Annotated in this window: 100 protein-coding genes, 1 tRNA gene, 4 pseudogenes and 1 CRISPR repeat array; of the genes and pseudogenes, 56 read left to right on the top strand and 49 right to left on the bottom strand. The window is 67.2% G+C overall.

The annotated features are described in order from the left end of the window. Positions 1-92 precede the first annotated feature (92 nt). The 4 genes from ACILR9_RS22055 to ACILR9_RS22040 all read right to left on the bottom strand — a co-directional run bounded on the left by ACILR9_RS22055 (position 93) and on the right by ACILR9_RS22040 (position 5,243). The gene (locus tag ACILR9_RS22055) at positions 93-1,274 is read right to left on the bottom strand and encodes an acetyl-CoA C-acetyltransferase (protein ID WP_395712110.1); all 1,182 of its coding nucleotides are present in this window, start codon (positions 1,272-1,274) and stop codon (positions 93-95) included. A 90-nt stretch (positions 1,275-1,364) separates the two neighbouring features. Next, the gene (locus ACILR9_RS22050; protein WP_395712109.1) at positions 1,365-2,534 is read right to left on the bottom strand and encodes an acyltransferase family protein; all 1,170 of its coding nucleotides are present in this window, start codon (positions 2,532-2,534) and stop codon (positions 1,365-1,367) included. A 553-nt stretch (positions 2,535-3,087) separates the two neighbouring features. Further along, positions 3,088-3,981, bottom strand: a complete 894-nt coding sequence (locus ACILR9_RS22045; RefSeq protein WP_395712108.1) for a LytTR family DNA-binding domain-containing protein — start codon at positions 3,979-3,981, stop codon at positions 3,088-3,090. After that, on the bottom strand, positions 3,981-5,243 hold the full coding sequence (locus tag ACILR9_RS22040) for an alpha/beta fold hydrolase (protein ID WP_395712107.1): 1,263 nt from the start codon (positions 5,241-5,243) through the stop codon (positions 3,981-3,983). The genes ACILR9_RS22045 and ACILR9_RS22040 overlap by 1 nt, the downstream gene beginning before the upstream one ends. A 338-nt stretch (positions 5,244-5,581) precedes the next feature. Between ACILR9_RS22040 and phaR the strand changes: the two genes are divergently transcribed. Further along, positions 5,582-6,244: a polyhydroxyalkanoate synthesis repressor PhaR gene (gene phaR, locus ACILR9_RS22035; RefSeq protein WP_395712106.1), complete on the top strand. Its 663-nt coding sequence runs from the start codon at positions 5,582-5,584 to the stop codon at positions 6,242-6,244. 9 nt (positions 6,245-6,253) lie between these two features. Next, the gene (locus ACILR9_RS22030) at positions 6,254-6,454 is read left to right on the top strand and encodes a DUF1289 domain-containing protein (RefSeq protein ID WP_395712105.1); all 201 of its coding nucleotides are present in this window, start codon (positions 6,254-6,256) and stop codon (positions 6,452-6,454) included. Here the strand turns inward: ACILR9_RS22030 and ACILR9_RS22025 are convergent. Further along, entirely contained in the window at positions 6,441-7,250 is an 810-nt protein-coding gene (locus ACILR9_RS22025) for an enoyl-CoA hydratase/isomerase family protein (RefSeq protein WP_395712104.1), read from the bottom strand. The two genes, ACILR9_RS22030 and ACILR9_RS22025, sit on opposite strands and share 14 nt — an antisense overlap. Positions 7,251-7,585: 335 nt before the next feature. Between ACILR9_RS22025 and ACILR9_RS22020 the strand changes: the two genes are divergently transcribed. Further along, positions 7,586-9,628 (top strand): hypothetical protein, encoded by a 2,043-nt coding sequence (locus ACILR9_RS22020; protein WP_395712103.1) that lies wholly within the window; start codon positions 7,586-7,588, stop codon positions 9,626-9,628. Positions 9,629-9,837: 209 nt separating this feature from the next. On the opposite strand, the pseudogene ACILR9_RS22015 reads toward ACILR9_RS22020, so the two are convergent. Further along, a pseudogene (locus tag ACILR9_RS22015) lies at positions 9,838-10,122 on the bottom strand (enoyl-CoA hydratase/isomerase family protein); the annotation flags it as partial. A gap of 77 nt (positions 10,123-10,199) precedes the next feature. On the opposite strand from ACILR9_RS22015, the gene ACILR9_RS22010 reads away from it, so the two are divergent. Beyond that, positions 10,200-11,843 (top strand): serine hydrolase domain-containing protein, encoded by a 1,644-nt coding sequence (locus ACILR9_RS22010; RefSeq protein ID WP_395712102.1) that lies wholly within the window; start codon positions 10,200-10,202, stop codon positions 11,841-11,843. A gap of 4 nt (positions 11,844-11,847) precedes the next feature. On the opposite strand, the gene ACILR9_RS22005 is transcribed toward ACILR9_RS22010, so the two are convergent. The 8 genes and pseudogenes from ACILR9_RS22005 to ACILR9_RS21970 form a co-directional block, all read right to left on the bottom strand. Further along, complete coding sequence (locus ACILR9_RS22005; RefSeq protein ID WP_395712101.1) at positions 11,848-12,876, bottom strand: amino acid ABC transporter substrate-binding protein; 1,029 nt, start codon at positions 12,874-12,876, stop codon at positions 11,848-11,850. 54 nt (positions 12,877-12,930) lie between these two features. Continuing rightward, positions 12,931-13,188 (bottom strand): type II toxin-antitoxin system VapC family toxin, encoded by a 258-nt coding sequence (locus ACILR9_RS22000; protein ID WP_395712100.1) that lies wholly within the window; start codon positions 13,186-13,188, stop codon positions 12,931-12,933. A 26-nt stretch (positions 13,189-13,214) separates the two neighbouring features. Then, a pseudogene (locus ACILR9_RS21995) lies at positions 13,215-14,066 on the bottom strand (succinate dehydrogenase iron-sulfur subunit). A gap of 50 nt (positions 14,067-14,116) precedes the next feature. After that, positions 14,117-15,853, bottom strand: coding sequence for a succinate dehydrogenase flavoprotein subunit (sdhA, locus tag ACILR9_RS21990; RefSeq protein WP_395712114.1), 1,737 nt, complete (start codon positions 15,851-15,853; stop codon positions 14,117-14,119). Next, positions 15,811-16,338, bottom strand: coding sequence for a succinate dehydrogenase, hydrophobic membrane anchor protein (gene sdhD / locus ACILR9_RS21985; protein WP_395712099.1), 528 nt, complete (start codon positions 16,336-16,338; stop codon positions 15,811-15,813). Before sdhD ends, sdhA begins: the two co-directional genes overlap by 43 nt. A gap of 10 nt (positions 16,339-16,348) precedes the next feature. Further along, on the bottom strand, positions 16,349-16,747 hold the full coding sequence (gene sdhC / locus ACILR9_RS21980; RefSeq protein WP_395712098.1) for a succinate dehydrogenase, cytochrome b556 subunit: 399 nt from the start codon (positions 16,745-16,747) through the stop codon (positions 16,349-16,351). 281 nt (positions 16,748-17,028) lie between these two features. Further along, on the bottom strand, positions 17,029-18,093 hold the full coding sequence (locus tag ACILR9_RS21975) for a MaoC family dehydratase (protein WP_395712097.1): 1,065 nt from the start codon (positions 18,091-18,093) through the stop codon (positions 17,029-17,031). 193 nt (positions 18,094-18,286) lie between these two features. Next, a complete protein-coding gene (locus ACILR9_RS21970) occupies positions 18,287-19,168 on the bottom strand; it encodes an HpcH/HpaI aldolase/citrate lyase family protein (protein WP_395712096.1) in 882 nt (293 codons plus the stop codon). A gap of 127 nt (positions 19,169-19,295) precedes the next feature. On the opposite strand from ACILR9_RS21970, the gene pdxY reads away from it, so the two are divergent. Next, positions 19,296-20,147, top strand: coding sequence for a pyridoxal kinase PdxY (pdxY, locus tag ACILR9_RS21965; protein ID WP_395712095.1), 852 nt, complete (start codon positions 19,296-19,298; stop codon positions 20,145-20,147). A 7-nt stretch (positions 20,148-20,154) separates the two neighbouring features. Next, positions 20,155-20,850, top strand: coding sequence for a LysE family translocator (locus ACILR9_RS21960; RefSeq protein ID WP_395712094.1), 696 nt, complete (start codon positions 20,155-20,157; stop codon positions 20,848-20,850). A 129-nt stretch (positions 20,851-20,979) separates the two neighbouring features. On the opposite strand, the pseudogene ACILR9_RS21955 reads toward ACILR9_RS21960, so the two are convergent. Further along, positions 20,980-21,459, bottom strand: a pseudogene (locus tag ACILR9_RS21955) (malonic semialdehyde reductase); the annotation flags it as partial. Positions 21,460-21,564: 105 nt separating this feature from the next. On the opposite strand from ACILR9_RS21955, the gene ACILR9_RS21950 reads away from it, so the two are divergent. Genes ACILR9_RS21950 through ACILR9_RS21940 form a run of 3 tightly spaced genes read left to right on the top strand, consistent with a single transcriptional unit; the run spans position 21,565 to position 23,791 of the window. After that, on the top strand, positions 21,565-22,503 hold the full coding sequence (locus ACILR9_RS21950) for a radical SAM protein (protein ID WP_395712093.1): 939 nt from the start codon (positions 21,565-21,567) through the stop codon (positions 22,501-22,503). Continuing rightward, positions 22,500-23,183, top strand: coding sequence for a TIGR04283 family arsenosugar biosynthesis glycosyltransferase (locus ACILR9_RS21945; RefSeq protein WP_395712092.1), 684 nt, complete (start codon positions 22,500-22,502; stop codon positions 23,181-23,183). Before ACILR9_RS21950 ends, ACILR9_RS21945 begins: the two co-directional genes overlap by 4 nt. After that, a complete protein-coding gene (locus ACILR9_RS21940; RefSeq protein WP_395712091.1) occupies positions 23,183-23,791 on the top strand; it encodes a TIGR04282 family arsenosugar biosynthesis glycosyltransferase in 609 nt (202 codons plus the stop codon). Before ACILR9_RS21945 ends, ACILR9_RS21940 begins: the two co-directional genes overlap by 1 nt. 249 nt (positions 23,792-24,040) lie before the next feature. Here ACILR9_RS21940 and ACILR9_RS21935 read toward each other — a convergent pair whose 3' ends face one another. The 4 genes from ACILR9_RS21935 to ACILR9_RS21920 form a co-directional block, all read right to left on the bottom strand. Continuing rightward, on the bottom strand, positions 24,041-25,480 hold the full coding sequence (locus tag ACILR9_RS21935) for a tetratricopeptide repeat protein (protein ID WP_395712090.1): 1,440 nt from the start codon (positions 25,478-25,480) through the stop codon (positions 24,041-24,043). A gap of 251 nt (positions 25,481-25,731) precedes the next feature. After that, positions 25,732-26,745 (bottom strand): aspartate-semialdehyde dehydrogenase, encoded by a 1,014-nt coding sequence (locus tag ACILR9_RS21930; RefSeq protein WP_395712089.1) that lies wholly within the window; start codon positions 26,743-26,745, stop codon positions 25,732-25,734. 227 nt (positions 26,746-26,972) lie between these two features. Then, entirely contained in the window at positions 26,973-27,947 is a 975-nt protein-coding gene (locus ACILR9_RS21925; RefSeq protein ID WP_395712088.1) for a Bug family tripartite tricarboxylate transporter substrate binding protein, read from the bottom strand. 223 nt (positions 27,948-28,170) lie between these two features. Then, positions 28,171-29,571: a sulfatase-like hydrolase/transferase gene (locus tag ACILR9_RS21920; RefSeq protein WP_395712087.1), complete on the bottom strand. Its 1,401-nt coding sequence runs from the start codon at positions 29,569-29,571 to the stop codon at positions 28,171-28,173. 163 nt (positions 29,572-29,734) lie between these two features. On the opposite strand from ACILR9_RS21920, the gene ACILR9_RS21915 reads away from it, so the two are divergent. The 3 genes from ACILR9_RS21915 (at position 29,735) to ACILR9_RS21905 (ending at position 32,973) form a co-directional block, all read left to right on the top strand. Then, complete coding sequence (locus tag ACILR9_RS21915; RefSeq protein ID WP_395712086.1) at positions 29,735-30,946, top strand: CaiB/BaiF CoA transferase family protein; 1,212 nt, start codon at positions 29,735-29,737, stop codon at positions 30,944-30,946. Between the two features lie 8 nt (positions 30,947-30,954). After that, positions 30,955-32,178, top strand: coding sequence for a CaiB/BaiF CoA transferase family protein (locus tag ACILR9_RS21910; RefSeq protein ID WP_395712085.1), 1,224 nt, complete (start codon positions 30,955-30,957; stop codon positions 32,176-32,178). Positions 32,179-32,634: 456 nt separating this feature from the next. Beyond that, positions 32,635-32,973 (top strand): Mpo1-like protein, encoded by a 339-nt coding sequence (locus tag ACILR9_RS21905; protein ID WP_395712084.1) that lies wholly within the window; start codon positions 32,635-32,637, stop codon positions 32,971-32,973. 105 nt (positions 32,974-33,078) lie between these two features. On the opposite strand, the gene ACILR9_RS21900 is transcribed toward ACILR9_RS21905, so the two are convergent. From ACILR9_RS21900 to ACILR9_RS21890, 3 genes are all read right to left on the bottom strand, one after another. Continuing rightward, on the bottom strand, positions 33,079-33,417 hold the full coding sequence (locus tag ACILR9_RS21900) for a D-arabinono-1,4-lactone oxidase (protein ID WP_395712083.1): 339 nt from the start codon (positions 33,415-33,417) through the stop codon (positions 33,079-33,081). Continuing rightward, positions 33,414-34,025 (bottom strand): FAD-binding protein, encoded by a 612-nt coding sequence (locus ACILR9_RS21895; protein WP_395712082.1) that lies wholly within the window; start codon positions 34,023-34,025, stop codon positions 33,414-33,416. Before ACILR9_RS21895 ends, ACILR9_RS21900 begins: the two co-directional genes overlap by 4 nt. A gap of 75 nt (positions 34,026-34,100) precedes the next feature. Then, a complete protein-coding gene (locus tag ACILR9_RS21890; RefSeq protein WP_395712081.1) occupies positions 34,101-34,751 on the bottom strand; it encodes a hypothetical protein in 651 nt (216 codons plus the stop codon). A 171-nt stretch (positions 34,752-34,922) separates the two neighbouring features. On the opposite strand from ACILR9_RS21890, the gene ACILR9_RS21885 reads away from it, so the two are divergent. The 11 genes from ACILR9_RS21885 (at position 34,923) to rnk (ending at position 45,600) form a co-directional block, all read left to right on the top strand. Continuing rightward, positions 34,923-35,591 carry a hypothetical protein gene (locus tag ACILR9_RS21885; protein ID WP_395712080.1) on the top strand — a complete coding sequence of 223 codons (669 nt, stop codon included), beginning with the start codon at positions 34,923-34,925 and terminating at the stop codon, positions 35,589-35,591. Positions 35,592-35,760: 169 nt separating this feature from the next. Continuing rightward, positions 35,761-37,116 (top strand): tRNA-dihydrouridine synthase, encoded by a 1,356-nt coding sequence (locus ACILR9_RS21880; protein WP_395712079.1) that lies wholly within the window; start codon positions 35,761-35,763, stop codon positions 37,114-37,116. A 9-nt stretch (positions 37,117-37,125) separates the two neighbouring features. Beyond that, complete coding sequence (locus ACILR9_RS21875) at positions 37,126-38,577, top strand: amidase (protein ID WP_395712078.1); 1,452 nt, start codon at positions 37,126-37,128, stop codon at positions 38,575-38,577. Between the two features lie 89 nt (positions 38,578-38,666). Continuing rightward, positions 38,667-39,803 (top strand): helix-turn-helix transcriptional regulator, encoded by a 1,137-nt coding sequence (locus tag ACILR9_RS21870; RefSeq protein ID WP_395712077.1) that lies wholly within the window; start codon positions 38,667-38,669, stop codon positions 39,801-39,803. 130 nt (positions 39,804-39,933) lie between these two features. Next, positions 39,934-40,455 (top strand): hypothetical protein, encoded by a 522-nt coding sequence (locus ACILR9_RS21865; protein ID WP_395712076.1) that lies wholly within the window; start codon positions 39,934-39,936, stop codon positions 40,453-40,455. Between the two features lie 40 nt (positions 40,456-40,495). Next, complete coding sequence (locus tag ACILR9_RS21860; protein WP_395712075.1) at positions 40,496-40,729, top strand: DUF1127 domain-containing protein; 234 nt, start codon at positions 40,496-40,498, stop codon at positions 40,727-40,729. A gap of 115 nt (positions 40,730-40,844) precedes the next feature. Then, on the top strand, positions 40,845-42,077 hold the full coding sequence (locus ACILR9_RS21855) for an amino acid ABC transporter substrate-binding protein (protein WP_395712074.1): 1,233 nt from the start codon (positions 40,845-40,847) through the stop codon (positions 42,075-42,077). Between the two features lie 231 nt (positions 42,078-42,308). Then, on the top strand, positions 42,309-43,184 hold the full coding sequence (locus ACILR9_RS21850; protein ID WP_395712073.1) for a branched-chain amino acid ABC transporter permease: 876 nt from the start codon (positions 42,309-42,311) through the stop codon (positions 43,182-43,184). Then, positions 43,181-44,152, top strand: a complete 972-nt coding sequence (locus ACILR9_RS21845; RefSeq protein ID WP_395712072.1) for a branched-chain amino acid ABC transporter permease — start codon at positions 43,181-43,183, stop codon at positions 44,150-44,152. Before ACILR9_RS21850 ends, ACILR9_RS21845 begins: the two co-directional genes overlap by 4 nt. Next, entirely contained in the window at positions 44,149-44,877 is a 729-nt protein-coding gene (locus ACILR9_RS21840; protein ID WP_395712071.1) for an ABC transporter ATP-binding protein, read from the top strand. Before ACILR9_RS21845 ends, ACILR9_RS21840 begins: the two co-directional genes overlap by 4 nt. Before the next feature lie 315 nt (positions 44,878-45,192). Then, entirely contained in the window at positions 45,193-45,600 is a 408-nt protein-coding gene (gene rnk / locus ACILR9_RS21835) for a nucleoside diphosphate kinase regulator (protein WP_395712070.1), read from the top strand. Positions 45,601-46,221: 621 nt separating this feature from the next. On the opposite strand, the gene ACILR9_RS21830 is transcribed toward rnk, so the two are convergent. Continuing rightward, entirely contained in the window at positions 46,222-47,862 is a 1,641-nt protein-coding gene (locus ACILR9_RS21830) for a flavin-containing monooxygenase (RefSeq protein ID WP_395712069.1), read from the bottom strand. A gap of 399 nt (positions 47,863-48,261) precedes the next feature. Here ACILR9_RS21830 and ACILR9_RS21825 point away from each other — a divergent pair, with 399 nt between their 5' ends. From ACILR9_RS21825 to ACILR9_RS21815, 3 genes are read left to right on the top strand one after another with little or no spacing between them, the layout of a single operon-like run. Next, positions 48,262-49,452, top strand: coding sequence for an MFS transporter (locus ACILR9_RS21825; protein WP_395712068.1), 1,191 nt, complete (start codon positions 48,262-48,264; stop codon positions 49,450-49,452). Positions 49,453-49,470: 18 nt separating this feature from the next. Continuing rightward, on the top strand, positions 49,471-50,166 hold the full coding sequence (locus ACILR9_RS21820; protein ID WP_395712067.1) for a dienelactone hydrolase family protein: 696 nt from the start codon (positions 49,471-49,473) through the stop codon (positions 50,164-50,166). A gap of 8 nt (positions 50,167-50,174) precedes the next feature. Continuing rightward, a complete protein-coding gene (locus ACILR9_RS21815; RefSeq protein ID WP_395712066.1) occupies positions 50,175-50,999 on the top strand; it encodes an enoyl-CoA hydratase/isomerase family protein in 825 nt (274 codons plus the stop codon). Positions 51,000-51,034: 35 nt separating this feature from the next. Here the strand turns inward: ACILR9_RS21815 and ACILR9_RS21810 are convergent, their stop codons facing one another. From ACILR9_RS21810 to rutA (ACILR9_RS21780), 7 genes are all read right to left on the bottom strand, one after another. Further along, complete coding sequence (locus ACILR9_RS21810) at positions 51,035-52,015, bottom strand: ABC transporter substrate-binding protein (RefSeq protein WP_395712065.1); 981 nt, start codon at positions 52,013-52,015, stop codon at positions 51,035-51,037. Between the two features lie 97 nt (positions 52,016-52,112). Further along, on the bottom strand, positions 52,113-52,826 hold the full coding sequence (locus tag ACILR9_RS21805; RefSeq protein ID WP_395712064.1) for an ABC transporter ATP-binding protein: 714 nt from the start codon (positions 52,824-52,826) through the stop codon (positions 52,113-52,115). Further along, on the bottom strand, positions 52,823-53,788 hold the full coding sequence (locus ACILR9_RS21800) for an isopenicillin N synthase family dioxygenase (protein WP_395712063.1): 966 nt from the start codon (positions 53,786-53,788) through the stop codon (positions 52,823-52,825). Before ACILR9_RS21800 ends, ACILR9_RS21805 begins: the two co-directional genes overlap by 4 nt. Then, on the bottom strand, positions 53,751-54,566 hold the full coding sequence (gene rutD / locus ACILR9_RS21795) for a pyrimidine utilization protein D (protein WP_395712113.1): 816 nt from the start codon (positions 54,564-54,566) through the stop codon (positions 53,751-53,753). Before rutD ends, ACILR9_RS21800 begins: the two co-directional genes overlap by 38 nt. A 251-nt stretch (positions 54,567-54,817) precedes the next feature. Beyond that, a complete protein-coding gene (gene rutC / locus ACILR9_RS21790) occupies positions 54,818-55,204 on the bottom strand; it encodes a pyrimidine utilization protein C (protein ID WP_395712062.1) in 387 nt (128 codons plus the stop codon). Continuing rightward, the gene (gene rutB, locus ACILR9_RS21785; RefSeq protein WP_395712061.1) at positions 55,204-55,953 is read right to left on the bottom strand and encodes a pyrimidine utilization protein B; all 750 of its coding nucleotides are present in this window, start codon (positions 55,951-55,953) and stop codon (positions 55,204-55,206) included. Before rutB ends, rutC begins: the two co-directional genes overlap by 1 nt. Continuing rightward, positions 55,950-57,041 (bottom strand): pyrimidine utilization protein A, encoded by a 1,092-nt coding sequence (gene rutA, locus ACILR9_RS21780; RefSeq protein WP_395712060.1) that lies wholly within the window; start codon positions 57,039-57,041, stop codon positions 55,950-55,952. The genes rutB and rutA (ACILR9_RS21780) overlap by 4 nt, the downstream gene beginning before the upstream one ends. Before the next feature lie 775 nt (positions 57,042-57,816). Here rutA (ACILR9_RS21780) and ACILR9_RS21775 point away from each other — a divergent pair. The 4 genes from ACILR9_RS21775 to ACILR9_RS21760 are packed head-to-tail and all read left to right on the top strand — an operon-like array spanning position 57,817 to position 62,116. Then, positions 57,817-59,121: a PotD/PotF family extracellular solute-binding protein gene (locus tag ACILR9_RS21775; protein ID WP_395712059.1), complete on the top strand. Its 1,305-nt coding sequence runs from the start codon at positions 57,817-57,819 to the stop codon at positions 59,119-59,121. A gap of 18 nt (positions 59,122-59,139) precedes the next feature. Continuing rightward, positions 59,140-60,069: an ABC transporter permease gene (locus ACILR9_RS21770; protein WP_395712058.1), complete on the top strand. Its 930-nt coding sequence runs from the start codon at positions 59,140-59,142 to the stop codon at positions 60,067-60,069. Positions 60,070-60,078: 9 nt separating this feature from the next. Beyond that, complete coding sequence (locus tag ACILR9_RS21765) at positions 60,079-60,945, top strand: ABC transporter permease (RefSeq protein ID WP_395712057.1); 867 nt, start codon at positions 60,079-60,081, stop codon at positions 60,943-60,945. Continuing rightward, positions 60,938-62,116: an ABC transporter ATP-binding protein gene (locus ACILR9_RS21760; RefSeq protein ID WP_395712056.1), complete on the top strand. Its 1,179-nt coding sequence runs from the start codon at positions 60,938-60,940 to the stop codon at positions 62,114-62,116. Before ACILR9_RS21765 ends, ACILR9_RS21760 begins: the two co-directional genes overlap by 8 nt. 160 nt (positions 62,117-62,276) lie before the next feature. Here ACILR9_RS21760 and rutA (ACILR9_RS21755) read toward each other — a convergent pair whose 3' ends face one another. Next, complete coding sequence (rutA, locus tag ACILR9_RS21755; protein ID WP_395712055.1) at positions 62,277-63,359, bottom strand: pyrimidine utilization protein A; 1,083 nt, start codon at positions 63,357-63,359, stop codon at positions 62,277-62,279. 237 nt (positions 63,360-63,596) lie between these two features. Here rutA (ACILR9_RS21755) and ACILR9_RS21750 point away from each other — a divergent pair. The 6 genes and pseudogenes from ACILR9_RS21750 to murJ all read left to right on the top strand — a co-directional run bounded on the left by ACILR9_RS21750 (position 63,597) and on the right by murJ (position 69,174). Beyond that, positions 63,597-64,444: pseudogene (locus tag ACILR9_RS21750) on the top strand (tetratricopeptide repeat protein). Then, positions 64,445-65,146 carry an LON peptidase substrate-binding domain-containing protein gene (locus ACILR9_RS21745; RefSeq protein WP_395712054.1) on the top strand — a complete coding sequence of 234 codons (702 nt, stop codon included), beginning with the start codon at positions 64,445-64,447 and terminating at the stop codon, positions 65,144-65,146. 49 nt (positions 65,147-65,195) lie between these two features. Then, positions 65,196-65,414 carry a Trm112 family protein gene (locus tag ACILR9_RS21740; protein WP_395712053.1) on the top strand — a complete coding sequence of 73 codons (219 nt, stop codon included), beginning with the start codon at positions 65,196-65,198 and terminating at the stop codon, positions 65,412-65,414. A gap of 95 nt (positions 65,415-65,509) precedes the next feature. After that, positions 65,510-65,839, top strand: a complete 330-nt coding sequence (locus ACILR9_RS21735; protein WP_395712112.1) for a gamma-butyrobetaine hydroxylase-like domain-containing protein — start codon at positions 65,510-65,512, stop codon at positions 65,837-65,839. 189 nt (positions 65,840-66,028) lie between these two features. Continuing rightward, positions 66,029-67,279, top strand: a complete 1,251-nt coding sequence (locus tag ACILR9_RS21730) for a flavin-dependent oxidoreductase (protein WP_395712052.1) — start codon at positions 66,029-66,031, stop codon at positions 67,277-67,279. 296 nt (positions 67,280-67,575) lie between these two features. Further along, complete coding sequence (gene murJ / locus ACILR9_RS21725) at positions 67,576-69,174, top strand: murein biosynthesis integral membrane protein MurJ (protein ID WP_395712051.1); 1,599 nt, start codon at positions 67,576-67,578, stop codon at positions 69,172-69,174. On the opposite strand, the gene ACILR9_RS21720 is transcribed toward murJ, so the two are convergent. The 3 genes from ACILR9_RS21720 to ACILR9_RS21710 form a co-directional block, all read right to left on the bottom strand. Further along, the gene (locus tag ACILR9_RS21720; RefSeq protein WP_395712050.1) at positions 69,143-70,084 is read right to left on the bottom strand and encodes a succinylglutamate desuccinylase/aspartoacylase family protein; all 942 of its coding nucleotides are present in this window, start codon (positions 70,082-70,084) and stop codon (positions 69,143-69,145) included. The two genes, murJ and ACILR9_RS21720, sit on opposite strands and share 32 nt — an antisense overlap. A 269-nt stretch (positions 70,085-70,353) precedes the next feature. Further along, the gene (locus tag ACILR9_RS21715) at positions 70,354-72,144 is read right to left on the bottom strand and encodes a peptide ABC transporter substrate-binding protein (protein ID WP_395712049.1); all 1,791 of its coding nucleotides are present in this window, start codon (positions 72,142-72,144) and stop codon (positions 70,354-70,356) included. Between the two features lie 154 nt (positions 72,145-72,298). Then, on the bottom strand, positions 72,299-74,089 hold the full coding sequence (locus ACILR9_RS21710; protein WP_395712048.1) for a peptide ABC transporter substrate-binding protein: 1,791 nt from the start codon (positions 74,087-74,089) through the stop codon (positions 72,299-72,301). Between the two features lie 183 nt (positions 74,090-74,272). Between ACILR9_RS21710 and ACILR9_RS21705 the strand changes: the two genes are divergently transcribed. Both ACILR9_RS21705 and trpS read left to right on the top strand, forming a co-directional pair. Continuing rightward, positions 74,273-74,518, top strand: coding sequence for a hypothetical protein (locus ACILR9_RS21705; protein WP_395712047.1), 246 nt, complete (start codon positions 74,273-74,275; stop codon positions 74,516-74,518). 145 nt (positions 74,519-74,663) lie between these two features. After that, positions 74,664-75,728, top strand: a complete 1,065-nt coding sequence (trpS, locus tag ACILR9_RS21700; RefSeq protein WP_395712046.1) for a tryptophan--tRNA ligase — start codon at positions 74,664-74,666, stop codon at positions 75,726-75,728. A gap of 200 nt (positions 75,729-75,928) precedes the next feature. Here trpS and ACILR9_RS21695 read toward each other — a convergent pair whose 3' ends face one another. Further along, positions 75,929-77,632, bottom strand: coding sequence for a heparinase II/III family protein (locus ACILR9_RS21695; protein ID WP_395712045.1), 1,704 nt, complete (start codon positions 77,630-77,632; stop codon positions 75,929-75,931). Positions 77,633-77,924: 292 nt separating this feature from the next. Here ACILR9_RS21695 and ACILR9_RS21690 point away from each other — a divergent pair, with 292 nt between their 5' ends. Next, a complete protein-coding gene (locus ACILR9_RS21690) occupies positions 77,925-78,386 on the top strand; it encodes an Hsp20 family protein (protein WP_395712044.1) in 462 nt (153 codons plus the stop codon). 31 nt (positions 78,387-78,417) lie between these two features. Next, on the top strand, positions 78,418-78,645 hold the full coding sequence (locus ACILR9_RS21685) for a hypothetical protein (RefSeq protein ID WP_395712043.1): 228 nt from the start codon (positions 78,418-78,420) through the stop codon (positions 78,643-78,645). A 225-nt stretch (positions 78,646-78,870) separates the two neighbouring features. Here the strand turns inward: ACILR9_RS21685 and ptsN are convergent, their stop codons facing one another. The 5 genes from ptsN to ACILR9_RS21660 all read right to left on the bottom strand — a co-directional run bounded on the left by ptsN (position 78,871) and on the right by ACILR9_RS21660 (position 82,307). Beyond that, a complete protein-coding gene (gene ptsN / locus ACILR9_RS21680; RefSeq protein WP_395712042.1) occupies positions 78,871-79,341 on the bottom strand; it encodes a PTS IIA-like nitrogen regulatory protein PtsN in 471 nt (156 codons plus the stop codon). A 119-nt stretch (positions 79,342-79,460) separates the two neighbouring features. Next, entirely contained in the window at positions 79,461-80,999 is a 1,539-nt protein-coding gene (rpoN, locus tag ACILR9_RS21675; protein WP_395712041.1) for an RNA polymerase factor sigma-54, read from the bottom strand. A 76-nt stretch (positions 81,000-81,075) separates the two neighbouring features. After that, positions 81,076-81,588, bottom strand: a complete 513-nt coding sequence (locus ACILR9_RS21670) for a GNAT family N-acetyltransferase (protein ID WP_395712040.1) — start codon at positions 81,586-81,588, stop codon at positions 81,076-81,078. Next, on the bottom strand, positions 81,585-82,196 hold the full coding sequence (locus ACILR9_RS21665; RefSeq protein ID WP_395712039.1) for a ribonuclease D: 612 nt from the start codon (positions 82,194-82,196) through the stop codon (positions 81,585-81,587). Before ACILR9_RS21665 ends, ACILR9_RS21670 begins: the two co-directional genes overlap by 4 nt. 26 nt (positions 82,197-82,222) lie before the next feature. Further along, positions 82,223-82,307, bottom strand: a tRNA-Leu gene (locus ACILR9_RS21660). 102 nt (positions 82,308-82,409) lie between these two features. Here ACILR9_RS21660 and ACILR9_RS21655 point away from each other — a divergent pair. The 10 genes from ACILR9_RS21655 (at position 82,410) to ACILR9_RS21610 (ending at position 94,825) form a co-directional block, all read left to right on the top strand. Further along, positions 82,410-83,375: a complex I NDUFA9 subunit family protein gene (locus ACILR9_RS21655; protein WP_395712038.1), complete on the top strand. Its 966-nt coding sequence runs from the start codon at positions 82,410-82,412 to the stop codon at positions 83,373-83,375. A gap of 365 nt (positions 83,376-83,740) precedes the next feature. Further along, complete coding sequence (locus tag ACILR9_RS21650) at positions 83,741-85,183, top strand: NAD(P)-dependent oxidoreductase (RefSeq protein WP_395712037.1); 1,443 nt, start codon at positions 83,741-83,743, stop codon at positions 85,181-85,183. Positions 85,184-85,189: 6 nt separating this feature from the next. After that, positions 85,190-85,801, top strand: a complete 612-nt coding sequence (locus ACILR9_RS21645) for a glutathione S-transferase family protein (RefSeq protein WP_395712036.1) — start codon at positions 85,190-85,192, stop codon at positions 85,799-85,801. Positions 85,802-85,811: 10 nt separating this feature from the next. Then, positions 85,812-86,318 carry a DUF2059 domain-containing protein gene (locus ACILR9_RS21640; protein ID WP_395712035.1) on the top strand — a complete coding sequence of 169 codons (507 nt, stop codon included), beginning with the start codon at positions 85,812-85,814 and terminating at the stop codon, positions 86,316-86,318. Beyond that, complete coding sequence (locus ACILR9_RS21635; RefSeq protein WP_395712034.1) at positions 86,248-86,523, top strand: 4-oxalocrotonate tautomerase; 276 nt, start codon at positions 86,248-86,250, stop codon at positions 86,521-86,523. The genes ACILR9_RS21640 and ACILR9_RS21635 overlap by 71 nt, the downstream gene beginning before the upstream one ends. A gap of 137 nt (positions 86,524-86,660) precedes the next feature. Further along, entirely contained in the window at positions 86,661-91,199 is a 4,539-nt protein-coding gene (gene gltB, locus ACILR9_RS21630) for a glutamate synthase large subunit (RefSeq protein WP_395712033.1), read from the top strand. Positions 91,200-91,631: 432 nt separating this feature from the next. Then, entirely contained in the window at positions 91,632-92,507 is an 876-nt protein-coding gene (locus tag ACILR9_RS21625; protein WP_395712032.1) for a DMT family transporter, read from the top strand. Positions 92,508-92,528: 21 nt separating this feature from the next. Then, complete coding sequence (locus ACILR9_RS21620; RefSeq protein WP_395712031.1) at positions 92,529-93,341, top strand: alpha/beta hydrolase; 813 nt, start codon at positions 92,529-92,531, stop codon at positions 93,339-93,341. Positions 93,342-93,431: 90 nt separating this feature from the next. Next, complete coding sequence (locus ACILR9_RS21615) at positions 93,432-94,133, top strand: CoA transferase subunit A (protein ID WP_395712030.1); 702 nt, start codon at positions 93,432-93,434, stop codon at positions 94,131-94,133. 26 nt (positions 94,134-94,159) lie between these two features. After that, on the top strand, positions 94,160-94,825 hold the full coding sequence (locus ACILR9_RS21610; RefSeq protein ID WP_395712029.1) for a CoA transferase subunit B: 666 nt from the start codon (positions 94,160-94,162) through the stop codon (positions 94,823-94,825). 29 nt (positions 94,826-94,854) lie between these two features. Here ACILR9_RS21610 and ACILR9_RS21605 read toward each other — a convergent pair whose 3' ends face one another. After that, on the bottom strand, positions 94,855-95,079 hold the full coding sequence (locus ACILR9_RS21605) for a hypothetical protein (RefSeq protein WP_395712028.1): 225 nt from the start codon (positions 95,077-95,079) through the stop codon (positions 94,855-94,857). Between the two features lie 105 nt (positions 95,080-95,184). Here ACILR9_RS21605 and ACILR9_RS21600 point away from each other — a divergent pair, with 105 nt between their 5' ends. The 4 genes from ACILR9_RS21600 to ACILR9_RS21585 all read left to right on the top strand — a co-directional run bounded on the left by ACILR9_RS21600 (position 95,185) and on the right by ACILR9_RS21585 (position 99,954). Then, the gene (locus ACILR9_RS21600; protein WP_395712027.1) at positions 95,185-96,504 is read left to right on the top strand and encodes a Rieske 2Fe-2S domain-containing protein; all 1,320 of its coding nucleotides are present in this window, start codon (positions 95,185-95,187) and stop codon (positions 96,502-96,504) included. Then, positions 96,501-97,379, top strand: a complete 879-nt coding sequence (locus ACILR9_RS21595) for a 3-keto-5-aminohexanoate cleavage protein (RefSeq protein ID WP_395712026.1) — start codon at positions 96,501-96,503, stop codon at positions 97,377-97,379. The genes ACILR9_RS21600 and ACILR9_RS21595 overlap by 4 nt, the downstream gene beginning before the upstream one ends. A 97-nt stretch (positions 97,380-97,476) precedes the next feature. Next, complete coding sequence (locus ACILR9_RS21590) at positions 97,477-98,748, top strand: MFS transporter (RefSeq protein WP_395712025.1); 1,272 nt, start codon at positions 97,477-97,479, stop codon at positions 98,746-98,748. A 108-nt stretch (positions 98,749-98,856) separates the two neighbouring features. Next, entirely contained in the window at positions 98,857-99,954 is a 1,098-nt protein-coding gene (locus ACILR9_RS21585; RefSeq protein WP_395712024.1) for an LLM class flavin-dependent oxidoreductase, read from the top strand. A 73-nt stretch (positions 99,955-100,027) separates the two neighbouring features. Here ACILR9_RS21585 and ACILR9_RS21580 read toward each other — a convergent pair whose 3' ends face one another. The 3 genes from ACILR9_RS21580 to ACILR9_RS21570 form a co-directional block, all read right to left on the bottom strand. Further along, positions 100,028-100,183, bottom strand: coding sequence for a YetF domain-containing protein (locus tag ACILR9_RS21580; protein WP_395712111.1), 156 nt, complete (start codon positions 100,181-100,183; stop codon positions 100,028-100,030). A 7-nt stretch (positions 100,184-100,190) separates the two neighbouring features. Continuing rightward, entirely contained in the window at positions 100,191-100,517 is a 327-nt protein-coding gene (locus tag ACILR9_RS21575; protein ID WP_395712023.1) for an NIPSNAP family protein, read from the bottom strand. A 153-nt stretch (positions 100,518-100,670) separates the two neighbouring features. Beyond that, positions 100,671-101,432, bottom strand: coding sequence for an SDR family NAD(P)-dependent oxidoreductase (locus ACILR9_RS21570; protein ID WP_395712022.1), 762 nt, complete (start codon positions 101,430-101,432; stop codon positions 100,671-100,673). Between the two features lie 56 nt (positions 101,433-101,488). On the opposite strand from ACILR9_RS21570, the gene ACILR9_RS21565 reads away from it, so the two are divergent. Beyond that, positions 101,489-102,019, top strand: coding sequence for a VOC family protein (locus ACILR9_RS21565; protein WP_395712021.1), 531 nt, complete (start codon positions 101,489-101,491; stop codon positions 102,017-102,019). Between the two features lie 47 nt (positions 102,020-102,066). On the opposite strand, the gene ACILR9_RS21560 is transcribed toward ACILR9_RS21565, so the two are convergent. Both ACILR9_RS21560 and ACILR9_RS21555 read right to left on the bottom strand, forming a co-directional pair. After that, positions 102,067-102,432, bottom strand: coding sequence for a hypothetical protein (locus ACILR9_RS21560; protein WP_395712020.1), 366 nt, complete (start codon positions 102,430-102,432; stop codon positions 102,067-102,069). A gap of 158 nt (positions 102,433-102,590) precedes the next feature. Further along, on the bottom strand, positions 102,591-103,937 hold the full coding sequence (locus tag ACILR9_RS21555; protein ID WP_395712019.1) for an amidohydrolase family protein: 1,347 nt from the start codon (positions 103,935-103,937) through the stop codon (positions 102,591-102,593). A gap of 217 nt (positions 103,938-104,154) precedes the next feature. Here ACILR9_RS21555 and ACILR9_RS21550 point away from each other — a divergent pair, with 217 nt between their 5' ends. Continuing rightward, positions 104,155-105,237, top strand: coding sequence for an LLM class flavin-dependent oxidoreductase (locus ACILR9_RS21550; protein WP_395712018.1), 1,083 nt, complete (start codon positions 104,155-104,157; stop codon positions 105,235-105,237). A 224-nt stretch (positions 105,238-105,461) separates the two neighbouring features. On the opposite strand, the gene ACILR9_RS21545 is transcribed toward ACILR9_RS21550, so the two are convergent. The 3 genes from ACILR9_RS21545 to ACILR9_RS21535 form a co-directional block, all read right to left on the bottom strand. Next, on the bottom strand, positions 105,462-107,228 hold the full coding sequence (locus ACILR9_RS21545) for a hypothetical protein (RefSeq protein WP_395712017.1): 1,767 nt from the start codon (positions 107,226-107,228) through the stop codon (positions 105,462-105,464). A 57-nt stretch (positions 107,229-107,285) separates the two neighbouring features. Further along, on the bottom strand, positions 107,286-107,621 hold the full coding sequence (locus tag ACILR9_RS21540) for a hypothetical protein (protein WP_395712016.1): 336 nt from the start codon (positions 107,619-107,621) through the stop codon (positions 107,286-107,288). Between the two features lie 194 nt (positions 107,622-107,815). Then, positions 107,816-108,043, bottom strand: coding sequence for a hypothetical protein (locus ACILR9_RS21535; RefSeq protein ID WP_395712015.1), 228 nt, complete (start codon positions 108,041-108,043; stop codon positions 107,816-107,818). Positions 108,044-108,623: 580 nt separating this feature from the next. Beyond that, positions 108,624-109,314: direct repeats of the CRISPR family, unit length 36 nt; unit sequence GCTTCAATGAGGCCGAGGCATGAACGCCTCGGATGC. Between the last annotated feature and the right edge of the window lie 161 nt (positions 109,315-109,475).

Genomic DNA, 109,475 nt, shown 5'->3' with positions numbered 1-109,475 from the left:
CGGGATGACAGTAGTTCTGTCATCCCGAGCGCAGCGAGGGATCTTTGATTTGTCCTTGCGCTGATCGTCAGTCGCGCTGGACGCGGATCGCTTCAGGTGCGTTCCACACACATGGCGATGCCCATGCCGCCGCCGATGCACAGCGTCGCCAGGCCCTTCTTGGCATCGCGCTTCTGCATCTCGTAGAGCAGGGTCGTCAGCACGCGCGCGCCGGAAGCGCCGATCGGATGGCCGAGCGCGATGGCGCCGCCATTGACGTTGAGCTTCGCCGGGTCGAGGCCGAGCTCCTTGCCGACCGCCACGGCCTGCGCGGCGAACGCCTCGTTGGCTTCGACCAGGTCGAGATCCTTGACTGTCCAGCCGGCCTTCTTCAGCGCTTCCTGCGAGGCCGTTACCGGGCCGATGCCCATGACCTTCGGGTCGACGCCGGTGGTCGCCCACGACACGATCCTGGCGAGCGGCGTGACGCCACGCTTCTTGGCCTCGTCGGCGCTCATCAGCACCAGCGCGGCAGCGCCGTCATTGATGCCCGACGCATTGCCCGCCGTCACCGAGCCGCCCTCCTTGGTGAAGGCCGGACGCAGCTTGGCCAGCGCCTCGAGGGTGGTGCCATGGCGCGGGAACTCGTCGGTATCGACCACGACGTCACCCTTGCGGGTCTTCACCGTGACCGGCACGATCTCGTCCTTGAAGCGACCGCTCTTCTGCGCCGCTTCGGCCTTGTTCTGGGAGGCGACGGCAAACGCATCCTGATCGGCGCGGGTGATCTGGTACTTCTGCGCCACGTTCTCGGCGGTGTTGCCCATGTGATAGCCGTTGAAGGCATCCCACAGGCCGTCCTTGATCATCGAGTCGACCAGCTTGAAGTCGCCCATCTTGGTGCCGTCGCGCATGTGGGCGACGTGCGGCGCCTGGCTCATGCTCTCCTGGCCGCCGACCACCATGATCGAGGCGTCGCCGTTGCGGATCGCCTGCCAGCCGAAGGCGACGGCGCGCAGGCCGGAGCCGCACAGCTGGTTGATTCCGAGCGCCGTCTTCTCGACCGGAATGCCCGAATTGATCGCCGCCTGGCGGGCCGGGTTCTGTCCCTGACCAGCCGACAGGATCTGACCCATGATGACTTCGTCGACTTCTTCCGGCTTCACCTTGGCGCGCTCCAGCGCGCCCTTGATCGCCGCCTTGCCGAGGTCGTGTGCCGCGACGGCGCCAAACGCGCCATTGAACGAGCCGATCGGCGTGCGCGCTGCGCTCGCGATGACGATGTCGGTTGCCATAGTGCCCTCCTCAAGTGCCGCCCTGTCGCTATTTACAGGGACGCGGTCGAGCAGGGCAAGGACCCGGCCAGCCGCCCTGCGGATCACGGGTCAACCGGCCGCACGTGCGCGGGCAGCCGAGGCCAAAGGCCGCAGCCCGAACAGGGGCCGCACGAACCACCAGGGGCGGACGGCGACGAGGTAGAGGACCGACGTGCCGACGAATGTCGCGGTGACAGCCAGGACAAATCCGGCGGCCGGCGCCACACCGAGCTCGAGCAGCCAGTAGACCGCGATCACGACCACGGTCTGGTGCATCATGTAGAATGGATAGACCGCCTCGGTGGCCTCACCCAGGAAGGCCGGCCGCCGCGTCAGATGGCGATTGGCAAAGCCGACGATGGCGAACAGCCAGGCCATGGTGTTGACGGCCGACGCCAGTGCATAGGCGGCACGGTCCGCGGGCGCAATCGTCGGGCGAACCGCACCATCGATGAACAGGGCATACAGGCTTGCATAGGCGGCGATGCCGATGCCGAGCGACAGGAACCGCTGCCGGTTGAGCGCGGCCAGGAGATCGCGCGAGCCGAACAGGAAGGCGCCGTAGAGCAGCAGGATGCCGTCGTAGGCGAGGCCGTACCAGTCGCCGATCAGGCCGTTGGGATTGGACGAGATCGGCGCCAGCCACAGGATGCAGGCGGCGAGGGGCAGCGGCATCAGCCAGTGCAGCCTGGCGCGCGCGGTCATGGCCGCCGCCCGGTCGAGCGCCGTTCGCCCCGACGGGCTGCGCCCCCACAGGAAGACCGGCAGCAGCACGGCCGTGAGCACCAGCACGTAGGCCAGGAACCACAGATGGTGCCAGCTGAGATTGCCCGCGGGATAGGTGCCGATGAACGCCTGCGGCAGCCACTGCAGGTAGGTCCCGGCGAAGCGGCCACTGTACAGGCGCTCGAGATAGACCTGCGGCGGCACCAGCACGATCATGCCGAAGACCAGCGGCACGAGGAGGCGGCGCACACGGTCGAGGGCAAAGGCGCCCGGCGAGCGCTGGCCGAGCGCCAGCATGATGGCGGCGCCCGACACCAGAAAGATCAGCGGCATGCGCCAGCGATTGAGAAAGCGCATGCCCTCGCGCAGCCAGTCGATGCTGTCGGGGCTGGTGAGGTGCCAGCTCCAGCCCGACCACGCCATGCCGGCGTGATAGACGATCAGCAGGGCGAAGGCGGAGACACGCAGCCAGTCGAGATCGGCGCGGCGATCGGGGGCGGGAGCAGCAGGCATTACGGCACCTCGGAAGAGACCTTTCAGACGGCCCCCTCCTACGCGCCAACCCGCTGATTCCAGTGCATTTTGTGACGACCGGCGCGGCCGATGGGACGACCGGCAGGGTGGCCGGGACGTCCGGTGTCGCTTCGTCATGTTCTTCCAGACCGCGGCCGTCCCGTCCGCTTACTCCTCATTGGCGAGACGAACCGACTCGTTCGCGGCGAAGGAGGCGAACGGCGCATATGAAAGCGCCGGGCGGGACGCCCATAGGCGCCAACTTACAAGGAATCCTCACCCTGAGAGCCTGTGACTTTTTTCGATTGTCGTTCGCCACGGCGAACTTATCTGTCGTCCTGAGCGCAGCGAAGGACCTCATCGCCGCTTGACAAGAGTGTACTTTGGAACTTCTGGCGATGAGATCCTTCGCTCCGCTCAGGATGACAAGAGAGGGGCGACTGCGTTCAATAAGGTCACACGCTCTCAGGATGAGGTTTTATTGGGTCGTTGGCCAAAGTTAGCGCCTATGGTCAGGCGCCCGCAGTCCGGAAGAACATGATTTCACGCGCCTTCAGCTCTTCACCGGCACCAGGCTCTCGAAGCGCTGGCGGTAGCGCCGGCTGAGGTTGACCTCGGCGCCGTCCTGCAGGCGGATGCGCCAGTCGCCGCTGACCCACGGCGTCACCTCGGTGATGCGGGTGACGTTCACCAGGTAGGATTTGTGCACCCGCACGAAGCGCCTCGGATCGAGCTCGCCTTCGAGCTTGCTGAGCGAGGAGCGGATCTCCAGGGTCTCGCCGCCGACATGCAGCACGGCGTAGTTGCCGGACGCCTCGACCCAGTCGATGTCGGTCATCTCGACCATGATCTCGCGGCCTCGCTTGCGCACGGCAAATCGCTCGGCCAGCGGCGGAGACGACGGGGCTGGGGCGCCTGCCGGCGGTTCCGGTACGGGCGCCGGCGCGGGCTCCTGGCGCACTACGGGCTGGGGCGCCACGTTGGCGCGTTGCGGCATGCGATCGAGCAGGTAGCGCAGCGCCAGGACGCCCGCGCTCAGCATGCCGTAGCTGACGATGTCCTTGGCGAACTCGTAGGCCAGCCGATCCGGCGTGAGGGGAAACGAATAGTCCGTCCCCAGGATCGCGGAGAACCACAGCAGGCGGAGCGCCGCCATGCCGACCGTATGGGCGATGCTGAACGGCACCACGGCGGCGACATGGATCGTGACTGTGCGCAGGGAGTCACCGATCGGCCAACGCCGGTGCAGCCAATACAGCGCGGGCAGCAGGGCCGCGACGACGACATGGCTGGTCAGCTCGATCGCCAGCGCATGATCGAGCCCGATCGGGCGGCCGATCTTTGCCTGGTTGGCCATCTCGACGTAGCTGCGCGCCGCCACCGATACCGCAAGCAGGATCGTCCAGGCGGCGATCAGACGCCAATCAAAGGGTTTGCGCTCGGCCATCAGGATCGGCGCTTGGCAGGGATTGCGCCCAGCCAGTCGAACAACGGCGTCCAGCAGAGCGCGCGCGCGCGGCTGCTTACCACCATGCCGATATGGCCAAGCGGCAGGTCGTGCCGCGCGACAGTGCGGAAGCCGCGGCCCGGCTCGGCAAGTGCGGCCGCCGACAGGGGCGGCACGATGCGATCGCCCGACGGGATCATGACGAGGGCCGGAACATTCATCCGCCGCGGCACGATGCGGCGGCCGCCGACTGTCCACTGTCCCCTGCCGGGCAGGTTGTCGCCATACCAGCCGATCAGGCAGTCGCGCGCCGTCGGCCCGGCGAGCGGGGCGCCGCCGTTCAGCCAATCCTCGAGCAGCACGAACTCGTGCGCCGACTGGCCCTGCGGATCCATGGCGAGGAAGCGGCCGAACTTCTTCACGGCAAGCCACGGATCGAGCGACCAGAACAGGGTCTGCAGGACGTCGACCGGCAGCTCGCCGACGCGGTCGGCCATCTGCGCCAGCATTGGCCCGGCCGACAGCAGGAAGGCGTGACCGGTACGGTCGGCGTGGAAATCCCACGGCGTCGCCAGCAGGGCCAGCCCGGCGACCCGACGCGGCTGGCGCGCTGCGAGGGCGACCGAGAGCGTGCCGCCCATGCAATAGCCCATCACCGCCGGGGCGCGGCGCGCCCGGCGGGTCAGGAAAGCGACCGCGCGTTCGAGGCGCGCCACGTAGGCGGTCAGGTCGAAGCATCGTTCATCGGCATCGGGCGTGCCCCAATCGACGAGATAGGGCCTCAGCCCCTGTGCCGCCATGGCGCGCAACAGGCTCTTCTCAAGCGTCAGATCGAGCACCTCCCATCGGTTGATCAGCGACGGCACCACGAGCACGGCCCGCGCAGCGCGCGTCCGCGCCGCGCGATGAGTCGCGCCATAGTCGAGCAGGCGCGTGTTGCCCTCGCTCCAGACGGCAGGCGGATTCTCGAGACTGCGATGAACCGGATGCCGGCGATAGGCGATCACGCCGCCGGCCAGCCGGTGCAGGCGGCGGGCGATCTCGCGCTGGAGCGCGAACTCGAACCCCTCACCTTTGGCCGCCTCCAGGGCGGCGACTTCGGGCAGCAGCGCCGCCAGCGAGTCAGGCAGCGCCGAGTCGGGCTTCGAGCTGGGCGAGCCGGACTTCCAGAGCCTCCACGCGCTTTCGCAGCTCGCCCACGTCATCAGGGCCGTGCCGAGGTGCAGCGGCAGCGGACGCGGTCCCAGTCGGGGAGGATGCATGCTGTGCTCCTTGGGTCGCCTGCAGCACCGCGGCGAACTGAGCATTCGCGGCAGCGAAAAGGCGGGCAATCTGTTCGGTCAGCGTCTGGTCGGCGGCGAGCCCGGACAGCTGGCTCTGCCAGAGGTCGAGGTAACGACGTGCCAGTCTGTCGAAGTCGGCTGTGTCATCGCTGTCGGAGGCCATGCATGCACTATAGCGAATCGCACGCGGAACGCGCCGCAAACACCGCTTTCGCAAGCGCAAACCGTGCCTTGTCGCACTGCGGTATCGGCGCTAAGGTCTACGATCCGAAGTAAACGGGCGTTCACCGCGTTCGGGAACGAGGGAGCGAAGCGTAATGGCCGATCAGGCAGTACCCGAAAGCGGACCCAAACCCGCCCCCGTGGTGATCAAGAAGTACGCCAACCGGCGTCTGTACAATACGGCCACCTCGGCCTACGTGACGCTGGATCACCTGTCGCAGATGGTGAAGGACAAGACCGACTTCGTCGTCTACGACGCCAAGTCCGGCGACGACATCACCCGCTCGGTGCTGACCCAGATCATTTTCGAGGAGGAGAGCAAGAGCGGGCAGAACCTGCTGCCGATCCCGTTCCTGCGCCAGCTCATCTCGTTCTACGGCGATTCCCTGCAAGGCGTGGTGCCGCAATATCTCGAAATGTCGATGACACAGTTCGCCCGCAACCAGGAGCAGATGCGGCGCTACATGCAGAATGCCTTCGGCTTCAATCCGTTCCAGCAGTTCGAGACGATGGGCAAGCAGAACATGGCGATGTTCGAGAAGGCCATGCGCATGTTCAATCCGTTCCAGGCCGGCCAGGCCGGCGCGCCCAATCCGGCGGCGCCGACGGCTGCCAACGGACACGAGCCGCCCAAGCCGGAAGCCGCTGCTGCTGCGGCGGTCGCAGCCGCGCCCAACAAGGATGCCGCGATCGATGCGCTGAAGCGCAAGCTCGACGAGCTGCAGAGCCAGCTCGCCGAACTCAGCAAGAAACCCTGAGCGGGCCCCATGGGAGACGGCCCGCCCCTGCTGCGCCGCGTGATGTCGCCCTGCATCGGCATCTGCACGCTCGATCGCAAGAGCGGCTTCTGCCTCGGCTGCAAGCGCAACATCGAGGAGATCGGCCGCTGGGCGATGCTCGACGACCCGCAGCGTCAGGCCATCATCGACCAGCTGCCCAGCCGGAAGAGCATGATCACCGCCCCTTGAACGCCGGCGTGCGCTTCTCGCGGAAGGCCGCCGTGCCTTCGCGATAATCCTCGGTGAGGCCGGTCAGGACATTCTGGTCCGCATCCATGTGCGAGCCGAGATCGTCGAGGGCGTAGGCGAAGCGATTCACCGTGGTCTTGCTCATGCGCACCGGGATCGGCGGCTGGCGCGCGATGCGCTCGGCGAAGGCCATGGCGGCAGGCAAGGCTTGGCCATCCTCGACCACGGACTCGACCAAACCCCAGTCCAGCGCCTCGGCGGCACCGATGCGATCGGACGCGAGAATGACCGCCTGCTTGGTGCGCGCCGGCCCCATCAGCGCCAGCATCCGCGGGATCGAGCCCCAGCTCATGTTCATGCCGAGCTCGACCTCGGGAATACGGAAATGCGCCGAGCGGCCGCAGGTGCGGAAATCGAGCGCCACGACCAGCGCCGCGCCACCGCCGACGCAATGACCTTCGATGGCGGCGATCGTGACCTGCTCCATGTCCTGCCATGCCTTGCACATCTTGGGACCGAGGCGCTGGCGATGGATGCGCTCGCCGATGGCCAGGGTATCGCGTTGCCGGCCCTCGGGGTCCTTGAGATCGAAGCCGGCCGAGAATGCCTTGGCCGAGCCGGTCAGGATCACCACCGAGGTCTCGAGATCGTCCTCGAAATCGCGCGGCACGTCGCGCAGCTCGCGCATCGCCTGGTGGCTCAGCGCATTGATGTTGTCGCCACGATCGTAACGCACCACGGCGATCCGGCCTTGCGGCCCCAATCCCTTCTCGATCTCGACGAACCGCCGCTCCATCTCGCGTTTCCTCCTGTGTCCGGCACACGGTAGCGGCTCGCCTTCACAAGCGCGAGCCGCTTGGCTTCAGTGCCTGCCATGTTTACTGCTCGGCCACATTACGGAGCAGCTGGCAGGCAAGCATCTGGGCGCCTCCCCTATGGCGCCGTAAACAGCGCCATAGGGGGAGGCGGGCAAGATGTACGCACTCCGTCGGTGAGCGCTGCGAGAAGCTTTCACCAAGCTTACGATAACGGGAACGCGAATTGCCCGGGTGCGGCCTGGGTCATACGGTTGCCTGCTGCTGTGGTGGCTTTCGCTCGGCCGCATTCGAGTTCGGTCGAGGAGAAGTCGTCATGGCCGTTGCAGCCTTTCCCTATGGTGCCGACGTCAAGGTAAGCGGCACCGCCCCACAGAGCCTTCCTGCCGTTGCCGCGCTGGCGGAGGGCGGCTTCGTCCTGGTCTGGTCGTCGCAATTGTCCGCCAGCACCGGCGAAGACGTCCTTGGCATGGTCTTCACCGCAACCGGCGACCGCGTCGTGTTTTTTCCGTTGCTCACCGTCACGCGCGCGGGAACGCAGACGGCCCCTTCCGTGGCGACCTTGGCGGATGGCGGCTTCGTCTTGACGTGGTCCAACATCACCCCGGGCGGGGAACTCGACGTCTACGCACGCCGCTTCGACGCCACGGGCCTGGCACCGGGGCCCGAGTTCCTCGTCAACGCCTCGCAGCAGGCGGGCGCACAGGTCTATTCCTCCGTCACGGGGCTGAGCGGCGGGGGCTTCGTCATCGTGTGGCAGTCTCCGGGCGGCGGCGGCTCCGATATCTGGGCCCAGCGTTACTTGGCCAGCGGCGCTGCTCAAGGCGCCGCGTTCCAGGTCCTGCCCGTGCAAGACGGCAACGAGCAGTTTGCTGCCGTCGCCGCGCTGGGCGATGGCGGCTTCCTTGTGAGCTATACGACGGACGGGGTGATCGGCTTTCAGCAGTTCGACTCGAACGGCATACGGCACGAAACCCCGAGCATCGTCTCCTCTGTCGCTCCGGCGAACTACTCATCCGTCGTGGAGCTGCTGAACGGACACCACGTCGTGGTGTGGTCCTCGGACGGTGCGGACGGCAGCGGCGCCGGGGTCTTCGGGCAGATCTACTCCCACAATGTGGGCCTCACCGGCGCGTTCAGGATCAACCAGGTAACGAACGGCGACCAGACCTACCCGTCGATCGCGGCGTTGCAGGACGGCGGATTCCTGGTGACGTGGTCGTCCCAGGGCCAGGATGGAAGCGGCTGGGGAGTCTATGGCCGGCGCTACGATGCCGACGGCGGTTCGGTCGGCAGCGAGTTCAGGATCAATGCCACGACCGATGGCGACCAGCTCGCCTTGTCGGGGACCGGCGCGCAGCAAGTGGCGACGCTGTCCGATGGGACGGCGGTTCAAGTCTTCACCGGGCCAGACCGTGAAGAGGTGTTCTATCGGTTGATCTCGACGAAGCCGCCGGTCGCCACGGACGATGCCTACGTGATCGTGGCCGGCAGCCAGCTCACGGTCGGCCCCGACATCGGGCTTCTGACGAACGACGTGAGCCCGCTTGGAACGACTGTCGTCGCGGGCAGCGTCTCCGGCACCCATATCGTCAGCTCGGCAACGGACGGGTCGTTCGCCTACGCGCCCGGCACCTTCACGGGCATCGACGACGTGACCTACAGCGGCCACCTGCCGGACAACGGATCCACGAGCGGCCATGTCAAAGTGTACGTCGTGCCGGTCAATGTCGGTGCCACGTCGACGACGCTCAATCTGGTCGGGCTGACGGCCAGCGAGCAGATCGCGGCAACCTACGCGGCCTTCTTCGGCCGCGCCGCCGATGCCGACGGCTTCGATTTCTGGGTCGATCAGTTCAATGTCAACAAGGCGACGCAGAGTCCTGCAATGCTGTTCGCCAACATCGCCAGCTCGTTCGGCATCAGCAACGAAGCCAAGAGCATCTATCCGTTCCTCGCCAACCCGTCCGGCGCGAGCGACGACCAGATCCTTTCATTCATCGCCACGGTCTACAACAACTTGTTCAACCGGATCGGGGACAACGATGGGCTGGCCTACTGGGCGGGGCAGATCAAGGCGACCCTCCAAGCCGGCAAGTTCGTCGGCTCGGTCCTGGTCGACATCATGAGCGGTGCGCAGAATACGCAAGCGGGGAGCAACGACATCACCACGCTGATGTCGAAGGTGGCGGTGTCGCTGCACTACGTGGACATGCAGAAGGCGCTGCATGCGACCTGGGTGCCGGGTGCCGAGCAGCAGGCCAGGGCGCTGCTCGATCCCGTGAGCGATCAACCATCCACGCTCCTGGTGGGCATCGCCCATGCCGACCAGATCGCCGCCATGCTCGCCGCCGGCTAGGCCAGCATTGCCGCTTCCCCAGGACCGAGCCCAGTTTCCGTGCGACGGAGGCGGCGATGGGCGACATCCTGATCAGGGGCGGCCAGGTGATCGATGGCACCGGGACGCCAGCGCGTGCGGCGGACGTGACGATCCGCGCCGGCCGCATCGTGGCCATCGAGGCCACCCGGGCGGAGAGCGCGGCGCGCGCGTCATCGACGCAATCGGCTCGGACCGAGGCGCTGGCGATGGATGCGCTCGCCGATCGCCATGGCATCGCGTTGCCGGCCCTCGGGGTCCTTGAGATCGAAGCCGGCCGAGAATGCCTTGGCCGAGCCGGTCAGGATCACCACCGAGGTCTCGAGATCGTCCTCGAAATCGCGCGGCACGTCGCGCAGCTCGCGCATCGCCTGATGGCTCAGCGCATTGATGTTGTCGCCGCGATCGAAACGCACCACGGCAATCCGGCCCTGTGGCCCCAATCCCTTCTCGACCTTGACGAACTGCCGCTCCATCCCGCGTTCCTCCTGTGTTCGACAGACGGTAGCGGCTCGGCTTTACAAGAGCGAGCCGCTTGGCTTCAGTGCCTGCCATGTCCCCATCGCCAGACTCATCCCCGTCAATCGACTCTCTCGCCCTCGAACATCGCGTCGACGCGCTGTTCGCCCGTTATACGAAGCAAGGTTCGCCTGGCGCCATCGTCGCCGTCATGCAGGGCGGCACGATCGTGCTGCGCAAGAGCTATGGCCTCGCCAGCATCGAGCTCGGCGTGCCGATCGGGCCGCACACGCGCTTTCGCATCGCCTCGGTCAGCAAGCAGTTCACGGTCAGCGCCGCCCTGATGCTGGCGGCCGAGGGCAAGCTCGACCTCGCAGCACCGCCGCACGAATATCTGACCGAGCTCAAGCCCCTGCCGGTCACCATCGACCAGATGATGCGCAACTCGAGCGGCCTGCCCGACTTTCTCGAGCTGCTGCGGCTGGGCGGCCATGGGCTCGAGAAGCCGGCACGGCCCGAGGACCTGCTGGCCGCCTGCCATCGCAACGGCCATCTCAACTTCGCTCCGGGCAGCCGCTTCCTCTACAGCAACACAAACTTCCTGCTGCTCGGCCATATCATCGAAAGGCTCACGGGCAAGAAGCTGGGCGAAGTGCTGGCCGAGCGCGTCTTCAGGCCGCTCGGCATGACCAGCACCCAGCTCGCAGCCGAGATCGACACGGTGATTCCCAACCTGGCAACCGGCTATCTCGGCGACGACCAGAAGGGTTTCCGGCGCGCCCAGCACGGCTATCCGCAGGGCGGCGAAGGCGGCCTGACCTCGACGGTCGACGACCTGCTGATCTGGAGCCGCCATTGCGACCGGCCGACCCCGGCGCTACGCGACTTGTTCACGCAGCTCGCCGCCTTCCAACCGCTTACCGGGGGCCACCCCAACAAGTATCGCCGCGGCGTGCAGGCCGACGACCTGCGCGGTGCACCGACGATCGGCCATGGCGGCCTGTGGCCGGGCTTCCGCACCGAATTCCTGCGCTTGCCGGGGGTCGGCCTCGCCGTGGTGGTGATTGCCAACCTCGCCAGCATCGATCCGTGGCGGCTGGCGCGCACCATCGCCGAGATGGTCATCGAAGGCAATTCGGGCCTCAAGCCGCCGTCCGCCCCTCTTACCGAGCCTGAGATCGCACCGCTTGCCGGCACCTGGTTCAACGCCGAGGAGCCCTCCCTGTTCGACCTGGCCTGGCAGAGCGGCGAGGCGACGGTGACCCAGAACGGCCTGCCCTTCGTGCTCGCCCGACGCGCCGATGGCTCGCTCGCCGCCGAGCGTGGCTCGTTCGAGTTCGCGATCAAGGCCGCAGACGGCGACCGGCTCGCCGTCGATCTCGGCGCCGGCCGCGTGGTCGAGTTTGTCAAGCTCGCCAAACGCGCCGCGGTACCGGACGCGCTCGCCGGCCGTTACGTCTCGGCCGATTGCGGCGCCACCTGGAGCATCGCGCGCGGTGGCAAAGCGTGGACGATGCAAGTGAGTGGCCCGCTGATCGCCGGCGGTCCACCGTGGACGGTGCGCGGCCTCTCCGACGATACGGTCGAGATCGAATCGCCGCAGAACTGGATCACGGCGACCCAGCTCGCCCACCTGGTGCGCGATGCCGCCGGCCAGATCACCGCCCTCGAGGTCTCGACCGGCCGAATCAAGAAGATGCGTTTCGACCGGGTAGCTCCCAGAGGGACCTTTCACTAGTCCGTCAGCGGAACGGGATCGCGTACATCAGGCCGCCGTTGGTCCACAGCGCGTTCTGGCCGCGCTCGAGCTTGAGCGGCGTGTTGACGCCGACATGGCGCTCGTAGCTCTCGCCGTAGTTCCCGATCTGCTTGATGACGTTGTACATCCACTTCTCGTCGACGCCGACCGCCTTGCCGTAACCGGGCGTCACGCCGAGGAAGCGCTTGATGACGGGATCGTCGCTCTTCAGCATCTCGTCGACGTTCTTCGAGGTGATGCCGAGCTCCTCGGCCTCGATCATGCCCATCAAGGTCCACTTCACGACGTCGAACCACTGGTCGTCACCGTGGCGCACGATCGGGCCGAGCGGCTCCTTGGAGATGCGCTCGGGCAGGATCGTATGCTCGCCCTTGCCGGAGAGCTGGCCGGCGCGCACGGCGGCCAGGCCAGAGGCATCCGTCGTGTACGAATCGCAGCGGCCCGCGGCGTAGGCCTGCAGGAGCTCGTCGAGCTTCTCGATCAGCACCGGCTTGAAGGTCATCTTGTTCTTGCGGAAATAGTCCGCGAGGTTGAGCTCGGTCGTCGTGCCGGGCTGCACGCAGATCGTCGCGCCGTTCAGCTCCTTGGCGCTCTTGATGCCGCTCTTGGCCGGCACGATGAAGCCCTGCCCGTCGTAGAAATTGACCCCGGCGATGTTGAAGCCGAGCGAGGTGTCGCGCAGCAGCGTCTGCGTGGCATTGCGGGTGATGACATCGACCTCGCCCGACTGCAGGGCGACGAAGCGCTGCTGCGCCGTGGTCGGCGTGAACTTGGCCTTCTCGGCATCGCCGAACATCGCCGCCGCGATCGCCTTGCAGAGATCGACGTCGAGCCCGGTCCACTTGCCCTGGCTGTCGGAGAACGAGAACCCGGCGAGCCCGGTATTCACCGCGCATTGCACGAAGCCCTTGGCCTTCACGGCATCGAACGTGCTGCCGGCCGAGGCCGCTGATGCCCAGGCCACCGTCACCGATGCGAGCACTGCCAAACCCGCAACTGGCTTGAATATCATTTGAGCCCCCCGATCTTGTCGATCCGATTGATATAGCAAACACCGGACCACGGATCAGTTGATCCCGAGGACCGGTACCCCATAGGGCAGCATGTGACGATCGAGCGATAGCAGTGCAAGCCCATTGATCCTGGCTTGCGCGATCAGCATCCGATCGAAAGGATCGGAATGATGAAGCGGCAGCGAGCCGGCAAGATCGGCATGTTCCGCGTTGATATCGAGTATCTCGAAACCGTTGATCCGCACCGCCTGCATCGCGTCGTGCCTGAACCTGAGCGTGCCAATCGCGCGGAATTTGGCCAACTTGGCCAAATTCTACATTTCGGCCGTCCGGACGGTCAAATCGTCCGCTCCACCATCATCTTCTTGATCTCGGCGATGGCCTTCGCCGGATTGAGCCCCTTGGGGCAGGTCTTCGTGCAGTTCATGATGGTATGGCAGCGATAGAGCCGGAACGGGTCCTCGAGCTGGTCGAGCCGCTCGCCCTTGGCCTCGTCGCGGCTGTCGGCCAGCCAGCGGTAGGCCTGCAGCAGGATGGCCGGGCCGAGATAGCGCTCGCCGTTCCACCAGTAGCTCGGGCACGAGGTCGTGCAGCAGAAGCACAGGATGCACTCCCACAGCCCGTCGAGCCTGGCGCGCTCGTCGTGCGACTGCAGGCGCTCGCGGGTCGGCGGCTGGCTGGTCGATTTCAGCCACGGCTCGATCGAGGCGAGCTGGGCGTACGGCACGGTGAGGTCGGGCACCAGATCGCGCACCACCGGCATGTGCGGCAGCGGGTAGATCTTGATGTCGCCCTTCACCTCCGACATGAACTTGGTGCAGGCGAGCGTGTTGGTGCCGTCGATGTTCATCGCGCACGAGCCGCACACGCCCTCGCGGCACGACCGCCGGAAGGTGAGCGAGCTGTCCATCTCGTTCTTGATCTTGATCAGCGCGTCGAGAACCATCGGAGATCGACCTCGTAGGTGTCGATCGAGGTGAGCTGGCTGTCCAGTTCTTGATCTTGATCAGCGCGTCGTCGGCCCGCAGGTGTCGAGATCGACCTCGTAGGTGTCGATCGACGGGTTCTTGCCGTCGTCCGGCGTCCAGCGATAGATCTTGAACGTCCGGATGTTCTTGGCCCCTGCCGGCGCCTTGTAGGTTTCGCCCACGCCGATCTTCGAATTGGCGGGCAGTGTGAACTCGGCCATCGTTCTCTCTCGATCTCTCGGACGTTCTTTATGAATGCGTCGGGCGTTGCTCAGTACACGCGCGCCTTGGGCGGGAACGACTGCACGTCGTTGCTCATCGGCTGCATGATGACGGGGCGATAGTCGATGCGGGTCTTGCCGCTGTCGTCGACCCAGATCACCGTGTGCTTCATCCATTCCTTGTCGTCGCGCTCGGGATAGTCCTCGCGGGCATGGGCACCGCGGCTCTCCTTGCGGTTGGCGGCCGAGCGAATGGTGGCCTGGGCCTGCAGGATCAGGTTCTCGAACTCCAGTGTCTCCATCAGGTCGGAGTTCCAGATCAGCGAGCGGTCCTTGACCCTGAGGTCGGGCCGGCCGCTGATCACCTTGTCGAGCTTCTCGCAGCCCTCGTCGAGGCTCTGCTGGGTGCGGAACACCGCGCAATCGTTCTGCATGGTGCGCTGCATGTTGAGGCGAAGCTGGGCGGTGCCGGTGCCGCCCTTGGCATGGCGCAGCCGGTCGAAGCGGGCGATCGCCTCCTCGCCGGCATGCGGCAGCTGCTTGTGCGATTCGCCCGGCGTCACCAGCTCGGCGCAGCGGTTGGCGACGGCGCGGCCGAACACCACCAGGTCGAGCAGCGAGTTCGAGCCCAGCCGGTTGGCGCCATGGACCGAGACGCAGGCTGCCTCGCCGGCCGCCAGCAGGCCCGGGACGACGACGTTGGGATCGCCGTCCTTCACCGTCACCACCTCGCACTTATGGTTGGTCGGGATGCCGCCCATGTTGTAGTGGCAGGTCGGCAGGATGGGGATCGGCTGACGCGTCACGTCGACCCCGGCGAAGATGCGCGCCGTCTCGGCGATGCCGGGCAGGCGCTCGTGGATCACCTTCGGGTCGAGATGCTCGACATGCAGCTCGATGTAGTCCTTGTTCGGCCCGCAGCCGCGGCCTTCGCGGATCTCGATGGTCATCGAGCGGCTGACGACGTCGCGCGACGCCAGGTCCTTGGCCGACGGCGCATAGCGCTCCATGAAGCGCTCTCCGCTCGCGTTGGTGACATAGCCACCCTCGCCGCGCACGCCCTCGGTGATCAGGCAGCCCGCGCCATAGACGCCGGTCGGATGGAACTGGATGAACTCCATGTCCTCCATTGGCAGGCCGGCGCGCAGCACCATGGCGCCGCCGTCGCCAGTGCAGGTGTGAGCCGACGTCGCCGTGAAGTAGATGCGGCCATAGCCACCAGTCGCCAGCACCGTCTTGTGGGCGCGGAAGCGATGAATGGTCCCGTCATCGAGGTTCCACGCCATGACGCCGCGGCACACGCCCTCGTCCATGATCAGGTCGAGGGCGAAATACTCGATGAAGAACTCGGCGTTGTTCTTGAGCGACTGCTGGTAGAGCGTGTGCAGGATGGCGTGGCCGGTGCGGTCGGCTGCCGCGCAGGTGCGTTGGGCGATGCCCTTGCCGAACTCGGTCGTCATGCCGCCGAACGGCCGCTGGTAGATCTTGCCGTCGGGCGTACGACTGAACGGCACGCCGTAATGCTCGAGCTCGATGATCGCCGGCACCGCCTCGCGCACCATGTACTCGATGGCGTCCTGGTCACCCAGCCAGTCCGAGCCTTTCACGGTATCGTACATGTGCCAGCGCCAGTCGTCCGGCCCCATGTTGCCGAGCGAGGCCGAGATGCCGCCTTGCGCCGCCACGGTGTGGCTGCGCGTCGGGAACACCTTGGTGATGCAGGCCGTCTTCAGGCCCTTTGTCGCTAGGCCCAGGGTCGCCCGCAAACCGGCGCCGCCGGCGCCCACCACGACGACGTCGTATTCGTGATCGACGATCTTGTAGGCGTTGCCGCCGATGGTGACCGTGCCGGCGCTCGCGCCGTTGCTCTTGCCGCTTGCCTCGGCCATGTCAGCCTCCGAACCCGATGCGCAGGATGGCGACCACCCGCCAGCCCGAAGAAGAACGCGATGAAGCGGATGGCGACGATCAGGGCGAGCTTCCAGCCGTCGCCGTGCACGTAGTCCTCGACCACGACCTGCATGCCGAGCTGGCCGTGATGCAGGCCGATGACGATGGTCAGGATCAGCAGCACCATGACGACCGGCGAGCCGATCCAGGCTCTCACCGCCATATGGTCAGCGCCGCTCAGCATGACAAGCGACACGGCGAACCAGGCGACCAGCGGGATCAGGGCGACCGCGGTCAGCCGCTGCACCCACCAGTGATGCAGGCCGTCGCGCGCCGAGCCGAGGCCGCGGGCGCGCGCCAGGGGAGTCCTTCTGTCTTCCATGACCGTCTCCTCAGGCCAGGCTCAGGCCGACGATCCACGACACCAGGGTCGCCACCGCCGACACGCCGACCACGATCCAGCCGCTGAGATAGGCGTCCTTGAGCTCGAAGCCGTAGCCGGCATCCCAGAACAGGTGCCGGATGCCGTTGCACAGGTGATAGAATATGCAGAACAGCCAGCCGGCCAGGAACACGCGGCCCAGGATCGAGGCGTTGAAGCCCTGGAACAGGGCGTAGGTCTTGGGGCTCGCCGAGGCGTAGACCACCCAGATCGCAAGAGAGAGCGCTCCGACCGACAGGGCGATGCCGGTGGCGCGATGCAGGAGCGACAGCATGGACGTAAGCTGCGGCCGATAGACCTGCAGGTGGGGAGACAGCGGCCGGTGGACCGGCCGATTGGCGACGCTCATCGCGATGGACCTCGAATGGCGAGACGGCTCTGCCCTGTTTAGCGCGCAGCCGTCGCCAGTTCAACGAATGTCGCCGCGGCTGAGGCGTTAAGCCCCGGATTTCTCAGCGAAATTTGAGAACCACTCTGAGCGTTCGCGATCGGCACGGTTTCCGGTGGCAGCATATGGCGCGCAACAAAGATCCTGTCATCCCGAGCGCAGCGAGGAACCTTCGGCGCAACGGAAGGTCCCTCGCTGCGCTCGGGATGACAGTCTTGATGCGGCTGCGTTCACCCGGGCCGTCAGCGCCGGCGCGGCACCAGCAGCCAGTAGTCGAGATCGAGAACCACCGCCGGATGGTATTTGCCATCGGCCTGCTTGCCGGGCCACGCGCCGGCCGGGCAATCCTTGCTGGCGATGGTCCGCACGCGCAAGGCGCCCGCGTCGTCACGGCCCGGCAACGGCGCCGTCTCCAGCACTTCCGACCAAGCATAGATCGTATCGCCGCCGAAGGTCGGCGCGACATGGCTGCCGCCGTTGATCGCGGCCATGCGAAAGCCGTTGGCCAGCCCGTTGAACGACAGCGCGCGGGCGAGCGAGATCACGTGCCCGCCATACGCCAGGCGGCGGCCGAAGCGCGTGCTCTTGCCGGCGAAGGCGTCGAAATGCACCCGCGCGGTGTTCTGGTAGAGCCGCGTCGAGAACATGTGGTCGGAATCCTCGAGCGTGATGCCGCTCACATGGTCGATGCGCTCGCCCGGCTGGTAGTCCTCCCAGCGATCCGCCGAGCCTGCCGCGACATCGTCATAGCCGGCGAGGTCGAGGCCGGCGGGTACGATCAGGCCAACCGGCGCCACCGCCGGCGCGGTCTTCGGCGTCACCGCCGGCCCGACGGCGGCTTGCGGATCGCGCTTGTGCACCATCACCCAGCGCACGTAGTCGAGCACCATCTCGCCGTTCTGGTTGACCCCGGTCGAGCGCACCCAGACGACACCGCTTGCGCGGTTGGAATTCTCCCGCAGTCCCAGGACGGTCGAATGCGCCGACAGGGTATCGCCGGGGTAGACCGGCACGCCCCAGCGGAACTCGGCGTAACCGAGATTGGCTACGGCATTGAGCGAGATGTCGGGCACCGTCTTGCCGATGACGACGTGGAAGACCAGCAGGTCGTCGAGCGGCGCGCGCGGCAGGCCGATGGCGCGCGCGAACACGTCGGACGAGTTGATGGCGAAGCGCGAGCCATAGAGCCCGATGTTCAGCGCCGCGTCGGCCTCGGTGAGGGTCCGTGGCGTGGCATGCCGGATCTCCTGGCCGACACGGAAATCCTCGAAGAAGTTGCCGGCGCTGGTCTTGCTCTTGGTGGTCATGCCCGTCGCGCTCTCGATCCGTGGTTAGCTGCGAGCAACCCAACCACCTCATCCTGAGGAGCCGCGCATAGCGCGGCGTCTCGTAGGATGCGGATCAGGCATGGTGCTCGTGACGCCCCTTCGAGACGCACGCTTCGCGCGCTCCTCAGGGTGAGGCATTGAGTGGCTACGCCTCGATTCTCAATTCGCCGGCTCACGCCGCTGCCTGCAGCTCGCGAATCGCGGCGGCGAGCGCGAGCGCGCGCTCGGCCTGCTCGACATGCAGGTTCTCGATCATGCGGCCGTCGACCGTGACCACGCCCTTGCCCTCGGCCTGCGCCTGCTTGAAGGCGGTGACGATCCTGCCCGCCATCTCGAGCTCGGACGACGACGGCGCGAACACCTCGTTGCACGGCTCGACCTGGTCGGGATGGATCAGCGTCTTGCCGTCGAAGCCCATCTCGAGGCCCTGCTGGCAGGCGGCACGGAAGCCCGCCTCGTCCTTGATGTCGTTGTAGACGCCGTCGAGGATGGTCAATCCGTAGGCGCGCGCCGCCAGCATGCCGAGGCCGAGCGCCGTCACCATGGGCAGACGCATCGGCGTGTGGCGTGCGCGCATGTCCTTCACCAGGTCGTTGGTGCCCATGATGAACAGCGCGAGCCTGGGATGCGCTCCGGCGATCTCCTCGGCGCGCAAAATGCCCCTGGGCGTCTCCATCATCGCCCACACCGTCATCGAGGCCGGCGCCCCCGCCGCATCGAGCAGCGCCACGACGCTGGCCACTTCCGCCGCGCTCTCGACCTTGGGGACCAGGATCGCGTCGGCGCCCGACCCGGCGATGGCGGCGATGTCCGCCTTGCCCCACTCGGTCGTGAGCCCGTTGCAACGGATGGCGATCTCGCGCTTGCCGTAGCTGCGACTTTGCGCCGCCGCCACCACGTTGGCCCGGGCCGCCGCCTTGGAGTCAGGCGCCACCGCATCCTCGAGATCGAAGATCAGCGCATCGGCCGGCAGGGTGCGCGCCTTCTCCAGCGCGCGCGTGTTGGCGCCGGGCATGTAAAGGACGCTGCGACGAGGACGGACGGTCTGGGCCATGACGATAATTCCGAAGGGTGGGATTCCGAGCGATGGGCTTCCGGGGAAGGAGGTTCCGGGGAAGGGGTACCTGCAAAGGGCGGCGGACTATAACGGCGGACCTGCTTGTGGCAAGGTCTTGGACTGCATGCATTTTCTCTCGCTTCAGAGCCATGTCGCCTACGGCTATGTCGGCAACCGGGCAGCCACCTTTCCTTTGCAACGATTGGGCCATGAGGTCTGGGCGGTAAACACGGTCGAATTCTCCAATCACACCGGCTACGGCGCCTGGCGCGGTCGCGTCGCCCCGGCCGACCAGGTCGGCGACATCGTGCACGGCATCGAGGCGCTGGGCCTGTTGAAACGCTGCGACGCCCTGCTGACCGGCTATGTCGGCGACGCCGCCCTGGCCGACGTCGTGCTCGATACGGCACGCCGGGTGCGTGAGGCCAACCCGCGCGCTGTGTGGTGCTGCGATCCGGTCCTGGGCGATGTCGACACCGGCCTCTATGTCCGGCCGGGCATCGACGCCTTCTTCCGCGAGCGCGCCATTCCGGCCTGCGACCTCGTCACCCCCAACCATTTCGAGCTCGAGCACCTGACCGGCCGCACGGTGGCGACCCTCGACGATGCCCTGGCCGCGGCGCGCATGCTCCTGGCCGGGCCGAAGCTCGCCCTGATCACCAGCCTGCGCCGCACCGACGCGCCGGCCGAGCAGGTCGAGATGCTGGCGGTCGGCCGCGAGGCCGCCTGGCGCATCGCCACGCCGCTGATCGGCTTCGACGTCGCCCCCAACGGCACCGGCGATGCGGTGGCCGCCCTGTTCTCCGCCCACTGGATCGAGAGCGGCGACGTCGCCTTCGCGCTCGGCAAGGCGGCCTCGTCGATCTTCGCCGTGCTGGAGGCGACGCGCGCTGCCGGCGAGCGCGAGCTGCAGCTGGTGGCGGCGCAGGATCGCCTGGTCGCTCCGCCGCGCCGCTTCGTCGCCGAGGCGCTCTAGCCCGACCATGAAAATCCCGGGCTTCGTCTTCGATCCCATCGCGCTCGCCATCGAAGGCGCTGTCATCGGCTTCCTGATCGCCGTGCCGGTCGGGCCGGCAGCGGTGCTGTGCATCCGCCGCTCGATCACCGTCGGCGCGGTGGCCGGCTACATGACCGGCATCGGCGCAGCCCTGGGCGATTCGGTGTTCGGCGCCGTGGCCGCCTTCGGCCTCTCCTTCGTCGAGCAGTTCGTCACCGAGCGCGAGGCCTGGCTGCTCGGCATCGGCGGCATCGGCCTCTGCGTCATGGGCTGGACCACCATGCGCCATCGCCCGCGCACCGTCGGCGACCCGGTGGCCGACGACCGCGAGCATCGCGTGTCGACGCACTTCCAGTACGCCAGCTCGAGCTTCTTCATCACGGTGTTCAATCCGCTGACGGTGATGGCGTTCGGCGCCGCCTTCGCCGGCCGCAACCTCGCCGGGGTCGGCGCCAGCCTGCCCGACGCCGGCCTGCTGGTTGCCGCGGTGTTCTGCGGGGCGCTGGGCTGGTGGATTCTCATCTGCACCGCTGCCGTGGCGCTGCGTGCCCGCTTCACCGGCGCCGGCCTGCTCTGGCTGAACCGCATCTCCGGCGCCGTCATCCTGGCCTTCGGCGTCGCCGCCCTGGTCTCGCTGCTGCCGATCCCCTGGCGCTCGATCGGCCGCAATTTCGGGATTTGAGCCCCTCGTGGCTGGGAGCGCGCCACTCCTGTAGCGCTCATAGGCTGTGTGATCGACAAGATGAGCGCCACAGGTGCTGTGGTCGCCGTAGCCGATATTGCACAGGAAGTTCGACTTGAAGCGGCCGTCCGGAAAGAACGCCTGGTCGACCAGGGCGTTGTTGAAGCCGCTCATCGCGCCGCAATCGAGCTCCAACGCGCGCGCCGCGATGATGAAATAGGCGCCCTGCAAGGTGCCGTTGCGGATCGCCGTCATCCGCGCCACCTCCTCCTTGCCTGCGCCCCTGAAGTTGTCGATGGCCGCCGGATTGTGCGGGAAGATGTTGGGCAGGTGCTCGTAGAACCGGGTGTCGTAGGCGATGATCGCGGTGACCGGCGCCGCCATCGTCTTGTCGAGGTTGCCGGGGCTCAGCGCCGGCTTCAGCTTCTCCTTGCCCTCGGGCGTGCGCACGAAGACGATGCGGCCGGGCTGGGAGTTCACCGAGGTCGGCCCCCATTTCAGGATTTCGTAGATCTCGCGCAGTTGCTGGTCGGTAACCGGCTTGGGCAGCCAGACATTGTGCGTGCGGGCATTCCTCAGAATCCTGTCGAGCGATTGGGCGTCGAGCATTTGTCTCTCCAGATTGAGATTGGACCGTAACCAAGCCCGTGCGGCAGGTCGAGCGGCTGCCGTCTATGCTAGGCTCGCCCGGCGCGTTCACGCAGGACCCAATCGATGCTCACCGTTCCAATCGATCCGGCGAAGTTCCAGAATCCCCTGACCACCGCCAAAGGCGAGACGCGGGCCCATGTGGCCCTGCGGTCGCTCGAGACGTTGTGGTTCAACACCGGCACGCTGTGCAACCTCACGTGCCGCAACTGCTACATAAAGTCCTCGCCGCGCAACGACCGGCTGGTCTATCTCAGCGCCGCCGAGGTCGCCACCTACCTCGACGAGATCGAGCGCGACCGCCACGACACCAGGCTGATCGGCTTCACCGGCGGCGAGCCGTTCATGAATCGCGAGCTGCCGGCCATGCTCGACGACGTGCTGTCGCGCGGCCTCGAGGCGATGGTGCTGACCAACGCCATGAAGCCGATGCACAGGATGAAGCCCGCCCTGCTGCGCCTGCTCGAGCGGCACGGCCACAACCTCACGCTGCGCGTGTCGGTCGATCATTACGGCCGCGCCCTGCACGAAGGCGAGCGCGGCGCCCGGAGCTGGAAGCCCACCATCGACGGCCTGGTGTGGCTTGCCCAGGCGGGCTTCGACGTGCACGTCGCCGGTCGCCGCTTCTCCGACGAGACCGAGGAGCAGGTGCGCGACGGCTACGCCCGCCTGTTCGCCGAGCTCGGCGTGCCGATCGAGGCCAAGAGCCCGGTGGCGCTGGTGCTGTTTCCCGAGATGGACGCCACGGTCGACGTCCCCGAGATCACCACGGCGTGCTGGGGCATCCTGCGCAAGGCGCCTGACAGCGTGATGTGCGCCTCCTCGCGCATGGTGATCAAGCGCAAGGGCGCGGCGCGGCCGGCCGTCGTCGCCTGCACCCTGCTGCCCTACGATCCGCAATTCGAGCTCGGCCAGTCCCTGGCCGAGAGCACCGGCGCGGTGCGGCTGAACCATCCGCACTGCGCCAAGTTCTGCGTCCTGGGTGGCGCCGCCTGCAGCGCGTGACGACCGAGATCGACGTCGTCATTCCCACCCTGAATGCCGCCGCGAGCCTCGCGCGCACCCTGGCCGCGCTCGGCACGCCAGCCGATCTTGCGCTCACGGTCACGGTCTGCGACGGCGGCTCGCGCGATGACACGCCCTCGATTGCCCGAACAGCGGGCGCGCGTGTCGTGACGGCAGCGGCCGGACGCGGGCAGCAGCTCGCGACAGGCGCCGAGGCAGGACAGGCCCCCTGGCTCTTCTTCCTGCACGCCGATTCGCGGCCAGGCCCGGGCTGGGCCGACGCCGTCGGGCGCTTCGTCGCGGCCCCCGACAACCAGGATCGCGCGGCGTACCTTCGCCTGCGCTTCGAGTCAGCCGATCCGCGCGCGCGGCGGATCGAGCGCCTGGTCGGCTGGCGCAGCAGGATGCTCGGCCTGCCTTACGGCGATCAGGGACTGCTCCTGTCGCGCGCCTTCTATCGCCGCCTCGGCGGCTTTGCCGCTCTCCCGCTGATGGAGGACGTCGACCTGGTGCGCCGTATCGGACGCCATCGGCTGGTGCCGCTCGCTGCAGACATGATCACCTCGGCGCGGCGCTACGAGCGCGACGGCTGGATGCTGCGGCCGCTGCGCAACCTGTCGTGCCTCGTCCTGTTCTTCGCCGGCCTGTCGCCGCAGGCGATCCGCCGCCTCTACGGCTGATGACCTGCCATCTCGTGATCTTCGCCCGCGCGCCGCAGGCCGGCCGGGTCAAGCGCCGGCTCGCGCGGGAGATCGGCGTGCTCGCCGCGACGCGCTTCTACCGCACGCTGCTCGCGACGACGCTCAGGACACTGACTGCCGATCGGCGCTGGCGGGTCTGGCTGTTCGTGACACCGGACAACTCGCTCGGCCATCCGATCTGGCGGGGCCTGCGCCGCCGGCGGCAAGGCCACGGCGATCTCGGCCAGCGCATGCGGCTGCCCTTCGACACCCTGCCGCCCGGTCCAGTCGTGCTGGTCGGCAGCGACATCCCGGCGATGCGTTCGCATCACATCGCTCGGGCCTTTGCCCTCCTCGCTCGCAGCGATCTCGTGCTTGGCCCCGCGACCGACGGCGGCTACTGGCTGATCGGGGCGCGGCGGCTGCGGCCCCTGCCCCATGCCTTGTTCGCCGGCGTGCGATGGTCGACACCGCACGCCCTCGCCGACACGCTGGCAACGATCCCGGCACACTACTCGGTGGGCTTTGCCGACACGCTCGACGATGTCGACGACGCCGCGGACCTGCGGCGGCTTCAAGCGAAGTCCCGTGCAGACCAGGCAAGCTAGCAAGAAACATGAGCAAAGGACCCCTCGCTGCGCTCGGAATGACATCGATTCTGTCATCCCGAGCGCAGCGAGGAACCTTTCAGCGGTGCACCGCCCAGAAAAATCGCTTGTCCCAATGTTTCCTTGCGGGGCAGCCCCGAGCCGGTGGGCAACTCCTATGACGCTCTTCTCCTTGATGACACGCCCCATGAGCGCCACAGAAGTGGCGCGCTCCCGGCGCATGACGTGTTCTTTGGACAGAGTCAGCGCCTATGAACCCCTGGCCCCCTGCTTGAGCGTCGCGAGCTCGCGGCGCACCGAGGCGAAGACGGCGGCCCAGTCGCCGGCACGCGGCTGGATGAACAGCCGCGCCGTGCGGTGCCAGGAGCCGCTGCGGCTGCGCAGCCGCCAGCGCCAGTCGGCCGCCTGCGGCAGCAGGACCCAGGTCCGGATGCCCATCGCCGCGGCGAGATGGGCGATCGGCGCGTCGATCGAGATCAACAGGTCGAGCTGCGCGAGCGCCGTCGCCGCCTCGGCGAAATCGAAGATGCCGCGGCCGACATCGTGCACCAGGCCGCCAGCGCCGAGCTGCTCGATCTCCTTCTGCGCGGCGCCGCCCTGCAGACTGAACATCAGCAGCTCGGGATCGCCGGCCAGCGCCATGATCTCACTGAACGGCGCGGAACGGCGGCGGTCCTGCGCCTGGCCGGGCATCGCCGCCCAGTAGGCGCCGACGCGCAGCTTCGAGCGCTCGACGTGGCCGAGCTTGATGCGACTGGCAGCCGGCGCCTGCAGGTAGGCGGGCTCGCCCGGCACGGCCTCGAAATCGACGTGACAGAGATGCGGCAGCGACACCAGGGAGGCATGCACGTCGAACTCGGGCAGCAACTCGCCTTCGGCCACGACCTCGTCGATGTAGTCGATCCCGGCGAGCAGGTCCCTGAGCAGCGCCTGGCACAGCACGATGACGATGGCGCCGCGCCGCTTCAGCTCGCGCGCGAAACGCACGAACAGCAGGACGTCGCTCAGCCCCTGCTCGGGATAGAGCAGGATGCGCCGCCCGCCGATCGGGCCGCCGAGCCAGGCCGGCTTGCTGAAGTCCGGCCTGGGCCAGTCGGCCAGCTGCTTGCGCACCTCGTAGGCGGCGAAGCCCGCTTCCATCTCGCCGCGCATCAGCAACGCGATGGCATGCTCCGCCTTGACCCGCGGATTGTCTGGTTCGAGCGCCAGCGCGCGCGTGAAGCAGCCGATCGATTCCTCGACGCGGCCGAGATCGCGCAGGCAGAGCGCCAGATTGAAGAAGCCTTCGGCGTAGGTGCGATTGAGGCTGATCGACCGGAAGTGATGCGTCGCCGCCTCGTCGAGCCGATTGGCCGCCCTGAGCGCATTGCCGAGATTGGAGTGCAGCGCCGGATTGTCGGGCTCGACCGCCAGCGACAGCCGGTGATGACAGACCGATGCATCGAGCTTGCCGGCGAGGCGCAGGGCGACGCCGAGATTGTTGTGCAGCTCGGCGTGGTGCGGCTGCACGGCAAGCAGCCGCAGGTACGAGCCGATCGCCTCGTCGAGGCGGCCAGCGCGATGCGCCTGCGCGGCAAGCCGCATCTGCTGCACGAAGCTTTGCGTGTCGTCGCCGAACAAGGGAGTCGGCGCGCGGTCGCCGGCCAGCGAATCGTGCCGCGGCGCATCGATCGGAGGCGTCCCGTACATCCTGTCATAGTACAGGAAGTAACAGTTCCAATCACCTGTTCTAAAAGACGATTATCGCGCCGCGATTACTCGAAAGGTCCTTCGCTGCGCTCAGGATGACAGCATCTTGGGCGGGGCGCGCCACTCCACTGGCGCGCTCATCGCCGATCGCACAAAGACGCGCACTGGAGTGGCGCACGCGAGGCACAATACTGTCATGCTGAGACAGGCGCTTCGCGTCGCAACCGAGGGACCTTTATCAAGCGGCGCGGCTAGATGTAGCTCTTGATCAGCTCCTCGGCGATCTGGATGGCGTTGAGCGCGGCACCTTTGCGCAGATTGTCGCTCACCACCCACATCGCGAGGCCGTTCTCGACTGTCGGATCGACGCGCACGCGGCTCACGAACACGCCATCCTGGCCGGTCACTTCCTGCGGCGTGACGTAGCCGCCCGGCTCACGCCGGTCGACTACCAGCACGCCCGGCTGAGCGGCCAGCAACGCGCGCGCCTCGTGTTCGTCGAGCGGCTGCTCGAGCTCGAGATTCACCGCCTCGGCGTGGCCGATGAAGGTCGGCACGCGCACGCAGGTAGCGTGGACCTTGATCTTGGGGTCGAGAATCTTCTTGGTCTCGACCACCATCTTCCACTCTTCCTTGGTCGAGCCGTCCTCCATGAACACGTCGATGTGGGGAATGACGTTGAAGGCAATGCTCTTGGTGAACTTCTTGGGCTCCAGCGTCTGGTTGACGAAGAAGCTCTTGGTCTGGTTGAGCAGCTCGTCCATCGCGTCCTTGCCGGCGCCGGAGGTCGACTGGTAGGTCGCGACGACGACGCGGCGGATGGTGGCTGCCTCGTGGATCGGCTTCAGCGCCGTCACCATCTGGATGGTCGAGCAGTTGGGATTGGCGATGATGCCGCGGCCCTTGTAGCCCGCGATCGCCTTGGCATTGACCTCGGGCACCACCAGCGGCACGTCGGGATCCATGCGCCAGTACGAGGTGTTGTCGATCACCACGGCGCCGGCCTTGGCGGCGCGCGGGCTGTGCTCTGCCGACACCTTGGCGCCCGGCGAGCTCAGCACGATGTCGATGCCCTTGAAGTCGAACTTCGCCAGGTCACGGACTTTGAGGACCGATTTGTCGCCGAACGAGGTCTGCTTGCCGGCCGACCGGGCGGACGCCAGGGCGACGACATCGTCGGCCGGGAAGTTCCTCTCGGCCAGGATCTGCAACATTTCGCGACCGACATTTCCGGTCGCGCCGACGACGGCGACTCTGTAGCCCATGACACTATGGCGCGGGGATGCGCTCTCCTCTGGTTGAAGGCGGCAGGGAGATACGCGCCGAAGGGGGCTTTTGCAAGGAAGGCGGTTTTCCTCCCTAAGCGCAGCTTGGGGAGGTGTCGCCGTCTTCGGCGACGGAGGGGTCATAGGCCACGTCACGTGACTCATGACCCCTCCGTCCGCGATTACGCGGACACCTCCCCAGCGAAGACGCTGGGGAGGAGGATGAGTCACTCCGCCGACGCCCCCGAGGCCTTGATGATGGGCAGCCACAGCGCCAGGTCGTCGCGCACCAGCTTCTGGGCGGCGGCGGGCGGCTCGGGCGGCAGCATGTCGATGCCCTGGCTCAGCATCTTCTCGCGCACCTGCGGCAATTGGCCGATCCGGTTGATCTCCGCATTGAGCCGGCCGATCACCGGCTCGGGCACGCCGGCCGGCACGGCAAAGCCCATCCAGGTGTTGACCACGTAGTCCTTCACACCCGCCTCGATCATGGTCGGGATCCCGGGCAGCAGGTCGGAGCGCTTCCCGCTGGTCACGGCGAGCGGCTTGAGCTTGCCGCCCTTGATCTGGCCAATCACCGTCGGCGTGTTGAACAGGCCCATCGTCACCTCGCCGTTGGCGACGGCGAGGATGCCGGCTGGCGTGGCACGATAGGGCACGTGCTGCAGCTTCACGCCGGTGCGCAGCTCGAGCAGCACGCCCGACATGTGATGGCTGGTGCCGACGCCGCCCGAGGAATAGGTGAGCTCGCCTGGCTTGGCACGCGCCTGCGCCAGCAGGTCGGCGACGCTCCTGGCCGGATTGTCGGGACGGACGATCAGGACGTTGGAGACGCCGCCGGTCGCCGTGACCGTGGCCAGGTCCTTCAGCGGGTCGTACCCCGGCGCCTTGTAGAGCCCGATGTTGAAGACCATCGTGCCCTGCGAGACCAGCGCCATCGTATAGCCGTCGGCCGGCGAGCGTGCCGCTTCGGCGGTGGCGATGGTTCCGCCGGCGCCGGTCTTGTTGTCGACCACGACCGTCTGGCCAAGCGACTTGCCGAGCTCCTCGGCGAACACGCGGGCGACGATGTCCGCCGTCGCGCCCGGCGCCAGCGGCACGATCATGCGGATCGGCTTGGCCGGCCACGCCTGCGCGCGGGTGGTGGTCGCGGTCGCGGCGGCGAGCACTGTGGCGAGGAAGGTGCGTTTGGTCAGAAGCATGGCGAGGTCCGTTTCGATCTCGAGTTGAACAGACTACTCAAAGTTGAACACGGTGAAAGGTCCCTCGCTACGCTCGGGATGACAGCATTCCCGGCAACACGAGCAGTACCGTCGACAGGAGGCAACGCTGCCGACATCACTGTCGCGCCAACAGCAAAGCTGTCATCCCGAGAAAGGCGCTTGCTACGCACGCGCCGAAGCGAGGGCCCTTTCTCTTCAAGGCTCACAGCCCCACCGACTGCGCGACCAGCGCCGCGAGCTGCTTGCGCAGCTTGGCCACGGTGGCGCGCTCGCTGCGCTTGCCGACCAGGTTGTGCATCTCGTAGGGATCGGCCCTGAGGTCGTAGAGCTCGTCGCACTCGACGCCGTCGAGAGATTTCTGCGTCCAGTGAATGTACTTGTGCCGACGCGTGCGGATCGCCTTGTAGCTCATGCCGATCAGCCACGGCATGGCGTTCTCGCTGAAATACTCGCACATGAACGACTTGCGCAAGCCGGCGCCCCGACCACCCGTGGCAAGCGGGCGCAGCGACAGGCCCTGCATGTGCTCGACGTCGGCGGCCTTGCCGCCGGCGAGATCGACCAGCGTCGGCGCGATATCGAGCGCCAGCACCAGGTCGTCGCTCACCGTGCCCGGCTTGAACCAGGCGGGATAGCGCAGCAGGAACGGCGACCGGATGCCCTCCTCGTAGGCGAAGCGCCGTTCCGGGCCCAGCCCGTGCTCGCCGAAGAAGTAGCCATTGTCGCCCAGGAACAGGATGAAGGTGTCGTCGAGCTGGCCGGTCTCTTCCAGGGCATCGAACACCTCGCCCATGCCCTCGTCGACCGAGGCCATCATGGCGGCACGCAGGCGGATCTCCTCGTCGCTGCCGGCCTGGATGCCGTCGAGCACCTTGCGCGAGGCCTCGTTGACGCGGAGCTGGAACGCCTCGGTCCAGGCCGGCTTGTCCTTCACCACCTTGGCCGCCGGCAAGGCGTTGGGCCGGCGCGGGAAATGCTCGCCCTTGTAGAGGTCGGCGTGGCGCGGTGCCGGCCGGTAGCCGCCCTTGCTGAGATCGATCGTGCCGTCGGCCGCCTGGAAGGCGTCGGGATGCACCGCCTTGTGGGCGAAGAACAGGGCGAAGGGCTTGGTCCGCTCGCGGCGCAGGAACTCGACGGCGTGCCCGTTCAGGAGGTCGGTGATATAGCCCGGATGCTGACGCTCCTCGCCGTCGATGTTGAGCACCGGATCGACGATCGAGCCGTGGCCCGGAAAGCTTACCCAGCGGTCGTAGCCCGGTCGCGGCATGCCGGAATTGCCCATGTGCCACTTGCCGACATGGGCGGTCTCGTAGCCCAGGCGCTGCAGGATGGCGTGATAGTTGGGCAGACGATGGCTGTGCGCATCGCGCGCCACGTTGTCGATGATGCCGTGCCGGCTGGCGTACTGCCCGGTGACGATCGACGCCCGGTTGGGCGAGCAGAGCGGCGTGGTGTGGAAGGCCGCCGTGAACATCGCACCCTCATGGCCGATGCGATCGATGTGCGGTGTCTTCATGTAGGGATGGCCGCAGATGCCGAGCTCGTCGAACCGAAGATCGTCGATCAGCACGACAATGAAATTGGGCTTGCGCTTCCTGGCCACGGTGTCTCCCCAAATCTTCTCCTCCCCGACGAAGTCGGGGAGGACGAAGACATGACACTACCCTCACGATCTCTCCAAACGAAATACGCTTTCACCGACGGACTTGACGGATGGCCGGGGCAAGCAACGATAGGGCAGGAGCAGCTTTTTCGGGGACCAACCAATGACCGAGTCCGACCTGCCCATGGCAGGCCTGCGCGTGCTGGACATCAGTTCCTTCATCGCCGCCCCGGCGGCGGCCGTCGTGCTGGGCGACTGGGGCGCCGACGTGATCAAGATCGAGGGGCCGGACGGTGATCCCAACCGTCGCATCATGCACGATTCGTCGAACTATCCGAAAGCCGAGGTCAACTATCCCTGGCACATGGACTCGCGCAACAAGCGCTCCCTGGTGCTCGACCTCAAGCTCCCCGAGGCGCGCACCGCGCTCGACAAGCTGATCGCCGTGTCCGACGTGCTGATCTGCAACTTCCCGCCGCCGGTGCGCGACAAGCTCAAGCTCAGCTACGAGAACGTGAAGCCGGTCAACCCGCGGCTGATCTACGCCTCGCTCACCGGCTACGGCGAGACCGGTCCCGACCGCGACCGGCCTGGCTTCGACGCCACCGCCTATTTCGCCCGCTCCGGACTGCTCGACGCGCAGCGCTACGAGGGCGGCCCGCCCGGCGTGCCCGGCCCTGCCCAGGGCGATCGTGCGACGGCGATGGGCCTTGTCTCGGCCATCCTGATGGCGCTGATCCATCGCATGAAGACCGGCGAAGGCTCGTGGGTCGGCACGTCGCTGCTCGGCAACGGCCTGTGGTCGTGCGGCGTCGTCGCCCAGGCCGCCCTGGTCGGCGCCTACCTGCCGCACCGCCCGCCGCCCGAACGGCCGCGCTCGGCGCTGGGCAACATCTACACCACGTCGGACGATCGCTGGCTGCAGCTCACCATCGTGCGCGAGGACAAGATGTGGGTGCCGCTGTGCCAGGCGATCGGCCAGCCCGAGCTTCCCGAAGACCCGCGCTTCGTCACCCAGGCCGACCGCCGGCAGCATTCGGCCGATCTCGCCGTCATCCTCAAGCACGCCTTCGCCCGCCACGACTACGACCATTGGCGCAAGGCTCTGGTGGACAACGGTATCACCTTCGGCGTGATCAGCCGGCCGCAGGACGTGCCCGGCGACGACCAGGCGGTCGCCTGTGGCGCCGTCGTCGACACGGCGATCGCCGACATGCCGCGCACCTTGGCCAACCCGATCCGCCTCGGCTTCGCCGAGCAGCGCATCGCCGGGCCGGCGCCCGCCCTCGGCCAGCACAGCGACGAGATCCTGGGCGAGATCGGCCTGTCGGCCGGCGAGATCGCCGAGCTGCGCCAGAGCGGCGCGCTCAGATGAGCACCGCGATGCGCGAAGACTTGCCGCTCGGCGGGCTGCCCCTCAGCGGGCTGGTCGTCCTCGACATCAGCTCGTTCATCGCCGCGCCGGCCGCTGCCGTGGCGCTGGCCGATTTCGGCGCCGACGTGATCAAGATCGAGCCGCCGGACGGCGACCCGCATCGCAACAATTTCCGCAACGCCAGCTATCCGGTCAGCGACCGCAACTTCCCCTGGCAGCTCGACGGCCGGCTGAAGCGTTCGCTGGCCCTCGACCTCAAGAACGCAGCGGCGCGCGGCGTGCTCGAGCGGCTGATCGGCCGCGCCGACGTCATGATCGTGAACTTCCCGCCGCCGACGCGCGAGCGGCTGCGGCTGCGCTGGGAGGATGTCGAGCCGCTGAACCCGCGCCTGGTCTACTGCTCGCTCACCGGCTACGGCGAGAGCGGCCCCGATCGCGACCGGCCGGGCTTCGACGTGTCGGCCTATTTCGGCCGCTCGGGCATCCTCGACGCGGCGCGCTACGAGGGCGGGCCGCCCGGCCTGTCGCTGCCGGCGCAAGGCGATCGGGCAACGGCGATGACCCTGGTCGCCGCCATCCTGATGGGGTTGCGCCAGCGCGACCGCACCGGCAGGGGCAACTGGGTCGGCACCTCGCTCTATGCCAACGGCGTGTGGGCCAACGGCACGTCGGCAGCAGGCGCGCTGCTCGGCGCCAAGCTGCCGCCGCGGCAATCGCCCGATCGGCCGCGCAATGCGCTCACCAACCTCTACCGCACCAAGGACGATCGCTGGCTGCAGCTCCTGATGGTGCGCGACGACCGGCTATGGGCACCCCTCTGCAAGGCGATTGGCCGGCCCGATCTGCTCGACGACCCGCGCCTCGCCAGCCGCCCCGACCGGCGCGAGCGCTCGCTCGAGTTGCAGCAGGAACTGGCGCCGATCTTCGCCACCCGAACCTATGCCGAATGGGAGACGGCCCTCGCCGGCACCGGCATCCCGTACGGGGTGATCGGCCGGCTGGCCGACGTGGTCGACGACGAGCAGGCCCGCCACGCCGGCATCTTCGCCGACACCACCAACCCCGAGATCCCGCGCACGGTGAACAACCCCATCCGGCTGGGCTTCGCCCAGCCTCGCAAAGCCGGCCCGCCACCCGGGATCGGCGAGCACAGCGAGGAGATCCTGCGCGAGGCAGGGTATGGCGTGGACGAGATCGCCGAACTGAAGGCGGCGGGCGCACTGGGACCATAGCGCCTCCTTTCCTTCCCCGTAATCGAGGGAGGTGCCCCATAGGCGTTAAAGGACGAAGGGACCTCACCCTGAGGAGCGGCCCGGAGGGCCGCGTCTCGAATCGGGCGACGTAACCTTCGCCCTTGGAGCGTGATTGCTTTAAGTGGAAACCTCACCCTGAGGAGCCGCGCGGAGCGTGGCGTCTCGAAGGGTGGGCCAGAGTACGTCTGTTGCCGACCCTTCGAGACGCGGCCTGCGGCCGCTCCTCAGCGGTGAGGTCATACTTTGGTGCATCAACCCAAGAAAATCATGCTGTAGTCGGCAACAGTGAAGGGTGCTGCGACACGGTTGATCTCCTGTGCAGCCCATCTTCGAGATGGCCGCGGAGTTTATCCCGAGGAACTCGAGGGGCGGTCTCCTCAACATCAAAGGCGCCATTCCAGGGTAGCTGCAGGCTTCAACTCAAAGCGCTATCCTATGGCCATGGCCCAGCGCTTCCAGACCTATGCCGAGTTCTGGCCATTCTACCTGCATGAGCACGCCAAGCCGCGGACGCGCGCCATTCACTATGTCGGCACGCTTGCCTCGACCGTAGTGCTGATGGCGGCTGTCGCGAGCCAGAGCTGGTGGTGGCTGCTCGCGGTGCCGTTCTTCGGTTACGGCCCGGCATGGCTCAGCCACTTCTTCGTCGAGAAGAACAAGCCGGCGACCTTCCAGGCGCCGCTATGGTCGCTGATCAGCGACTATCGCATGTGCGGCCTGTTCCTCACCGGCCGGTTGGGCGACGAGCTGATGAAACACCAGGTGCGCGCCTGATCGCGTGTCCCCGATCATGTGACGTCGAGGGTTGGCAATGTCGGCACCGCGCTCGACGCGCCGCTGACCGCCATCCTCGTCCCACTCGCGGTCCGGGCGTTCGGCCTACGGTGAGAGTTCGCCGCCGGTTTGCGCCGCCGCCGTCGGCCGGCCTGGCGGCAAGCCGAGGACACGGCGGTTGTAGGCATTGCGCAGAACGCCGTCCGGATCATAGGTACGGCACAAGGCGCGGAATTTCTCCAGCCGCGGGTAGAGTCCGGCGATGTCATCGTATTGCAGCGGGAAATGCTTGCCCCAGTGCAGGCGCGCATCGACCAGCGTGCGCAGCACGCGCGCTACCAGCGAACAGAAGGCGTAGTAGGTGTCGCGATCGGACGGCGCATCGTAGGTAAAGAGCGAGATGGAATAGATCGGCGCCTCGCGCGACGCGGCCATCGAGATCAAGGTATCTTCCGGCAACACCCGGCGAAAGAACAGCGGATAGTGGTGCACGTAGGCACGGTCACAAGATCGACCGAGACGATGATCCCCAGGCAGCCCAGGCTGCAGCGTGCCGCCAGGAGTTCCGGCCCCTCGACGAACTCCCGGATGACATGCTTGTCCAACTGGGAATCGAGCACGGCCATGCACACGCGGGTGACGAAGTGGGACAGGCTCTGCTTGCCCGAACCGTGCGTGCCGGTCGAGATCGCCCCCGAGATCGTCTGCTTCTTGATCGCGCCCAGGGTCGGCAGCGTGCGATCGGTAGCGGCATGCAGGCGGTCCAGAAGGTCCTGCAACCGGCAGCCGGCGCCCACCCGCACGATATCGCGGCCGTCGAGAGTCATCGGTTCGACCCTGTCCAGGGCACTCATATCGAGCACGATGTCGGCGCCGGCCGCGATCCCGCTCCACGAGTGCCCCGACCCGATCGCCTTGATGGTCCTGCCGGGATGGCGCCCGAGAATATCCAGCAATTCCGCTTCCGATCGGGGCCGATACCGGCGGGCGTACCATTTCTGGTTGCCACCGAAATTGACGAATGGCTCGGGATCGATCTCGGGCTCTGCCATGGTCAAACCTCGCGGCATGAGGATCGCTCGACCAAGGTACGCGTGTCTCGATATCGCTGACAATCATGCCGCGCCTTACGGCTTGATGTTATGTAGCCGAAAGACGAAAAGGATGATCGACAGGGCGACCGCGAGATATGCCAGCGTGCTGGCGATGAACCCTCTCCACCATTCGTAGCGCTCACGGGCAGCATCGAGCGCGTTGATACGTTCCTGGTCGCGAGCGATCGTGGACAGCGCATCCGCAATCACCTTGTTCTCGAGCTCCTGCAATCGTTGGACGGCGGCCGGGCTGTCGTAGCCCTGGGCGATGGTCTCCTCGTAGGGTTTGAGGACCGATTGCCAGACCTTGGGATAGACGATGGCGGCGGCACGGCGCAGCGAACCGATCGACGCCGCGTTGGCCCGGTAGAGATTGTCGCCGAGATAGCGCAGTTTCATGTCGGCCGAGACGGCGGTCATCAGCAGATTGAGCGTGCCGCGACCGAGCTCATTCGCCTGGAACTGCGCCACGAACCGATCGAGGTCGCTCATTTGGGCCTTGAGGGTCACCGACTCCGTCTTGAGGGGGCGCTCCAGCTCGTCCAGTCGCAGGTAGATGACGTTGCTGGTGAACCACGAGCCGATCGACGGCGCCGCGAACAGCAGAGCGACCAGAAAGCGGCGGAGAAACACCCGTACGGCCGAAGGCTTCGGCGCCTCCTGAAGAACGTCATCTACGCTCATGGTATCCTGTTGCCGATCGCCAATCCGTCACTGAAATCCTCGCCGCAGGCGTCACACCGACTTCAACTTTGGCGGAGATACCGGGAGTTCGCCATCCCGCGTCGGCAGGGGACAAAGCGTTTGCCGGCATGATAGCATTCATCGATCGACCATCGCGAGGAGGTAAGACCGATGCCCTTCGGACATTGCGCTGTTGAAGCGCGGGCTCGGCTTGCCATTCTGACGGTTGCCGTAGCGGCATGCTGGACGACGCAGATCGCCGCTCAGGTCTATTACAACGGCTACGACATCGGACCCGACTACGGCGCCATGCTGCGCGAGCAGCAGGCGCGCAGCCAGCAGCTCGACCGCGAGATCCAGGCACGAACCGCCGATATCGTCCAGCGCACGATGCAGAACCCTGATTGCTACGCCAAGTACCAGCAACATCTCGCGCAGGGCGGCACTCTCAGCTATCCGCAATTCGCCTATCAGTATGCCGCGACCGGCGGCTTCACGCCCGAAGGCATCCGGCGCTACCGCACGTCCGAGCAGCAAAACCAGCAGCGCGAATATGAGAAGTGGCAGGAGTTGCAACGGGCGCAACGTGAACGCCAGCGGGCCCAGCAGCAACATGCCGACCGCTACAGCCGCAACCAGAACCAGGCTGGCGACGTCCTGCAGGGCCGGAGCTGGTGGATCGATCCGACGACCGGCCAGCGCCAGTCGCTGCCCTATATCGGTCCAAACCAGGGCTACGTCGATCCCAGGACCGGCAACCGCTACTGGCGCGACGAGTCCGGCCGGTATGCCGTGCAAACGCCCTCGGGCCAATGGGCCTGGATGATCCCGACTCAATGACACGGCGGCGCGGGCGAAGATGGTTGCCAAATCGGGTAGCGTCCCGGTTTGAGAGCCTTGGCGGCATCCGCCCGCACGATCCGCTACCCTTACTTGGCGCTTGACCCGCCTCGCGCGCTCGGCGCGTACTTGGCACGCCGCTGGTCCTGCCGGCGGCCGCCGGGGGCACATGCTTCTCCAACCATTCAGGATCGGTAACGTCGAGTTCGCGAACCGGATTCTCCGCTCATCGATGGGCGGACGGACCTGCTACTATGACGGAACCGTCTCTCCCGCCTTTACCCACTTCGAGAAGCGATTCGCCGACAACGGGGTGGGCGGCATCATCTCGGCGACGATCAGCGTCACCGAAGCGCGCATGTCGCCGCTCGAATATCCGACCTTGCACGACGACCGCTATGTCGGTCCGCTGCGGGAAGCCGTAGAGGAGATCAAGTCGGGAAATACCTGCCGCTATATCATTCAGCTCGGCGACACCGGCGCCCATACCCATACCAGCCTGCGGCCGCAGGATCAGGACCGGTTGTCCGCCTCGTCCTTCTTCGACCTGCTCTACGGCTATCACAACCGCTCCAGGTCGATGACGTGCAAGCAGATCGAGGCCGTGATCGACAATTTTGCCCAGGCGGCGCGCCGGGTGACCGAGGCCCGGTGCGACGGCGTCGAGATCACCGCCTCGAAGGGTTACCTCATCCATCAGTTTCTCAATCCTGTAACCAACCGGCGGACGGACAAGTACGGCGGATCGGTCGAAAATCGCTTTCGCTTCCTGCGCGAGATCGTCGAGGCGGTGCGCCGGGAAATCGGCCGCGATTTCCTGTTCGGCGTGCGGCTTTCGGCAAAGGATTTCAACATCCTGCCCTTGAATGTCCGCCTGCCCCTCGTATGGCCGCTGCGCCACTATTTCGTCGGAAACGATCTGGCGGAAACGACCTATTACGCACGCCAATTGGAACTGCTCGGCATCGACTACCTGCATATCGACAGCGGCTTCGGCTTTCCCAATCCGAAGGGAAGCCCGGGCGACTATCCCGATGAAGGCTTTCTGACGTTCGTCAATACGACGCGCTACCTCAGCACCAAGGCGGGCCTCCGCGCCACGCTCTTCAACATCGTGCCGGGCCCGGTACGCAAGCGCATCTTCGGGCTGGGCTATCGCTTCCGGCCTGCCGCCAATGCGGATTTCGCCTCGATCATCCGCCAGAGTGTCGGCATTCCCGTCATCGCCAATGGCGGCTTCCAGGACCGCCGCGTGATCGACGACGCGCTTGCCTCGGGTAAATGCGACATGGTCGCGATTGCGCGCCCGCTGCTGGCCAATCCCGATCTGGTCCGCCAGTTCGCGCGCGGCGTCGACAGCCCTGACAATCCCTGCTCGTTCTGCACCCTCTGCTGCTCGCAGACCGCCGTGTTTCCACTCGGGTGCTACGACGAGCGGCGGTTCACCTCGCCGGAGGAGATGATGAAGCAGATCGTCGCGTGGTCCTCGCCCAACGCCGCCATGCCGGCATCACGCCTTCACTGAACGCGCACCATGCACGCGCTGCCGTTCCGCTCCGCCACCGAGCTGGTTGCCCTGATCGAGAAGAAGAAGATCGGCTCGGAAGAGCTGCTGGATCTCTATCTGGCGCGCATCGAGAAACACAATCCACGCGTCAACGCCGTCGTCTCCATGGACGCCTCCGGCGCGCGCCGGCGCGCCAAGGAAGCCGACGCCGCGATCGCGCGAGGCGCCCCGCTGGGGCCCCTGCACGGGCTGCCGATCACCATCAAGGACAGCTTCGATCTCGCCGGCCTGCCGGCGACCTGGGGCGTGCCCGAGCTCAAGGATCATCGCCCGGCCAGCAATGCGCTCGCGGTCCAGCGCTATCTCGATGCCGGCGCAATCGCCTTCGGCAAGACCAACGTCGCCGCCTATCTCATCGGCTGGGCCACACACAACGACATCTATGGCACCACCAGCAACCCTTGGGATCTCACGCGCTCGCCCGGCGGGTCGTCGGGCGGGGCGGCCGCGGCGCTCGCCGCCGGCCTGACCGGCCTGGAGATCGGCGTCGATTTCGGCGGCGGCGTGCGCAACGTGGCGCACTATTGCGGGATCTATGGTCACAAATCGACCTACGGCATCACCAATTGGGTCGGGCACGTCATGCCGGGCATCGGCCACAAGCCCGACCTGGCGGTGGCCGGGCCGCTGGCGCGCAGCGCCGCCGACTTGAAGCTCGCCTTGTCGCTGATTTCCGGTCCGGCCCCCGACGAGGCGGTCGCCTGGCGCCTGGCCCTGCCGCCCGCCCGCACCAGCAAGCTCGGCGATCTCAGGGTCGCCGTCATGCGCGACGACCCACACTTCGATGTCGACACCGAGGTCCAGGACCGCATCCAGGCTGTCGCGGACTTCCTGGCGAAGCGGGGAGCCAAGGTCAGCGACAGGGCCCGCCCGGCGATCGACAGCGCGGCGGCGTTTCGGATCTTTGGCGGCCTGCTGATGTCGGGACTGACGGCCCGGCAACGCGACGAGAAATTCTGGTCGCGCCTTGCCCATCTCAGGGCCCGTTTCATGGCGGTGGAAGAGTCGGGCGGGGCGCCCGCCGAGAGGACCTTCAGCTACGCCGAGTGGATCGAGCTCGACAATGCGCGCAATCTGCTGCGCCGTGCGTGGAAGGCCTTCTTCACCGAGTGGGACGTCCTGCTGTGCCCCGCGGCACCGACCGTCGCCGTGCCGCACGATCCCAAGCACGCTTGGCACGAGCGCAAGGTCGTCGTGAAAGGGCGGCGCACCTCTCCTGCCGATCCGACCTTCTGGGGCGCCTACTTCACCGTCGCCTATCTGCCCTCGACCGTTGCGCCCGCCGGGTTCTCGCAGACCGGCCTGCCGATCGGCGTTCAGATCGTCGGGCCGGAGTTCGGCGATCTCACCTGCATCGAGGTGGCTCACCACCTGGAGCGCGAATTCCAGGGCTTCGTGCCGCCCAAAGGCTGGACCTGACCGGCGCCTTGCGCCGGACAGTCGACCGCCTAGAATGACCATCGCCTGACGCCGCGATGGGCGTTGCCACCGCACGATAGATGCCTTCCATGCGCGCCGAAACGCTCAGCGAGCTGCTGGGCTCCGTCTACGACTGCGTGCTCGATCCTGCGGGCTGGGCCCGCACCCTGCCGCTGATCTCGACGTTTGGCGAAAGCGCCGCCAGCTCGATCGTCGTGCACGATCGCCAAGCCGATGGCCGCACCCGGGTCTTCGAGCACGGCGCGGAGCAGTCGTTCCTGCGGCTGTACTTCGAGAAGCTCGTGCTGGCGCCGTCGCCGCCGGTCCAGTCGGCGACCTTCGATCGGCCGGGCGACGTCGCGACCATGACCATGCTCGCCGGCGAGCGTGAAATCCAGAACAGCGACTTCTACGTCAAGTGGGTGAAGCCGCTGGGCTTTCGCGACGTCATCGGCGTCTTCGTTTTGAAGTCAGGTCGGCGGGTCGGCTGGTTCTCGCTCGCCCGGTCGGACGTCCAGGCGCGTTACGGCGAGAAGGATCTCAAGCTGCTCGGCGCCCTCTCGCCCCACATCTGCCGGGCGCTTCTGATTTCGGACGCGTTCGACCTGCAGAGCGTCGCGGCCGCTCGCCTCGAAGCGACGGTCGACAGCCTGTCGACCGGTATCTTTCTCACCGAAGAGCAGGGACGCATCACCTACATGAACGGCTCCGCCGAGAGGTTGGTCGCCGCCGGCGGCTCGCTGAGTGCGCGCAATGGCCGGCTGGCGGCCGTCGATCAGGGTGCGCGGCAGGCCCTGTCGCGCGCCCTGGCGCAAAGCGGCCTGGGCAGGGCGCCACAGGCTACCGGACGCCATGCCATTCCCTTGCCGAACCTCGCAGGCGGCGGCCTGGTCGCCAGCGTGCTGCCGCTGGACTGGCGCCTGGGGCGCAATCCGCTTGCCGCGCTGCCGGGAGGAACTGCCGTGATCGTTCAGGACCCGGCGACGCCATCGACGCCGCCGCTCGAGGCCTTCGGCGAGCTCTACAGGCTCACCGCCGCAGAGCTCAGGGTGCTTGAACATGTCGGTGACGGCAGAACACCGCAGGATACCGCCGATCAGCTCGGCATCAGCCTGACGACGGTCAAGACCCACCTGCAGAAGCTGTTTGCCAAGACCAACACGAATCGCCAGGCCGACCTCGTCCATCTGCTGGCCCAGTCGACGCCGCCGCTGCGCAGCAGGTAAGCAGCCTGCTTCGTCTCCTTCGAACGGATGACGCACCCAACCTACCGACTTCTATGGTTGCCACCAGACGCGCCTCGTCAGGTCGGGCAATTCGCCCGCCCCAGCCTGCGTGTCGACCGCGGAGGCAACAATGTTGATCGCGAACCCTCAGGAGAGCTTGTTCCTGCCACCGGCCCGACAACTCGATGCGCGCCAGGGCGCCGTCGAATTCCATGCCGCGCAGGAAGCACGACTGCTGTCGTACTTTCTCGATTTCACCAGCGAGGAGCGCTTGGCCCGCTTCCGATATGCAGTCAGCGACGCCTCGATCCGCCGCTGGCGCGCACGGCTGAATTGGAACTGGTACTGCGCCGTGGGCTGTGAAGACAACGGACGCTTATGGGGGCTCGCCGAGCTGTTCGGAGCACCCGTGATCGGCTGGAAGCAACCCGAGCTCACGCTGTCGCTGCACAACGGCGCAAATGAGCAAGAGCGGCTGGGTCTGGTCCGGGCGGCATTGCATGCTGCCCGCACGCGCGGCGCCTCTTCATTGAGCCTGCTGTGGGACGGCCCCGACAGCTGGGGATCGCTGGTTTCCCGGGGTTGTCACGCAGAGCTCGACCGGGGCAGGGGAATGCTGGTCATTCACCTGACGCGCGGCCCGCTCCGGTGAGGCGGCACCTCTCTGTCCAGATCGTTGATAGGAGCCGAAAATGCTCAACGTGCATTCACGGGCCGGGCGGCTCGCGACCGGACTGATCGTGCGGGCAGTGGCGCGCCTTTGGCTTTGGGACTCGCTCAAGGCCACGGAACGCACCCGTGATCAGGCGATCGCCGACCTGCGCAGTCTCGACAATCATCTGCTCGCCGATGTCGGAGTCAAACGAGCCGAGATCGAGATGGTCGCAGAAATCGGCGGAGGGCTGCCGGAGCGCTCCGAGACGTAGGGGACACGCGGCAGCATCCTCAACGCGAAACAGCGGTCCCGTGACGGATGCCAAGGGCACGTCTTTTGCAATAGACTGGCGCAGCTTCAGGCATTTCGTCATCGAGGATAGCCACATGCGACGTCGCGACGTTCTGCGGACGGGAGGATTGGCGGCAGCCGCTCTCGCCGCACCAGCCATCCGTTCGGCCGAGGCGCAGGCCGGCAAGACCCTGGTGATCGGCGGATCGGTGCCGCTCACCGGCGCGGCGGCGGAGACCGGGCTCAACGTCAACAACGGCTACATCACGGCGGCGACCTATTTCAACGACGTGCTGGGCGGCGTCGAGATCGCCGGCGAGAAGTACAAGATCGAGCTCAAGCTGTTCGACGACGCCAGCGACCCGGCGCGCGCCACCACCTTGATCCAGCGCCAGATCGACGAGGGCACCGACTTCTTCCTGGGCTCGTTCGGCAGCAACATCGTGCTGCCCACCGCCGCGATCACCGAGCGGGCGAAGAAGCCCATGGTGCAGACGGGCGGCGGCTCAGACGCGATCTTCACCCGCGGCCTCAAGTACGTGTTCGGCATGTATCCGCGCGCGACCCGCCAGTTCGCGGCGACGGCGGCGCTGTTCAAGACGCTGCAGCCGACGCCGCAGAGCTACTCGGTGATCTACACCAACGACGCCTTCTCCAAGACCGCCGGCGAGGGCGTGCGGCTGGCCTGCGACGCGGCCGGATTCAAGCGCATCGACAGCTACGAGCTGCCGGCCAAGCCGACCGACGTGTCGAGTGTGCTGGGCTCGGTGCGCGCCAACACGCCCGACCTGCTGGTCTGCGTCATGCACGACCAGAACTCGCTGCTGGTGGCGCGCCAGATGATCGCCAGCGGCACCAACGTGAAGCTGCTGTTCCAGGGACTGGGGCCCCAGCTCGCCTCTTTCCGCGAGGCGCTGGGCAAGCATTCGGAGGCGCTGCTGTGCTCGACCTATTGGGACGAGAACGTGCCCTTCAAGGACAAGTTCTTCGGCGATTCGAAGAAGTTCGCCGAGTACTACCGCACCAAGTTCACCCGTCCGATCGCCTATCACACCGCCGGTGCGGCGGCCTGCATCGAGACCTACATCCTCGCCATGCAGGCAGCCAAGAGCCTCAAGCCCGAAGCGGTCCGCGACGCACTGTCGGCGGCCAACTACGAGACCTTCTACAGCCGCATCAAGTTCACCCCCGAAGGCGACGGCGACGAGATCCTGATGGGCGGCATGATCGGCCAGGTGCAGAAGGGCAAGCTCGAGATCGTCTATCCGAAGGACGCGAGCACGGCCTCGGCGATCTACCCGGCCCCGCCGTGGGACAAGAAGGTGTGAGCGGAGACCGCTTGCCCATCGGCGCCAACCCTCGCGTCGACCTCACCCTGAGGAGCGGCCAGGAGGGTCGCGTCTCGAAGGGGGGGCAACAGCGACGGTGCTTCGCGCCGGCCTGTTCCAGGGTTTTGTCCTTTGCCCGTCCTTCGGGACGCCGCGCTGCGCGCGGCTCCTCAGGATGAGGTCAATGGTTGGACTACTGTCGATGTCGGCGCATAGCGCCCGCCTGCCTTCATGAACCTGATTGCACAGACTTTGGCCGACGGCATGGTGCTGGGCGGCATCTATGCCCTTGCCGCCGTCGGCTTCTCGCTGATCTTCGGGGTGCTGCACGTCATCAACCTCAGTCACGGCATCCTGGTGCTGATCGGCGCCTACCTGGCGCTGATCCTCTCCGAGAAGCTGCACATCGATCCGCTGCTCACCATGCCGCTGGTGATGGCGGCGCTGTTCGTCATCGGCTACGCCTACCAGCGGCTGCTGATCCAGCGCGCCGTCGACAGCTCGGCGATCGCCTCGATGCTGCTCACCTTCGGCGTCGCGCTGATGCTGCAGAACGTCATGATCTGGGTGTTCTCGCCCGACATGAAGAACATCACGCCGGGCTGGGCCTTCACCTCGTTCAAGCTGGGCGGCGTCACCTTCGATGCGGTGCGCCTCAGCGCCCTGCTGGCGAGCCTGGTGCTGCTGTCGTGCCTAGCCGCGCTGCTGAAATTCTCCGCCCTCGGACGCGTCATCCGGGCCACGGCGCAGCAGACGCTGGCAGCGCGCCTGTGCGGCGTCAACGTGCGCCACGTCTATGCGCTGACCTTCGCCGTGTCGGCCGCCTTCGCCGGCGCCGCCGGCATCGTCATCGGCATCATCCTGCCGTTCTCGCCGGCCGACGAGGCGACCTGGACCCTGAACGCCTTCGTCGTCGTCGTGCTGGGCGGCGTCGGCAGCCCGGCTGGCGCGCTGATCGGCGGCCTGCTGCTCGGCATCGTCAACACGCTGACGGCGCAGTATATCGGGCCGTCCTTCCCCAACGTGACCACGTTCCTGCTGCTCGTGCTCCTGCTGCTGGTGCGGCCGCACGGGCTGCTCGGCAACGCCTTCAGCGCCTCGCGATGACGCGCACCACCCTTCTGGTTCTGCTGGTCGTTGCCGCGGCGCTGCTGCTCGCGGTGGTGCCGTTCGTGCTGCCGCCCTTCTACGTCCGGGTCGGCCAGCTGATGATCTACTCGGCCGGGCTCGGTGTGGCGTGGGCCATCCTGGGCGGCTTCGCCGGCTATGCGAGCTTCGGCCATTCGGCCTTCATCGGCGTCGGCGCCTTCGCCGCCGGCCTGGTCGAGACGCGCCTCGCCGGCGTGCCGCCCGTCCTGCTGCTGCCGATCGGCGTCCTGGTGGGCGGCGCCTGTTGCGGCGTGCTGTCGGCCGTCATCGCCTATCCGATCCTGCGCTTGCGCGGCACCTTCTTCGCCATCGCCATGCTGGGCGTCAGCCATGTCTGCGCCGAGCTCACCAACAACGTCGATTTCTTCGAAGGCTCGCTCGGCCTCACCTATCCCACGGTGGTGCCGGCCGGCGTCGATCCGGTGACCTTCTTCTACCTGCTCTATCTCGCCGCCGGGCTGACGGTGCTGCTGATCGCCTGGAAGATCCGCGACAGCCGGTTCGGCGCCGGCCTGCTCAGCATCCGCGAGGACGAGGACACCGCGCGCATGCTGGGCGTGCCGACCGAACGCTACAAGCGCACCGCCTTCGTGGTGAGCGCCATCCTGACCGGCATCCTGGGCGTGCTGTACGGTCATTCGCTGGGCTACATCACGACCGATTCGGTCTATCGCGACGACACCAACCTCAACCTGATCGTCTACTCGCTGCTGGGCGGCATGGGCACGCTGTTCGGGCCGGTGATCGGCGCCTTCCTGCTGGTGTTCGTCACCCAGGTGATCCTGGGCCGCCTGCTCGACTTCCACCTGTTCGCGACCGGCCTGCTGCTGGCGTTCCTCGTGCTCGCAGCACCCGGCGGCATCATCGGCCTGGTGCGCAACTGGCGCCGGCGGGCGCGGCGCACCAGCGCGGCGCCGGCCGAATGAGCGAGCCGCCGATCCTCCAGGTCGAGCACCTGTCCAAGAGCTTTCGCGGCCTGGCGGCGATTTCCGACGTGTCGTTCGGCATCGCGCCCGGCTCGATCACCAGCATCATCGGCCCCAACGGCGCCGGCAAATCGACCCTGTTCAACCTGGTCACCGGCTATCTCGTGCCGACCGCTGGCGAGGTGACGTTCCGCGGCAGGCGGATCACGCGGCTCGCCACCAACCGGATCGCCGAGTTGGGCATCGCCCGCGCCTTCCAGATCGCCCGGCCGTTCCGCGAGCTCACCGTCTACGAAAACGTCCGCATCGGCGCCCTGTTCGGCAAGGCGGGCGGGCGCGACGTCGCGGCGACGACGACGCGCGGCATGACGCTCGCATCGATCGCCCATCTCGCCGACCAACCGGCCAACAGCCTGACGGTCGGCCAGTTGCGCCACCTCGAGATCGCCCGCGCCATCGCCACCCGCGCCGACCTGCTGCTGGCCGACGAGCCGTGCGCCGGCCTCAATCCCACCGAGACGGCGGCGATGATCGACGTGCTGCGCCAGATCCGCGCCAGCGGCGTCACCGTGGTGCTGGTCGAGCACGACATGCCGTCCGTCATGGAAGTCTCCGACCGCATCCTGGTGCTCGACGCCGGCCGCCTGATCGCCGACGGCTCGCCGCAGGCGGTGTCGCAGGACCCCAAGGTGATCGCGGCGTATCTGGGGACGCCGGACGAGTGATTCATCGCCTGCGGATTTCAAGCTGATCTCTTTCTCTCCGCCGCTTGACATGGCGGGCGAAAGAACCACATCCCGTGAATGCGCGGAGCTCGGCCCACATTTCTTAGGATCAAGCTGATCCTGCTATCGTAGCCCTTGGGCACGGAGGAGTGCGCCGCGTGCTCCGGGGCACATCCTTTCTTGGCATTCCCGCGAACGCGAACTTCCGGCGCCTGTTTTACCTACGTCAGTCAGTCGTTGGCGCCACCGCGAGTCAGTCGTTGGCGCCACCGCGCGCCGAGAGCGTGCGTCCATTGTCGAGGAGGTTCGGCCGCCATGAGCAAGGCCATTGACGTCAGCACCAAGCCCAGGATCGTCGTCACCGAGGCGGACTACATACGCCTGACAAACCTGGTTGCCGCCGTGCGCGAACGATCGCCTGATGTTGCAGACGAGCTCCAGATCGAGATGGCGAGAGCGTCGATAGCCGATGCGGATTCGATTTCACCGGATGTCGTGCGGATGGGCTCGATCGTCACGTTCCAGTCCGATTCCGCATCGCGACGCCGAGTGGAGCTTGTCTTTCCGGTCGATGCCGACATCACGAAGGGCAAGGTCTCGATTCTCACGCCGATCGGCACGGCGCTCATCGGCTTGTCGGTCGGTCAATCCATCGAATGGAGATCGCGTGACGGTCGTAGCCATCAACTGGCCGTCGTCAGTGTAGAGCCGCCCGAGGGCTGAGCGACAGGCAGCCTGCTCGCGCAAGGACGGATGCCTTCGATCCGCAGGGCATCGATCGCAGCACACGATCTCGAGGGTGAGATCATCGCTCATCGAGAGACGGCGAAGCCGTCTCAGTCCGGCAATCCGGCGATCCGCAGCGCAGCGATCCAGGCTTCCGCCGCCGCCTCGTTTCGATTGTGGCGGCGGACGAACTCGGGGCGGATGCGTTCCTGAGGCCGTACTCTCGACAACTGCGCCACTCGTTCCTTCGCATCGTCGATACGACCAAGGCCACCGCCGCCGCCCGGTATCCGGCAGGCAGAAGCGGCAGATCGATCGTCTTTCGCGTCAACTCCATGGTGAGATGCAGCCTGTCGGGCGAAAGGTTCCGAAAGGCGGCCAGCCCGCGCATGTAGAGGTCGTAGGCATCAAGGCTCGTCGTCGGCTTTCGCAGGCTGCAGCCCATCCTTGGAGACGGCCGCTACGCGGCCTCCTCAGGATGAGGGTTTTGGTGGGTCTTTGACCAAGGTTAGCGCCTATGAGCGCGCCGCTCCCGGCGAAGACCCGCCAGCCGCGCCTCGGTTCTTGCTGAAGACAGCGCCTATGGGCAGGCGCCCTCCTGCCTCCTCCCGCGTCGCCTTAACCCATCGTCACGCCCTGATAGCCGCGCGCGGCGATGTCGTTGGCCCAGGCGCGATAGGTCGGCGCGCTGCCGGTGTAGCGCGCGACGATCCGGTTCTGCTTGCCGGCCACGTTGATGTTCACGCCGGTCATCCACGAATCGACCTCCATGGAGAGCAGCCCCGTGGCCACGTCCATGACGTGCTCCATCCACCTGGCACGTGCCTCCTCAGTCGCCTCGATGCGGGTGGCGCCCGTCTGCTGCGCGTGGCGCAGCAGGTCGGTCACCCAGTCGACGTTGAACTCGATCGAGCGCGGGATGTTGCCCAGCGCCGTGTGCGGCCCCAGCAGCATGAACATGTTGGGAAAGCCGTCCTGCAGCATGCCGACCAGCGAGGTTGCGCCGTCCTTCCACGTCTCCTTCAGGGTCACGCCGTCCTCGCCGCGGAAATCGATGCGATCGAAGGCGCCGCGCAGCGCGTCGAAGCCGGTGGCGTAGACGATGATGTCGAACGCGTACTCGGCATCGCTGGTCCTGATGCCGCCGGGCGTGATGCGCTCGATCGGCGTCGCCTTGCTGTCGACCAGCGTGACGTTGGGTTGGTTGTAGCACTCGTAGTACCGGGTCTCGAGCGGCACGCGGCGCGTGCCGAAGCCGTGGTTCTTCGGGATCAGCAACTCCGCCACCTTCGGATCCTTCACCCGCTGGCGGATCTTGTCGGCGACGAAGCGCGAGACCTCCTCGTTGGCGGCGCGGCTGGTCAACAGGTCCTTGAAGTTGCCGACCCAGATGCCGAAACCGCGCTCGCCGTAGAGCTTCTCCAGGAACGCCTCGCGCTCCTCGGCCGAGACGTCGAAGGTGTTGCGCGGATCGGGCGTGTGCAGGAAGCAGGAGAAGGTCTCCTCGCAGCGCTTGAAGATCTCGTCGTAGCGCGCCCGGATGTCATCCATCTCCTGCGGCGGAATCTTCGCGTTGTGCAGCGGTGCGCACCAGTTGGGCGTGCGCTGGAACACCACCAGCTTCGCCGCCGTCTTGGCGACTTCCTGGATGGTCTGCACACCCGACGCGCCGGTGCCGATGACGGCCACGCGCTTGCCGGCGAAGTCGACCGGCTCCTTGGGCCACATCCCGGTATGGAAGGACAGGCCCTTGAAGTCGGCCATGCCGGGGAAGTGGGGCATGGTCGGCGCCGACAGGGCGCCGATCGCCGTGATCAGGAACCGCGCCGTGTGGGTGCTGCCGTCCTCCAGCTCGACCGTCCAGCGCCGACCCTCCTCGTCCCAGCGCGCCGCCTTGACCCTGGCGCGGAACTGGATGTCGCGGCGGAGGTCGTACTTGTCGGCAACCAGGTTGAGGTACCGTTCGGTCTCGGGCTGCGATGCGAAATGCTCGGTCCAGCTCCAGTCACGCAGCAGCTCCTTGTCGAAGGAGAAGCCGTAGGAATAGCTCTCCGAGTCGAAGCGGCAGCCGGGATAGCGGTTCCAGTACCAGGTACCGCCGACGCCCGTCCCCGCCTCGAACACGCGCGTCCGCAGGCCCAGCTCGCGCAGCTTGATCAGCTGGTAAAGGCCGGACATGCCGGCACCGATGACGATGGCATCATGGTCCAACCCCGCCGCAATTGCGGGCTGGCGCTCGGCCTGTGCGACAGCGCTCATCTCGTCATCCCTCCTTGCGCCACTGGCATTCTCGGCGCATTCGACCATTAAGACTGCCGCCAGGCACAACGGCCGGATTTGATTCAGATCAAGGCTTATCCGCGACAGATCGCGCGAGCGACGCTGTTCGTTTTGCAATGATTTCAGCTTTCAGGGAGAGGCTGACGAAGCAAAAAGGCTCTGGCAGCGTTTCTCAAACCGCGCCAAGCGGAGGCTGTTGCAACCTTTGCGCCTTTTTCCGAGCAGCCTGGCCGGATGACGCGACGGCGGAGCTCGTGATTGACGGCCTTCGTCGATTCGGTCTTCCCGGTTGAAGGGCAGGTTGACGCAGGTTCGGTCTGCAACGCCACCTCTGTTGGCAAGCTTGACCGAACAGGAGAGGCAGTCGAGGGTCGGTCTATGTCTGTCGTTGCGCCAGCCGTCCGAGCCGAGCGCCTGTGGGCGGCACTGCTGGCGGCGACACTGCTCTCCTTGCCGCTGGGCTCCGTCTACTCGTTCAGCGTGCTCCTGCGTCCGATCGAGCAGGAGCTGGCGATCCCCCGCTCGGCGTTGTCGCTTGTCTTCGGCCTGGCGACGATCGGGTTCACGGTCGGATCGGTCCTCGCCGCCTTCCTGTATCGCGTCGCCCCCATGCCGATCCTCGTGCTCGCGAGCGCGATGGCCTCGGCCGGCGGCATCGCGGTGGCGTCGACCGCGACCGCACTCCCGCAATTGCTGCTGGGCTACGGGGTCGTGTTCGGGACCGGTGGCGGCCTGGCCTACATCCTGGTGCAGCAGAGCGTGAACATTCTGGTGCGGCGGCACCGCGGGCTGGTGAACGGCTACCTCGTGAGTCTCTACCCCCTGGGGGCGATGATCGCGACGCCGAGCTTCCATGCCTGCAACGAGACCTTCGGCTGGCGGACCACTCTGGCCGGGCTCGCGGTCGTGCTGGTGGCCTGCGGATCAGCCGCGGCCCTGCTGGCCGGCTATGCCGGCGCGCGGCTGATCGTGCCGGCCGGCAGCGGCGCCAGCCGGCCAACGAAGCTCGGCCTGACCTTTTTCAAGCTTTCGGCGACGTTCTTCCTCGCCGCTTCGGCTGGGCTGATGGTGCTGAGCCAGGCGCGCGAGATCGTGGCCGCCTACGGCGGCGCGGCGACCCTGGCGGTCAGCGCGACGACGGGCATCACCGCAGGCATCGCGATGGCGCGCATCGGCGGCGGCTGGCTGGTCGACCGTTTCGCCGTGCCGCACGTGGCGTGCACGGCACACGCGCTGGCGCTCAGCGGCGGCGTGTTGCTGACGCTCTTTCCCGGCCCTGTCGCCGCCGTTCTGGGACTCGGAATGATCGGGCTGGGCTACGGTTTCGTCTCCGGCTCGACCGCCGGCGGGATCGGCATCTACTGGCCGCCCGCCGACTACGGACGCGTGGCCGGGCGCACCTACATCGCCTGGTGTCTGGCCGCCATCAGCTTGCCGGTGCTGGCCGGCTTCCTGTTCGACACGACGCGAAACTACAATACGGCGGTGCTGATCGCCGTCGGCGCCAACCTTGTGGGCATGGCCGTGGCGCTGACGATGCCGAAACAGGGCTGGCGTGAGACCGCATGACAACCGGAGCAGAGATCCATGGGTGAGGAGATCACACTGACGGCATCGGATGGCGGGCGCTTCGCGGCCTACCTGGCTCTCCCGGCACGCCTGCCGGCGCCCGGCCTGATCGTGCTGCCCGAAGTATTCAACAGCAACCCGCATATCCGCTCGGTCGCCGACGGCTACGCGGCGGCAGGATTCATCGCCCTCTCGCCCGACGTCTTCTGGCGGCAGGAAGCCGCGAACTACCTGCCCTACACCGACCAAGGCCGCGCCAAGGCGCAGGCGCTGCGCGCACGGCTCGATACCGACCAGTTCGCCCGTGACCTCGGCGACATGGCCGCCGCGCTGCGGGCGCGCGCGGACTGCACCGGCAAGGTCGGCGTCATGGGCTTCTGCCTCGGCGGCAAGTTCGCCTATCTGGCGAGCACGCGCCTGCCGATCGAGGCCGCGGTCAGCTACTACGGCGTCGAGATCGACCAGTATCTCGGCGAGGCCGATCGCCGCAAATGCCCGATCCTGATGCACTTTGCCGAGAACGATCCGCACGTCCCGGCATCGACCGTGGCGGCGATCCAGGCGCGCATGGGCGGGTCGAAGGGCGTCGATATCCACATCTATCCAGGCACCGAGCACGGCTTCAACCGTCAGGGCTACCCGCCCTACAACGAGACGGCCGCTGCACAAGCGCGTCAGCGCACGCTGGCCCATCTGCATCATCTGCTGTCGTGAGCGGCACAGTGACTCGCGACTACATCAAGGTCGAGATAGAGGGGCCGGTCGGCTCGCTCGTCTTCAACCGCCCGCAGGTGCTGAACGCTTTCCACAACGAGGCCATGGACGAGTGCCGGGCGGCGTTGCATGAGCTGGCCGAGGACGAGCGCGTCCGCGTCGTGCTCATTCGCGGCGAAGGGCGCGCCTTCTCCGCCGGCTTCGACATGAAGGCCTCGGCCGAGCGCGACATGTCGACCGTCGATCACGTGCGCCGCCAGATGGAGCGCCAGTTCGACTTCATCATGGCGTTCTGGGACTGCCCGAAGCCGACCATCGCCCTGGTCCACGGCTTCTGCATGGCCGGCGCCTTCGAGGTGGCGCTGGCCTGCGACATCACCGTGGCCGCCGAAGGCACGCGCTTCGGCGAGCCGGAGGTACGCTTCGGCACCGGCATCGTCGCCATGCTGCTGCCGTGGGCGGTGCTGCCCAAGCATGCCAAGGAGATGCTGCTGACCGGCAACGACAAGATGGACGCCAACCGCGCGCACGCCATCGGCATCGTCAATCACGTCGTGCCGGGCGAGGAGCTGTTGCCGTTCGGACGCCGCATGGCGCTCGACATCGCCGCCGCAGCCGGGCCCTCCGTGCTGTTCACCAAGCGGGCGATGAACCGCACCTACGAGATCATGGGCATGCGCGATGCGCTCAAGGCGTCGCTCGACATCGACGTCATCCTCAACGCCACGCCGAGCGCCGAGAAGGTCGAGTTCCAGCGCCTCCGCAAGGAACAGGGCCTGAAGGCCGCCCTCGCCTGGCGCGATGCCCGCTTCTCGGATGGGAAGAGCGACTAGAGCGGCGCCAGCGAGTGCTGCGAGGCGGCCTGATGCTACTCGATCATCTCGTTGGCCTGGCCGAGCAGGGAAAGTGGAATTTTCACACCAAGAGCTTTCGCCGTTCTCATATTGATGACCAACTCGAAAATGGTTGGCCGCTCGATCGGAAGGGTCGCTACCTCGGCGCCCTTCAACACCTTCACGACGTAGGTGGCAACCTGTGCATACGCGGCCTCCAGACGAGGCCCATAGGTCATCAAGGCGCCCGAGCGGGCAATGCTCGACCAACCTGAGACCAACGCGACCCGTCTTGCAATGCATTCGGCAGCGGCGGCACTGGCCTGCTGGACCATCGGAGGACTTGGCAGCATCACGATCGCCTGTGCCCCGGCCCCGAGCGCTGCCGATAGCGCCGGCATTACGCCGCCGGCCTCCTGAACCCTCTGCACGTTGAGGTGAATGCCCAGTTTGTCGGCGGCTTGCTGGCTCGCCACGATCTCGTTCTCTTCGCCAACGTGCCGGGCATATGAGAGCAACCCAATGGACTGGCAGTTCGGCAGAACGTCGCGCACCAGGCCAATTCGTTTGGGATTGAGCTCCAGGCTCATGAAAGTTACGCCGGAGGCCATGCCGCCTGGCCGGGCCAAGGACTGTGCAATGCCGGCCACCACGGGATCGGCGCTGAAGCCGAAGATGACGGGGATCGAAGGCTTTGCGCGCAACACGGGCAAGGTGGCTGCACCGTGAGACACGATCAGCCGAACGCCAAGCTGCTGCAGCTCCGCAACGAATGCTGGAATCGCGTCAATGCTGTCGTTTGCAAAGCGCTCCAGGATCCGAATTGGCGCCGATCCTGGCTCGACACCCGTGGCAAGCGCGGCCCTGAACACCTTGAGAAACGGCTCCGCAGCCTCCGGCGAGTCCGGAGAAACCCAGCCGATCAACCGTTCGGCCGCATGGGCCGCCCGGGACACTGCAATGAGAAAGGGCGTCCCAATCAATTGGCGGCGGCTCAGCCGACTTTTGTAGCCCATGGTACCGTCCTCCAATCGCGCGAACCCCCGCGATGCCTTGATCACTACATCAGAGGCGCCCCGACAGATACCTACCCCCAAGTTGAGAAGGAACAGATCACCGCCCCAGGAACGCCCGCTGCACGTAGCTGTCGGCGAGCAGCTCCTGGCCGCTGCCGGCCAGCACCACGGCGCCTTTCTCGATGACGTAGCCGCGATGGGCGATGCGCAGGGCCTGGTGGAGGTTCTGCTCGACCAGCAGCACGCTGATGCCGGTCTTGTTCACCGCCTCGATCAGGCGGAAGACCTCCTGCGTCACGATCGGCATCAGGCCGAGCGACGGCTCGTCGAGGATGACGAGGCGCGGCTCGGCCATCAGGCCGCGGGCGATCGCGAGCATCTGCTGCTCGCCGCCGCTCATAGAGCCGGCGAGCTGGCCGCGCCGTTCGGCGAGCCGCGGGAACAGCTTGAAGGCGTAATCGACCAGGCCGGCGATGGCGGCGCGCTGCTTGATGTGCGCGCCGAGCTGCAGGTTCTCCATCACCGTCATCTGCGGGAAGACCAGCCGGCCTTCCGGCACCAGGGTGATGCCGCGGCGCACGACGTGATGGCTGGGTGCGCCGGCCAGCGCCTCGCCGGCAAAACTGATGGCGCCCTTCTGCGGGCGCAGCACGCCGGCGATCATGCGCACCGTGGTCGACTTGCCGGCGCCGTTGGCGCCGAGCAGGGCCACGATCTCGCCCGGCTTCACGGTGAGCGAGACATCGCGCACGGCAAGCGCGCCGTCATAGGCGAAGCCCAGCCCCGCGACCTCCAGCCCGTCGGCGCTCACGCCGGCACCGGCTGCTTGCGGTAGTCGTAGTTGCGATCGAGCCGCTCGATCAGATAGTCGCCGTAGCGCACCGCCGGGAAGCGCGGCGGCTGGGCGGCGTCGTGGCAGGTCGGCAGCACCTCGACGATGCTGTCCATCGACATGTCGAAGAAATAGGGACACGAGTAGCGGTCGCCGCCCGACAGGTTCTTCACGCGATGCGGCGTCGATTGCCAGCGGCCGTTGGTCCAGCGCGACAGCATGTCGGCGGCGTTGACGACCCACGTGCCCGGGATCGGCGGCGCGGCGAGCCAGGTGCCGTCGCGGCGACGCACCTCGAGGCCGCCTTGCCGATCCTGCGCCAGGATGGTGATGAAACCGTAATCGGTGTGCGGCGCCGAGCCGAAGGCGTCGTCGGGCGCATCCGGCGCCTGCGGCGGATAGTGCAGCAGGCGCAGGAAGGTGGTGGGCTGCCGGAAATGCCCATCGAACGACTCGCGCGGCAGGCCGAGCGCCAGAGCCATCGCCGGCAGCAGGCGCAGGCAGAAGGCGTGCATCGCCCGCTCGTAGGCCTCGACCGGCGTGCGGAAATCCGCCAGGTCGGGCCACAGATTGGGACCATCGAGCGGCCGGCCGTGACGCGGATCGTCCGGCGCCACCTCGTGCATCAGCATGAAGGATTCGCTGTCGTTGGGCCGCGTCACGCGGGCCACGCTGGAGGTCTCGATCAGCGAGGTCCTGGGCGCCATGTAGCCGCGATGGAAGCGGTTCATGGCGATCGCCTCCTTGGCGGCGCGCGGCTGGGCGTGGAAGCGGCGCGAGGCGTCGAACACGCCGTCGACCACGGCCTGGTCGACGCCGATGCCCCTGAAGTAGCAGAAGCCGATCTGCGAGAAGGCCGAATCGAGCTGGCGGGCGAGCTCGCCTTCGTCCGCGTCGGTGAAGTCAATGATGGGCAGTGCGTCGAGCTTGGCGGTCGGCATGATTGTCGAGGAATTCCAGCAGGAGGGTGTTGAAGGCGTCCGGTTCGGTGACGTTCACAGCGTGCGCCCCCCACGGCGCGACGTGCAAGCGCGATCCGGGTATGGCGGCCGCGAGCTGCTCGGACATCAGGCTGGGCACCAGCACATCGTCGCGCGCCGCGACCACCAGGGTCGGAACGCCGAGGCCCGCCAGGCGCGGCGACGCATCGAAGGCCAGCAGCGCGGCGATGCGCCGCTGCAGCGTCTCGACGCCCTGGAAGGCCGTGATCGCATGGGCCTCCTCGCGGGCGGCACGCTCGGCGTTGCGCGCCAGCCAATCGGCGGGAAACAGGAAGATCGGCTGGGCGCGGGCATAGGCGGCCGGTCCTTCATGCTTCAGAAGCGCCAGCCGCATCTCGAAGCAGCGGCGGGTGTGGGCGTGCGCGGCCGCCCAGCCGTTGACGATCGTCAGGGAACGCACGCGGTCCGGCCGGCCGAGCGCCAGCTCGAGCCCGGCCAGGCCGCCCAGCGCATGGCCGACGAAATGGCAGGCGCGGGTCCCGGTGGCGTCGAGCACAGTCAGCACTTCATCGGCCATCGCCGCGATGCTGTGGCCCTCGGCCGGCGCGTTCCTGTTGCGACCGGTGCCGCCCTGGTCGTAGGTGACGACCCGGTAGCGCGCCTGCAGCGCCGCGAGCTGCGGCAACCAGTAGCCGGCCGCGCCGCCGAGGCCGGCAGAGAGCAGCACGGTAGGGGCGTCAGGCTGGGCGCTGGTGGGCTCACGTATGTCGAAGAACATGCGTTCCTCATTGCCGGGGGCGCGCCACTCCATGGCGCTCATATTCTTCTCCTCCCCAGCGTCGCTGGGGAGGTGTCCGCGTCTTCGCGGACGGAGGGGTCATGAGCCTCAGGCTCGCCCCTCTCCCATGATTCATGACCCCTCCGTCGCGTATGACGCGACACCTCCCCAGCGTCGCTGGGGAGGAGGAGAATGAGCGCCACGGAGTGGCGCGCCCCCGGCAATGATTCCGACGCAGGTCCCGTCACCCCTTACTTCCAGACATGGGCGATCGAGGCGATCTCGACCAGGCATTCCTTCTTCACCAGGCCGCACTGGATGCAGTAGCGCGCCGGCTTGTCGCCGGGGAAGAACTTCGCATAGACACCGTTGACCGCGGCGTAGTTCGCCCAGTCGGTGATGAAGATGTGGTTGAAGGTGACGTCGGCCATGGTGCCGCCGGCCGCCTCGATCACCGACTTGATGATGTTGAGCACATGCTCGGTCTGCGCCGCGGCGTCGCCGACATGGACCGGATTGGCCTCGGCGTCGAGGGCGAGCGTGCCCGCGACATAGACCACGCCGTCGGCCATCGCGCCCGGTGAATAGGGCGCCAGGGTCTTGCCCGAGCCGGGCGGGAAGATGGCTTTCATCGGCATCAGTTTTCTCCCTTCGTCAGCAGCATGGGATTGATGTTGGCCTGCAACGCGGCGCGGAACTCGTCGGTCGACGACACCCAGCCGAAGAACCTCTCGATGTTGTAGAGCGAGGCCTGCTGGATGAAATCCGGCCCGGCATGGTGCGTGGCGTCGTGCAGCACGACGCTGAAATACTCGAGGAAGAAGCTGTCGCGCAGGGTCGATTCGACGCAGACGTTGGTGGCGATGCCGGTGAAGACCAGCGAACGGATGCCGCGGGCACGCAGCAGGCTGTCGAGGTTGGTGTTGTAGAAGGCGCTGTAGCGCGGCTTGGCGACGACGATGTCGCCGGGCTGCGGCGGCAGGTCGGCGACCAGCTCGTAGTCCCAGCCGCCCTTGGCCAGGAGCTTGCCCCGGAGCTCGGGCCGCTGCCGCATGGTCTTGAGCGCGTTCGACTTGTGCCAGTTGGGTGAGCCGGGGCCGCCAGCCTCGACGTAGTCCTTGTCCCAGCCGTTCTGGAAGAAGATCACCGGCATGCCGGCGGCACGCGCCGCCGCGGCGGCTTCGCCGATCTTCGCGATCGCCGGCGCCGCACCGGAAATGTCGAAGCCCGCCAAGTCGAGATAGCCGCCCGGCGAGGCGTAGGCGTTCTGCATGTCGACGATGATAAGCGCCGTCTCGGCCGGCCGGATCATGATCGGCTCAGGCCGCGCCGGCAGGTAGCGCGCCGCAGGATCCTCGGGCGGGAAGTAGCTTACAGGCGTGGTCATGCGGCAACCCTCCCAGCCGATGGGACGTGGCGGCGGCACTGCATCAAGGGCTGGATACGCTCGCCGAAGATCTCTGTGCCGCTCACGAACTCGTCGAAGGTGAGCAAGACTCCGGCCAGACCGGGAATGGTCGCGACCTCGTCGAGCAGGCGCGCACAGGTCGCGTGCGAGCCGACGATCAGGCCGATATTGAGATTCACCGCCGACTTGGCATCGGCCATGTGGCGGACATTGGTGTCCTTGCCGGACTTGGTATCGGCGGCGCCCTGCTGGGTGAGCCAGCGCAGCGCCTCGAGATCGGCACCGTCCTTGTAGAGCTCCCACTTGGCCTCGGCCTCGGAGTCGGTCTCGCCGGCGATCACCATGAACAGGCCGTAGTTGCCGATCGTGCGGCCGGTCTTGGCGGCCATCGCCTGCATGCGCTGCACCGTGGGCGCACAGGCGGTCGGCGTGTTGAAGCCCATGCCGAAGCAGAAATTGTAGTCGGCATACCGGGCGGTGAACGCCATGCCGGCATCGCTTTGCCCGGCGCAGATCAGCTTCATGTCGGCTTGCGGGCGCGGGCTCAGCCGGCAATCGTTCATGGTGAAGAAGCGGCCCTTGAAATTGGACACGCCCGATGCCCACAGCTCGCGCATGATCTGCACGTATTCGGCGGCATAGTCATAGCGATGGGCGAAGTACTCGTCGCCCGGCCACAGGCCCATCTGCGAATACTCCGGACGCTGCCAGCCGGTGATGACGTTCAGCCCGAAGCGGCCATTGGAGATCGAATCGATGGTCGCGGCCATGCGCGCGGCGATCGCCGGCGGGATGGCGAGCGTGGGCACCGTCGCATAGAGCTTTATGCGCGACGTCACCGCCGCCAGCCCGGCCATCAGGGTGAAGGATTCCAGATTGTGGTCCCAGAACTCGCTTTTGCCGCCGAAACCGCGCAGCTTGATCATCGACAGGGCAAAATCGAAGCCGTAGCGCTCGGCGTTGAGCGTCGTCTGCTTGTTGAGCTCGAAGCTCGGCTTGTATTGCGGCGAGGTCGTCGACACGAGCCAGCCGTTGCTGCCGATGGGAATGAACACACCGATTTCCATGCGCCGAGGTCTCCGCAGAGCTTGTGACGTTCTGTCGGCATCATCTTCCGCTCAGCACGGAAGTAAAGGAAAGGTCCCTCGCCGCGCTCGGGATGACAACGATGCTCGCTGCGAGCAATGCTGCCATCCCGAGCGCAGCGAGGGACCTTTCATCTTTCTCCAAAGCGCTATGCCGCCTGCGCCGGCCGGGCGACATGCCGGCGGCACTGCATCAAGGGCTGGATGCGTTCGCCGAAGGTCGCGGTGCCGCTCACGAGCTCGTCGAAGGTCAGCAGCACGCCGGCCAGTCCGGGATATCGTCGCCACCTCGTCGAGCAGGCGCGCCACCGTGGCAGGCGAGCCGACCAGCAGGCCCATGCTGATGTCGACCATCGCGCGCGGATCGATGGCCTGGCCCACGCTGCTGCCGCCCGTTGCATTCTTGTCGGCTGTCGCCTGCTCGACCATCCAGGCCAGCGCCTCGAGATCGGCGCCCTGCCTGTAGAGCTAGATCGCACACGCCCTTTTCCCAGAGGTCACGCAGGATCTGCACGTATTCCGTCGCACAACGGTAACGATCAGGGTGAACGAGGACCGTCGCGGCTGCACAAAGCCGGTTCACTTGGCCCCATCGATCGCTTACGATTGGACCACCAGCGTCGCGTTATCCTCCCCGGATGCCTTCGAGGAGCCCGTACCGCCGCATCTCCGATCACGCGGCACGTTTTTTGCGACGGGTCCGGCACGGGGATTTTCCAAGGCCCAGTTTTCCGTCCGATCAGAACGGGGGTGTCGCATGGCGCGCAAATCTTCTGAGACCATCAACAAGCTCAATCGTCGTCGCCTGCTCAAGGGTGCCGTGGCGGGCAGCGCCGTCGTCTCAACCGAGGCGATCATGGGGTTTCCCACCGTGTGGGCGCAGAACATCAAGGACATCACGCTGGTCCAGGCCGGCGGGTCGTACGCCGTCATCAAGGAGATCGGCGAGCAGGCGAGCAAGGATCTCGGCTTCAAGCTCACCATGCAGGCGATCACCGACGATGTGCAGCTCAACCGCTCGCTGACCCAGCCGCAGACCATCGACATCAACAACATCGACAGCACCAAGATGCCCTACCTGGTGGGCAAGGGCGTGCTGGCGCCCATCCCGGTGGCGAAATACAAGCAATGGGCCGACACCGTCCCGCTGTTCACCAAGAACGCCTATCCCGACGGCCGCCAGGCTTCGAACCAGGGCCTCTCGCCCTTCAAGGCGATGTTCTACGAAGGCGCCGACGGCAAGAAGCTGGCGACCAAGGCGACCGATTTCCTCACTTTCGTGCCCACCATCTACAACGCCGACACGCTCGGCATCCGGCCCGACCTGGTGGGCGGCCGCGACAAGGTCACGACCTGGAAGGATCTGCTCGATCCCAAGTTCAAGGGCAAGACCGCGCTGGTCGACTATGCGCCGGTCGGCGTGATCGATGTCGCCATGGCGCTCGAGGCGCGCGGCGACTTCAAGTACGGCGACAAGGGCAACATGACCAAGGAGGAGATCGACAAGACGATCAAGATCATGATCGATCTCAAGAAGGGCGGCCATTTCCGCTCGTTCTGGAGCACCTTCGACCAGTCGGTGAACCTGATGGCGTCGGGCGAGGTGGTGATCCAGTCGATGTGGTCGCCGGCCGTCACCGCCGTGCGCTCGCGCGGCATCGACTGCTACTACGTGCCGCTGAAAGAAGGCTATCGCGGCTGGTTCGTCGGCCTGGCGCCGATGGCCCATCTCAGCGGGCTCAAGCTCGAGTGCGCCTACGAGTACATGAACTGGTACAATTCGGGCTGGCAGGGCGGCTTCATCGCCAAGCAGGGCTACTACTCCGCCGTGCCGTCGACCGCCAAGAGGTTCCTGACGGCCGAGGAATGGGACTACTGGTACGACGGCAAGCCGGCGGCGGTCGACATCAAGGACCCCTACGGCACCCTGATGGAGAAGAAGGGCACGTCGCGCGACGGCGGCGCGATCTGGGACCGCATGGGCAACATCGCCTGCTGGAACACGGTGATGGACGAGGATCGCTACCTGACGCGGCGCTGGAACGAGTTCGTCTCGTCCTGATAGGCAAGTCCGTCAGCCATGGCGCTCTTCAATCACACGGCGGACGGCGCAATGGACGCCGCGCCGCCGACTGCCGAGCAGCTCGCCGACGAGCGCAGCGGCGAGCGCGCGTCGTGGTGGCAGACCGGGCCTCTGGTCGCCGTGTTGCTGCTGTTCTTCGGCCTGCCCATGCTGGTCGTGCTGGCCGTCAGCTTCTTCGACTTCAGCCGCACCGAGATCATCCCGGCCTTCATCTTCGACAACTACATCGACCTGTTCCGCTCGCAGGTGACGCTCAGGCTCTACCTCAGCTCGCTCAAGTTCGCCGCCATCGTCTGGCTGGTGACGCTCGTGCTGGGCTTCAACATCGCCTACTTCCTGGTGTTCCACGTCAGGAGCCTGCTCTGGCAGATCGGCCTGTTCCTGGTCTGCACCGTGCCGTTCCTGACCTCGAACATCATCCGCATGATCTCGTGGATCCCGTTCCTCGGCCGCAACGGCATCTTCAACCAGGCGCTCGAGGGGGCGGGCATCACCAGCCAGCCGCTCGAGTTCCTGCTGTTCTCCGATTTCGCGGTCATCGTGGCCTACGTCCACCTGTTCACGCTGTTCATGGTGGTGCCGATCTTCAATTCGATGGCACGCATCGACAAGAGCCTGCTCGAGGCAGCGCGCGATGCTGGCGCCGGCCGCTTCCGCACCGTCGCCGAGATCGTCCTGCCGCTCAGCAAGACCGGCATCGCCCTGGGCTCGATCTTCGTCATCACCCTGGTGATGGGCGATTCGTTCGTCGTGCGCACCATGAGCGGCGGGCAGAGCGCCTCGGTCGTGTCGGCGCTGCAGAACGAGGTGGCGGCCCTGCAATACCCGCCCGCGGCGGCCAGCGCCGTCATCATGGTGATCATCGTCACCCTGATGGTGGCGGGCATCCTGCGCCTGGTCGACGTGCGCAAGGAATTGGCCCGATGAGGGACAACAATGCACGGCTCTGACGAGGGCAGGCCCTGGACCTTCTACGCCTTCGCCGCGTTCTTCGGCCTGTTCGTGCTGTTCCTCTACGGGCCGATGATCGTGATCTACATCCTGTCGTTCCAGGGCCCCAACGGCGGCATGACCTTCCCGCTGAACGGCGTGTCGCTGCACTGGTTCGGCGCCCTGGTCTCGCAGACGCGCGTCGGCGACATCGCCGGCTCGTTCCAGCGCTCGATCGGCCTCGCCGCCCTGGTGGCGGTGATCACCGTGGTGCTGTCGGTGCTGGCCGGCCTCGGCTTCCGCCGGCGCTTCCGCGGCTCGGCCTTCGCCTTCTATCTCGCCATCGCCAGCCTGATCATGCCCGGCCTGTTCGTCGGCCTGGGTATTGCGCTCGCCTTCCGCCTGCTCGGCCTGCAGACCGGCTGGTACACGACGGGACTCGGCGCCCAGCTCACCTGGACCCTGCCGTTCGGGCTCCTCATCATGTTCGCCGTGCTGGGCCGCTTCAACCGCTCCTACGAGGAGGCGGCGACCGACCTCGGCGCCACCAACTGGCAGCGCTTCAGCGAGGTCACCTTGCCGATGCTGCTGCCCGGCATCATCGGCGTGGCGCTGTTCGGCTTCACCCTGTCCTACGACGAGCTGGCGCGCACCGCGCTGACCGCGGGCGCCCAGAACACGCTGCCGCTCGAGATCTGGGCGATGACCACCACCATCACCTCGCCGACCCTCTATGCCGTCGGCGCGGTCACCACCATCGTCTCCTTCATCGTCATCATCGCCGCCCTGACCTCGATCGCGGCCATCCAGCGCCGGCGCGCGCGCGGCAAGCTGAGGGCGACGGCAGCACAAGCGGAGCAGTCGCATGACTGAAACCAACGGAGCCGGAACGACCGGCAGCGGCGAGGTCGTGGTTGCCGACGTCACCAAGCGCTTCGCCGAGACCGTCGCGGTCCGCGAGCTCAGCCTGACCATCCCGCACGGCGCCTATTGCTGCCTGCTGGGCCCCAGCGGCTGCGGCAAGACGACGATCCTGCGCATGATCGCCGGCCACGAGCGGCCGACTGCCGGCGACATCCGCATCGGCGGCCGCTCGGTGCTCGGCCTGCCGCAGGTCGAGCGCGGCACGGCGATGATGTTCCAGAGCTACGCCCTGTTCCCCCATCGCAGCGTGCTCGACAACGTGGCCTTTGCCCTCAAGATGCGCGGCGCGGGCACGGCCGAGCGCCACGCCAAGGCGCGCGAGCTCCTGACCAAGGTGCAGCTCGAGAGCTTCGCCGACCGCCTGCCGGCCCAGCTGTCCGGCGGCCAGCAGCAGCGCGTGGCTCTCGCCAGGGCGCTGATCACCAACCCGCGCGTGCTGCTGCTCGACGAGCCCTTGTCGGCGCTCGACGAGTTCCTGCGCCTGCGCATGCGCGGCGAGCTGCGCCGCGTGCAGAAGGAGCTCGGCATCACCTTCATCCACGTCACCCACACCCAGCTCGAGGCGATTGCGGTGGCCGACACCGTGGTGGTCATGACCCAGGGCCGCATCGAGCAGGCGGCGAGCGCGCGCGACATCTTCGTCGCGCCGAAGAGCGCCTACGTGGCGCGCTTCGTCGGCGGCCAGAACGTGCTGATGGGCAGCGTCGAGAGCATCATGAACGACACGGCGGCGGTGGCCAGCCCGAGCGGCGCCCGCTTCGCCTTCCCCGTGGGCGAGCTTCGGCCGGCGCGCGGCGCGAAGCTCTATGGCTCGATCCGTCGCGACCGCATCGCCGTCGAGAAGCTGGCGCCCGGCGCCCGGCCGACCGTCGGGCTGAACAGCGTGACGGGCGAGGTCCACACGATCGAGAACCAGGGCTCCTATGTGAAGGTCACCCTCGATCTCGCCGACAACGAGGAGTTCGTCGCCAACATGCCGGACGACGCCTTCTTCGCCAACCCGCTCGACATCGGCGACAAGGTCGTGGCCCGCTGGTCGGCCTCCGACGTCAAGCTGCTGGACGACGGCCTGCCGAAGGAGACCCCGGCGCCGGCGCGAGGCGCAGCAGCGGCAGGATAATCATTTTCCTCCCCAGCGTCATCGCTGGGGAGGTGTCGCGTCATACGCGACGGAGGGGTCATGAGCCCCAGGCTCGACCCTCTCCCATGACTCATGACCCCTCCGTCCGCGACTACGCGGACACCTCCCCAGCTTCGCTGGGGAGGAGCATGAGCACAAGCTACGCTACCGCCTTCAGCTTCTCCTGCCGCGACTTCATCAGCGGCTGGATATGCTGGCCGAACTGCTCCATGCCCAGCAGGAAATCGTCGAAGGTGAGCATGATGCCCTTGGTGGCCGGCACGGTCGCGACCTCGTCGAGCATGCGGGCGATCGACGCGTAGGAGCCGACCAGCGTCCCCATGTTGAAGTTGATCGCCCCTTCCGGGGCGGAGATCGCCTTGGCGGTGCCGCCCTCGGCGGCGTTGGGATCGGCGTTGGCCTGACCCGACATCCACGACAGCGCGCCCATGTCGGCACCGTCGTTGTAGCGGCGCCACTTGGCCATCGCCGCCTCGTCGGTCTCGTCGGCGATCACCATCATCAGCACGTAGTTGCCGACATCGCGGCCGGTCTTGGCCGCCGCCGCCTGCATGGCGAGGTTGGTCGGCGTGTGCGCGGTCGGCGTGTTCACGCCCTTGCCCAGGGTGAAATTGTAATTGCCGTAGGTCGCCCCGAACTCCATGCCGCGCGGGCTCTGGCCGGCGCAGACGATCTTCATGTCGGCCTGCGGGCGTGGCGAGAGCTTGCAGTCGGTCATCTGGAAGTAGTCGCCCTTGAAGTCGGACGAGCCCTTCTCCCACAGCTCGCGCAGGATGGTGACGTACTCGGTGCTGTAGTCGTAGCGCTTGGCGAAGTGCGCCTCGCCCGGCCACAGGCCCATCTGCTCGTACTCGTCCTTGGCCCAGCCCGAGACGATGTTGACCCCGAAACGGCCGCCCGAGATCGAATCGATGGTCGAGGCCATGCGCGCCACGATCGCCGGGGGGATGGTCAGCACCGCGACCGAGGCATAGAGCTGGATGCGTTTGGTCACCGCCGCCACGCCGGCCATCAGGGTGAACGATTCGAGGTTGTGGTCCCAGAATTCGCTCTTTCCGCCGAAACCGCGCAGCTTGATCATCGACAGGGCAAAATCGAGCCCGTACTGCTCGGCCTTCAGGACGATCTGCTTGTTGAGCTCGAAGGTCGGCATGTACTGCGGCGAGGTGGTCGAGATCAGCCAGCCGTTGTTGCCGATCGGGATGAATACGCCGATATCCATCGGACGCTCCTGTACGCGGGGGGGATGGGGTCGCAGGCGGCGCAGCAAGCAGCATGCCAGTGGTCCGGGGGCGGCTCCAGGCGCTCCGCGGCGCATTCGCGCTCCTCATTCTCCCACGGAGTGGAATCCCTCCTCCGACTACGGGGAGGGCTTCGAGAGGCCCCCCGCGCCCCTTGCGCCTCGGGGGGCCGGAGGCCACATTGCGAGCGACGTCATTTTCCCCCCGATCGAGGACCCATGGAACCGATGCTGAAGGGCGCCGCGCCGCAGGCTGCCCCCGCCGATCTCATCAAGGACAGCGATCAGACCAAGTTCGCCAAGGACGTGCTGGAAGCCTCGCGCACCGTGCCGGTGATCGTCGATTTCTGGGCCCCCTGGTGCGGCCCGTGCAAGCAGCTCCAGCCGGCCAGCTGCGCATCCAGTCGATCCCCGCCGTCTACGCCTTCTTTGGCGGCCGGCCGGTCGACGGCTTCATGGGCGCGGTGCCGGAGAGCCAGGTCAAGCAGTTCGTCGACCGCCTGGTGCAGGCCACCGGCGGGCCGGCGGGCGAGGGCGGCGACGAGATCGCCGAGCTGCTCGAGCATGCCAAGGCGGCGGTGGCGCAGAACGATCTCGACCTGGCGGCACGCATCTACAGCGAGATCCTGGGTGTCGAGCCGACCCATGTCGTGGCGCTGGCCGGCATGGCGCGCTACCACGTCCAAGCGGGCGATCTCGAGCAGGCGCGCGAGCTGCTGGCCCAGGTCGAGGCCAAGGACAAGACCAACGCCGAGGTCGTCGCCGTGCAGGCCGCCATCGACCTCGCCGAGAAGGCCAAGGAGGCCGGCCCGATCGGCGAGCTGCAGGCCAAGGCCGCCGCCGATCCCAAGGACTTCCAGGCGCGGCTCGACCTCGCGCTGGCCTACTGGGCCGGCGAGAAGCGCAAGGAGGCGATCGACGAGCTGCTCGCCATGATCAAGGCCGACCGCAAGTGGAACGAGGAGGCGGCCCGCCAGCAGCTTCTGAAGTTCTTCGAGGCACTGGGCTTTGCCGATCCCCTCGCCGTCGACGGCCGCAAGCGGCTCTCGACCATCCTCTTTTCCTGAGTGTCGCGCCGCAGCCCCTTCGAGCCGAGCTTCGAGCAGCTGCCCGAGGCGCTGCCGATCTTCCCGCTGTCGGGCGTCCTGCTGCTGCCCGGCGGCCGGCTGCCGCTCAACATCTTCGAGCCGCGCTACCTTGCCATGGTGTTCGACGCCCTGGCCGGCCATCGCCTGATCGGCATGGTGCAGCCGATGCAGCCCGGCGGCTATGCCGGCGACGGCCTGCCGACCGGGGACGGCCGACCGCCGGTCCACAAGATCGGCTGCGCCGGCCGCATCGTGAGCTTCAGCGAAACCGACGATGGGCGCCTGATGCTGGCGCTGGCCGGCGTCTGCCGCTTCGAGACCAGCCGCGAGCTCGACCCGGCGCACGGCGGCTACCGTCGCGTCTCGGCGCTGTTCTCGCCCTATCGGGCCGATCTCGACCACGCCGACGAGCTGATCGAGCTCGACCGCGAGCGCCTGATGGCGGCGCTCACCGCTTTCTTTCGCGGCCGCAACCTGTCGACCGATTGGGACGCGGTGAAGAAGGCCGCCGATTCGAACCTGGTGACCTCGCTGTCGATGATCCTGCCGTTCGGCCCGGCCGAGAAGCAGGCGCTGCTCGAGGCGGCCGACACGTCGGCCCGGGCCAAGCTCCTGATCGCACTGCTCGAGATGAGCGCCTTCGGGCCGTCATCGGAGACGCCCCCGCAGCGGACCAACTGACGGCCACCAACTGACGGGCCAGAGCCCCGCATGGTATGATCAGATCATCATGACAGAGCAGCCGGACGAACCTGCCCAGTCGCGTCGCGCCGGAGTGGATCCCAAGCTCCTGGAAATCCTGGTGTGCCCGGTATCGCACGGCCCGCTGGAATACGATGCCGTGGCCGGCGAGCTGATCAGCCGCAAGGCCGGCCTCGCCTATCCGATCCGCGACGGCATCCCGATCATGCTGGCGAGCGAGGCGCGACAGATCAGGGACACGCCGTGAGCGCCGAGCCCAAGCGCCCGAGCAATTTCCCCAAATCCGCGCCGGACGAGGGAAGCTACGAGGCGGAAACGGCGCCGTGGCCGACCGAGCTTCGCCTGATCCGCGAGGAGGCGCGGCTCGATGTCGAATTCTCCGACGGCAGGTCGTTTGCCCTGCCGGCCGAATACCTGCGCGTCGAGAGCCCGTCGGCCGAGGTGCAGGGCCACGGGCCCAGCCAGAAGAAGATCGTCGCCGGCCGGCGCCGCGTGAAGATCACCGACCTCGAACCGGTCGGCCATTACGCCGTGCGCATCGTGTTCGACGACGGTCATGACAGCGGCATCTTCAGCTGGTCGTACTTGCGCGAGCTCGGCGAGGAGCAGGCCGAGCGCTGGGCGGCCTATCAAGCCAACCTGCAGACGCGCGGCCTGAGCCGCGACCCCTGAGGCGCCAGGACATCTGCATGTGGACGCGCTCTTCTTTTTCTCCCCCCAGCTTCGCTGGGGAGGTGTCCGCGTCTTCGCGGACGGAGGGGTCATGAGTCACAGTCACGCTGCTCATGACCCCTCCGTTGCCGTAGGACGGCGACACCTCCCCAGCGAAGCTGGGGAGGAAATGATCATGGCCCTGACGCCATGAAGATCGTCATCGCCGGCGCCGGCATCGGCGGGCTCACCGCGGCGATGTGCCTGAGGCGCGCGGGCTTCGAGGTTGCCGTCTACGAAGCGGTGAGCGAGCTGCGCCCGCTGGGTGTCGGCATCAACATTCAGGCCGGCGCGGTGCGCATCCTGTCGAGCCTGGGCCTTGAGCCCGCGTTGGCCGCAACCGGTATCGAGACGCGCGAGCTGCGCTACGCCAACCGGCACGGCCAGACGATCTGGGCCGATCCGCGCGGCCGCCATGCCGGCCTGCCATGGCCGCAATTCTCGATCCATCGCGGCGAGCTGCAGATGATCCTGCTGCGCGGCGCCGAGCGCATCGTGGGTCGCGACGCGATCCGCTTCGGCCGGCGCATCGCCGGCTTCGGGCAGAAGGGCGCCAAAGTCCTCGCCCGCTTCGTCGATCGTGACGGGGCGGCGGCGGAGACGGTCGAGGCCGACGTGCTGATCGGCGCCGACGGTATCCATTCAGCGGTGCGCGCCCAATTCCATCCCGGCGAGGGCCCGCCCAAATGGCAGGGCATCCTGATGTGGCGCGGCGTCACCGTGGGCAAGCCGTTCCTCGGCGGCAACACCATGGTGCAGGCGGGGCACCACACCCAGAAATTCGTCTGCTACCCGATCAGCCGCGCCCATGCCGAGCGCGGCGAGGCGCTGATCAACTGGATCTGCGATCTCCATATGGGCGACGGCGCCATGCTGCCGCGCGAGGATTGGAACCGACCCGGCAAGCTCGCCGATTTCCTGCCGCGCTTCGAAGGCTGGAAGTTCGACTGGCTCGACGTGCCCGAGGTGATCAGGGGCGCCCATGCGATCTTCGAGTTCCCCATGGTCGACCGCGATCCGCTGCCCGCCTGGTCGCATGGCCGCGTCACCCTGCTGGGCGACGCCGCCCATCCGATGTACCCGATCGGCTCCAATGGCGCCTCGCAGGCGATCCTTGACGGTGAGGCGATCACCCAGGAGCTCGGCGCCGGCAGCGACCCGGAGGCGGCGCTGAAGCGCTACGAGCAGCGCCGCCTGCCGCCGACCGCGCGTATCGTCGACAGCAACCGGCGCAAAGGCATCGACGTCATGCTCGACATCGTCGAGCAGCGTGCGCCGCAGGGCTTCACCTCGCTCGATACGGTGCTGCCGCCCGACGAGCTCGAGCAGATCGTCGCCGACTACAAGCGCCTCGTCAGCCAGGACCGCGAGACGCTGCTCAGGATGGCGGCGCAGGCGTGATCATGTTCGTGCTCCTCTCCTCCCTTAGGGCAGGGCATTCGCATACGGACGCCCTCTCATTTTCCTCCCCAAGCGTAGCTTGGGGAGGTGTCGCCGTCTTCGGCGACGGAGGGGTCATGAGCCCCAGTACCGCTGCTCATGACCCCTCCGCCCCGTATGACGGGGCACCTCCCCAGCGAAGCTGGGGAGGAGAGTGAAAGGCGCGCCCATATGCGAATGCTCTGCCCGTTAGGGGGAGAGGAAAATAAGATGCGCCCGCTCCCCAGCCGCACAGTTGCGAAGGAAAAAGCCGGGCCATGACCCTCGGCCGCGCCATCGCCACTGTCGGTGGGTTCACGCTGCTGAGCCGCATCGTTGGCTTCCTGCGCGACGTCGTGCTGTCGGCGATGCTCGGCTCGGGCGCCCTCGCCGATGCCTTCTTCGTCGCCTTCAAGCTGCCGAACTTTTTCCGCCGCCTGTTCGCCGAGGGCGCCTTCTCGGCCGCCTTCGTGCCGCTGTTCGCGCGCGAGCTGCAGGCGCACGGCCGCGAGCAGGCCGTCGCCTTCGCCCGCCAGGCCCATTCGGCGCTGCTGCTGGTGCTGCTGCCGTTTACGGCCCTGCTGATCCTGTTCATGCCCGGCGTGATGGCGCTGCTGGCGCCCGGCATGCGCGACGAGCCGGCGACCTTCGCGCTCACCGTCGAGTTCGGCCGCATCGCCTTCCCTTACTTGCTGTTCATCTCGCTGACCTCGCTCTATGGCGGCGTGCTGAACAGCATCGACCGCTTCGCCCACGTCGCGGCGACGCCGATCCTGCTCAACCTGGCGCTGATCGGTGCGGTCCTGGGGCTGACGCCGTTCCTGCCCAACAGCGGCTATGCCGCCTCGATCGGCGTTGCCATCGCGGGCCTGCTGCAATGGCTGTGGCTCCTGGTCGCCTGCGCCCGCGACGGCGTCACGCTCTCCCTGGTACGGCCGCGCTGGACCGAGCGCGTTGCCCGGCTGGTCAAGCTCGCCACGCCGGTGGCGATCGGCGGCGGCGTGCAGCAGATCAGCACCATGCTGGACGTGGTGTGGGCCTCGCTGCTGCCGGTCGGCACCATCTCCGCGCTGTTCTATGCCGACCGCCTCGCGCAATTGCCCCTGGGCGTGGTCGGCATCGCCATCGGCACCGCGCTGCTGCCGCTGCTGGCGCGCCAGCTGCGCGCCGGCGAGCGGCAGGCGGCGATGGCCAACCAGAACCGTGCCATCGAGGTCGGGCTGCTGCTCGGCCTGCCGGCCGCGGCGGCGCTGTGGCTGCTTGCCGAGCCGCTGACCCGGGTGCTGTTCCAGCGCGGGCAGTTCGGACCCGACGACACCTGGCGCACGTCGGGCGCGCTCGCCGCCTTTGCCGTCGGCCTGCCCGCCTTCGTGCTGGTCAAGGCCCTGACACCGGGCTTCTTCGCCCGCGAGGACACCAGGTCACCGCTCTACATCGCCACCGCGGCGATCGTCGTGAACGTCGTCCTGAACGTCGTGTTCCTCTACGGCACGGCCCTCGCCCATGTCGGCATCGCGCTCGCCTCCTCGCTGTCGGGCTGGCTGAACGCCTTCCTGCTCGCCGTGGTGCTGCGCCGGCGGCGCCAATGGGTGCCCGACCATCGGCTGATGGCGCGGACCATCCGCCTCGTCATCGCGACAGCCGCGATGAGCGGCGCGCTGTGGCTCGGCATGAGGGTGCTGGCAGCCCTCCTGACGCGGCCTGACCTGCTTGGCGCCGTCGTGCTGCTCGGCCTCTGCGCGCTGGGGGCTGCAATCTACGGCGTGGCCGGCGCGCTGCTCGGCATCATCCGGCTGTCGGAGCTCCGGTCCCTGATCCGGCAGCCGCGCGCCGCCAGGCCCGACGTCAAGCCAGTCGCCCCAGACGGACAACCGTGACGCCGGCCCGCAACGGCCGGTTGGACGATGGCATCACCAGCACGCACTTGTCGTACGGAGTGGTCACCGGCTCGCCATCGTCGTGGCCCAGCACGGTGCCGGCCTTGTCGATCACTTCCTGGCCCTCGAACGGCCGCACCGACTGGTAATTTCCGCGCTTGGTGGCGACAGCGTGGGTGACCTCGACCACGCGCTGCTGCGCCGGCGTGGACTGGCGCCAGCCGGCCGGCAGGTCGGCCGCATCGACCACGCCCGACTCGGCGAGAAAGCGGGCCGTGACGTCCTTGGCGACCGCGACCGACGAGGCGCGCCAGTGCTGGCCGGTCTCGATCAGCAGGGCGTTCTTCGGGCTCTTCGGATCGCCGAAGCCGCCATAGTCGCGCATGCGCATGCCGGCGGCGTGACCGGCGTCACGAATGATGTCGACGGGCGTGCCGACCCGGCGCGCCAGGGCGACGCCCTTGTCGAGCGGACCCGCCAGCATCAGCGGCACGCAGTCGTCGTGCATCGAATGCAGGTCGAGCAGCAGGTCGGCGCGCTCGACGAACGGCTTCACGATCAGTGCACGCTTCATCTCGGTTGTCGTCGGCGGCTGGTCGAGGCGGCCCCACACGCGATTGAAATCCTCGTCGACCATGCGCGACTTGAAGGGCGTCCTGGCATCGAAGCTGTGATAGGCGTCGATGTTGTTGAAGCTGAAGATCAGCGTGCCGTGGCGCGGCGCCAGCCCGGCCGCCAGCAGGGCATCGACGACCACGGCACCGGAGACCTCGTTGCCATGGGTCAGCGCCGTCACCATCACCGTCGGGCCGGGCTTGCCGCTCTCTTTCACATGGATGTAGGGCGCAGCGCCGGCCTCCCAGCGCCGCAGGCTCGGGAACTCGAATTCGATCGGCGGATTGTCGGACATGGCAGGAACCGCAGCTGCTGAAACAACGGCCGCTACGCTACTATGGCCGGACCGGACTGCCTATCGTCCCGCTCGGCCATTGCGAAACGAGGCATCGCTGCGCCCGCGCGCCTCCTCATTCACCTCCCCAGCGAAGCTGGGGAGGTGTCGCCGTCTTCGGCGACGGAGGGGTCATGAGCCTCATCACGTGACTCATGACCCCTCCGTCCGCGACTACGCGGACACCTCCCCAGCAAAGCTGGGGAGGAAAATGAGGAGTGGCGCGCTCGTCAGGTTTCCCGATACCAGCTCGCCAGGTTGAACGTGTTGTTGTCCCAGCCGCTCAGCTCGACGACGAGCTTGTCCTTCACCGCCGCAACGCCGAGCCGGGCCACCACGGGGATGACGACGTTGTTGTTGATGACCAGCTCGTTCAGCTTGATGCACAGAGCGGCGCGCTTGATCGGATCGAGCTCGATCTGCGCCGCCTTGTGAGTGTCGTCGTACTCCTGGTTCTGCCAGCGCGTGATGTTGCGGCCCTGCCACTTGTTGGCCTTGCTGGCCGCCTCCCACGAGCAGAACTGGCGCATGAAGACTTCGGGGTCGGGCTGCAGCGGCCCGTTATTGTACATCTGCAGGTCGGCATAAAAGTGCGGATAGGTATCCGGATTGGCCACATCGGACGAAAAGAACACCGATGCCGTCACCGCCTTGACCTCGATGTCGATGCCCGCCTTCTGACAGGCTTGCTTGACGATCGCCTGGGTCTTTTGCCGCGGCTGGTTGATCGAGGTCTGGTAGACGAACTTCAGCTTCTTGCCGTCCTTCTCTCGGATCCCCTCGCCGCCCTTCTTCCAGCCTGCCTTCTCCAGCACGTCTATCGCCTTGTCGACGTTGAACTCGTACTTCGTGTTCTTCGACCGGAAGCGTTCCGGGTTGTTGAAGAAGTTCGGCGTCGCCACGCCGGTGCGGCCGTAGATGTGCTTCTCGACCGAATCCTTGTCGACCAGCAGCGCAAGCGCCTGGCGGACCGCAGGGTCGCTCAGCGTCGGATGGGTGGTCTTGAGGCTCGCCCGCTCGCCATCGACCTCGGTCCAGGGATCGCGCGTATTGAGCTGGATATGCTCGATGCCGCCGCCCTTGGTCATGATGACCCGGCCCTTGCCGCCTTTCTCGAGTCGCTGCAGGATCTCGTCCTCGACCTGCATGTTCCAGCCGAAATCGAACTCGCCGGTCTGCAGCACCGCGCGCGCCGCCGACACCGCATCGCCGCCGCCCTTCATCTCGATGGCGTCGAAGTAGGGCTTGTTGTCCTGGTGGTAGTCGGTGTTGATGACGCCGGTCACCAGGTCGCCGGGCTTGAAATCCTTGAATTTGTACGGCCCGGTGCCGACCGGCTTGAGGTTGGTCGGCGCGTCGCGCGACTTGTCGCCGGTATAGTCGGCGAACAGATGCTTGGGAATGATGCAGCCGGCCGCCGCGACGAACGTGTCGGCCCAGAAGGGCGTTGGCGCCGGGAATTTGACGACGACCGTATGGTCATCGACCTTCTCGACCATGACGTCCTTGTAGGAGCCGCTGGTGAGCGTGGCCGTCGCCGGATTGCGGGAATACTCCCAGGTGAAAACGACGTCGTCGGCCGTGAAGGGCTTGCCATCGTGCCACTTCACGCCCTTCTTCAGCTTCCAGGTCACCGACTTGCCATCGGGCGCCAGAGTCCCGTCCTCACGGCCCGGGATGGTCTGCGCCAGGATAGGGCGAAGGTTGCCCTCGGCGTCCCAACCGGCCAGCGGCTCATAGAACAGGCGCGAGCCGTCCTGGTCCTTGGTGCCGGTCGCGAAGTGCGGATTGAGCAGCGTCGGCCCCTGCCACCACAGCACCTTCAAGAGGCCGCCCCCGCCGCGCTTGGTCGGCTTGTAGGCCGGCGTCGACTGCGCCATGGCGACCCCGGACATCGCCAAAAGCTGCGTCGCCATCGGCGCCGTGAAGCCCACCGCCGCCATCCTGCGAATAAAGCCGCGACGGGACATCGAGCCCGTCTTCACCCGGTCGATGAGACCGCGCAAATCCCGTTCGTTCATCTGATGCTCCCAGTGCGAGTAGTAGAAGCCGCCCTGAATTCGACTCTCACCCGGCACGCTCCGGCTATCTTGCAAGATGCGTGCAAACCGTGATGGGAACAGGCCCGACGGGCGACGTCAACACTTGGCCGCCGCCCGTGGACCGGCAACGGCCTCAGGCCTCGCGATACCAGCTCGCCAGGTCCCAGGTGTTGGTGTCCCAGCCGCTCAGCTCGGCGGTGAGCCTGTTGCTGACGGCGGTGACGACGGGACGGGCGACCACGGGGATCACGACATGGTCGTTCACGACCATCTCGTTCAGCTTGATCATCAGGGCCGCGCGCTTCAGCGGGTCGAGCTCGACCTGGGCGGCGTTGTAGATGTCGTCGTACTCCTTGTTCACCCAGCGCGTGACGTTGCGGCCTTGCCACTTGTTGGCCTTGGTCGACACCTCCGACGACAGGAACTGGCGCAGGAACACCGCCGGGTCCGGCTGCTGCGGACCGTTGTTGTACATCTGCAGGTCGGCGTAGAAGTGCGGATAGGTGTCGGGGTTGGCGACGTCGGACGAGAAGAACACCGAGGCCGTCACCGACTTGATCTCGATGTCGATGCCGGCCTTCTGGCAGGCCTGCTTGACGATCGCCTGGGTCTTCTGGCGCGGCTGGTTGATCGAGGTCTGGTAGACGAACTTCAGCTTCTTGCCGTCCTTCTCGCGGATGCCGTCGGCGCCCTTCTTCCAGCCCGCCTTCTCGAGCACGTCGTTGGCCTTGTCGACGTTGAACTCGTACTTGGTGGTCTTCGACCGGAAGCGCTCCGGATTGTAGATGAAGTTGGGCGTCGCGCGGCCGGTGCGGCCGTAGATGTGCTTCTCGACCGAATCCTTGTCGACCAGCAGCGACAGCGCCTGTCGAACCGCCGGATCGCTGAGCGTCGGATGCTTGGTCTTGACGCTCGCGCGCTCGCCGTCGACCTCTGTCCAGGGATCGGTAAAGTTGACCTGGATATGCTCGATGAAGCCCGCATCGTTGATGGCGACGCGGCCTTTGCCGCCCTTCTCCAGGCGCTGCAGGATCTCGTCCTCGACCTGCATGTTCCAGGCGAAGTCGAACTCGCCGGTCTGCAGAACCGCGCGCGCCGCCGAGACCGCATCACCGCCGCCCTTCATCTCGATGGCGTCGAAGTGGGGCTTGTTGTCCTGGTGATAGTCGGTGTTGATGACGCCGGTCACCATGTCGCCCGGCTTGAAGTCCTTGAACTTGTAGGGGCCAGTGCCGACCGGCTTCAGGTTGGTCGGCGCCTCGCGCGACTTGTCGCCGATATAGTCGGTGAACAGGTGCCTGGGGATCAGCATGCCGGTCGCGCCGACGAAGGCGTCCGCCCAGAACGGTGTCGGTTCCTTGAACTTCACGGTCACGGTGTGGGAGTCGACCTTCTCGACCGTGATGTCCTTGTAGACGCCGCTGGTGACGGCCGCGGTCGCCGGATTGCGCGCGTACTCCCAGTTGAAGACGACGTCGTCGGCGGTGAAGGGCTGGCCGTCGTGCCACTTCACGCCCTTCTTCAGTTTCCAGGTCACCGACTTGCCGTCGGCAGCCAGCGTGCCGTCCTCGCGGCCGGGGATCGACTCCGCCAGCAACGGCCGCAGATTGCCGTCCTGGTCCCAGCCGGCCAGCGGCTCGTAGAACAGCCGCGAGCCGTCCTGGTCCTTGGTGCCGGTCGCGAAGTGCGGATTGAGCAGCGTCGGCGCCTGCCACCACAGCACCTTCAGGATGCCGCCGCCGCCGCGCCTGGTCGGCTTGTAGGCCGGACGCGACTGCGCCATGGCCACGCCGGAGAGTCCCAGCAATTGATTGGCCAGCGGCGCCGTCAGTCCTACCGCCGCCATCCGGCGAAGGAACGCCCGACGGGACACCTTGCCTGCTTTCACCTGGCCAATCAGATGGCGCAAACGACCTTCGTTCATCGACTATCCTCCCAAATCTCGAGTCGCCCTGAACCCGACTCTGTCCCTCGTGACGCTCCCGCTATCCTGCAAGATGCGTGCAAGCCACGATGGAAACAGGCCGAACCGGGGCCGTCAACGACAGCCAGCACCGCGTCCGGCGGGTTGACCCTCCCCCAGCTGACCCCTACGTTCGTTGAACCAATGACCGACGAACCGATCAACCTCGTGCTGGAGCATCTGCGAGCCCTCCGGGCCGATTTCAGCAGCATGCGCGAGACCCAGATCGAGCACGGCATGAAGCTCAACCGACTGGAAGAATCTCTGGCCGGCGTCAAACGCGACATCGCACTCCATGCCGAGCATCTGGCCCATGTCGAAGTGCGCCTGGACCAGATCCGGGGCGAGCTCGGCCTGATCAAGCGGCGCCTCAATCTGACCGAGGCCTGAACGCTGGAACGTCGGCCTTCGAGCCTCGGCCCTGCCTTGATTCCGGCGCCGTCCTGCGCCATACCGCCCCGCCCTCGCCTTCCACCGGCGGGGTGCGCGGAGGTCCAAACCCCGCGCCCTTCCACAGTGAGCGGAGTCCACATCCATGCCTGACAGCGTGACCTCGTCGCCCAACGCGCATCTGGCGCCCTACACGGCCCGCGGCCTCAAGGGTCGAATCCTGAGCGGCGTGCAGCCGACCGGCAATCTGCATCTCGGCAACTACCTCGGCGCGATCCGCAACTTCGCCCGCCTGCAGTTCGACTACGAGTGCCTGTATTGCGTCGTCGACCTGCACGCCATCACCCAGCCGCAGGATCCCAAGCTCTTGGCCGCGCAGACGCGCGAGATCGCCTCGGCCTTCCTGGCCGCCGGCGTCGACGGCCAGAAGCAGATCATCTTCAACCAGTCGATGGTGCCGGCGCACGCCCAGCTTGCCTGGGTGTTCAACTGCGTGGCCCGGGTCGGCTGGATGAACCGCATGACCCAGTTCAAGGAGAAGGCGGGCAAGGACCGCGAGAACGCCTCGCTCGGCCTTTACGCCTATCCGGCGCTGATGGCGGCCGACATCCTGATCTACAAGGCGACGCACGTGCCGGTCGGCGAGGACCAGAAGCAGCATCTCGAGCTGACACGCGACATCGCCATCAAGTTCAACAACGACTTCAACGCGCCCGACTTCTTCCCGATCACCGAGCCGCTGATCTTCGGCGAGGCGACGCGGGTGATGAGCCTGCGCGACGGCACCAAGAAGATGAGCAAGTCCGATCCGTCGGACTACTCGCGCATCAACCTGACCGACGACGCCGACGCCATCGCCCAGAAGATCCGTCGCGCCAAGACCGATCCGATGCCGATGCCCGAGACGGTCTCCGACGCCGAGAAGCGGCCGGACGCCGACAATCTGCTGGGCATCTACGCGGCACTCGCCGATCGCGACAAGCCGAGCATCGTCGCCGAGTTCGCCGGCAAGCAGTTTTCCGAGTTCAAGGGAGCGCTCACCGAGCTGGCCGTCGAGAAGCTCGGCCCGGTCGGCGCCGAGATGCAGCGCCTGATGAAGGATCCCGGCCATGTCGACTCGGTGCTGGGCGACGGCGCCGCGCGGGCGGCGGCGCTGGCAGAGCCGATCCTCGCCGAGGTCTACCGGACGGTCGGGTTCCTGAAGCCGTAGACGAAAGGTCCCTCGCCTACGGTGCTTGCTTCGCAAGCGCCTTTCCCGGGGCACACGACACCCCACAGCTGGGGCGCGCCACTCCCGCGGCACGATCATCGTCGAACACACGAAGACGCGCCACTGGAATGGCGCGCCCCCGGCGCCGTGATGTCACCCCGAGCGCAACGGGGCACCCTTAAATCAGCGCTCGCGACGCCTCACCCCTCCATCCGGGTCAGCGCCCATTTCACCGTCGTGCCTTCCATCGGCACCTGCCCGACCAGCACGATCTGCTCGGTGCGGCGCACCCGGCCGAGCTCGCCGAGATAGATGCTTTCGGCCAGGCCCATGCCGGCGCCCGAGGCGCGCAGGCGCCAGGCGCGGCCGCTCGGCAGGCGCATCAGCACCGCCTGTCCGCTTTGCGCCAGCGTCGCCTTGACCGCGGGATGAAGGTGGAAGCGGACGATGAATCGCCGGTCTGGCAGCGTCACCGGCCGGCCTTCGGGGCCGCCGAAGGTATCCTCGCCGCGCAAATCGCCACCGTCGGCCGACAGCCACAGCCGGCGGCGATGGACGATGCCGTAGAGCGAGCGGTAGCCGTCGTGGCACATGTCGAGCCACTGCGCGCCGTCGGAGTCGGCGCGATCGACCAGCACGTTGCCGGCACGGTACTCGAGCGAGCCGTGGTTGGTGATCTCGCTCGAGTTGGTGTCGTCTACGACGGCCGTGCTGTGCGCCGCCGTGTAGCGCATGAAATGCCGCCATTCGCGCGCCGCGCCGGGGTAGGTGCCGCAATTGACGATCAGGCGTTCGTGAGCCGCGCTCATCTCGAACGACAGCGTGCCGGCATGGGCGATGCCGTCCATGCCACGTCCCGGCGGACTGCCGGAATCGGCAATCACCAGCGAGGTGCCTGCCGCGAGACGCTGGAAGCCGCTGACCAGCGCCGACTTGGGTGCCGGCTCGCTCGACCCCGACCGCGCCAGCACCAGGTCGATCATCGTGCGGTCGCCCTCCCAGGCGCCATTGAACAGGGCCAGCCCGCCATCGCCATGGCGGAAGAAGCGCAGCATGGGGGCCAACCGATCGATCGCGGCGACCAGCTCGGCGGGCGGCCGGCGTTCGGCCGAGGTCAGCGCCGCACGGACGTCGACCAGGTGACGCAGCACCACGAGCTGCAGGTGCGGCGCGCGCTCGGCCACGATGCCGTCATGCAGGACGTAGCGCTTCACGAACCTGCCAAGCCGCGCCAGCGTCTGCTCGAGGCTTCGCTCGAACGATCGTCCATCACGCAGGAAGGCGAGGTCGGCGAAGACCAGCGCCTTCAGCGCAGCGACCGCGTCGTGCCCGACCAGGCCGGTGCGCAGCGCGCGTTTGAGATGGGTGCGCTGGCGGGCCAGCGAGAAGACGAAGCGGGCGGCGAAGCCCGGATCGGCCGCCGCCGCCATCCAGTCGTAGTGGCGGATCCAGGCCACCATGCGCTCGGCGAGCACGTCGCGCCGCCACGTGACCGGCGACCAGCGCCATTCCCGGTTGGTCCAATCGTCCACCAAGCGGACTGCCAGCGAGGCGGCCGCGATGTCGCCCGAATCGCGCAGGTCACGCAACCAGCCGAAGCCGTTCAGCGCTTCGAGCCAGAGCGGCGGGGCGCCGGCACGCTGCCACGGCGGATCGGCTGCTTCCGGCGCCACCGTGTCGACATGGCCGCGCGCCTGCAGTTCGCCGGCCAGCAGGCGGTGCCCGATCGCCGGCTCACCCGGCCAGTTGTCGGGCGCCACGGCGAAGAACGTGCTTGGGCTGCCATAGCCCAAGGTCATCGAATAAAGGCGGGAGCCGAGCAGCCAGCGGCGCAGGGCGCGCGGCTCGCCGGCCGGAGCGTCGAGGGGGGCCTTGGTGCGGCGGACGGGCGGCGTGGAGCGCATCGGACGCTCGCCTGCTACCAAAGGATCACCGGGCCGTCGCACATCTGAAGCAACCAGCGTCATCAGCTTCTGTTGTTTTGGCCTGGCAGGACTGCCACCGGGCGGGTGAGGGTGAGCTAGTTTACCCGACAGGACCAGCCATGGCGATGCCTTGAAAGCGCCCTTGTCCCGATCAGCTCCCCGCTGGCCGGACTGTCACCAGGTCTTGAACCGGCTCGCCCGCTCCCCAGATTCACCCCAAGGGAACGCCGTGACGGGTTTCCGGGCCGCTCGCTCCTTGGAGGGGGGTTGCATGAGTCGTATGCCGATCTTCAATTCGCCCTTGCTGCTGGGCTTCGACCAGTTCGAACGGACGCTGGATCGACTGGCCAAGAACGCCGAGGGTTACCCTCCGTACAATATCGAGCGCATTGGCGAGAACGGGCTGCGCATCACGCTGGCCGTTGCCGGCTTCACGACCGACGATCTGGTGATCGAGCTGATCGAGAACCAGCTGTCGGTGCGCGGCAAGCAGACCGATGACACCACGCGGGTGTTCCTTCATCGCGGCATCGCCGCCCGCCAGTTTCAACGCGCCTTCATGCTGGCCGACGGCATCGAGATCACCGGTGCCCGTCTCGACAACGGGCTGCTGTCGATCGATCTGGTCCGCCCGGTGATCGAACCGCGCATCCGCACCATCCCGATCGATGCCGGCGAGAGAAACATGGAGGAAAGGGCCGCTATCGTCATCGCCACCCGGCGGACGCGATAGGACGGATAGGGACGCTGCCAAGGAGGTAGCCATGGAAAACGAGCAGACGACGACGACTTTCACCCGCCTCCCCGACGACGCTTTCCTCAGCCTCGGCGCCCAGCAGATCGCCTATGTCAAAGCGATCAACCTGCCCGACGGGGAACATGCGATCGGCATCTTCTCGGCCGACGGCAAGGCGATCGCCGCCGCGCCTTCGGTCGAGATCGCGCAGGCGCTGATCCGCCAGCACGACCTCGAGCCGGCCATGGTGCATTGAGTCATTGCCGGGAGCGCGCCAATCGCTCGCGATGGCGCTCATGCTCATGGTTCCTCCCTAGCGAAGCTGGGGAGGTGTCGCCGTCTTCGGCGACGGAGGGGTCATGAGCAACGGGACTGGGGCCTTCGACCCCTCCGTCTCGGATTACCGAGACACCTCCCCACGCTACCCGTAGGGAGGAGAGGAGTATGAGCGCCATCGCGCTCCCGGCGAATGAGCTGACGCCTAGGCCGCCGTCTGAGTCTGGAACGGCTCGATCAGCAGCGCATAAAGCGCCTCGGCATTGTCAGTGGCGCGCAGCTTGTCGACCAGGGTGCGATCGCGCAGCAGGCGCGACACCCGGGCGAGCGCCTTGAGATGGTCGGCGCCCGCGCCCTCGGGGGCGATCAGCAGGAAGACAACGTCGACCGGCCGTTCGTCGATGGCGTTGAAATCGATCGGATGGGCAAGCCGGGCGAACAGGCCCGAAGGCTTGGCAATGTTCGGCAGGCGGCCGTGTGGAATGGCGATGCCGCCGCCGATTCCGGTTGAGCCGAGGCGCTCGCGCTCGAGCAGCCGGTCGAACAGGCGGCGCTCATCGAGCTTCAGGAGGGTGGCGATTCGATTAGACAATTCGGCCAGCAAGGCCTTCTTGCTGGACGCCTTCACGTTCGCCAGGACCGCCTCGGGACCGGTCAGCAAATCGGCGATTTCCACAATGTCACCAATGGGTTGCCACGCAGGGACCTGTCGCACCCCTGGGCGAAAGGTGCGCCCCTATAAGCGCCTCGACCGGGCCGGTCAAGCTGCGCCGCGTGGTCATTTCCGAGGCCCGGTCAGTCGGCCGAACCCGCCAGCATCGGCGGCGCCAGAGCGCTGTTGGAGAGGGTCGGCGGCAGGCTGCGCGCCATGCCCAGGCGTCCCAGCCGGCGGCGCTCGGCCGACGACGGAATGCGCATGGCTTCGCGATACTTCGCCACCGTGCGGCGCGCGATCTCGATGCCCTCGCCCTTCAGCAGATCGACGATGCGGTCGTCCGACAACGGATGCTGCGCATTCTCGGCGCCCACCAGATGGCGAATGCGCGAGCGCACCGATTCGGACGACACGGTGGCGCCGGGCGTGCGCGCCGGCAGCGCCGAGGTGAAGAAGTACTTGAGCTCGAAAATGCCGCGCGGCGTGGCGATGTACTTGTTCGAGGTGACGCGGCTCACCGTGCTTTCGTGCAGCTCGGTGGCGATCGCGATGTCGCGCAGCACCAGCGGCCTGAGCGCGCTCACGCCCTGGCGGAAGAAGGCGTCCTGCTGGCGCACGATCTCGCGCGCCACCTTGAGGATGGTGGTGGCGCGCTGCTCCAGCGTCTTCACCAGCCAGTTGGCAGACTGGAAACGCTCGGCGACGAAGTCGCGCTCCGGCTTGGCGCGTGCGCCCTTCATCAAGGTCGCGTGATAGTTGCGATCGACCAGCACCTTGGGCAGCGCCTCGGTGTTGAGCTCGATGTGCCAGCCTTCCTCGCCGGTGTCGGCATCCTTTGCCGGTAGCAGGACGAGATCGGGTGCAACCGGCTGGATCGGCTCGAACTCGAAAGCTTGGCCCGGGCGCGGATCGAGGGTGCGCAACTCCGCCAGCATGTCGCGCAGATCCTCCTCGTCGACGCCGCAGCGGCGGCGCAGCTGGGTGAGCTCGCCGGCGGCGACCAGGTCGAGATTGTCGAGCATCGCCTTCATCGCCGGATCGAGCCGGTTGCGCTCGGCGAGCTGGGCGCCCAGGCACTCGGCCAGGGTACAGGCGAACAGGCCGGCCGGCTCGATAGCGCGCAGCCTCGTCCAGACAGCTTCGACCCGGGCGAGGTCGGCGCCGACCGCCTCGGCGACAACCGCCGCGTCGAGCCGGCAGTAGCCCGCTTCGTCGAGGCCCTCGGCGAGCTTGAGTGCGATCCGCCGCTCGGCCGGGTCGGCAAACAGGATGTCGAGCTGCTCCAGCACGTAGGCGGCGAGCGAGCGTGGCCGGTCGGCGACGAAGTCAAGCGCGTCCGGCGCATCGTCGCGCTGGCCAACCCGACTTGCCGCGCCGTCGCCGCCACGGTCGGCATGCTCGCGCGTCCAGCGCTCGTCGGCATCGGCCAGCGCCGGCGCGGCGGCGGCCAGCGCCTCGGCCGTATCGGCCGGCGCGTCGAGGACGGGGGTATCCGTGTCAGCCGTCTGGCCGTCGTCGGCGGCGCCCTCGGTCAAAAGGGGATTCTTTTCGAGTTCCTGCTGGATGAAGGCCGCGAGTTCGAGATGCGAAAACTGCAGCAGCTTGATCGCCTGCTGCAGCTGCGGTGTCATCGCCAGGGTCTGGCGTGACGTCAGGATGAGACTCGGACCGATACGCATGTGCCAACACCCCCGAAAGGCCGGTTAGACCTCCCCTAACGGGCAATCTAGCAAAATGCGTGCCAAAGAGCAGCCCTTAGGCTGGTCGGGCCACCCAGACCAGTCCGCGCCAGCCGTTGTCCATTGTGAAGTCCCGCGAAGGATCGCGTTGCAGTCGGAGGCGCGTCATGACGGCTTGCGATCGCCTATTGTCCGCCGCCGTATAGGCCAGGACCTCATTCAATCCCGCACGACCGAAGGCGTCATCGAGGGCCGCCAAGGTCGCCTCCGTGGCGTATCCTTGCCCCCAGGCCCGCCGCACGAAGCGCCAGCCAACCTGGAAATGGAAGCCGAGCGGATGTCCCTGCGATTCCGGCATCACGCCGGTGTAGCCGACCAATTCGCCGTCCAGCGCCGTGACGGCCCACCGGCAAAAGCCGTGCCGGGCAAACGCCGCAAGGTATCGATCGAGCTTGGCATCGCTTGCCGCACGATCGATTGGTCCGCCCAGGTCGGCCATCACCTCCGGGTCGGCATGCAAGGCGGCGAAGGCCGGGCGATCGTCATCCTGCCAGGGCCTGAGCCGCAGGCGCGGAGTCTCGATGGTCAATGCTCGAAGATGTCGATCTCGGGCCAGCCGGCGAGATCGAGCCGGGCGCGGCTCGGCAGGAAACGAAAGGCGGCCTCGGCCAGCTCGGTGCGGCCCTCGCGCTCGAGCAGGGTGTCGAGCTTGGCCTTGAGCGCGTGCAGGTGGAGCACGTCCGATGCGGCATACGCCAGCTGCTCGTCGCTGAGCTGGTCGGCGCCCCAATCCGAGGTCTGCTGCTGCTTGGACAGATCGACGCCGATCAGCTCCTTGCAGAGATCCTTCAGGCCGTAGCGGTCAGTGAAGGTGCGGGTCAGCTTGGCGGCGATCTTGGTGCAATAGACCGGCTCGCAGCGGATGCCCAGCGCATGCTCGAGCACGGCGATGTCGAAGCGGCCAAAATGGAACAGCTTCAGGACGCTGGTGTCCGCCAATAGCGCTGCCAGCCGCGGCGCGGCATAGGGTCCGCGCGGCATCTGCACCAGGTGGGCATTGCCGTCGCCGGCCGAGAGCTGGACCACGCACAGCCGGTCGCGGTGCGGATTGAGACCCATCGTCTCGGTGTCGATGGCAACGCTCGAGCCGAACGAAAGACCGGCGGGAAGATCGCCGCGATGAAGTGTGATTGCCATCTATCGGGTGCCTCGCACGCCCGGCATGGTGCCCAGGAGAAGACTCGAACTTCCACGCCTCGCGGCGCTAGTACCTGAAACTAGTGCGTCTACCAATTCCGCCACCTGGGCACGGCATGCGGGCTAGTGCGGGCGGTGAGTTAGGGCCATGACGCGCCGATGTCAACCGCAGCGCGCTTGCGCCGTAACGTCGATGGTTTATAGGCAGCTTCCATGAAGATCAGGCAGGTCACGATTTTCGGCGGTAGCGGCTTCGTCGGCCGGGCCATGGTGCGGGCGCTGGCGCAAGAAGGCATGCTGGTGCGCGTGGCGTGTCGCCGCATCGAGCTCGCCGAGCGGGTCAAGACGGCGGGCGACGTTGGCCAAGTGACGGTGATGCGCACCAACCTGCGCATGCCGCGGTCGGTTGCCGCCGCCGTGGCAGGCAGCCAGGCGGTGATCAACGCTTCGGGCATCGCCTTCCAGCGCGGCCGGCAGCGCTATCAGGAGGTCCATGTCGGCGGGGCGCGGGCGATCGCCGAGGCGGCGACGGCCGCCGGCGTCGAGCGGCTGATCCACGTCTCGGGTATCGGAGCCGATCGCCGCACGACGTCCAATCCCTACATCCGCTCGAAGGTCGACGCCGAGGACGCCATCATCGCTAACTTTCCCTCGGCCACCATCCTGCGGCCGAGCGTCGTGTTCGGGCCGGGCGACGTGATGTTCACTCGCATGGCCAGGATCGCGGCGATGGCTCCGGTGGTACCTGTCGTCGGCGATGGCCGCGCCCAAGTGCAGCCGGTGTTCGTGGGCGATGTGGCCGACGCGGCCGTCGTGGCCCTCGCACGGCCCGAGACGGCAAAGAGTGTGTTCGAGCTGGGCGGGCCAACCGTCTACACTTACCGCGAGATTGCCGAGCTGACCTTGCGCGAGATCGACCGCCGCAAGCGGGTTGTCGGTATCCCGGCCGGCCTGATGAAGATTGCGGCCTTCTTCGCCGAGATTCCTGCCGTGGTCGGCATCACGCCTCAGATCACGCGTGACCAGATCGATCTCCTGACCCACGACAATATCGTGCGGGCGGGCGCCAACACCCTGGCGACCCTCGGCATCGCGCCGACGGCCGCCGAGGTCATCCTGCCGACCTACCTGGATCGCTTCCGCCTCGGCGGCCGCTACAACCAGCACGCCCCGGCCTGACGCTCACCGGCGCTAACTTAACTTTGCTCGAAGGCTCACAAAAACCTCAGCCTGAGGAGCGCCCTAAGGGGCGCTCCTCAGGCTGAGGTCCCTTTGTAAGTTAGCGCCCTGTTGATCTGACGCCGCCATCCGGCCTCGTGTCGCCGAGAGATGTCGCCTTGCTTGCGCATTTAGTCCTATTTAGGAACTTGATTAGCATCCAATTGTCATGGGGATCGGCTATCGCTGGGGAGTGGTAGGGAAATAGGTCAATACTATTGACCATCGGCGAGAGTCGTGGCAAACAACATCTGCAAACGCAGCTTTGGCGCGGGTGGTGCACGGCCGACGCAGCAAAGTTTCAGGAAGTGCAGCGGAGTCTCCCCATGGCCGAGAGGATGCTGAAGTTCGTCGGGACGTCGCAGGCCATGCCGGACAAGCGGCCGGCAGCCGAGCGGCGGCGCGATTTCGACGAGATCTATGCCAGCTATGCCCGGGAAAAGGCGGCCGAGCAGGCGGCGCGCTGCTCGCAATGCGGCGTGCCGTTCTGCCAAATCCATTGCCCGCTCGCCAACAACATCCCCGACTGGCTGAAGCTCACGGCCGAGGGCCGCCTCGAGGAGGCCTACGAGCTTTCCTCGGCGACCAACAATTTTCCCGAGATCTGCGGGCGAATCTGCCCGCAGGACCGGCTGTGCGAGGGCAACTGCGTCATCGAGAAGGGGTTCGACTCGGTGACCATCGGCTCGGTCGAGAAGTTCATCACCGACACGGCGTGGAGTCAGGGCTGGGTGCGGCCGATCCGGCCGCGGCGCGAGCGGCGCGAGAGCGTCGCCATCGTCGGCGCCGGTCCGGCTGGCCTGGCCGCCGCCGAGCAGCTGAGGCGCAAGGGCTACCAGGTCACGATCTACGACCGCTACGACCGGGTCGGCGGCCTGCTGATCTACGGCATCCCCAACTTCAAGCTGGAAAAGGAGATCGTGCAGCGACGCGAGGCCCTGCTGCGCGCCTCCAAGGTCACTTTCGAGCTCGACTGCGACGTCGGCCGTGACGTCTCGCTGGCCGAGCTGCGCCAGCGTCACGACGCCGTGCTGCTGGCGACCGGCGTCTACAAGGCGCGCGAGATTGCCGCTCCCGGCATCGGCCTGCCCGGCATTGCCGCAGCCCTCGATTATCTCACCGCGTCCAACCGCATCGGTCTCGGCGACCAGGTGCCGGCGTTCGCATCGGGCGCGCTCGACGCCCGGGGCAAGAATGTCGTCGTGCTGGGCGGCGGCGACACGGCCATGGACTGCGTACGCACCGCCGTGCGCCAGGGCGCACGAACCGTGAAGTGCCTGTACCGGCGCGACCGCGCCAATATGCCGGGATCGCAGCGCGAGGTGAGGCATGCCGAAGAAGAAGGCGTCGAGTTCGTCTGGCTGAGCGCGCCGCAGAGCTTCCTCGGCAAGGACAAGGTGAGCCACGTCCGCTCGGTGCGCATCCATCTCGGCATGCCCGACGCCGGCGGCCGCCAGACGCCCCAGGAGATCCCCAACTCGCACGCCAATATCGAGGCCGACCTCGTGCTGACGGCATTGGGCTTCGATGCCGAGGATCTGCCCGGCTCGATGGGCGCGCCCGACCTCGCGGTGAACGGCGGCGGCACGGTGAAGATCGACTGGCGCAGCATGATGACCAGCCTCGACGGCGTGTTCGCCGCCGGCGACATCGCGCGCGGCGCCTCTCTGGTGGTGTGGGCGGTGCGCGACGGCCGCGACGCCGCCGAGCGCATTCACGGCTATCTGACGACAAAGGCGCAAGCGGCAATGCGCCTCGCGGGGGAGTGAACGACGATGTTGACGCTGTACGACTACATGGACTCGGGCAACGGCTACAAGGTGCGGCTGCTGCTCGCGCAGACCGGCACGCCCTACACGCTGGTCGAGCGCGACATCCTCAAGGGCGAGACGCGCACGGCAGATTTTTTGGCCAGGAATCCCAATGGCCGCATTCCGACCCTGCAGCTCGCCGACGGCAAGCATCTCGCCGAGTCGAACGCCATCATGTGGTACTTGGCGGAAGGCACGCCGTTCGCGCCGGCCGACCGGCTTGCCCGCGCCCAGACACTGCAATGGATGTTCTTCGAGCAGTACAGCCACGAGCCCTACATCGCCGTGGCACGCTTCTGGAAGCACTACCTGCCGAGCCTCACCAAGCTGCAGGAGATGGAGCTGCCGGAGCGCATGAAGAAGGGCTACGCCGCGCTCGACGTCATGGAGCGGCACCTCGCGGCGAACGAGTGGTTCGTCGGCGGCCGCTACGGCCTGGCCGACATCTCGCTCTATGGCTACACCCACGTCGCGCACGAGGGCGGGTTCGACCTCGCGAACCATCCGCATATCAATGGCTGGCTGAAGCGCGTGGCAGGCCAGCCCGGCCACGTCACGATCGCCCACAAGAGCTGAGGAGAGTGCCATGCGCTTGCCTGCCCTCATGCTGGTCCTCGCGCTGTTCGCAGCGGCAGGACCTGCCGCCGCTCAACCGGCACCGGATCCTGCGACGCTGGGCGAAGCCCAGAGACTGATGAACCGGGTCGGTGTCGAAGCGTTGATCCAGCAGCAACTGGCGGCGATGCCCGCCCATATGCGATCGATGTTCGCATCGATCGACATCGACAAGGACAAGGACAAGGACGAGCTGATCGCCCGCTATGCCGACGTCGCGGCCAAGGAGCTGGAACGGCGCGTCCCGAAGTACGTCGAGCAGGTCACCGCGCTTTATGCCCGCACCTTCACCTTCGACGAATTGCGCGAGCTCAACGCCTTCTACGACTCCACGCTCGGCAAGAAGCTGATCGCAACCCTGCCTGCCCTGACACGTGAGAGTTCAGAGCTCAGCCGGCAGATGACGAGTGACGCCATCCGTGAAACGTTCCGCGTGCTGGCACCGGAACTGGAGAAGTACGGCGTCAAGCCGAAGTGAAAACTCGAGGAGACAGACAATGCCCATGATCAACGTCCAGATGTTCGAAGGCCGCACGCTCGAGCAGCGTCGCAAGCTCGCCAAGGAGCTCACCGAGGGCACCTGCCGCGCGCTCGGCTGCACGCCCGACGCCGTCCAGATCATCCTGACCGACATCAAGAAAGAGAACTGGGCCGAGTCCGGCAAGCTGTTCTCCGATACGTAGCGCTCATGGTCTTCTGGACCGCGAGCGTCCCGCTCGCTCATGAAGCTTGAGCGAGCGAGACGCTTCTGCGCGGCTCGCGAAGCGAACGCGCTCACGCGGTCCGGAAGATGATGAGCTTCTTGCAGAAAGTTCACGCCATGACCAACTTCAATGCCGAGCAATTCGTCCGCGACTATCGCGACGGTGTCGCCAAGCTCACCGATGTCTACGGCTACAATCCGGCCAAGGAGGTCGATTCGTGCGGCGTCGGCATGGTCGTGGCGCTCGACGGCAAGCGACGCCGCGACGTCGTCGCGGCCGGCATCGATGCGTTGAAGGCGGTATGGCATCGCGGCGCCGTCGACGCCGACGGCAAGACCGGCGACGGCGCCGGCATCCATGTCGAGATCCCGCAGGACTTCTTCCGCGATCACGTGCGCGATTCGAGCGGCGAGATGCCCGAGGTCGGCCGCATTGCCGTCGGCATGGTGTTCCTGCCGCGCACCGACCTCGCCGCCCAGGAACGCTGCCGCATCATCGTCGAGACCGAGATCCTGCGCTTCGGCCACACCATCCTGGGCTGGCGCCAGGTGCCGGTCGACATCTCGGTGATCGGCGAGAAGGCCAATGCCACGCGGCCGGAGATCGAGCAGATCCTGATCGGCCGCGGCGATCCCAGGCTCGACAATCGCGAGTTCGAGAAGCAGCTCTACATCCTGCGCCGGCGCATGGAGAAGGCGGCGCAGGCCGAGAATATCGGCGAGTTCTACGTCTGCTCGCTCAGCTGCCGCTCGATCGTCTACAAGGGCATGTTCCTCGCCGAGCATCTGTCGGCGTTCTATCCCGACCTGCTCGACGAGCGCTTCGCCTCGCGCTTCGCGATCTTCCACCAGCGCTATTCGACCAACACCTTCCCGCAATGGCGGCTGGCCCAGCCGTTCCGCGTGCTGGCGCACAACGGCGAGATCAACACCATCCTGGGCAACGTCAACTGGATGAAGAGCCACGAGGCGCGGCTGAGCCACGAGCATTTCGGCCGGGCGATCGAGGACCTGAAGCCGATCATCCAGCCCGAGGCCTCCGATTCGTCGGCGCTCGACAACGTGTTCGAGCTGCTGGTGCGCGGCCATCGCAACCTGCCGATGGTCAAGACGATGATGATTCCCGAGGCGTCGTCGTTCAACCCGACGGTGCCCGCAAAGCACCGCGCCATGTACAACTACGTCAACGGCGTCATGGAGCCGTGGGACGGGCCGGCCGCGATCGCTGCCGTCGCCGGCAAGTGGGCGCTGGTCGGGCTCGACCGCAACGGCTTGCGGCCGATGCGCTATGTGCGCACCTCGACCGACCTGCTGATCGCCGGCTCCGAGGCCGGAATGGTGCCGCAGGACGAAGCGGCGATCGTCGAGAAGGGCCGGCTCGGCCCGGGCGAGATGCTGGCCGTCGATATGGACCAGCCGGCGCTCTACAAGGACCACGAGCTGAAGGACATGCTGGCCGGCACGCACGACTACGCGGCATGGACGGCGCGCACGGTCGAGCTCGATTCGCTGATCAAGCAGGACGCGCCGGCGGCCGAGCGCTTCGCCGCGGACGAGTTGCGCCGGCGCCAGTTCGCTGTCGGCTGGTCGATCGAGGATCTCGAGATGATCCTCCATCCCATGGTCGAGGACGCCAAGGAAGCGGTCGGCTCGATGGGTGACGACGGGCCGCTCGCGGTGCTCTCCGACACCTACCGCGGCATGCATCACTTCTTCCGGCAGAATTTCAGCCAGGTGACCAATCCGCCAATCGACAGCCTGCGCGAACGCAATGTCATGACCTTGCGCACCCGGCTGGGCAATCTCGGCAACGTGCTCGACGAGAGCCCGGAGCAGAGCGAGATGCTGTCGCTGCAGTCGCCGATCGTGCTCAACGCCGAGTTCGAGGCGATGCGCAAGTACATGGGCGAGTCGGCCGCGCGCATCGACTGCACGTTCGATCCGACCGGCGGGCTGGACGCCATGCGCCAGGCCTTCGAGCGCATCTGCCACGAGGCCGAGGAGGCGGTGCGTCGCGGCTGCCTGCACATCGTGCTGACCGACGCCAATGTCGACATCGACCGCGCCGCGCTGCCGATGATCCTGGCGGCGGGCGGCGTGCATTCCTACCTGGTGCGCCAGTCGCTGCGCACCTTCACCTCGCTCAACGTGCGGTCGGCCGAGTGCCTGGACGTGCACTATGCCGCCGTCATCATCGGCGTCGGCGCCACCACGGTGAACCCCTACCTCGCCGAGGAGACCATTGCCGCCCGTCACAAGCGTGGGCTGTTCGGCAAGCTCACGCTTGGCCAGTGCCTCGCCAACTACAAGAAGGCGCTCGACGATGGCCTCCTGAAGGTGATGTCCAAGATGGGCATCTCGGTGCTGTCGTCGTACCGCGGCGGCTGCAACTTCGAGGCCGTCGGCCTGTCGCGCTCGCTGGTCGCCGAGTTCTTCCCCGGCATGCCTTCGCGTATTTCCGGCATCGGCCTGCGCGGCGTGCAGGAGAAGATCGCCGAGCAGCATGCGCGCGCCTTCGACGAGGACGTGATCGCGCTGCCGATCGGCGGCTTCTACAAGGCGCGCATGGGCGGCGATCGCCACAATTTCGAAGGCAACCTGATCCACATGTTGCAGGACGCGGTCAACACCGAATCCTACGCCAAGTTCCGCAAGTACAGCGAGCAGGTGCGCCGCCTGCCGCCGATCAACCTGCGCGACCTGCTGGACTTCAAGGCCGACCGCAAGCCGATCCCGATCGACGAGGTCTGCTCGATCACCGAGCTGCGCAAGCGGCTGGTGGCGCCCGGCATCTCGCTGGGCGCGCTCGGCCCCGAGGCGCACGAGACGCTGTCGATCGCCATGAACCGGATCGGCGCCAAGTCCGACTCGGGCGAGGGCGGCGAGGATCCGGCGCGCTACAAGGCGCGCGCCAACGGCGACAACGCCTCGTCGGCGATCAAGCAGGTGGCGTCGGGCCGCTTCGGCGTCACGGCGGAGTACCTGAACAACTGCCGCGAGCTCGAGATCAAGGTGGCGCAGGGCGCCAAGCCCGGCGAAGGCGGCCAGCTGCCTGGGCCCAAGGTGAGCGAGATGATCGCCCGCCTGCGCCATTCGACACAAGGCGTCAGCCTGATCAGCCCGCCGCCGCATCACGACATCTACTCGATCGAGGATCTGGCGCAGCTGATCTACGACCTGAAGCAGATCAACCCGGAGGCGAGGGTGGCGGTGAAGCTGGTCGCCCGCTCGGGCATCGGCACGGTTGCCGCCGGCGTGGCCAAGGCCAAGGCCGACACCATCCTGGTGTCGGGCCACAGCGGCGGCACCGGCGCCTCGCCGCAGACCAGCATCAAGTATGCCGGCATCCCGTGGGAGATGGGCCTGTCGGAGACCCACCAGGTGCTGACGCTCAACCGGCTGCGCGACAAGGTGCTGCTGCGCACCGACGGCGGCATCAAGACCGGCCGCGACGTGGTGATCGCCGCCATGCTGGGCGCCGAGGAGTACGGCATCGGCACCGCCTCGCTGATCGCCATGGGCTGCATCATGGTGCGGCAGTGCCATTCCAACACCTGCCCGGTCGGCGTGTGCACGCAGGACCCGAAGCTGCGCGCCAAGTTCGAGGGCACACCCGACAAGGTCGTCAACCTGTTCAGCTTCGTGGCCGAGGAGGTGCGCGAGATCCTGGCCCAGCTCGGCTATCGCTCGCTGCTCGAGCTGGTCGGCCGCTCCGATCTCCTGAAGCAGGTGAGCCGCGGCGCGCGCTATCTCGACGACCTCGACCTCAATCCGCTGCTGGCGCGCGCCGACGGCGGGCGCGGGGCGGTGCACAACACGATCGAGGGCCGCAACGAGGTGCCCGACACGCTCGACGCTCAGATGATCCGCGACGCCCGGCCCCTGTTCACGCACCGCGAGAAGATGCAGCTGCAGTACAGCGTGCGGAACACCCATCGCGCCGTCGGCACGCGGCTCGCCGCCATGATCACGCGCAGCTACGGCATGAACGGCCTGCAGCCCGACACGGTGACGGTGCGCCTGCGCGGCACCGCCGGCCAGTCGCTCGGCGCCTTCGCCGTGCGCGGCATGAAGCTCGAGGTCTATGGCGACGCCAACGACTATGTCGGCAAGGGCTTGAGCGGCGGCACCATCGTCGTGCGCCCGCCGGTGTCGAGCCCGCTGGTGCCCGACGCCAACACCATCATCGGCAACACGGTCCTCTATGGCGCCACGGCCGGCAAGCTGTTCGCCTCGGGCCGCGCCGGCGAGCGCTTCGCCGTGCGCAACTCCGGCGCCGACACGGTGGTCGAAGGCGTCGGCAGCAACGGCTGCGAGTACATGACCGGCGGCACCGCCGTGATCCTGGGCCCGGTCGGCATCAACTTCGCCGCCGGCATGACCGGCGGCATGGCCTTCGTCTACGATCCGGAGAACGTCTTCGCGCTCAAGGCCAACCCCGAGACGGTGGTGTGGCAGCGCGTCGACCATCCGCACTGGGAGGCGATGGCGCGCACCCTGGTGGAGGAGCATGTCGGCGAGACCAGGTCGCCGCTCGGCGCCCGCCTGCTCAACGACTGGGATCGCTGCCTCGAGCATTTCTGGCAGGTCGTCCCCAAGGAGATGCTGGCCCGCCTGCCCCAACCGCTGAGCGTCAGCGAGGCCAAGCGAGCGTGATCGCTGGGGGGCGCCCCTGGCAAGAAACAGACTCTTCCGCTGGGAGCGCGCCACTCCAGGCCAGGGCATTCGCATATGGGCGCGCTTTTCATTCTCCTCCCCAGCTTCGCTGGGGAGGTGTCGCCGTCTTACGGCGACGGAGGGGTCATGGGCAGCGGGACTGGAGCCGATGACCCCTCCGCCCCCGATTACGGGGGCACCTCCTATGAAAATCGGGGCGGGCACCGCCCCGATTTTCTCAGCATCGTGGTGCGCGCCGGCGTGCTGGGGGTCTCCCCAGCGAAACTGGGGAGGAGAATGAAAAGCGCGCCCATATGCGAATGCCCTGCACTTCAGGCGGAGTAGTCTCCGCCAGCGTGGCGCTCTTCTTGCCGACCACAATCCCATGAGCGCCATCGGAGTGGCGCGCTCCCGGCAATGAATCCTTCGCCCATGCCCCGCGTCGCCTACGCCCAGCTCGCCGCATCGGTCGTGCTGTTCGGGCTGTCGTTTCCGATCCTCAAGATCGGATTGCAGGCCAGCACGCCGGTGTGGCTGGCCGCCGGCCGAACGACCCTGTCGGCGCTGTCGGCCTTCGCGCTGCTGCTGGCACTCGGCCGCCTGCGCTGGCCGCGGCGCGCCGACTGGCCGATCGTGCTGTCGGTCGGCGCCTTCCAGCTCTCGCTCTATTTCACCTTCGTCAACATCGGCTTGCAGACCGTACCGCCCGGCCGTTCGGGCGTGCTGAGCTACACGGCGCTCCTGTGGATGGTGCCCTTGTCGCTGCTGGTCGGCGAGCGCATCGGCGGGCGCGCCGTGCTGGGCGTGCTGCTGGGCTTCGGCGGAATCGTCGTGCTGATGGAGCCGACGCGTCTCGACTGGAACAACCGCGCCGTCGTCGAAGGTCATGCCTGGCTGCTGCTTGCGGGATTGTCGTGGGCGATCGCCATCCTGCATGCGCGACGTCATCGCTGGCAGGGCACGCCGCTCGACGTGCTGCCGTGGCAGATGTCGGTGGCGAGCCTGCTGCTGTGGTCGCTCGCCGTCTTGCTCGAGCCTCGCGGCCATCTCGATCTCGGCAAGTGCGAGCTGTGGATCGCGCTGCTGTATGTCGGCTCGTTCGCCGGGCCGATCGGCACCTGGGCCGCCGTCTCGGTCGCCCGCGCCCTGCCGCCGATCACCGGTGCGCTCGGCATGCTGGGCACGCCGCTGGTCGGCATCGCCGCCTCGGCGCTGCTGGTCGGCGAAACGATCACCGCCAGCCTGCTGCTCGGCACCGCGCTGATCATCGCCGGTATTGCCATCGTCATCCTCGACCGCAAGACTTGAGGCAGTGACGGAGGAGTGCAGATGGACTGGGGCAGGATGAGCCGCGCCGAGCGCGACGCGGCCTACAACAACACCTTGGCGGTGAAGAACAGCGCCGAGCTCAATGCCGAGCGCGAGGCCCAATCGGCCGAGTTCCGCCGCGCCCGTCCCGGGCATCTCGACGTGCGTTACGGGCCACGCGAGCGCAACAGCTGGGATCTCTTCCCGGCGGCCACCCCCAACGCGCCCTGCTTCGTCTTCATCCACGGCGGCTACTGGCAGCGCAACAGCAAGGACCTGTTCGCCAACCTGATGGGCGGTGTCCACGCCCATGGCTGGTCGGCCGCCCTGCCCGGCTACACGCTGGCGCCCGACGCTTCGCTGACCGAGATCGTGGCCGAGATCAATGCCGCGCTGGATTGGCTCAGCGACAACGGACCGGCGCACGGCATCGCCGGCAAGGTGATCCTCTCCGGCTGGTCGGCCGGCGGCCATCTGACGGCCGCCTGCCTCGGCCATCGCCGGGTCAGCAGCGGCCTCGCCATCTCCGGCGTGTACGAGCTCGGGCCGATCCGCGACACCTACCTGAACGAGAAGCTGCAGCTCACCGACAGCGAGATCGAGACGCTGTCGCCGCTGCGCCAGCCGATGATCAACAAGCCGCTCGCGATCACCTACGGCACAGCCGAGCTGCCGCCGCTGGTCGGCGACAGCCGCGCCCTGAATGCCAGGCGCGCCGCCGAGCACCTGCCGGGTGCCCTGATCCCAATCGCCGGCGCCGATCATTTCACCATCGTGACACAGCTGCCCAAACCCGACAGCGAGCTGGTTCGCCAGCTTCTGCTGTTGGCCTAAACCGGCGGCGGCCGGTTCGACAGGTCGCGTTGACAGCCCGCGACGCCGCCCCGCATATGCTCGCGGTACAGAATTTGCACGGGACGGTCGATGGCGAACAAGGTCTACAAGGATGCCAGGTCGGCGCTCGAGGGCGTGCTGCACGACGGTATGATGCTGATGTGCGGCGGCTTCGGCCTGGTCGGCATTCCCGACAAGCTGATCCACGCGGTGCGCGATCTCGGGGCGAAGAATCTCACCTGCGTATCGAACAACGCCGGCATCGACGGCGCCGGGCTCGGCGTGCTGCTCGAGACGGGACAGGTCAGGAAGATGATCTCGTCCTATGTCGGCGAGAACAAGACCTTCGCCAAGCTCTACCTCGAGGGCAAGCTCGAGCTCGAGTTCAACCCGCAGGGCACCCTGGCCGAGCGCTGCCGCGCCGGCGGCGCCGGCATCCCGGCCTTCTACACCAAGACCGGCGTCGGCACGCTGGTCGCCGAGGGCAAGGAGACCAAGGTCTTCGACGGCGAGGAATACCTGATGGAGCGCAGCCTGTTCGGCGACCTGGCGCTGGTGAAGGCGTGGAAGGGCGACGCCGCCGGCAACCTCGTCTATCGCAAGGCGGCGCGGAACTTCAATCCGATGATGGCGACGGCGGCCAAGGTGTGCATCGCCGAGGTCGAGGAGCTGGTGCCGGTCGGCGCCATCGATCCCGACCACGTCCACACGCCCGGCATCTTCGTCAATCGCATCCTGTGCGGCGCGCCGTACGACAAGCAGATCGAGCAGCGCACCATTCGCAAAGCCTGAGCATTTTGAGGCGAGGAGATATTCCCATGGCCTGGACCCGAGATCAGATGGCGGCACGCGCCGCCAAGGAATTGAAGGACGGCTTCTACGTCAATCTCGGCATCGGCATCCCGACCCTGGTGTCGAACTACGTGCCGGAGGATGTCGACATCACGCTGCAGAGCGAGAACGGCATGCTGGGCGTCGGCCCCTTCCCGCTCGACAACGAGGTCGATGCCGACATCATCAATGCCGGCAAGCAGACCGTGACCGAGCTCAAGGGCACGTCCTACTTCTCCTCGGCCGACAGCTTCGCCATGGTGCGCGGCGGCCATATCGACCTGTCGATCCTGGGCGCCATGGAAGTGGCGGAGAACGGCGACCTCGCCAACTGGATGATCCCGGGCAAGATGGTGAAAGGCATGGGCGGCGCCATGGACCTGGTGGCCGGCGTGCGTCGCGTCATCGTCACCATGGAGCACGTCTCCAAGGACGGCGCCTCCAAGCTCCTCAAGGAGTGCACCCTGCCGCTGACCGGCCGGCGCGTGGTCGACATGGTGATCTCCGAGCTCGGCGTGTTCGCCGTCGACAAGAAGGGCGACGGTGGCGTCACCCTGATCGAGCTGGCCGACGGCGTGACCGTGGACGAGGTCAAGGCCAAGACCAAGGCCAAGCTCTCGATCGGCACGGGAGTGGAAGAAAAGGTCGCCTGACCGTCGGTCAGGTCGGCGGCTCCGCGCCGTCAGGCATCGACAAGATTGAGCCGCTTCTCGATTCGATCGAGGCGTCCGTCCATCCGGTCCATGCGTGCGGCTTGTCCCGCCAGATCGACATGGACCTGCGCGAGGTTGGTTTCGACGGAGCTGACGCGACGGACGAGCTCGTCGACCTTTGCTTCCAAACGCTGCTGACCCGCCCGCATATCGCGCAGGATCGTCAGCACCAGATTGTCCGGCTCGTCGGTCATGCCACTGAACATAGGTAGACGACCGCGTGGGGTCAATCGCCGGCCCCATGGCCGCCGCCTGCCGCGCCCGCTATCCTCCCGTCGCCACCCAGCAGGAGGCAGCACATGACGACGGCGAGCGAAGGCCAGGAGCTGACACGGGTCGGGCCCGGCACCCCGATGGGGCAGTTGATGCGGCAGTACTGGCTGCCGGCGATGCTGTCGTCGGAGCTCGAGCGCGACGGGCCGCAGGTCCGCCTCATGCTGCTCGGCGAGAAGCTGATCGCCTTCCGCGACAGCGCCGGCCGGGTCGGCGTGCTGGACCAGCGCTGCCCGCATCGCTGCGCCTCGCTGTTCCTCGGGCGCAACGAGCAGGGCGGGCTGCGCTGCGTCTATCACGGCTGGAAGTTCGACGTCGCCGGCAACTGCGTCGACATGCCGAGCGTGCCCGAGGACCAGGACTTCAAGCACAAGGTCAGGGCCAAGGCCTATCCGACGATCGAGCGCGCCGGCCTGGTCTGGGTCTATATGGGCGAGCTCGGGGCTGCGCACCCGCCGCCGCCGCTGCCCGGCTTCGAGGTGCTCGACCTGCCGGCCGACGAGATCAACGTCAGCCTGATGATGCGACGCTGCAACTGGCTGCAGGCGCTCGAGGGCGAGATCGACACCGCGCATTTCGGCTTCCTGCACGGCGGCCACGTCGATCCCAACGACGTGCCGGAGACCGATCCGTTCTACTTCACCATCACCAACCGCGCGCCGCAGTACCACGTCGCCGATGCGCCGTGGGGCACGCAGTATGCCGGCTACCGCGGCGCCGGGCCGGGCCAGACCTACTGGCGCTTCGCCAACTTCCTGTTCCCCTGCTGGTCGCAGGCGCCCAACGGCGAGTTCGCCAGCCACATGCATGCCCGCGGCTGGGTGCCGATGGACGATAACCACACCATGTTCGTCTTCATCTGGTGGAAGAAGGCCAGGTCGGCGCAGGCTCTGCCGCAGCCGCGCTTCAAGGACGGCACGCCGATCGGCGGCACCGGCCGCGGCGGCATCAGGATGCTGCCCAACACCACCGACTGGCTGGGCCGCTGGCGCATGGCGATGAACGAGGACAACGACTGGGGCCTCGATCGCGACGCCCAGCGCAGCAACCGGGTCTACAGCGGCATCGACGGCATCCATCTGCAGGATCAGGCGATCACCGAGAGCATGGGGCCGATCACCGACTTCGCCTGGGAGCATCTCGCGCCGTCCGACCAGATGATCACCCGCACGCGCCGCCGCCTGCTGCGCGCCGCCCGCGCACTCAAGGAAAGCGGCACCCTGCCGCCCGGCGCCGACCAACCTGAAGTCTACCGCGCCGCGCGCAGCGGCTACTTCCTGAGCCAGGACCAGAGCGCCTGGCACGAGGTCTATGCCCGGACCCTGGCCGAGGCGGTCCATCCGTGACCCGCAAGACCTGGATCGAGGTGGCGCTGAACGGCGGCTGGAGCCCGCGCCACCAAGCCGGCGTGCCCGTCACCGTCGAGGCGATCGTCGCCGAGGGCATCGCCTCGGCGCGCGCCGGCGCCGCCATCATCCACGCCCATGCCTACGACGGCGACGGCACGCAGACCTTCGACTGGCAGGTCTATGCCCGCATCATCGAGGGCATCCGGAGCGCCACCGACGCGCTGGTCTATCCGTCCTATCCGTTCACCCCCGCCATCGACATCGAAAGCGAGACGGCGCCGCGCTTCGCCCATGTCGAAGCGCTGGCCGAGCGCGGCCTGCTCGACTTCGCGGTGATCGACCCGGGCAGCGTCAACCTCTCGCTGCGCACGACGACGGCCGAAGCCCGGCCGGCCGTCACCTACGTCAATCCGGAAGCCCACATCCGCCACGCCCTAACCTTCGCCCGGCGCCACGGCTTTCATCCGGCTTTCGCCATCTACGAGCCGGGCTTCACCCGCGCCGGCGCGGCGCTCGCCCGCGCCGCCGGCGTCAAGCCGCCGCTCTACCGCTTCATGTTCGCGGAGAAATTCGCCTTCGGCTTCCCGCCGCGGCCCTGGGCGCTCGCCGCCCATCTCGCCCTGCTCGGCGAGGAAGCGCCCGGCGCGCCGTGGATGATCGCCGGGCTCACAGTCGATGTCCGCCCGCTGATCGGCGAGGCGGTGGCGCGCGGCGGCCATATCCGCGTCGGCCTCGAGGACGCCCCGCTCGGCAGCGACATGAGCAACCTCGCCTGGGCCGAGGACGCCGTCCGCCTCGTCCGCCGACACGGCGGCGAGCCGGCGACGGCGACCGAGGTGCGGCAGGGGCTGAAGGCTCTGGCGGCGGGCTGACGTCTTCCCACGGAGTGGCGCGGCCCCGGCTGATGAGCGTTCGCGTGGCGGCCCCGGCAACTCGCCCTCCCCGCCGCGATCGGCTAAAGGCCGGGCGATGTCGTCTGCGTTTCCGCGCCAGGGGCTGGTGATCGTCGCCGTCATGGCCATCACCTACGTCGCCAGCCACTTCTTCCGGGCGTCCAACGTCACGATCGGGCTCGACCTGATGCGCGACCTGCAGATCGGGCCGGGCGCGTTGGGTGCGCTGACCGGCGCGTTCTTCTTCGGCTTTTCTGCCATGCAGATCCCGTGTGGCTTCTTCTTCGACCGCTACGGGCCGCGCCTCACCGTCACCGCGATGCTTCTGGTGGCGCTGAGCGGCACGACGCTGTTCGTGCTGGCGCCCGACTGGCCATTGCTGCTGACCGGCCGCGTGCTGATGGGTGCCGGCTTCGGCGTCATGCTGATCGGCAGCATGGTGCTGATCTCGCGCTGGTTCCCGCCCGACCGCTTCTCGACGCTCGCCTCGCTGGTCTTGTCGATCGGCCTGATCGGCAACCTGCTGGCGACGACGCCGCTCGCCTGGGCGACGGAGCAAGTCGGCTGGCGGCCATTGTTCGGCATGGTGCTGGGCTTCACCGCCGTCGCCACGCTCGCGGTCTGGCTGATCGTGCGCGACGCGCCGCCCGACCATCCCTTCCTCGCGCGCAAGACGGAATCGGCCGGCGAGATGATGCGCGGCCTGGGCGAGGTGCTGCGCAATCCGCAGCTGCTCTTCATCCTGGCGCTGAACTTCTGCAACTACGCCTGCACCTTCACGGTCCAAGGCCTGTGGGGCGGGCCGTTCCTGCGCGAGGCGCATGGGCTGAGCCGCATCGAATCGGGCAACGTGCTGCTCGCCGCCGTGGTCGCCTACCAGGTCGGCATGCTCGTATTCGGTCCGCTCGACCGCAAGCTCGACACGCGCAAATGGATCGCCTTCTTCGGCACCTCGATGATCGCCTCCATCCTCGCCGTGCTCGCCCTGTGGGACGCCCCACCGCTCTGGGTCGCCGCCGGCGCGATCATCGCCATCGGCTTCCTGAGCGCATCCAGCACCATGATCATGACGCACGGCCGCGGCATCTTCCCCGACCGCCTGATCGGCCGCGGCATGGCGACCATGAACACCAGCGTCATGCTGGGCGTCGCCTGCATGCAGAGCCTGTCGGGCTTCATTCTCGGCCTGTTCACGCCGCTCACCGACGGCGCCCGGCCGGAGATCGCCTACCGCACCCTGTTCGGCTTCATGGTCGTGGTGCTGATCGTGGCGCTGGCGGTCTACTCCCGCTCCCGGGACGTGAAGCCCAGCGACGAGCTCAAGGCGAAATTTCGCACCTTGGCCTGATCCAACAGGGCGGGTTGACCGGGCAAAGCGGGCTGAGCGCCTTGCGGCCGGCGCCGTCGCGTGAAAGCATTTCCCCGAAACGAACCCTGACCACCGGGAGGAAGCGCCATGGATGTCGGCATGATGATGGTGTTCGCCAGCTACGGCTGGGAGAGCTGCTCCGACCAGCGCGTGTGGGACGAGGAGATTCGCCTGGCGCGGCTCGCCGCGGACTCGGGCTTCGACTGCCTGTGGTCGGCCGAGCATCACTTCAACGACTACTCCTTCGTGCCCGACAACCTGGCGCTGATGACCCATCTCACGGCGCTCTGCCCGGGCATCGATGTCGGCACGGCGGCGGTGATCATCCCGTGGCACGATCCGCTGCGCGTCGCCGAGAACGCCGCGGTGCTCGACATGCTGAGCAAGGGCCGCCTGCGGCTGGGCCTCGGTCGCGGCCTGGCGCGGCGCGAGTTCGCCGCCTTCCGCATGAGCATGGACGAATCGCGCGGCCGCTTCGACGAGGCGGCGCCGATGATCGTCGAGGCGCTGCGCACCGGCTTCATGGAGGGCGACGGCCGCTACTACAAGCAGCCGCGCATAGAAATCCGGCCGCGGCCGATGCATTCGTTCGACGGCCGCATCTATGCCGTGGCCTCGAGCGAGGATTCGATCGACTCGGCGGCCAAGCTCGGCGCCCACATCGTGATGTTCGCCGACCGGCCGTGGGAGATGCGCGCACCGATGATCGAGCGCGGCCGCGAGCTGCACCGCAAGTATCACGGCGGCGAGCCTCCCACCATCATGCTCACCGAGTTCTGCGTCTGCGGCACCGACCTCGCCGCCACCGAGGAGGAGGCGCGGCGCTACCAGGGCAAGTTCGTCGAGAGCAATTTTTATCACTACGAGTTTCTCGGCGAGCACTTCAAGTCGGTGAAGGGTTACGACTCGTACCAGCAGAAGGCCGACCTGGCGCGCAAGGCAGGCGGCATCGAGGGCGCCGTCACCGGCTTCATGCAGGCGGCGAGCTGGGGCACGCCCGACAAGATCCTGCGCGGCCTCGAGGCGCGCCGGAAGGTGGTCGGCGACTTCGAGCTCAACGTCGCCTTCCGCTTCGGCGGCACGCCGCTCGAGGTCTCCGAGCGCGGGCTGAAACTGTTCGCCAAGGAAGTGCTGCCGGTGGTCAAGAGCTGGGGGCCGGCCAAGGTGGCGGCGCAGGCGGCGTAGGGTCTGTAGCGAGGTAGTCGCCACGAAGCGGTGTCATGCTGGAGCTCACATCCCAGCGCCGGGCCTCGGGCGATCAACGCTTGTCGTGGCGGATGATGCTGATGTGGCCGTCCGCCTCGAGATAGGCCGCCTTGACCTCGGCGCGATCCTCGACACCCTGCTCGCGCAGCTGCGCCATCAGCTCCTCGAGGCAGAGTAACCTCCGCCGGCGTGGCGCGCTCCCGGCGATGAACGCCCTACGGGTGCGGGCCCCAGGGGGCGGCGGTGAGGAGCTTGACCTCCTGGGACGCCAGCAGCTGGCGGAACCTGGGGGCGAAGCCCTCGATGAAATCCTTGTTGGCGTAGACGGCGGCCCAGTGGGCGCGGCGGCCGGCATCGTCGGCGAACTTCCAGAGATGCACGATCTGGTTGATCATGCCGGTGTCGGCCTGGAAGTAGCCGACCAGGTTGGCGTCGTGGCCGCCCTTGTGGAGCGCGGGAAAGCCCAGCTCCTGGTAGAGCTTCACCGCCTCGGCCATCTTGCCGACGTGCAGCGTGTAGGTGCGCAGTTCATAGAGCGCCATGGCGATGTCCTCCTGTCAGATCAAAAGCTGTCTTCGTCATCCTGAGCGACGCGAACGATCTCATTGCCATAGCTGGCGAAGGACTCCGTGGCAGGCGGCGATGAGGCCCTTCGACTTCGCTCAGCACGACAGCGAGGTGTGTGTGGTCAACGATCAGAGCCCGATCCGCTTCCGGAACGGCTCGTCGCGCAGGGCGACGTCCTGGCCGATCAGGTCGTCGGCGGCGGCGCCGGCGCAGAGATAGACCAGGCCGCGCACGGCGTGCTCGACCGGCGTCAGGTTCTGGCGCGGGATCTGGCTGATCATGTTGACCCCCGAGGCGCGGATCTTGACCTGCATGTCGGTGTCGATGGTGCCGGGCGAGAAGCCGAAGACGCGGATGCCGCGGCCCGGCGTCTCGAGCACGATGGCCCGCGTCATCATTGCGAGCCCGGCCTTGCCCGAGCAGTAGGCGCTCCAGCCCTCGAGCGGCCTATAGGCCGCGCCCGAGGAGACGTTGACGATGGTGCCGCCGCCTGCCTCGACCATGCCGCCGAGCACGGCGCGCACGCCGTTGTAGGCGCCGACCAGGTTGATGTGGATGCTGTCGGCCCACGCCGCCGGGTCGGACGACGCCAGCTCGGCGATCGGCTCGATGACGCCGGCATTGTTGACCAGGATGTCGAGCCGGCCGAAGCGCTGGCGCGTCGCCGACACCGCGCGCTCGACCGCCGCGTAGTCGCCGACGTCGCAGCCCATCGCCTCGGCGCGCCCGCCGGCACCGGCGATCTCGTGCGCCACCGCGGCCGACGCCTCGCCGCTGCGCGATACCAGCATCACGCCAGCGCCCGCCTTGGCCAGCGCCCGCGCCACGCCCTCGCCCAGGCCGCGGCTCGCCCCGGTGACCAGCGCGACTTTCCCCATCAGACCCGTCATGATCTCCCCCTCGCGTCGAGACGCGACCTTACACACCCTGAACGGGAGCAAGCCAGATGAGTCGTCTGTTCGGCGAAATGCGCCAGGTCGGGATCGTCGTGCGCGACATCGAGGCCGCCATGGACCACTGGAGTCGCATCTGCGGCGTCGGGCCGTGGTTCTACACCGACAAGCTCGCGGTCACGGAATTCAGCTATCGCGGGGTGAAGCACGACGACCTGCACGTCTCGATCGCGCTCGCCAACTCGGGCGGGGTCCAGCTCGAGCTGATCCAGCAGCGCTGCCAGACGCCCAGCATGTATCGCAGGTTCCTCGACGCCGGACACGAAGGCATGCAGCACTGGTCGAGCTGGCCGGTCGATTACGACGCCAGGCTGAAGCGCGCCTTGGAGAGCGGCTACAGGATCGGTCAGCAGGGCGACAGCGCGCGCGGCCGCTTCGTCTATCTCCTGCAGGAGGGCCATCCCGGCACGGTGATCGAGATGGCTCACATGACCGACGCCCGGCGGCGGATCTTCGACGGCGTGCGCCAGGCGGCGGTTGGATGGGACGGCAGCGACCCGATCCGCCGGGCTTGGCCGACGTAGCGGGCTTTCATGCTCTTGCGGACCGCGAGCGTCTCGCTCGCTCAGGCTCATGAGCGAGCGAGAACCGCCGGCGGGAGCAGGCAGAGGGCGGCGAGCATCCAGCCGAAGTCGGAGAACAGGCAGTCCCAGCCGCCGCGCGAGCGGCGCAGCAGGCACTCGTACTGGTCGATCGTCCAGTAGACACCGACCATGAACAGCGGGTTGGTGACGACGGCCGTCGGCCACAGCTTCCACGCCGGCGCGGCGAGGCCGGGCCAGCGCCGGCACACCAGCGCGGCGATGGCGGCGCCGGCCGCCATGAACAGCGCCAGCATCACGATCGCCCTCAGGTTCAGCACGGCGGTGCCCGCCATGCCGCCGACCGCCAGCCCGGCCAGCACGCTGCCCGCCGCAAAAGGATGAAGCCGCCGCACGTTCTGTTCTCTCTTCCCAGCCCCGACCATCGATTGGAAATGAAAGGTCCCCCCGCTGCGCTTGGGATGACACCATTGTTGTCGCGAGCAACAATGGTGCTGTCATCCCGAGCAAGGCGCTTGCGACGCAAGCGCCGTCAGCGAGGAGCCTTTCGCCGTCAGCCGAGGATGCGCTGGCGCGAGGCGCGCACCATCTCGGCGGCCTTCTTGGCGTCGAAGCCCGGCATGACGCCGCCGCGCAGGCGCACCTGGCCGTCGACGATCACCGTGTCGATCTCGCGCGGGCTGGTCTGCAGCAGCAAATGTGCGCACGGATCGTCGACCACCGAGTCGCCGAACGGCCCCTTGCGCACCAGCAGCACGTCGGCGCGCTTGCCGGGCGTCAGCGAGCCGATCTGCCCGTCGAGCCCCAGCACCCGCGCTGCCTCGATGGTAGCGAGCCGCAGCAGGACGCGCGGTGTGAGGAGCGGCAGGCCCTCGCGCACCGGCGGGCGGCGGCCGATCACGGTCGAGAAGCTGCGCTCCATCGCCCCGTCGAGATAGCCCTGCACGTTGAACATCACGCGCAGCTGGCCCAGCGTATCCGACGCGATCGAGCACGGGATGTCGCAGCCGAACACGACATCGACGCCGCGCTCCATGGCGCGCCGCACCACGTCGGCCGGCGTGCCCTGCGTGTCGGCGGTCGGCGTGAAGCAGAGCGGCATCTTCGCGCCGGCCATCAGGTCGAGCTCGCCGTTGGTCAAGAGGTTGCCGTGGATCACCAGCAGGTCGGGCCCCAGCAGGCCGTCGCCGGCGAGCCGCGCGATGGCGCCAACCTCGTTGACGTGGATGCAGCTCGGCGCCTTGTGCTCGCGCGCGAAGGCGAGCTGGCGGCCGAGGTCGGGTGCGCCGATCGAATCGACGCCGAAACCGATCGTGGTCAGGCTCTGCGGCCGGTGGAAGGTGTTGTAGACATGCCGCGCGTCGGCGAGGCGCGCCTCCAGCCCGGCGAAGCGATCACCGAAGCCGCCCATGAAGGAATAGGTGAACAGGTGGCGGATGCCGACCGCGCGCAGCGCCTCGATCGAGGCGTCGGCGTAGCCCGGCGTGCCGATGTTGTGGCAGTAGTCGACCACGGTGGTGGTGCCGTAGGACAGCATCTCGTGGCCGCCGACCCAGGCGGCGTTGTAGTTGTCCTGCACCGAGAATTTCCGGCGCAGCGGCAGGAGCTCCGAGTAGTAGGCGCCCGGCCAGAGATCGGGCACGTAACCGCGCAAAACCGTCTGCCACAGGCAGGTGTGGGCATCGATGATGCCGGGCAGCGCGATCATGCCCCTACCGTCGATCGTCTCGCCGTCGATCGTCTCGGCACCGCCGCCCGCCGCGGTAGCGGCGCTGTCGAGCGAGGGGCCGACGGCCACGATCGCGCCGTCCTCGATCCGGATGTCGGCCGAGGCGTGATCGTCCAGCTCGTCGTCCATGGTGACGATCTGGGCGCCGCGGATATGGATCTTGTTGGCCATGGTCTTTCGCCTCTCTCGGGGTCTTCGTCTTCCGGACCGCCGCTCATACTCCTCCCCAGCTCCGCTGGGGAGGTGCCCCCGTAATCGGGGGCGGAGGGGTCATGAGCAACAGGCGCGATGCTCATGACCCCTCCGTCCGCGAGGACGCGGACACCTCCCCAGCGAAGCTGGGGAGGAGTATGAAACTCGCCAGGCCCAACCGGAGGAAACCCGCACCATGAAATTCGGAGTCACCGTCGTCCCGCGCGTCGCGGACTGGCAGCTCTTCGTCGATCTCGAGAGGATGGGTTACGACTGCGCCTGGGCGGCCGATTCGCAGATGCTCTACTCCGACGCCTATGCCGTGCTGGCGCTGGCGGCGGCCAACACCGCGCGCATCCGGCTGGGCACGGGGGTCTCGGTCGCCGGCGTGCGGCTGGCGCCGGTCACCGCGCATTCGATCGCCACCATCAACCAGATGGCGCCGGGCCGCGTCTTTCTCGGCATCGGCACCGGCCACACCGCGATGCGCGTCATGGGCAAGGACCCGGTCAAGGCGGCGGCGTTCCGCGAGTACCTGCGCGTGCTGCGCGCCCTGCTGCACGGCGAGGAGGTCGACTACGACCTCGGCGCCGGCAAGACCGACATCCGTTTCCTGCATCCCGACCAGGGCTTCATCGACGTCGAGCATCCGGTGCCGATCTACGTCGCCGCCGACGGCCCGCTGGCGCTGAAGAGCGCCGGCGCCTACGGCGACGGGCGCGTGTGCTCGCACAACCAGACCAGGGCGCGCCTGCAGAAGAGCCTGGAGACCATGCAGGCCGGCGCCGCCGCGGTCGGCCGCACCCTGCCCGACACTTTCCACACCGCCGCGCTCTCCTATGCCTGCGTGCTGCAGCCCGGCGAGAGCATGACCTCCGACCGCGTGATCGACGAGATCGGGCCGATGGCGGCGGCGACCCTGCACTACTGGTGGGAGCTCTACCAGATGAACGGCGACACCAGCACCGTCGCCGGGCGCTGCCGCAACCTGTGGGACGAGTACCTCGCCTTCACCGAGAGGATGGAGCTGCCGCTCGCCAAGCGCTACCAGCAGGTCCATCTCGGCCATTGCGCCTTCCTGCCGCCCGAGGAACGGCGCTTCATCACCGAGGACCTGATCCGCTCGACCGGCGGCCTGGTCGGCACGCCCGACGAGATCATCGCCCTGCTGCGCGAGCGCGAGGCGATGGGCCTCGACGAGATCACCCTGCTGCCGGCGATGGCCACCGCCCGCCGCAACCTCGGCGACTTCGCCGAGAAGGTGATTGCGCGGTATTGAGATCATCTCTCCTCCCCACGCGACGCGTGGGGAGGTGTCCGCGTCTTCGCGGACGGAGGGGTCATGAGTCATGGGAGAGGCTTTCACTCTGACTCATGACCCCTCCGTCGCCGAAGACGGCGACACCTCCCCGGCGAAGACGCCAGGGAGGAGCGCAAAAAGAATCACCCTGCATTCTTGCGTTCGCTGCGTTCGGTGCGTTCGGGCCCTTTGAAATCAAGGGGTTAGCCGACCGCAACCGGCCGATCGGCGGGGGTCGTTGCGGTCGGGGCCGCGTCTTGCGGTCGGGCTTCCTCTGCCGCCGCGCCGTCTCCCGCGGTTCGCGCGCGCCGTGCCGCCGGGTTCGTCGACAGCATGATCAGGCGCGCCCGCGTCGCGACATGGCGGCCGAACGAGACCTCGTAGCCGAGCGGGCGCAGGAACGCGGCGAGCTGGCGCACCCGACCGGCCAGCGCCCGCGGATTGCCCGGCAGGCCGCGGCCGGCGTTGTGTCCCTCGAAGAGCGGCCTCAGCACCTCCAGCAGCAGGCTGGCCGTGCCCTCCCATGTCTCCTGCCGATCCATCAGGGCGATCAAGGCCCCGGTCAGCGGGTCGGCCTCGAGGGAGTCGACGACGGTGCCGCGGCGGTTGGAGTCGTAGGCGGCGCGGAACGTCCCGGCCGGCCACAACGCCGTCTCGCAGGCCGTCGCCCACAGGGCGAAGTCCGCCAGGCGCGGCAAGTGCCTCTGCTGCACGGAGCCGGCGCGCCTCAGGCCTTCGACGAGTGCCGTGAGCAGCACGCCGAGCAGGCGCGGCCGTTCGGCCTCGAACGCGGCCCACAGCGCCGCTTCCGGCTGCCGCTCGGAGACGGCGATGGCGGGCAGCGAGACCACGATTGCGCGGTCGGCGAGGTCCGGCCTCACCGCGAGATCGACGATGCCGTTCAGGATCACCGGCCGCGCCGCGCCGGCGCCGCCGACGCGCCGGCACAGCGCGTCGGCGCACCAGTCCGGCACGGCGGAGAGATTGTCGAAGGCCAGCAGATGCGCCGCCTGGCCGGCCTCGTTCAGCTGGTGGTCGCCGCGCGGCAGGGCGCGCGGCGGCGTCGCCGTCGGATCGATCAGGGCCTGCAGCATGGCCGTGCAGGTCGACTTGGCCGAGCCCTGCTCGCCGGTCAGCACCAGGATCGGACAGGGGCCGCGATCGCGCAGGGCGGCGAACGCCCAGGCGGCGACCATCACCAGATCCTCGTCGCTGCGCAGGTTGAGGAAGCCGCGCAGGCCGTCGATCGATCCGCCCGCTTCGGGAACCGGCAGGGCGCGCTGCGACGCCGGCCGGCGAAAGCGCAGCGGCGGCGCCGCGACGACGCGCCAGCCCGCCGCGTCGATCTCGACCGCGCGCCAGGCGGCGTCTCCCAGATCGAGATAGAGCTTCCCGGCCAGACCGCCGACGCGCAGGTGCACGCGCCGCACGGCAGCGCCCGCGAGCGCCGTCGTCTCGAGCACGCCCATCGCCTCCTGCATCGCCTGTGCCGCCGGGACGCCGCGATGCGTCTCGAGGAAGCGCCGGGTGAGCCAGTGGCGAAAGCCGCGGCCATGCAGAGCCCAGGTCTCGCGATGGCCGTCGACCGCGAGATCGGCGAAGACCTCGCCTTCGGGAGTCCGGAGCAGCGACGCGGATCGGGCCAGGTCTATGAGCTGGTCGGCCTGCCGGCTGCGCGGGATCGCGGACACGGGGCCGCCGTCCTTGCCCCTGGGCATGGCAGCCAGCGAAGCGTCGCTTTCCGCGGCCGCGGCCGCGGCCGCGGCGGCGTTTGCATCAGGCCCGTCGACGGCAGTGGGTGGCGAGGGCGGCGGCAAGCCCTCCGTCGCGATCTGCTGGTGCCTGTCGAGGACCGCCTGCGTCCAGGGCAGCTCATTTCCCGGAATGGCTGGGGGAATGACGAAGGGGGTGGTGTCCAGGGTCGGCCGGCCGTCGCTGCTATCGCCGGTTGAGGTCTTGACGTCGTGCATGGTCCCTCGCACACGGATTGCCTGGGATACATCCGAATAGGATGGCTTCGCGTTCGGTCAATTCGGCGGGGCGACGGTGGCGGCAAAAATGAGCCAGGGGCTCGTGCAATCGAGTGCACACGGCGCCGGGCAGGCCTTGCCCTCTTTCTCGCTCTCGTCGTCGTCCACGTCGCCATCGCCCTGCTTGGACGCATGCGCAGGCTGGTTGCCGGCGATTGTCCGGCGCCTTTCCATGGCCGCCCTGATCATTTGCAACTCGCCCGCCAGGGTTACGCTGGGACCCTTGAAGATCCGTCGAAGGGCTGCGTCCATGGGATGACCGGTCGCCTTCCCGACGCCGGGGGTCGGCTGCCCGTCGACGCGCGCGGCGGTTGATGTCTCGTTCTCGCCCATGGTGTCTCGCCCGCAGATGTGTGGCGATGTATCTGAGTAGGGCGGATTCACATCCTGTCAATCGGGCCCAGCAGAGATGAGTAAATCGAGCCAGAGGGCGACTGTTGGGCCTCGCGCAGGATCGTCAGACGTATTGACACGGCTGGAGCGCTTGCAAGCTGTCTGTGCAATTGTTTGCACGGACGGGCGGCGGGTCATCGTCCGGCAGGAAAGAACGCCGCCAGCAACGCCGACCGGCTCGGCATGGCGCAAAACGGTGATCGGCGTGGCGCTGGTCCGAGCGCGGCGATGGCCGCAATCGGGGAGGTCCGGAAGAGGCTCCTGTCGAACAGGCCGGTCAGCGCGATCTTGCCCCATAGCCGGCGGTCGGGCCGGATCGCTGCGCCGTTGAAGACGCCGAGTGTGGGGAGAATGGCTCCCAAGATCGGCATTCTCGCGGAGCAATTGACCTCGAGAGCAAGCAGCGAAGATGTCTGACCGCTGACCACCGCCGCTGACCAGGAGCTGGAAAGCGGACTGCATCGGGCCTTCTCTGACGCGGCGACCTCTTCGAGAGCCGCATGCCGGGGTGGGCAACCATCCTGCAAGTGCGGTCGTTTCTCAGGGGACACCTCGACCGGCACAACACCGGGTGGTTCATCGAATCCTGGACAAGCACCCAAGGAAGGGTAGATCACATGCAAGCAGCTCATCCTGTTCACTCGCTTCTCGCTCATCTTGAAAAGGAACGTCTTGAGCTCGTCAAAAGCGTTGCAGCGGACGGTGCGCCCTCTCCCGCTAGCCTGGAGCGCTTGGCGACGATCCAACTGGCTGCGATGGCGGTTCGGGAGGAAATCAGGTCTCACTCTCCCAAGCCTGGCTTCGGCGGTGAAAAGGGGTTGGGGTAGACCAGGGCCTTCGGAGCGAGGACCTGTGAGCGGATCGAAGCATCGCCAGCGCCTTCGATGAGGCCGCCGCGGATGGACGGCGTTGAACGTCGCCAGCCCCGGCCGGGGACGCGCTGCTTCAACGAGGCCGAGGCATGAACGCCTCGGGTGCGTCGCACAGAGTTGCACGCGGCTCTCCCCCATCGGTCGGCTTCAATGAGGCCGAGGCATGAACGCCTCGGATGCCAGGTCAAGGACGCGCGGGACCAGATCGCGGGCAACTAGCTTCAATGAGGCCGAGGCATGAACGCCTCGGATGCCATCTCTCCATGAGTTCTCAATGAGTTCTCGGGTGCGCTTCAATGAGGCCGAGGCATGAACGCCTCGGATGCGGGCCGCGACGTTCCCACCCTGCAGCGCTCGCGGCCCTCGCTTCAATGAGGCCGAGGCATGAACGCCTCGGATGCGGTGCCGCCGTAAATTCCAATCTCCTCGGCCTTCGCCAGCTTCAATGAGGCCGAGGCATGAACGCCTCGGATGCCCACACTATCGATTGGGAATCACCATTCGAGATCGTGCTTCAATGAGGCCGAGGCATGAACGCCTCGGATGCCGCCGCCGCCGCCATCGCCGAGGGCAATGACGCCGCTTCAATGAGGCCGAGGCATGAACGCCTCGGATGCACCCGACGCCTTGAGAGCCGCCTTGGCGGCCTCCAGCGCTTCAATGAGGCCGAGGCATGAACGCCTCGGATGCACGACGGCGGCGGCGAACACCGAGGCCGCGTTGCGGCTTCAATGAGGCCGAGGCATGAACGCCTCGGATGCACCAGATCGCCGCGAAGGGCTTGTGACGAAATAATCGAATCGATTCGGGTTGTATAAAGCAGTAATAGAATCCGGATTTCGAGCATGATCAGGTGAGAAACGCTATATATTGATGAAGTGGTCGACTGGGACGCCATTCGTATGCGCTATGAGGCAGTCGC

Source organism: Reyranella sp. (assembly GCF_044224635.1).
Lineage (GTDB): Bacteria > Pseudomonadota > Alphaproteobacteria > Reyranellales > Reyranellaceae > Reyranella.
This window is presented reverse-complemented; position numbering and strand designations above follow the sequence as displayed.

What these genes read in the sequence shown, in the direction of transcription:
- ACILR9_RS22055 (WP_395712110.1), bottom strand. Translation starts at nt 1,274, where the DNA reads ATGGCAACCGACATCGTCATCGCGAGCGCAGCGCGCACGCCGATCGGC.
- ACILR9_RS22050 (WP_395712109.1), bottom strand. Translation starts at nt 2,534, where the DNA reads ATGCCTGCTGCTCCCGCCCCCGATCGCCGCGCCGATCTCGACTGGCTG.
- ACILR9_RS22045 (WP_395712108.1), bottom strand. Translation starts at nt 3,981, where the DNA reads ATGGCCGAGCGCAAACCCTTTGATTGGCGTCTGATCGCCGCCTGGACG.
- ACILR9_RS22040 (WP_395712107.1), bottom strand. Translation starts at nt 5,243, where the DNA reads ATGCATCCTCCCCGACTGGGACCGCGTCCGCTGCCGCTGCACCTCGGC.
- phaR (WP_395712106.1), top strand. Translation starts at nt 5,582, where the DNA reads ATGGCCGATCAGGCAGTACCCGAAAGCGGACCCAAACCCGCCCCCGTG.
- ACILR9_RS22030 (WP_395712105.1), top strand. Translation starts at nt 6,254, where the DNA reads ATGGGAGACGGCCCGCCCCTGCTGCGCCGCGTGATGTCGCCCTGCATC.
- ACILR9_RS22025 (WP_395712104.1), bottom strand. Translation starts at nt 7,250, where the DNA reads ATGGAGCGGCGGTTCGTCGAGATCGAGAAGGGATTGGGGCCGCAAGGC.
- ACILR9_RS22020 (WP_395712103.1), top strand. Translation starts at nt 7,586, where the DNA reads ATGGCCGTTGCAGCCTTTCCCTATGGTGCCGACGTCAAGGTAAGCGGC.
- ACILR9_RS22010 (WP_395712102.1), top strand. Translation starts at nt 10,200, where the DNA reads ATGTCCCCATCGCCAGACTCATCCCCGTCAATCGACTCTCTCGCCCTC.
- ACILR9_RS22005 (WP_395712101.1), bottom strand. Translation starts at nt 12,876, where the DNA reads ATGATATTCAAGCCAGTTGCGGGTTTGGCAGTGCTCGCATCGGTGACG.
- sdhD (WP_395712099.1), bottom strand. Translation starts at nt 16,338, where the DNA reads ATGGAAGACAGAAGGACTCCCCTGGCGCGCGCCCGCGGCCTCGGCTCG.
- sdhC (WP_395712098.1), bottom strand. Translation starts at nt 16,747, where the DNA reads ATGAGCGTCGCCAATCGGCCGGTCCACCGGCCGCTGTCTCCCCACCTG.
- ACILR9_RS21975 (WP_395712097.1), bottom strand. Translation starts at nt 18,093, where the DNA reads ATGACCACCAAGAGCAAGACCAGCGCCGGCAACTTCTTCGAGGATTTC.
- ACILR9_RS21970 (WP_395712096.1), bottom strand. Translation starts at nt 19,168, where the DNA reads ATGGCCCAGACCGTCCGTCCTCGTCGCAGCGTCCTTTACATGCCCGGC.
- pdxY (WP_395712095.1), top strand. Translation starts at nt 19,296, where the DNA reads ATGCATTTTCTCTCGCTTCAGAGCCATGTCGCCTACGGCTATGTCGGC.
- ACILR9_RS21960 (WP_395712094.1), top strand. Translation starts at nt 20,155, where the DNA reads ATGAAAATCCCGGGCTTCGTCTTCGATCCCATCGCGCTCGCCATCGAA.
- ACILR9_RS21950 (WP_395712093.1), top strand. Translation starts at nt 21,565, where the DNA reads ATGCTCACCGTTCCAATCGATCCGGCGAAGTTCCAGAATCCCCTGACC.
- ACILR9_RS21940 (WP_395712091.1), top strand. Translation starts at nt 23,183, where the DNA reads ATGACCTGCCATCTCGTGATCTTCGCCCGCGCGCCGCAGGCCGGCCGG.
- ACILR9_RS21935 (WP_395712090.1), bottom strand. Translation starts at nt 25,480, where the DNA reads ATGTACGGGACGCCTCCGATCGATGCGCCGCGGCACGATTCGCTGGCC.
- ACILR9_RS21930 (WP_395712089.1), bottom strand. Translation starts at nt 26,745, where the DNA reads ATGGGCTACAGAGTCGCCGTCGTCGGCGCGACCGGAAATGTCGGTCGC.
- ACILR9_RS21925 (WP_395712088.1), bottom strand. Translation starts at nt 27,947, where the DNA reads ATGCTTCTGACCAAACGCACCTTCCTCGCCACAGTGCTCGCCGCCGCG.
- ACILR9_RS21915 (WP_395712086.1), top strand. Translation starts at nt 29,735, where the DNA reads ATGACCGAGTCCGACCTGCCCATGGCAGGCCTGCGCGTGCTGGACATC.
- ACILR9_RS21910 (WP_395712085.1), top strand. Translation starts at nt 30,955, where the DNA reads ATGCGCGAAGACTTGCCGCTCGGCGGGCTGCCCCTCAGCGGGCTGGTC.
- ACILR9_RS21905 (WP_395712084.1), top strand. Translation starts at nt 32,635, where the DNA reads ATGGCCATGGCCCAGCGCTTCCAGACCTATGCCGAGTTCTGGCCATTC.
- ACILR9_RS21895 (WP_395712082.1), bottom strand. Translation starts at nt 34,025, where the DNA reads ATGGCAGAGCCCGAGATCGATCCCGAGCCATTCGTCAATTTCGGTGGC.
- ACILR9_RS21890 (WP_395712081.1), bottom strand. Translation starts at nt 34,751, where the DNA reads ATGAGCGTAGATGACGTTCTTCAGGAGGCGCCGAAGCCTTCGGCCGTA.
- ACILR9_RS21885 (WP_395712080.1), top strand. Translation starts at nt 34,923, where the DNA reads ATGCCCTTCGGACATTGCGCTGTTGAAGCGCGGGCTCGGCTTGCCATT.
- ACILR9_RS21880 (WP_395712079.1), top strand. Translation starts at nt 35,761, where the DNA reads ATGCTTCTCCAACCATTCAGGATCGGTAACGTCGAGTTCGCGAACCGG.
- ACILR9_RS21875 (WP_395712078.1), top strand. Translation starts at nt 37,126, where the DNA reads ATGCACGCGCTGCCGTTCCGCTCCGCCACCGAGCTGGTTGCCCTGATC.
- ACILR9_RS21870 (WP_395712077.1), top strand. Translation starts at nt 38,667, where the DNA reads ATGCGCGCCGAAACGCTCAGCGAGCTGCTGGGCTCCGTCTACGACTGC.
- ACILR9_RS21865 (WP_395712076.1), top strand. Translation starts at nt 39,934, where the DNA reads ATGTTGATCGCGAACCCTCAGGAGAGCTTGTTCCTGCCACCGGCCCGA.
- ACILR9_RS21860 (WP_395712075.1), top strand. Translation starts at nt 40,496, where the DNA reads ATGCTCAACGTGCATTCACGGGCCGGGCGGCTCGCGACCGGACTGATC.
- ACILR9_RS21855 (WP_395712074.1), top strand. Translation starts at nt 40,845, where the DNA reads ATGCGACGTCGCGACGTTCTGCGGACGGGAGGATTGGCGGCAGCCGCT.
- ACILR9_RS21850 (WP_395712073.1), top strand. Translation starts at nt 42,309, where the DNA reads ATGAACCTGATTGCACAGACTTTGGCCGACGGCATGGTGCTGGGCGGC.
- ACILR9_RS21845 (WP_395712072.1), top strand. Translation starts at nt 43,181, where the DNA reads ATGACGCGCACCACCCTTCTGGTTCTGCTGGTCGTTGCCGCGGCGCTG.
- ACILR9_RS21840 (WP_395712071.1), top strand. Translation starts at nt 44,149, where the DNA reads ATGAGCGAGCCGCCGATCCTCCAGGTCGAGCACCTGTCCAAGAGCTTT.
- rnk (WP_395712070.1), top strand. Translation starts at nt 45,193, where the DNA reads ATGAGCAAGGCCATTGACGTCAGCACCAAGCCCAGGATCGTCGTCACC.
- ACILR9_RS21830 (WP_395712069.1), bottom strand. Translation starts at nt 47,862, where the DNA reads ATGAGCGCTGTCGCACAGGCCGAGCGCCAGCCCGCAATTGCGGCGGGG.
- ACILR9_RS21825 (WP_395712068.1), top strand. Translation starts at nt 48,262, where the DNA reads ATGTCTGTCGTTGCGCCAGCCGTCCGAGCCGAGCGCCTGTGGGCGGCA.
- ACILR9_RS21820 (WP_395712067.1), top strand. Translation starts at nt 49,471, where the DNA reads ATGGGTGAGGAGATCACACTGACGGCATCGGATGGCGGGCGCTTCGCG.
- ACILR9_RS21810 (WP_395712065.1), bottom strand. Translation starts at nt 52,015, where the DNA reads ATGGGCTACAAAAGTCGGCTGAGCCGCCGCCAATTGATTGGGACGCCC.
- ACILR9_RS21800 (WP_395712063.1), bottom strand. Translation starts at nt 53,788, where the DNA reads ATGCCGACCGCCAAGCTCGACGCACTGCCCATCATTGACTTCACCGAC.
- rutD (WP_395712113.1), bottom strand. Translation starts at nt 54,566, where the DNA reads ATGTTCTTCGACATACGTGAGCCCACCAGCGCCCAGCCTGACGCCCCT.
- rutC (WP_395712062.1), bottom strand. Translation starts at nt 55,204, where the DNA reads ATGCCGATGAAAGCCATCTTCCCGCCCGGCTCGGGCAAGACCCTGGCG.
- rutB (WP_395712061.1), bottom strand. Translation starts at nt 55,953, where the DNA reads ATGACCACGCCTGTAAGCTACTTCCCGCCCGAGGATCCTGCGGCGCGC.
- rutA (WP_395712060.1), bottom strand. Translation starts at nt 57,041, where the DNA reads ATGGAAATCGGTGTGTTCATTCCCATCGGCAGCAACGGCTGGCTCGTG.
- ACILR9_RS21775 (WP_395712059.1), top strand. Translation starts at nt 57,817, where the DNA reads ATGGCGCGCAAATCTTCTGAGACCATCAACAAGCTCAATCGTCGTCGC.
- ACILR9_RS21770 (WP_395712058.1), top strand. Translation starts at nt 59,140, where the DNA reads ATGGCGCTCTTCAATCACACGGCGGACGGCGCAATGGACGCCGCGCCG.
- ACILR9_RS21765 (WP_395712057.1), top strand. Translation starts at nt 60,079, where the DNA reads ATGCACGGCTCTGACGAGGGCAGGCCCTGGACCTTCTACGCCTTCGCC.
- ACILR9_RS21760 (WP_395712056.1), top strand. Translation starts at nt 60,938, where the DNA reads ATGACTGAAACCAACGGAGCCGGAACGACCGGCAGCGGCGAGGTCGTG.
- rutA (WP_395712055.1), bottom strand. Translation starts at nt 63,359, where the DNA reads ATGGATATCGGCGTATTCATCCCGATCGGCAACAACGGCTGGCTGATC.
- ACILR9_RS21740 (WP_395712053.1), top strand. Translation starts at nt 65,196, where the DNA reads ATGACAGAGCAGCCGGACGAACCTGCCCAGTCGCGTCGCGCCGGAGTG.
- ACILR9_RS21730 (WP_395712052.1), top strand. Translation starts at nt 66,029, where the DNA reads ATGAAGATCGTCATCGCCGGCGCCGGCATCGGCGGGCTCACCGCGGCG.
- murJ (WP_395712051.1), top strand. Translation starts at nt 67,576, where the DNA reads ATGACCCTCGGCCGCGCCATCGCCACTGTCGGTGGGTTCACGCTGCTG.
- ACILR9_RS21720 (WP_395712050.1), bottom strand. Translation starts at nt 70,084, where the DNA reads ATGTCCGACAATCCGCCGATCGAATTCGAGTTCCCGAGCCTGCGGCGC.
- ACILR9_RS21715 (WP_395712049.1), bottom strand. Translation starts at nt 72,144, where the DNA reads ATGAACGAACGGGATTTGCGCGGTCTCATCGACCGGGTGAAGACGGGC.
- ACILR9_RS21710 (WP_395712048.1), bottom strand. Translation starts at nt 74,089, where the DNA reads ATGAACGAAGGTCGTTTGCGCCATCTGATTGGCCAGGTGAAAGCAGGC.
- ACILR9_RS21705 (WP_395712047.1), top strand. Translation starts at nt 74,273, where the DNA reads ATGACCGACGAACCGATCAACCTCGTGCTGGAGCATCTGCGAGCCCTC.
- trpS (WP_395712046.1), top strand. Translation starts at nt 74,664, where the DNA reads ATGCCTGACAGCGTGACCTCGTCGCCCAACGCGCATCTGGCGCCCTAC.
- ACILR9_RS21695 (WP_395712045.1), bottom strand. Translation starts at nt 77,632, where the DNA reads ATGCGCTCCACGCCGCCCGTCCGCCGCACCAAGGCCCCCCTCGACGCT.
- ACILR9_RS21690 (WP_395712044.1), top strand. Translation starts at nt 77,925, where the DNA reads ATGAGTCGTATGCCGATCTTCAATTCGCCCTTGCTGCTGGGCTTCGAC.
- ACILR9_RS21685 (WP_395712043.1), top strand. Translation starts at nt 78,418, where the DNA reads ATGGAAAACGAGCAGACGACGACGACTTTCACCCGCCTCCCCGACGAC.
- rpoN (WP_395712041.1), bottom strand. Translation starts at nt 80,999, where the DNA reads ATGCGTATCGGTCCGAGTCTCATCCTGACGTCACGCCAGACCCTGGCG.
- ACILR9_RS21665 (WP_395712039.1), bottom strand. Translation starts at nt 82,196, where the DNA reads ATGGCAATCACACTTCATCGCGGCGATCTTCCCGCCGGTCTTTCGTTC.
- ACILR9_RS21655 (WP_395712038.1), top strand. Translation starts at nt 82,410, where the DNA reads ATGAAGATCAGGCAGGTCACGATTTTCGGCGGTAGCGGCTTCGTCGGC.
- ACILR9_RS21650 (WP_395712037.1), top strand. Translation starts at nt 83,741, where the DNA reads ATGGCCGAGAGGATGCTGAAGTTCGTCGGGACGTCGCAGGCCATGCCG.
- ACILR9_RS21645 (WP_395712036.1), top strand. Translation starts at nt 85,190, where the DNA reads ATGTTGACGCTGTACGACTACATGGACTCGGGCAACGGCTACAAGGTG.
- ACILR9_RS21640 (WP_395712035.1), top strand. Translation starts at nt 85,812, where the DNA reads ATGCGCTTGCCTGCCCTCATGCTGGTCCTCGCGCTGTTCGCAGCGGCA.
- gltB (WP_395712033.1), top strand. Translation starts at nt 86,661, where the DNA reads ATGACCAACTTCAATGCCGAGCAATTCGTCCGCGACTATCGCGACGGT.
- ACILR9_RS21625 (WP_395712032.1), top strand. Translation starts at nt 91,632, where the DNA reads ATGCCCCGCGTCGCCTACGCCCAGCTCGCCGCATCGGTCGTGCTGTTC.
- ACILR9_RS21620 (WP_395712031.1), top strand. Translation starts at nt 92,529, where the DNA reads ATGGACTGGGGCAGGATGAGCCGCGCCGAGCGCGACGCGGCCTACAAC.
- ACILR9_RS21615 (WP_395712030.1), top strand. Translation starts at nt 93,432, where the DNA reads ATGGCGAACAAGGTCTACAAGGATGCCAGGTCGGCGCTCGAGGGCGTG.
- ACILR9_RS21610 (WP_395712029.1), top strand. Translation starts at nt 94,160, where the DNA reads ATGGCCTGGACCCGAGATCAGATGGCGGCACGCGCCGCCAAGGAATTG.
- ACILR9_RS21605 (WP_395712028.1), bottom strand. Translation starts at nt 95,079, where the DNA reads ATGACCGACGAGCCGGACAATCTGGTGCTGACGATCCTGCGCGATATG.
- ACILR9_RS21600 (WP_395712027.1), top strand. Translation starts at nt 95,185, where the DNA reads ATGACGACGGCGAGCGAAGGCCAGGAGCTGACACGGGTCGGGCCCGGC.
- ACILR9_RS21590 (WP_395712025.1), top strand. Translation starts at nt 97,477, where the DNA reads ATGTCGTCTGCGTTTCCGCGCCAGGGGCTGGTGATCGTCGCCGTCATG.
- ACILR9_RS21585 (WP_395712024.1), top strand. Translation starts at nt 98,857, where the DNA reads ATGGATGTCGGCATGATGATGGTGTTCGCCAGCTACGGCTGGGAGAGC.
- ACILR9_RS21575 (WP_395712023.1), bottom strand. Translation starts at nt 100,517, where the DNA reads ATGGCGCTCTATGAACTGCGCACCTACACGCTGCACGTCGGCAAGATG.
- ACILR9_RS21570 (WP_395712022.1), bottom strand. Translation starts at nt 101,432, where the DNA reads ATGACGGGTCTGATGGGGAAAGTCGCGCTGGTCACCGGGGCGAGCCGC.
- ACILR9_RS21565 (WP_395712021.1), top strand. Translation starts at nt 101,489, where the DNA reads ATGAGTCGTCTGTTCGGCGAAATGCGCCAGGTCGGGATCGTCGTGCGC.
- ACILR9_RS21555 (WP_395712019.1), bottom strand. Translation starts at nt 103,937, where the DNA reads ATGGCCAACAAGATCCATATCCGCGGCGCCCAGATCGTCACCATGGAC.
- ACILR9_RS21550 (WP_395712018.1), top strand. Translation starts at nt 104,155, where the DNA reads ATGAAATTCGGAGTCACCGTCGTCCCGCGCGTCGCGGACTGGCAGCTC.
- ACILR9_RS21545 (WP_395712017.1), bottom strand. Translation starts at nt 107,228, where the DNA reads ATGCACGACGTCAAGACCTCAACCGGCGATAGCAGCGACGGCCGGCCG.
- ACILR9_RS21540 (WP_395712016.1), bottom strand. Translation starts at nt 107,621, where the DNA reads ATGGGCGAGAACGAGACATCAACCGCCGCGCGCGTCGACGGGCAGCCG.